This window comes from Mesoflavibacter zeaxanthinifaciens subsp. sabulilitoris, from assembly GCF_014191595.1.
Classification (GTDB): domain Bacteria; phylum Bacteroidota; class Bacteroidia; order Flavobacteriales; family Flavobacteriaceae; genus Mesoflavibacter; species Mesoflavibacter zeaxanthinifaciens.
In genome coordinates this window covers 1-115,343 of the sequence record NZ_JACHWV010000004.1, presented here as the reverse complement: position 1 = coordinate 115,343, position 115,343 = coordinate 1, and the positions used below count along the sequence as shown (strand labels likewise).

Sequence of the window (115,343 nt, the reverse complement as noted above, 5' to 3'; positions counted from 1 at the left end):
TTTTTCTATGATGGGATTTGATTTTGAGTCTTCTATAGGTATTGCAGCTTCTAGTTTAGGAAATGTTGGTCCTGCATTAGGTGTTTTTGGACCAGTAAATAATTATGCTGCTTTGCCACCAATTGGACTTTGGTGGTCTAGCTTTTTAATGTTAATTGGTCGTTTAGAATTATTTACTGTGCTAATTTTATTTACACCGTTTTTTTGGAGAAATAGATAGTTATCTTTTCAAGGTAAAATGCCCAGATTTTTCAATTATTTGGTCATTTTTGTCAATTAATGTTGCTTTATACCAATAGTCAGAATTAGGCAATAATGTTCCATTGTATTTGCCATCCCAACCATGTCTAATAGTCTTTAGGCTATAATTATATAATCTTTTACCGTACCTGTCATAAATCGTAATTTCTACTTTTTTGTATAGATTATCGTTTATACCATAAACTATCCATTTATCGTTAATTCTATCATTATTAGGTGTGAAGAATTTTGGGAAAAATATATATGAAAACTGAGTATTAATAGGTCTTTCGCAATCATTAATATCTCTTACATAAATATCAATAACACCAGGTGTTACATTTTGAAAAACATAATTGTTTCCTTGTCCAGAATAAGTTTGGTCGTCTAAAGAAAATTCATAAAGACTATTTCCATCAACAGATACATAAAGTGTTGTGCCATCTATAGATATATTTTTAAAAGTAACATTTTCAGGCTCTTGTACAGTAAAATCTTTAGAGTAAGAACAGGTTAATCCATTTTCTGTTTTGGTAACTGTAACATTATAATCGCCTGAGGATTGTATTTGAAATAGTCTTTGTGTAGATAATATGTTTCCGCTACTATCAGACCATGTCCATGTGTTATTAGAGCTGTTTCCATCTAATATTGGATTGTCTTGTAAATAGCATAATAGATAGGAGTCTTGTATATCTAGGTTTATTGAAGAATTAACTATTAAATCCATAGTAGCTATTCTACCACAACTACCGTTTTCGTCTCTAACTATAATCCAAATAGCTCCACTACTGGATGTGTATTCACTTTCTAACGGATTATTATTTGTTAATGCGTTATTATATGAATCGTAAAAACTAATTTGATCTGTTTCTGAAACGTTTAATAAAGTATTTATTTCATCCATTTTTTCATTAAAATCAAAATAGCCTAAATTATTATTAGTAACATCGTCAGAATCTTCACAAACTATATAAGGTGAAATTGTTACAAGTGGTTGAAATTGTGTTTCTATATTGAAACTTTGTATGTTCTCACAGTTTCTGTCTGTTGTAATCTTAACAAATATTTCTTGAGGGTTAGTTGTGTTTTCAAAAGATTCAGGATTTTCAATTTCATTTGTGCCATTTTCAGCATCTTGTATAGATGTGTAAAAATTTAGTTGATAACCATCAGTTATTTCTTCGTTTAATTCATCAATATCAAAACCATAGTGCACTTCGTTTAAATTAAATATAGATGTTTCGTCAAAGTCGTTATCACATTGTAACATCGAGTAGGAATCTTCAAGATTTATAACAGGATAAGCTATAACCTCTTTGTATAAATCAATAACTTTTGATCCAACTGTTATTACTGCTTTAACAATGTAAGTCCCTGCTTCTTGATATTGATGTGATGGGTTTAAGCCAGTGCCTGTTGTGCCATCACCAAAATCCCATGTAGCACTTGTAATTGTTGCATAAGCATCTAAGGAAAAGTTAAGAGTGGTATAAAAACAGTCATTTTTTACAATAATTCTATTTCTAAAATATGATGTTACAAAGTTTGGTAATCCTTGCGTTGTTCTTGAGTCTTCAAATATTATTTGAGAAGGATTATATTCTATATTATCAAAATCTTCTGGGTTATTTATTACACTAAGATGCTTAAGAGAATAAGGTTGTCTATCTGCTAAATAATTAGTCATGTAAATTTTAGAGTTACTTGCTAATTGTAGGTTACCAAAACTTCTTCTGTTGGAAAATTCGATTAAAACTTTATCGTTAAATGGCTGGTTTACGTCAATGAAGTATTTGTGTAAAAAACCATTCCCATTAAAATTACCTGAAAAATATAATATTTTAGAGTCTGCAGAAAACTCAATACCTTCAACATTAACAGGAGTAAAAATATAGCCTGCATTTATAGAGCTTAATTGGTTGATATCATCATTATCCATATTAAAACTATATAGTTTAACGAAAGTAGATGTTCTGATATCTCCCACAGCAATATACTCTCCATTTGGTGAAAATTTAATTGGTCCTAAAGTGTTTTCAAACGGTTGGTCTAAAACTATGTAATTGGATAGGTAAGCTAAAGAGTCAGTAAATGCTCCGTAAGCACCGACAGTAATAACAAAAAAAGCATTATAGTTGTCGTTATTTGGGTTTGTTTTGCCTATTCCGACAGCTTTAACAGAATTAGTCTCAGGTGAGTAAACAGCAGTGATTCGTTCAGTAGAAGACGTAGTAATTGTAACATTTTTATCAGTTACAACACCTAAAGGATTTTGGTTACTAAACACTACTTTAGAAAAAAATATCCCACCGCCACTTGTGCTAATTTTTGTAGTAAGAATAAAGTATATATTGTCATTATTTGGATCTGGGATAATTATACTGGATTGGTTGTTATCTATTTCAGCATTTAGTCCTTCACCATTATCCATTATTTCATGGTTCTTATTCCAAACTGTTTGACCATTAGTGTAAAACATTAAATTTCCATCTCTATCAGATATACTAGAACAGCCTGCAGGAGTAGACATGCTACTGTCATATTGAATATTTACTTGAGCAAAGTTAAAGTCTAAGCCAGAATATTCCCCAAAATACCAGTTATTAGTCTCGTTTTGAGCATAAAAGGATTGGCTGTAAATGAAAAGTAATGCAAATAGGAATATGTATTTACATAGTAAATATTTCATGAATTTTTTCTTTTTAATAGCAATGGAATACTAAGATAGAAAAAAGAAATTAATTTGATATTGAAAAAAAAGTTTTTGTTTTTATAATTGATTGATATGTAACTTTTTAGACGAAATAGCTACTTATATATAAAGGTTTTGTTTAACTATAAATGTCAACTATTATGTTTGGTGGTTCATCTTCTTCTGTAATTAAAAACAATAGAAACTTATTAAAAAATAATAAGAGAGAGAAGTTTGTGTATAAAAGAAGTAAGCATAATAAAGTGGAAAAAGAAAAGTTTGATCACTTAATTTTAAACACATAATATTGTCAAAATATTAGAAAAAAAATGCGAAGAGAGCACAGAATTAGAAGGAAAAAACAAATTGTTTCTCTTTTGTTAATAATGTTTCTTTTAATTTTAATTCTCTATTATTATTCGTAAAAAAAAAGACCTTAAAAAATTAAGGTCTTTATGGTTATATATTATAAAACATTTTTAGCTAACAGCTTCTTTAATTCTCTGTATTGCTTCTTTAATTTGTTCTTGACTTGCAGCATAGCTAATACGGATACAGTCAGGATTACCAAACGCATCACCTGTTACTGTTGCTACTAGAGCTTCTTCTAATAAGAATAAAGAAAAATCCGTAGCGTTGTTAATTGTTTTTCCTTTTAACGTTTTTCCGAAAAAATAAGATACATTAGGGAAAACATAAAAAGCACCTTCTGGTACATTAGTGTTAAAGCCTTCAATATCACTAAGTAAATCTAAAACTAAGTCGCGACGTACCTTAAATTCGTCTATCATAAATTTAACAGCGCTTGGGTCTGCATTTAATGCAGTAATAACAGCACGCTGTGCAATACAATTAGCGCCACTAGTAACTTGACCTTGCATTTTATTACATGCACGAGCTATCCAATCTGGAGCGCCAATGTAACCAATACGCCATCCGGTCATAGCAAATGCTTTAGATACGCCGTTTACTGTTATTGTTTTTTCAAACATACCGTCTACACTAGCCATACTTGCATGGGAAGAGTTTGTGTAGTTGATGTGCTCATAAATCTCATCTGAAACTACATAAATATTAGGATGTTTTTTTAAAACTTCAGCTAAACCTTCTAATTCTTCTTTGCTATAAATAGATCCACTTGGGTTGCAAGGAGAGCTAAACCAAATCATTTTAGTTTTTGGTGTGATAGCAGCTTCTAATTGAGCTGGAGTCATTTTAAAATCTGTATCAATAGTTGTTGGTACTTCTACTGGTATGCCTCCATTTAGCTTTACAATGTCAGAGTAGCTTACCCAATAAGGACAAGGTAAAATAACTTCGTCACCTTCATTTAACATTACAGCAGCTACATTGGCTAAGCATTGTTTAGCTCCTGTAGAAACAACTATTTGTGGTAATGTGTAAGTAAGATTATTATCACGTTTAAACTTAGTAATTATAGCTTCTTTTAACTCTTGGTAACCGTCTACTGGTGTATAAGAATTATAATTGTCATTAATAGCTTGTATGGCAGCGTCTTTAATAAAATCTGGAGTATTAAAGTCGGGCTCGCCTAAACTAAGTCCAATAATATCTTTGCCTTCTCCTCTTAATTCTCTTGCTTTAGCCGCCATAGCCAAAGTAGCAGAAGTAGACATGTTTAAAATTCGGTTAGAAAGTGGTTGATTCATCTTATGCTTGTATAGTGTTTGGTCTTTGCCCCATTTCTTTTAAAAATTTAAAATGAGCAATAACAGCTTTACGTGTTGTTTTATATTCGTTGTAAGGTAAATTAAACTCTTTAGCGGTATTTTTTACTATTTCGGAAATTTTACCGTAGTGAACGTGACTAATATTTGGGAATATATGATGTTCAACCTGATGATTTAATCCTCCTGTAAACCAGTTAATAATTTTGCTTTTAGCGCCAAAATTAACTGTAGTTTTTAACTGGTGAATTGCCCAAGTGTTTTTCATTGTGCCATCTTTTTCTGGTAGTGGCATTTCAGCCTCATCCATAACGTGCGCTAATTGAAATACAACACTTAAAATCAAACCAGCTGTATAATGCATGATGAAGAAGCCTAAAAGAACCTTCCACCAAGCAAGATCAAAAAATACTAAAGGAATAATAATCCAAATAGCGATATAAACTAATTTTGAAATTACTAGTTTACTCCAATTCCAAACAGGATTAGGAAATTTTCCATAGGCTAATTTACGTTTCATGTAACGTTTCATTTGTTGCCAATCTGTAGTAATTGCCCAATTAATGGTTAATAAACCATATAGTAAGATAGAGTAGTAGTGTTGAAATTTATGGTGTTTTCTCCATTCTGTATGTTCAGAAAAACGTAAAATACGACCTGCTTCTAAGTCTTCATCATGTCCATGAATATTTGTGTAAGTATGATGTAAAACGTTGTGTTGTACTTGCCAGTTGTAAACATTACCGGCTAAAATGTAAATGCTGCTTCCCATTAAACGGTTAACCCATTCTTTATTAGAAAAAGAACCATGGTTACCATCGTGCATCACATTCATACCAACTCCAGCCATACCAATACCCATAACAATAGTTAAAAGTAATTGAGCCCAACCAGGAATGTTTAAGGTCATAATTAAAAAATATGGAGCTAAAAACATAGTAAACATAACTATGGTTTTAAGCCAAATACGCCAGTCTCCTGTACGTTTAATGTTGTTTTCTTTAAAATACTTGTTTACTCTTTTGTTAAGTGTTCTAAAAAAGTTTGCAGAATCTGTTCTTGAAAAAGAAAGTGTTTGCTTTGTCATTGCTATTAATTATTTATTTTATAACGTGTAAGAGCCAAATTTTATTGGCTGTAAAGATATGTAAATATGTAAAAGCAAGCGCAATGTTTTAGTGTTAAATGTCTATTTTTGCCTAAATTTTATACAACCCATGGAACTCATTTTAAAATATTTTCCTGATTTAACAGAGAAACAAATTGCTCAATTTGAAGCTTTAGAAGATTTATATAAAGATTGGAACTTAAAGATAAACGTCGTGTCAAGAAAAGATATTGACGAATTGTATTTAAGACACGTTTTACACTCATTAGCTATTGCAAAAGTTATAAATTTTAAAGACGGAAGTTCTTTGATGGATGTTGGTACTGGTGGCGGTTTTCCGGGCATACCGTTGGCTGTTTTATTTCCTAATTGTCAATTTCATTTAGTAGATAGTATTAATAAAAAACTAAATGTTGTAAGAGAAGTAATGGCTGGTTTAGAGCTTGAAAATGTAAAAGTAACACATACTAGAGTTGAAGAGATTAATGAAACTTACGATTTTATTATTAGTCGTGCAGTTGCAGCAATGCCAACTTTTGTACATTGGGTAAAGGGTAAGATAGCTAAACCACAGAATAATGATTTAAAAAATGGAGTTATTTATTTAAAAGGCGGTGATTTAACTGAAGAATTAAAAGATTATCAAACCACGACTATTTATAATATATCAGACTTTTTTGAAGAAGATTTTTTCGAAACCAAAAAAGTAGTTCATCTACCATTAAAATGGAAGTAAAAAAAAGCCTTTTCATATCGAAAAGGCTTTTTTTATTTTGATTTATAAGAATTATAACCCAAATTCAGTTTTTACTTTTTCAACATAGTCAAGTTTTTCCCATGTAAATAATTCAACATCTAATGTTACATTTTCACCGTTAGGTTGTTCAAAAGTTTTAGTAACAACTTCGTTTTGTCTTCCCATATGTCCATAAGCTGCAGTTTCGCTATACATAGGGTTACGTAGTTTTAAACGTTCTTCGATAGCTGCTGGACGCATGTCAAATATTTTCGAGACTTTTTCTGCAATTTCCCCATCGGTCATATTAAAAGGACAAGTTCCGTAAGTATCAATAAAAATCCCCATTGGTTCTACAACACCAATAGCATAACTTACTTGTACTAAAACCTCGTCACAAACTCCAGCAGCAACAAGATTTTTAGCAATGTGTCTTGTTGCGTAAGCAGCACTACGGTCTACTTTACTTGGGTCTTTTCCTGAAAAAGCACCACCACCATGTGCGCCTTTTCCGCCATAAGTGTCTACTATAATTTTACGACCTGTTAATCCTGTGTCACCATGTGGTCCACCAATTACAAATTTTCCTGTTGGATTGATGTGATATTTAATGTCGTTATTAAATAGCCCTTTTAATTCTTCAGGTAAAGTTGCAACAACTCTTGGTATTAAAATTTCAATAATATCCTTTTTAATTTTTGCTAGCATGGTAGCTTCATCTGCAAAATCGTCATGTTGTGTAGAGACTACGATAGCATCAATACGTTGAGGTACGTTATCATCACTATACTCGATAGTTACCTGGCTTTTAGAATCTGGTCTTAAGTAAGTAATATCTTTGTTTTCGCGTCTTAAAGTTGCTAATTCTTTTAAGATTTTATGAGATAAATCTAATGCAAGTGGCATGTAGTTTTCAGTCTCGCGTGTTGCATAACCAAACATCATACCTTGGTCACCAGCGCCTTGTTCTTCTTTAGTAGCACGGTCTACACCACGACTTATGTCGTCACTTTGCTCATGTATTGCACTAAAAACACCACAAGAGTTACCGTCAAACATGTATTCTCCTTTGGTGTAACCAATTTTATTTATAGTGTCTCTTGCAATTTTTTGAACGTCTAAATAAGTGTTAGACTTAACCTCTCCAGCTAAAACCACTTGACCAGTCGTAACCAACGTTTCGCAAGCTACTTTACTTTCTTTGTCAAATGCTAAAAAATTATCAATTAAAGCATCACTAATTTGATCTGCTACTTTATCTGGATGTCCTTCAGATACACTTTCTGATGTAAATAAATACGCCATTTTAAATTTAATTTATAGGTAAGATTTGACACGTGCGTCTCAAGGAAGTATTACTGCCTTTAGCATTTTTTATGGAGGTTGCAATCAGTCAAATCTTTCCTCTGTTTTTTCGAGCGACAAATGTACTAAAATAAAATAATTTAAAAACTGGTAAGACGTTAAAATTATTATAACAATAACTTCAAATACAAGAAGAAAAAAATATTAATTACGAAAAGGTTTTCTCTAATTTAATCTTAAAAAACGGGTTATACTTTGCTAAGTTTAAGAAGCTTCATTAACTTTAAGCTTAATAAAAAAATAAAAGATAAATATGCCTTTACAGCCAAAATTAACTCGTTTTAATCAAAATGTTTTGTCAAAATACCAAATCTACAATAGTATTTTTATGACTCTGCCTTTTGATACAATTACAAAAACTGGTGTCTTATTACCGTTGTTTCATGAAACGTGTCAGAAAGGTTTTAAAGATGGGCAAAATCCAACCGAAATTGTAGAAACCTTTTTTGAAAAATACCAAGCAAGACGAAGTGAAGAAAGCCGAATAAATCTTATGTTTAGGTTTATTCAATATATAGAAAGACAAGTTGTTTTGTTTGATGCTATTGAAGATGCTGCATTTCCTGTAGTAAATAATATGGATGGTATTGGTACGTTAAGAAGTTTAAAAGAATCTACTAGAGCAAGTGGAAAATTAGACGAGCTGCGTGAATATTTAGAAGAATTTAAAGTGCGAATAGTACTTACTGCGCATCCAACTCAATTTTATCCAGGTTCTGTTCTAGCGATTATTACAGATTTAACAGAAGCAATAAAAGATAATGATTTGTTAAGGATTAACGATTTATTAGCCCAATTAGGAAAAACACCTTTCTTTAAAGATAAAAAGCCAACACCATACGATGAGGCTGTAAGTTTAATTTGGTATTTAGAAAACGTGTTTTACTATTCTTTTGGTAAAATATTCGATTATATTCAAAGTAATATTTTTGAAGGCGAAGAAGTAAATAACGATATTATTAATGTCGGCTTTTGGCCAGGAGGAGATAGAGATGGTAATCCGTTTGTTACACCAGAAATTACTCTGAAAGTAGCAAATAAATTAAGAGAAGCAATAATAAAAAACTACTATCGAGATATAAGAGGATTAAAAAGAAAGTTAACCTTTGAAGGTGTAGAAGATAGAGTTTTAAAATTAGAGTCGCAACTATACAGTATTGTGCTTCAACAAGAATCAGATTTAACACTTCAAAACTTTACTGAAGAATTAGAAGCTATAAAAAAAGTAATTATAGAAAAACATCAATCACTTTACGTAGATGAATTAACAAGTCTACTTAATAAAGTGAAATTGTTTGGTTTTCATTTTTCAAATTTAGATATCCGTCAAGATAGTCGTGCACATGCTAAGGTGTTTAACACTATGGTTGATACTTTAATTGAAAGCGGTAGTGATATTTTTCCTAAAAATTATCACGATTTAAGTGAAAAAGAACAAGTACAATTACTCTCTAAAGTAAAAGGAAAAGTGGATTTGTCATTGATAAAAGATGAAGACGCTTTAAAAGCACTTAAGACTATTGAGGTAATAAAAACCATCCAAGAAAATAATGGAGAGCGCGCAGCAAACCGTTACATAATTAGTAATAACCAAACCACATTAAATGTGATGCAGTTATTTGCAATGCTTAAACTGGTAGCGTTTCATGATAAACTAACTGTAGATATTGGTCCGTTGTTTGAAACCATTACAGATTTAGAAAACGCACATTTGGTAATGGAAGAGTTGTATACAAATCCAGAATATAGTGCTCATTTAAAATCTAGAGGTAACAAACAAACCATCATGTTAGGTTTTAGTGACGGTACAAAAGATGGTGGTTATCTAATGGCAAATTGGGCAATATATAAAGCTAAAGAGCGCTTAACTGAAGTATCAAGAAAATATGATGTAACTGTAATTTTCTTTGATGGACGTGGCGGACCGCCAGCACGTGGTGGTGGTAAAACACACAACTTCTATGCGTCTTTAGGACCAACGATTGAGGATAAAGAAGTGCAATTAACCATTCAAGGACAGACAATAAGTTCTAATTTTGGGACATTAGAATCTTCCCAGTATAACTTAGAACAGTTAATAAGTTCTGGATTATACAATAGTTTAAGTGATACAGATTTACGTATGGTACCAGAAAATAGAGAAGTGATGGATAATTTAGCTAAACTAAGTTACGATGCATACTCTAGTTTTAAGCAACATGAAAAATTCATTCCTTATTTAGAGCACATGAGTACTTTAAAATATTATGCTAAAACAAATATCGGTAGTCGTCCGTCAAAAAGAGGAAAATCTGAAGGTTTAGTATTTGAAGATTTAAGAGCAATACCTTTTGTAGGGTCTTGGAGTCAGTTAAAGCAAAATGTACCTGGATTTTTTGGTGTAGGAACAGCGCTTAAATATTATGAGGATGCAGGTGAATTTGATAAAGTGCAAGCTTTATTTAAATCGTCAAATTTCTTTAGAACATTAATAGAAAACAGTATGATGTCACTATCAAAATCGTTTTTTGATTTGACAAAATATATGAGCGAAGATACTGAATATGGAGAATTTTGGAATATTATTTATAAAGAGTATCAAACCTCTAAGCGTTTAATTTTAAAGCTAACTGGTTATAAAGAATTAATGCAGGAAGAACCAGCAGGAAAAGCATCAATTAATGTTAGAGAGTCTATCGTGTTGCCTCTATTAACTATACAACAATATGCCTTGAAGAAAATTCAAGAGCTGCAAAAAGATGGTGTGACAGAAGGTAAAGAGTTAGAGGTGTATCAAAAAATGGTCACACGCTCTTTATTTGGTAATATTAACGCTAGTCGTAATTCAGCTTAAAATTTATAATAAATTAACTTCCAAAAAGGCACTTTTTAAAGTGTCTTTTTTTGTTTCTTTATCTGTTAAAATTGGAAAAGCCTCAAAGCTTATACAACTTTGAGGCTTGACACTAACTAACAAACTAAATAAAAATAGTTACTTAAAACCACTTTAAATTTTAATATTCTAATGTTCGTTTAATCTAAAATCTGGATACGCACTCATACCGTGTTCGTATTCATCTAATCCATTAATTTCTTCATCTTCAGAGACTCTGATGCCTGTTAATTTTTTCAGTGTAAATAATATTATAAAAGAGGTAACTAAGCAGAAAACAGCATAAGCAGCGACACCTATTAATTGGTTTAAAAATTGATCAAAACCGGCAAGATTTCCAAATATACCTACTGCTAATGTTCCCCAAATACCGCAAATTAAATGAACAGCAATAGCGCCAACAGGATCATCAAGTCTAATTTTATCAACCAATGCTACAGCACCAACAATTAATCCGCCTGCAATAACACCAATTAATATAGCATCTGTTGGTGACATTTGATCAGCGCCAGCAGTAATGCCTACTAAACCACCTAAAATTCCATTTAAAAACATCGTTAAATCATAGTTTTTATAAGCTAACGTTGAGATTAAAAAAGAAGAAACGCCTCCAGCTGCTGCAGCTAAAGATGTAGTCACTAAAGTAAGTGATGTTGCTGTTGGATCTGCAGATAAAACCGATCCGCCATTAAACCCGAACCAACCTAACCATAAAATTAAAACACCAGCAGTAGCTAATGGTAAATTATGACCAAGAATTACAAAAGACTTTCCGTCTTTAAATTTTCCAATACGTGCGCCAAGTAACCAAACAGCAACTAAAGCTGCCCAACCACCAACGGAGTGTACTAATGTTGAGCCAGCAAAGTCATAAAAACCTAGTTGGTCTAACCAACCTTCTCCCCATTTCCAAGAGCCAGCAATTGGGTAAACTAAACCTACGTATATAATTGTAAAAATCATAAATGGTCCAATTTTAATGCGTTCGGCAACTGCTCCAGAAACTATAGTTGCAGCTGTTGCAGCAAACATTCCTTGAAATAAAAAGTCAGTCCAATATGTGTAGCCTTGGTTGTAATTAAGGTCTAATGTGCCTTCAGTAGTTACAGGTGAATCTAACCCAAAACCAGAGAAACCAAAAAAGCCTGAAGCGCCTTCTTCAAATCCTGGATACATTAGATTAAATCCAACTAAACAATATAATAGTAATCCTACGCAGATAATAAATATGTTTTTAAATAATATATTAATCGTATTTTTTTGTCTTGTCAATCCTATTTCTAATAGAGAAAAGCCAAGATGCATAAAAAATACTAAGGCTGTACAGATCATCATCCATACATTATTTGTGGTTAATAATTCCATTTTGTTGTTAGTTAGTTTAAAGTGTTTCCTCCTTTTTCTCCTGTTCTTATTCGATAAACTTCTTCAATGTTTGAAACAAAGATTTTTCCGTCTCCAACATCTCCTGTTTTTCCTGCTTCAATTATAGCTTGTACTGTAACGTCTAAAAATTCATCATTAACTACAATTGATAAGTAGCGACGCTGTATATCACTTGTGCTATATGATACACCTCTGTAAACGTGTCCTATCTTTTCGTTACCTAAACCAGTAACATCCCAATAGGAAAAAAAATTCACTCCAACTTCATGAAGTGCTTTTTTTACAGCAGAAAACTTAGACTTTCTAATTATTGCTTCTACTTTTTTCATTTATTTAGTTGTTTTTTGTTAGTCATGATGTTAAAGCTAATAAAAAAGATGTTTGACCCTATAAAGTTAAGGGGTAATGTTTTTATTTTTATTAAATTTACATTTTAAACCCTTAAAAATTAAGGGTAAATTATTTGTAATTAAAAATATTATCAAATTCTCAATCTGTGTTTTGAGTAAATCTCAGTAAATAGATATTTTCGTTGAATTTATTTTTGATTTTCGTCTTTTTCGAAAACCTTTTCGCAACAAATTGCCTTTTTTGCTGAAAATTATCATTAGTTATTTCTTATTTTTTAGCGGTTCATTTTGATAATATCTTATAAAAAATTAATGTCATTATTAAATATGGAAAAATGATTTCACTTCTTTCATATTAGGATGTATCACAGTATCTTAGGATAAATACAACTAACTAACTCTTTAAAAATTTTTGCATTATGTTAAAGCAACAAGGCCTTTATTTTCCAGAATTTGAGCATGACAATTGTGGAGCAGGATTTATTTGCAGTCTTAAAGGAAATAAATCAAATAACATCATACATAAAGCATTAGAAATACTTGAAAAATTAGAACATCGTGGTGCTGTAAGTAGTGACGGAAAAACTGGTGATGGCGCAGGTATTTTAATAGATATTCCGCATGATTTTTTTGTAAAAAACTGCAGTTTTAATTTGTCTAAACCTGGTGAATATGCAGTAAGTAATATGTTCTTGCCTCAAAAGGAAAATCAACGTAATTTCTGTATTGATATTTTTACAAAATATATTGAAGAACAAGAGTTAGAAATTTTAGGTTGGAGAGATGTACCTGTAGATACTTCGGTTTTAGGTAAAATTGCAGCAGAAACAGAGCCTTTTGTAAAACAAGTCTTTGTAGGTAAATCCGATAAAAAACAATCAGATTTTGATTTCAATTTAAAACTTTTTACAGCAAGAAAACAAGCAGAACATGCTATACGTAACTCTAAACTTTCAGAAAGTTCAAGATTTTATTTACCAAGTCTTTCAGCTAAAACAATTATATATAAAGGACTATTAATTCCAGAAGATATTAAGCTGTATTATACAGATTTGCAAGATCCAACACTAGTCACGCGTTTGGCGTTAGTGCATCAGCGTTTTTCAACTAACACATTTCCAACTTGGGATTTGGCACAACCTTTTAGATATATGTGTCATAATGGTGAAATTAATACGCTTCGCGGAAATGTCTCGCGTACTTTATCACGACAAGAATTAATGGAAAGTGATTGGTTTGGAGAAGATATAAAAAGTATTTTCCCAATTGTGATACCAGGAAAATCAGATTCTGCTTCTATGGATATGGTTGTAGAATTATTACTAATGACAGGAAGAACTTTACCAGAAGTTATGATGATGTTAGTACCTGAAGCTTGGGAGAAAAATCCAGAAATGTCTGAAGCTAAAAAAGCGTTTTACGAGTATAATTCTTGTATCATGGAACCTTGGGACGGACCAGCATCAATACCGTTTACAGATGGTAATTATATCGGTGCTGTCTTGGATAGAAATGGTTTACGACCTTCAAGATATTCTGTGACTAAAGACGGATATGTAATTATGTCTTCAGAAACTGGAGTGATAGAAATTGATCCTAAAAACATAGAAAAACACGGTCGCTTAGAACCTGGGAAAATGTTTTTGGTAGATATGAACCAAGGTCGAATTATTAATGATGAAGAAATTAAAGCAGATATTGTAACCAAACATCCTTACAAAAAATGGTTAGATAAAAACTTAGTGCATCTAGCAGATATACCTGCTAAAAAAGGACCAATAAAACATAAAGAAGATACATTAGACAAAAGACAAGTTGTATTTGGGTATACGCAAGAAGATTTAAACACCATTATCAAACCTATGGCACAATTAGGAAAAGAGCCAATAGGATCTATGGGAAATGATACGCCAATTGCGGTGCTTTCTGTAAAACCACAACTGATTTACAACTATTTTAAACAGCTTTTTGCTCAAGTTACAAATCCGCCATTAGATGGTATTCGCGAAAAATTAATCACAGATATTAGCTTGACTTTAGGTAGCGACACTAACATTTTCAAGATTAACGAAGATCAATGCCGAAAGTTAAAAATTCAAAATCCTGTCATTTCAAAACACGATTTAGATAAGATAAAAAACTATAAAAACAATCCAGATTTTGTAGTTAGCACGATATCGATGTTATATGAAGTTGATAAAGGCTTAAACGGATTGGAAGCAGCGTTAGAAGATTTAGTAAAACAAGCTTCAAAAGCTATAGATAAAGGTGGGAATATTATCATCCTTTCCGATAGAGGCGTAAACAAAAAACTAGCACCAATTCCTGCATTAATGGCGTGTTCTTATGTAAATCACGAATTGTATAAAATAGGTAAACGTGCCAAGGTTAGCCTCATTATCGAGTCGGCAGAACCAAGAGAAGTCCATCATTTTGCACTGCTTTTTGGTTACGGTGCAAGTGCAATAAATCCTTACATAGTAAATGAAATTGTTTACAATCAAGTTAAAAATAAAGAAATTGAAAATCTAAATTACCTGCCAGCTATTAAAAACTACAACAAAGCTATAGGAATGGGTATTTTAAAAGTGATGAACAAAATCGGTATTTCAACACTTAATTCTTATCGTGGTTCTCAACTTTTTGAATGTGTAGGATTAAACACAAAAATTGTAAACGATTATTTCCCCAATACCATAACAAGAATACAAGGTGTTGGCTTACGCGAAATTGAAAAAGAAATTTACAAGCGTCATAAAAAAGCCTACAAAACAGATGAAGTTGATGCTGATTTAAATTTGGAATTTGGCGGACAATACAAATGGAGACGTCATGGCGAAAAACATACGTTTAATCCATTAACTGTTGCAAAACTTCAAGAAGCTGTGAGAAGTAATAAGCACAAGACCTATAAAGAATATTCCGATTTAATTAACGAGCAAAGCAAGCAGTTAATGACCATTCGTGGCTTATTTGAATTTACTAACTACGATCCAATTCCTTTAGAAGAAGTCGAACCCTGGACAGAAATTGTAAAACGCTTCAAAACAGGAGCAATGTCTTATGGATCTATTAGTAAAGAAGCGCATGAAAATTTAGCAATTGCGATGAATCGTATTGGAGGAAAATCCAATTCTGGTGAAGGAGGAGAAAATGAAGAGCGTTTTTATAAAGACTTAAATGGAGATTGGAAAAACTCTGCCATCAAACAAGTTGCATCAGGTCGTTTTGGTGTGACTTCAAATTATTTAACCAATGCGTCAGAAATTCAAATAAAAATGGCGCAAGGTGCAAAACCTGGAGAAGGTGGACAATTACCTGGTCCAAAAGTAAATCCAGATATTGCAAAAACACGTAATTCCACACCTTATGTTGGTTTAATTTCTCCGCCGCCACATCACGATATTTATTCTATCGAAGATTTATCACAATTAATTTATGATTTAAAATCGGCTAATCGTGACGCACGAATTAATGTAAAATTAGTATCCGAAGTCGGTGTTGGTACCGTTGCTGCTGGTGTTGCAAAAGCAAAAGGCGATGTGATTTTAATTTCGGGTCACGATGGTGGTACTGGTGCATCTCCGTTAACATCACTAAAACACGCTGGTTTACCATGGGAATTAGGTTTAGCTGAAGCACAACAAACTTTAGTAATGAATGATTTGAGAAATCGTGTGGTTTTAGAATGTGATGGACAATTAAAAACTGGTCGTGATGTTGCTATTGCTTGTCTTTTAGGTGCTGAAGAATTCGGTTTCGCAACAGCGCCATTAGTGGCTTCTGGTTGTATTATGATGCGTGTTTGTCACTTAAATACATGTCCAGTTGGTATTGCAACACAAAATCCAGAACTACGTAAAAAATTCAAAGGAAAACCCGAACATGTGGTTAACTTCATGTATTTCGTAGCGCAAGAATTAAGAGAAATTATGGCGCAACTTGGTTTTAGAACCGTTAATGAAATGGTCGGTCAAGTTCAAAAATTAAACAGAAATAATACCATTAAACATTATAAGGCTTTAGGCCTAGATTTAACGCCAATTTTATATCAAGTAGATGCGCCAAAAGACGCTAAATTTTATAACACCGAAAAGCAAGATCATGCATTAGATTCGGCTTTAGATTTTAAAATTATTAGTCAAGCACATCCGGCGTTATTCAGAAAAGAAAAAACAGTACTAGAATCAAAAATAACTAATCGTAATCGTGCTTTCGGAGCGATTTTAAGTAACGAAATTTCAAAAATTTATGGAGCACAAGGTTTACCAGATAACACGTTAAAAATTAATTTTACTGGTGCTGCAGGACAAAGTTTTGGTGCATTTGCAACCAAAGGTTTAACCTTGGTAATAAATGGTAACTCTAACGATTATTTAGGTAAAGGATTGTCTGGTGCAAAAATAGTGGTAAAAGTGCCAGACGAGTCTACATTAGTACCTGAAGAAAATATCATTATTGGTAACGTGGCGCTTTACGGTGCTACTTCTGGTGAAGCTTATATTAACGGAAAAGCTGGCGAGCGTTTTTGTGTGCGAAATTCTGGCGCAAGTGCTGTTGTAGAAGGTATTGGCGATCATGGTTGCGAATATATGACTGGCGGACGCGCTGTAATTTTAGGTGAAGTTGGTCGTAATTTTGGAGCAGGAATGAGTGGCGGAATTGCATACATCTACGACTCAAAAAACACCTTTGAAAAACACTGTAATAAAGAAGGGTTAAATCTTGATCCAGTTGAAACTGCTGAAGATATTTCAGAATTAAAAGACTTAATAGAGAATCATTACAACGCAACATTAAGTCCGTTAGCACAACGTATTCTCGAAAATTGGCAAACAGAATTGCCAAAATTCATTAAGGTATTACCAGAAGAATACAAACAAGCATTAATAAGAATAGCAGAAGAGCAAACTGTAAAAGCTTAAAATTATGGGAAAGACAACAGGGTTTTTAGAATATAAAAGAGAAGACGAAGGTTATTTGAAAGTAGAAAATCGTCTAAAAAATTATAAAGAATTTACAGTGCCTTTAAAAGAGGAAAAACTCAAAAATCAAGGCGCTAGATGTATGGATTGCGGTATTCCGTTTTGTCATAGCGGTTGCCCATTGGGTAATTTAATTCCGGATTTTAACGATAAAGTCTATAAAGGAAGATGGAAAGAAGCAGCACAAATTTTACATTCAACAAATAATTTTCCAGAATTTACAGGTCGTTTGTGTCCAGCACCTTGTGAAGAAGCGTGTGTTTTAGGGATTAATGAAGATCCAGTAACTATAGAAAATATTGAAAAAAATATTGCTGAAATCGCCTTTAAAGAAGGTTGGGTACAAGCGCATCCGCCAAAGCATCGTACAGGTAAAAAGGTTGCTGTGGTAGGTTCTGGTCCGTCAGGTTTAGCAGCTGCACAACAATTAAATAGAGCGGGACATATGGTAACGGTTTTTGAGCGTGACGCAAAAGTTGGTGGTTTATTGCGTTATGGTATTCCGGATTTTAAGTTAGAAAAGAAAATTATAGATAGACGTATTAAAATTCTTGAAGACGAAGGTGTAACATTTAAAACCAATGCTCATGTTGGGCAAAATATAAGTGTCGAAACGATTAAGGCAGATTTTGATGCAATTCTTTTATGTGGCGGTGCAACAGTTAGACGAAATATTCCTATTAAAGGAAACCATCTAAAAGGTGTGCATCAAGCAATGGAATTTCTAAAGAAAAATAACCAACATGTTGATGGATTGATAGATGAAGATGAAATTATTTCAGCAAAAAATAAAAAAGTAATTGTCATTGGTGGCGGCGATACAGGTAGCGATTGTATCGGTACAAGTAATCGTCATGGTGCAACATCGGTAACAAATTTTGAAATTTTAAGTAAACCAACTAAAGGTCGTCCAGCGCATCAACCTTGGCCTTATTGGCCTATGCGATTAAAAACGACAACGTCTCATAAAGAAGGCGTAGAACGTTTTTTTAGTATTTCAACTAAAGAATTTTTAGGAGATAAAAATGGAAATTTAATTGGTTTAAAAACGGTTGAAGTCGAATGGATTTTTAAAGAAGGCGAAAGACCAGAACTTAAAGAATTACCAGATACCGAAAAAACTTGGGACTGCGATTTAGCGTTGTTAGCACTAGGTTTTACTGGTGCCGAAAAAACTTTAGCAGAACAATTTGGTCTAGAAATGGATTTTAGATCCAACATCAAAGCAACCGAAAAAGATTATGCAACTAATGTAAAAGGTATTTTTACTGCAGGAGATATGCGTCGCGGTCAGTCGTTAATTGTTTGGGCAATTTCCGAAGGTCGTCAAGCAGCACATCATGTAGATGCTTTTTTAATGGGAAAATCTAATTTACCACTAAAAGAAGAAGGTGATTTACCTAGAGTGTAATCGTGTAATTTGGATTTTAATTAAATAATTTCAATATTTGCATATCAAGATGAAAAAACAAACTGTAAATATCATTTCAATTATTAGCATTGTGATTATTAAATCACGGTGTTAAGGAATGGTGTCTATTAGTTAAGAATAAATTTAAAAGCCTTCCTTTTTCAGGAAGGCTTTTTTGTTGGGTTTATTTTAGTTCAAAGTAAAATAAAAAGATTAAATATTAACAATTGGGTATCATACTTGTTTTGTTTTAAACAGCTGAAAATCAATATATTAAATAATTAAATTGAATTATGACTTTAGTCTATAATTCAATAACTAAAAAGTCAAGCATAGTCAAATTAGTAATTTAGAAAATCATAAATAAGAAACGGACTAAATGAGTCAACTAAATAAATACAGTAAAACAGTAACACAAGATCCAACGCAGCCAGCAGCACAAGCAATGTTGCACGCTATAGGATTAACCAAAGAAGATTTTTATAAACCCATTATAGGTATTGCAAGTACAGGTTACGAAGGTAATCCATGTAATATGCACTTAAATGACTTAGCAAAACTCGCTAAGCAAGGCACAAAAAATAAAGATGTTGTAGGCTTAATTTTTAATACAATTGGTGTAAGTGACGGAATTTCCATGGGTACACCAGGTATGCGTTATTCTTTACCATCAAGAGATATTATTGCCGATTCTATGGAAACCGTAGTGCAAGCAATGAGTTACGACGGACTAATTACCGTTGTTGGTTGTGACAAAAATATGCCAGGCGCATTAATGGCAATGATTCGTTTAGATAGACCAAGTATTTTGGTGTATGGCGGAACCATTGATTCTGGTTGCCATAACGGAAAAAAACTAGATGTCGTTTCCGCTTTCGAAGCTTGGGGAAGCAAAGTCGCTGGTACCATGAATGAAAGCGAATATCAAAATATAGTTGAAAAAGCTTGTCCTGGTGCTGGTGCTTGTGGTGGAATGTACACGGCAAATACTATGGCTTCAGCAATTGAGGCTTTAGGCATGACCTTACCTTTCAACTCATCAAATCCAGCAACTGGCGAAGAGAAAAAACAAGAAGCCATAAAAGCTGGTGAAGCGATGCGATTGCTAATTGAAAAAGATATTAAACCAAGCGATATCATTACACGCAAATCTTTAGAAAACGCTATTCGTTTGGTGACTATTTTAGGCGGATCGACCAATGCAGTGCTTCACTTTTTAGCAATTGCTCGTGCGGCAAATATTGATTTCACTTTAAAAGATTTTCAAAATATCAGTGATAACACACCTTTTTTAGCCGATTTAAAACCTAGCGGAAAATACCTGATGGAAGACGTACATCGCGTTGGTGGTATTCCAGCGGTTTTAAAATATCTATTGAAAAAAGGCTTAATTCATGGCGATTGTTTAACCGTAACAGGAAAAACACTAGCCGAAAATTTATTAGATGTTAATGATTTAACCGAAGGTCAAGATGTGATAAAACCTATCGAAGAACCTATAAAAATCTCAGGTCACTTACGTATGTTGTATGGCAATTTAGCTGAAGATGGAAGTGTTGCAAAAATCACAGGAAAAGAAGGTTTACGCTTTCGCGGAAAAGCAAAAGTTTTTGAAGGTGAATACGCAGCAAACGATGGTATTAGAGATGGTAAAGTAGAAAAAGGTGACGTTGTTGTCATTAGATACGAAGGACCAAAAGGCGGACCAGGAATGCCAGAAATGCTTAAACCAACTGCAGCTATTATGGGTGCAGGTTTAGGTAAAGACGTAGCATTAATTACCGATGGACGTTTTTCTGGAGGAACACACGGTTTTGTGGTTGGTCACATTACACCAGAAGCTCAAGATGGTGGAAATATCGCGTTAGTTAAAGATGGTGACTTTATCACAATTGATGCTGAAACCAATACCATTCAACTTGAAGTCTCAGAAAAAGAATTATCACAAAGAAAACAATCATGGAAAGCACCAGAATTAAAATTTAATCGTGGTGTCCTTTATAAATATGCTAAAACAGTGTCATCTGCATCCAAAGGTTGCGTAACCGACGAGTTTTAACAAATTCCTGCGCAGGCAGGAATCTAAAAGTAAAGAGCATAAAATAAATGTTTTAATAAAATTATAAAACTGAAGTGTTACTTAAGAAAATATAAAATTAAAAGGTAGGATGAGATTCCTGCCTGCGCAGGAATTTATGGAAACAAAAACGATAAAAAACAACGAGCAATCAACTTCAAAAACTATCCGCATTTCAGGTAGCGAAGCGGTTGTTCGTAGCTTAATAGCAGAAGGTGTAGATGTACTTTATGGTTATCCTGGCGGCGCAATTATGCCAGTTTATGACGAGTTGTATAAATTTCAAAACGAAATTCATCACGTCTTAACACGTCACGAGCAAGGTGCAACGCATGCAGCGCAAGGTTACGCGCGAATTTCTGGTAAAGTTGGTGTTGCTATGGCAACTTCTGGTCCTGGCGCAACTAACTTGATTACAGGTATTGCAGATGCGCAAATAGATAGTACACCAATGGTGTGTATTACTGGTCAAGTTGGATCACACTTATTAGGTAGTGATGCCTTTCAAGAAACCGATATTGTTGGTATCTCTACACCTGTTACCAAATGGAATCATCAAGTCACAAAAGCTTCAGAAATTCCTGAAGTCATTGCAAAAGCATTTTATATTGCAAAAAGTGGTCGTCCTGGTCCAGTTTTAATAGATATTACTAAGGATGCGCAGTTTGAAGAATTCGATTTTAAGTACGAAAAATGTACAGGAATTAGAAGTTACAAACCAATTCCTAAAACCAATCCAGCAGATATACAAGCTGCTGCAGATTTGATAAATAATGCAAAAAAACCTCTTGTCGTTTGGGGACAAGGTGTGATTTTAGGTGAAGCTGAAGCTGAATTTAAAGCTGTTATAGAAAAAGCTGGGTTACCATCGGCTTGGACCATTTTAGGGGCTTCAGCAATTCCTTCAACGCATCCATTAAATGTTGGTATGGTTGGTATGCATGGTAATTATGCACCAAATGTGTTAACAAATGAATGTGATGTTTTAATCGCAATCGGAATGCGTTTCGATGATCGCGTCACAGGAAACTTAGCATCATACGCTAAACAAGCTAAAGTGATTCATTTTGAAATTGATCCAGCAGAAGTTGATAAAAATGTAAAAACAGATGTCGCTGTTTTAGGAAATTCGAAAGATACTTTGGCGGCAATTCTTCCACTTTTAAAAGAAAATTCGCATACAGAGTGGCATCAAAAATTTAAAGATTTATATCAAGTTGAATATGAAAAAGTCATAAAAGACGATTTGCATCCAACAAAAGATGGCTTAACGATGGGTGAAGTGCTTAAAGAGATTAATGCACAAACCAAAGGTGAAGCAGCAATTGTTAGCGATGTTGGTCAGCACCAAATGATTGTGTGTCGTTATGCCGATTTTAATCTCTCTAAAAGTAACATTACGTCTGGCGGATTAGGCACAATGGGATTTGCGTTGCCAGCAGCAATTGGTGCAAAAATGGGCGCACCAGAACGCGATGTGGTCATGATTGCTGGTGATGGTGGTTATCAAATGACCATCCAAGAACTTGGAACCATTTTTCAAACCAAAGTGCCAGTAAAAATTGTAGTGTTAAACAACAATTTTTTAGGTATGGTAAGACAGTGGCAACAACTATTTTTTGATAGACGTTACGCATCTACTGAAATGGAAAACCCAGATTTTGTAGCGATAGCAAAAGGCTATCATATTAATGCTAAAAGCGTGTCTAAACGAGAAGATTTAGCCGATGCTGTAAAAGAAATGATGGAAACGGAAGGCCCATATTTCTTAGAAGTTATGGTTGAAAAAGAGGATAATGTATTCCCTATGATACCAACAGGCGCAAGTGTTTCAGATGTAAGATTAGAGTAATTATGAGCGAAAATAAATTATATACCGTTTCTATTTATACCGAAAATAATACTGGGTTATTAAACCGTATTTCGGCAATATTTCAACGTAGACATATCAACATTGAAAGTATAAATTCTTCAATTTCTGAAATTGAAAACGTGTCTAAATGGACCATTGTGGTAAAGTTAGCCGAAGACCAAATGAAAAAAATTATTGGTCAAATTGAAAAACAGGTTGAGGTGATTAAAGCCTATTATCACACGGAAGAAGAAACTATTTATCAAGAATCTTGTCTGTTCAAAATCAAATCAGATTTACAGTTTGAAGAACGACAAATTCAAAATATTATTAAAGAAAGTAACGCAAGAATTGTCACTGTAAATAAAGAATTTTTTGTACTTGAAAAATCAGGAAGACGTAGCGAAATAGAATTATTGCACAGAGAATTAAGTGCGTTTGGGATTTTACAATTTACACGTTCTGGACGAATTGCAGTTACCAAAACACCAATGGAAATAACTAAAATGTTGGAAGCTTTTCAACACTAAAAACAAACTAAAATGGCAAATTATTTTAACACATTACCATTAAGAAAACAATTAGAACAATTAGGAAAATGCAGATTTATGGACGCTTCAGAATTTGAAGATGGCGTAGCTGTATTAAAAGATAAAAAAATAGTCATTGTAGGTTGCGGCGCACAAGGATTAAACCAAGGATTGAACATGAGAGATTCTGGTTTAGATATTTCTTACGCCTTACGCCAACAAGCAATTGATGAAAAACGTGCGTCGTACAAAAATGCAACCGATAACGGTTTTAATGTTGGGACCTACGAAGACTTAATCCCAACAGCAGATTTGGTGTTAAACTTAACACCAGACAAGCAACATTCAGATGTAGTTAACCAAGTAATGCCTTTAATTAAAAAAGGCGCAACGTTAAGCTACTCGCATGGATTTAATATCGTTGAAGAAGGTACGCAAATCCGTAATGATATTACAGTAATTATGGTCGCGCCAAAATGTCCAGGAACCGAAGTGCGTGAGGAGTACAAACGTGATTTTGGTGTACCAACATTAATTGCTGTACATCCAGAAAACGATCCGGAAAATAAAGGTTGGGCGCAAGCAAAAGCTTACGCAGTTGCAACAGGTGGCGATAGAGCAGGCGTTTTAGAATCGTCTTTTGTGGCTGAGGTAAAATCTGATTTAATGGGCGAGCAAACCATATTATGTGGCTTGTTGCAAACAGGAGCAATTTTGTCTTTTGACAAAATGGTTGCCGAAGGAATTGACGCTGGTTATGCAGCAAAATTAATTCAGTTTGGCTGGGAAACTATTACTGAAGCTTTAAAACATGGCGGTATTACAAACATGATGGATAGATTGTCAAATCCTTCAAAAATTAAAGCATTTGAATTGTCTGAAGAATTAAAAACCATCATGCGTCCGTTATTTGAAAAACATATGGATGATATCATTTCTGGTCATTTCTCTAAAACCATGATGGAAGATTGGGCAAATGATGATGTTAATCTATTAAAGTGGCGAGCTGCTACTGGTGAAACTGCTTTTGAAAAAACCGAATTAACTTTAGATCACATCACAGAACAAGAGTATTTTGATCATGGTGTGTTGTTAGTCGCATTTGTGAAATCTGGTGTAGAACTTGCTTTTGAAACTATGGTAAGCGCAGGAATAATCGAAGATTCTGCTTACTACGAATCGTTACACGAGTTGCCATTAATAGCAAATACTATTGCGAGAAAGAAGTTATTTGAAATGAATCGCGTCATTTCAGATACTGCAGAGTATGGTTGCTATTTATTTGATCATGCGTGCAAACCGTTATTAGCAGATTTTATGAAAACTGTTGATACATCAGTAATTGGAAAGTCATTTTCAACAAAAACAGGCGTTGATAATATCGAATTAATCAAAGTGAATGACGCTATTAGAAATCATCCAATAGAAACCGTTGGTAAACGTCTTCGTGCCGCAATGACCGCAATGAAAGTGATAAAAACCGAAGCTAAAGAAGAAAGTGTTTTAGCTTAAAAACAAACTAATGCAAACGCAAACAACCTATTTTCCTAAATTAAAAGCAGTAGAAGCTGCAGCCGAAAAATTACGAGATGTTGCAGCGGTTACGCCACTAACATCAAGCTTTAGATACTCTAAAGAATTTGACAGTAATATCATGTTTAAACGTGAAGATTTACAGCAAGTACGATCTTATAAAATTAGAGGCGCTTATAATAAAATGTCTTCATTATCAGCTTCTGAAGTAGAAAATGGTATTGTTTGTGCTAGTGCTGGTAATCATGCACAAGGTGTAGCATTGTCGTGTAAATTATTAAAAATCAAAGGTACTATTTATATGCCTGCTCCAACGCCAAAACAAAAGGTGGAGCAGGTAAAAATGTTTGGAGAAGAGTATATCGATATTGTTCTTGCAGGCGATACTTTTGACGATTCTTATCATCTAGCGATGAAAGAATGCGAGCGACTTTCAAAAGCATTTATTCATCCATTTAATGATGAAAAGGTAATTGAAGGTCAAGCTACCGTTGGGTTAGAAATTATAGACCAAGCACATCATCCAATTCATTATGTATTTGTACCTGTTGGTGGTGGCGGATTATCAGCTGGATTATCATCAGTATTTAAAGAATTATCGCCGCAAACAAAAATTATTGGTGTCGAGCCTTTAGGCGCGCCATCAATGAAAACGTCGATTGAAAATCAAAAAAACACACAACTTAATCACATCGAAAAGTTTGTAGATGGCGCAGCAGTACAACGCGTTGGTGATTTGAATTTTGAAATTTGTAAGTCTAATTTAGATCAAATGGTAACGGTTGCTGAAGGTAAGGTGTGTCAAACCATTTTAGATTTGTATAATAAAGACGCAATAGTAGTTGAACCTGCTGGCGCTTTAAGTATTTCTGCTTTAGATGATTTTAAAGAAGAAATAAAAGGTAAAAATGTGATTTGTGTAGTAAGCGGAAGTAATAATGACATTACTAGGACTGCCGAAATTAAAGAACGTGCCTTGTTACATGCTAATCTAAAACACTATTTTATCGTGACCTTTCCACAACGTGCTGGCGCATTACGCGAGTTTGTTGTAGATATTTTAGGAGAAAATGATGATATTACTCACTTTGAATATACCAAAAAAACGAATCGAGAAAATGGTGCAGCAGTAGTAGGAGTAGAGCTAAAATCGGCAGACGATTTAGAACCTTTAATTACAAAAATGAAACTTTATAATTTTTATGGTGATTACTTAAATAATAAACCAGAGTTATTTCAGTTTTTAGTGTAAAAAAAAGCACCTTTTTCAAGGTGCTTCATAGACTCCAAATTAAATACTAAAACTTAAATAATTGTGGATTGTCCTAAGTGAATATTAGTAAAATTTAAATTACTATCCTTAGGATTATGGATAAAATCTTCTATAAAATCTCCAACTTTAGACGTTGTGATATGATCAAAATTATCATTTAAATCTGGTGTTGTTACATGCAATTGTAACGATTTTTCTACACCAGCTTTAATAACATTTGCTTCTTTGTAAAGACCAAAATGTTCAAGTAACATTGCAGCACTTAAAATTGAAGCAATAGGATTTGCAATGCCTTTACCTGTTGCTTCAGGATAAGAACCATGAATTGGTTCAAACATAGCATGTTTATTTCCAACAGAAGCGCTAGCTAATAAACCAATGCTTCCGCCAATAACGCTAGCTTCGTCACTAATTACATCGCCAAACAAGTTTTCGGTTAAGATCACGTCAAATTGTTTTGGATTTAAAATCATTTGCATTGCTGCATTATCTACAAATAAAAAGTCTAATTCTACATCAGGATAATCTTTAGCTAGTTCAGTAACCACTTTTCTCCATAAACGTGATGTTTCTAAAACATTAGCTTTATCTACTAAAGTCACTTTTTTCTTTCGGCTTTGAGCAGCTTTAAATGCTAAATGTGCAATACGTTCAATTTCTTCCCGAGAATACTCGCATAAATCTGAAGCTACTTGTCCGTCTTCGCTTAATTGTTTTTCACCAAAATAAATACCGCCAGTTAACTCGCGATAAATGCTAATATCTGTACCTTTAATAACGTTTTCTTTTAAAGGCGATTTGTCTAATAAAGTCTCGTAAGCCTTAACAGGTCTAATGTTAGCGTAAAGACCAAGAGATTTTCTTAATTTAAGTAACCCTTGTTCTGGTCTAACTTTAGCACTAGGATTATTATCGTATTTGGGATCACCAATAGCGCCAAATAAAATAGCGTCACTAGCCTCACAAAGTTGTAAAGTATCGTCAGGTAAAGGATTACCAGTTTGGTCAATCGCAATAGCACCAACAGGCGCTTCTTTAAATCTAAAGCTATGGTCAAACTCTTGAGCAATAGCTTTAAGTACTTTTATAGCTTGATGCGTAACTTCTGGTCCAATACCATCACCAGATAAAACTGCAATATTTAATTTCATAGTATATATTTTAAAGCAATTTTTGCTTTTTGTTAGTTAATTTATTGTTTTTGGGCGTTTCCCTATCGGGTCGCGCTTTCACTACTCGCGCTCTGCGAGGCGCTCAAACATACCGTTCAATCGCTAACGCAGGCTAACTAGCTACGTTGGTTTTCAAACTGAGTGATTAATTCTTTTTTGCTTAATAAATAGTCAATATCATCATAACCATTAATTAAGCATGTTTTTTTATAAGGGTCAATCTCAAAATGTTCTTTAAACGAAGTGTTGGCAACGCTTATCGTTTGGTTTTCAAGATTTACAATTAATTCGGTTTTAGGATTCTCTTTAATTTCATTTAAAAGGACTTTTAAAAAATCGTCACTAACTTGAACAGGTAATAACCCATTGTTAAGTGCATTTCCTTTAAAAATATCTGCAAAAAAACTAGAGACCACAACTTTAAAACCGTAATCTGTCAAAGCCCAAGTAGCATGTTCTCTACTAGAGCCACAACCAAAATTATTACCAGCAACCAATATGCTTCCGCTGTATTCTTTCTGGTTTAATGCAAAATCTGTATTAACAGATCCATCTTTATTAAAACGCCAATCTCTAAACGCATTTTCGCCAAAACCGTTACGGTCTGTAGCTTTTAAAAAACGCGCAGGTATAATTTGATCGGTATCTATATTTTCTATCGCTAATGGAATAGCTGTAGATTGTAATGTTGTAAATTTTTCCATGACTTAAATCTCTTCAGCAACAAAATTGGTTGCGGTTACATCAATAATTTTTCCTTCAATAGCTGTTGCAGCAGCAACTAATGGACTTGCTAAAATAGTACGTGATCCTTGACCTTGTCTACCTTCAAAATTTCTATTTGAAGTCGATACACAGTATTCGCCTTCCGGAATTTTATCGTCATTCATTGCTAAACAAGCACTACAACCAGGTTGGCGTAACTTAAAACCAGCATTTTCAAAAATACTTTTTAAGCCTTCTTCAATAATTTGAGATTCTACCTGTTTGCTTCCTGGAACTAACCAAGCAGTTACATTGTCTGCTTTTTGTTTACCTTTTACATATTGTGCAGCAATCCTAAAATCTTCAATTCTTGAGTTGGTGCAGCTACCAATAAACACGTAATTAATGGTTTTATCAATCAGACTTTCACCTTTTTTAAAATCCATGTATTTTAAAGATTTTTCAAAAGACGCATCATTTAATTGCGGTATGTTATCGGTGATTTTTATTCCCATTCCTGGATTTGTACCGTAGGTAATCATGGGTTCGATATCTTCAGCATTAAAGGTGTATTCTTTATCAAAAACAGCACCTTCGTCTGTAGGTAAAGTTTTCCAATAGGCTACTTTGTCTTCAAAATCTTTTCCTTTTGGAGCAAATTCTCTATCTTTTACATAGTCAAAAGTAGTTTGGTCTGGAGCAATCATTCCGCCACGTGCGCCCATTTCAATACTCATATTACAAACTGTCATTCTGCCTTCCATAGACATATTTTCAAATACATCACCAGCATATTCGCAGAAGTAACCAGTTCCAGCATTAGTGCCTATTTGAGCGATGATGTATAAAATAACATCTTTAGGTAAAACACCTTTTTTTAGTGTTCCGTTAACGGTAACTCTTAAGCTTTTTGGTTTGGTTAATAATAGGCATTGACTAGCAAATACTTGTGCAACTTGGCTTGTGCCAATACCAAAAGCGATAGATCCAAATGCACCATGAGTTGAAGTGTGACTATCGCCACAAACTATGGTCATTCCTGGTTGAGTAATACCAAGTTCTGGTGCCATAACATGAACAATACCATTGTATTTATGACCTAACTCGTAAAGAGTGATATTGTTAGCTTTACAATTTTCTGAAAGTTGTTTTAATTGTTTTCTTGATAAATCGTCTTTAACAGGTAAATGTTGATCTACTGTTGGTGTATTGTGATCTGCTGTTGCAACAATTTGATTAGGTCTAAAAATAGGAATGTTACGCGCCTTTAACTCATTAAAAGCTTGCGGACTTGTAACTTCATGTATTAAATGTTTATCTATATATAAAATTTGCGGACCATTTTCTATTGCATCTACCACATGCGCGTCCCAAACTTTATCAAATAATGTTTTTTTGCTCATTAACTTTAATGTTTATTTTGTACTAAGCGCTTTTAATTTGTTGATATACTTTACTTGTTTCTATGATTTGGTGTATATCGTGATCGTTAATTTCCTTTTTTCTGTCTGCAAAACTTAAAAAGTTAGCATACACGTCGTCTAACTGAAGCTTTGTTAATTCGTAACCGACATTTTTAGCTCGGTATGCTAAAGCAGCTCTTCCGCTACGAGCTGTTAAAACAATTGCGCTTTCGGTTACACCAACGTCTTTTGGGTCAATGATTTCGTAAGTTTCACGATTTTTAATCACGCCATCTTGATGTATTCCAGAGCTATGTGCAAACGCATTTGCGCCAACTATAGCTTTATTTGGTTGCGTGTAAATACCCATATTTTCACTTACCAATTGGCTGATGCCGTAAAGGTGTTTTGTATTGATTGAAGTGTCTAAATTAAGATATGGATGTTGTTTTAAAACCATAACAACTTCTTCTAAAGCAGTGTTGCCAGCACGTTCGCCAATACCATTTATAGTACATTCTATTTGTCTTGCACCATTAATTACGCCTTCTATAGAATTTGCTGTTGCCAAACCTAAATCGTTATGGCAATGACAAGAAAGTATGGCATTTTCAATGCCTTTTACATTTTCTTTTAAGTATTTTATTTTTGCACCATATTCACTAGGTAAGCAATAGCCTGTTGTGTCTGGAATATTTAAAACTGTTGCGCCAGCTTTTATGGCAGCTTCGCAAACACGTGCTAAATATTCGTTTTCTGTACGACCAGCATCTTCTGCATAAAATTCGACATCTTCAACAAAGGATTTTGCATACTTAACCGCTTCAAAAGCACGATCAATAATAGCGTCTCTGTTTGATTTAAATTTGAATTTTATATGAGAATCTGAAGTGCCAATTCCTGTGTGGATTCTTGGTGTTTTTGCAGTTTTTAAAGCTTCTGCAGCAACTTTAATATCATTTTCTACAGCTCTTGTCAAGCCACAAACAGTAGCATTTTTTACAATTTCAGAAATTGCTTCTACCGATTGGAAGTCGCCAGGACTAGATACAGGAAATCCAGCTTCTATTACATTAACACCAAGTAAGTCTAGTTGCTTTGCAATGACTACTTTTTGTTCTGTATTTAATTTACAACCTGGGACTTGTTCTCCGTCCCTAAGTGTAGTATCAAATATTTGAATTGTGTTTTTAGACATTTTAAGAGAGAATTATTTTTCTATTGACTTACTAATTTATACTTTGGTATGTCTAACACATAATGGCTAATTGATATCTTACGATGTTCAGTTTTTAAAAACAAACATAAGAGCTTGTAAGTAAGCAAGTTAAATAACATGTTAATTGATGACTAAAGACCAAAAAGATAATTTATTTATACTAGTTAAATCTTTAACTAAGTCAGAAAAACGTCAATTTAAATTGTATGTAGGTAGGTTAGGAGTAAATAGTGACTCTAAATTTTTAAACCTTTTTAATGTCTTAGATAAGTTAAAAGTGTATGATGAAATTGCAATTTTAAAATCTACTGAAATTAAAAAACAGCAATTAGCCAATGTCAAAGCACATTTATATAAGCAAATTTTAATAAGTCTTAAGTTAAGCCCATCTCATCAAAACATACGTTCTCAAATTAGAGAACAGTTAGATTTTGCCTCTATTTTATATCATAAAGGACTCTATAAACAGAGTCTAAAAATATTGGATAAAGCCAAAGAGCTAGCCGTACAAAATGAAGAAAAAAACTTAGCTTATGAAATTGTAGAATTCGAAAAAGTTATAGAATCTCAATACATAACCAGAAGTATCAGTAGTAGGGCAGATGAGTTAACTGTTCAAGCAAAAGAGTTAAGTACTCAAAACATGATAGCAAGTAAGTTGTCAAATCTATCACTTCAGCTTTATAGTATTATTCTTAAAACTGGCTATGTAAAAAGTGAAGCAGAAGGTAATGAGGTTAGTGATTATTTTAAAGCTAGATTGCCTAAATACAAAATAAAAGATTTAGGATTTAGAGAAAAATTATGGTTGTATAACGCTTATTTGTGGTACAGTTTTTTATTACAGGATTTTAAAAACTGTTATAAATATGCCTTAAAGTGGGTTGATCTTTTTTATGAAAATCCTTCAATGATAAGCCTAAATCCTGTTTTCTTCTTAAAAGGAAATAACTACTTGTTAGAATCACTGTTTTTTATAAAAAACAAAAATAAATTTGACGAAGCTTTAAATAAATTTCAAGCAGTTATAGAAGATAAAAAATTCCCTAAAGATGAAAATGTAGAAGCACTTTCGTTTTTGTACTTTAATTTAAATAAAATCAATTCTTTTTTTATTGATGGAAGCTTTAAAGAAGGTGTAGAATTAATCCCAGAAATTGATAAAGAATTAGAGCGTTTTAAGGATAGGATTGACGAGCATCATACCATGGTTTTCTATTACAAATTTGCTAGCTTACATTTTGGGTCTGGTAATAATAAAGCATGCATTTTTTATTTAGATAAAATAATTTCAAACAAATCTTTAACTATGAGAGAAGATTTGTTATGTTTTTCTAGAGTTTTAAATTTAGTCGCGCATTATGAAGCTGGTTTAGATTATCATTTAGAAACTTTATTGCGTACAACTTATAAATTTTTAATACAAATGAATGAGTTGCACGAAGTGCAAAAAGAGATGATAAAATTTATTAGAAATTTGCAAGATATTTATCCACAAGACATTAAAAAAGCATTTAAATCTTTACTTGAAAAGTTGAAAGTTTATGAAAATCACCCTTTTGAACGTCGTGCATTTTTATATTTAGACATAATTTCTTGGTTAGAAAGTAAAGTTAAAAACAAGCCTGTAGATCAGGTGATTAGAGAGAAGTTTTTGCAAGAAAACCAATAGTGATTTTCATCTTTTTTAAAAATTTTAGTATAAATTATTTGGATTTTAAGTTTTTGTATTTGAATATTTGTGCTCACAAAGTTCAATAACTTACTGAAATGTTATCAAGAAAGGCAGAGGGAATAGACCCAATGAAGCCTTAGCAACCCTTAGACTTACTAAGAAGGTGCTAAATTCTACTTGAAAGTGCGAATCATTTCTCGCATTCTCGGATAGATAACCAACACGTAATTACTCATCTGTAATTACTATTTTTCTTATAACATTTTTCTATTAAGTACGCTTCTTACGAGGCTTATTTGGCTTTTGGTTTAATTATTTATTAACTCAAAAACTTAGAAAAATGAGTACACAAAAATTTGCAACCCAAGCGTTGCACGCAGGACATGATGTTAGTCAACATGGAGGAACAAGAGCAGTCCCAATTTATCAAAACACAGCATATGTTTTTGATAATGCAGATGACGCAGCAGGAAGATTTAATCTGTCAGTTCCTGGGTTTATTTACACTAGATTAAACAATCCAACAACAGATGTTTTAGAACAACGATTAGCTGCTTTAGAAGGCGGTATTGCTGCAGTAGCAACAGCTTCTGGTACATCTGCAATAGCAACTACATTACTAACATTACTTAAGGCAGGAGACCACATTGTTGCTTCAAATAGTCTTTATGGTGGATCGTATAATTTATTAAGTGTAACCTTGCCAAGACATGGTATAACGACTACTTTTGTAGATCCTTCAGATCCTGATAATTTTAGTAAAGCTACAAAAGAAAATACAAGAGCTATTTTTGTGGAATCTTTAGGAAACCCAAAATTAGATGTTTTAGATTTAGAAAGTATTTCTAAAGTAGCAAAAGCACACAAAGTACCATTAATTGTTGATAATACAGTGCCAACGCCATATTTATTAAACCCAATAGAATATGGTGCAAACATTGTTATTCATTCTTTAACAAAATACATTTCAGGTAATGGGACTTCATTAGGAGGAATTATTATTGATGCAGGAACATTTGATTGGACAAATGGTAAATTTCCAGAATTTACAGAACCATCACCAGGGTATCATGGATTAGTATATAGCGAAGCTATTGGTGCTGCTGCATTTATTGCAAAAATAAGAATAGAAGGTTTGCGTGATTACGGTAGTGCTTTAAGTCCGTTTAATGCGTTTCAAATCATACAAGGATTAGAAACTTTAGAATTACGTTTAAGTAAGCATAGTGATAATGCACTACAACTAGCCAAATGGTTACAAGAACAACCAGAAGTTAATTGGGTAAACTATCCAGGTTTAGAAACCAGTAAGTACTATTCTTTAGCACAAAAGTATTTGCCAAAAGGACAAAGTGGTGTGTTAACTTTTGGAGTAAAAGGCGGTTATGAGTCTGCAAAAAAAATAGTAAATACAACTAAACTGTTTGATTTAGTAGCAAATTTTGGAGACTCAAAATCATTAATTATTCATCCAGCTAGTACAACACATCAACAACTTAGTGATGTGTCTCAAGAAGATACAGGTGTTACAAAAGACTTAATTAGACTATCTGTTGGCTTAGAAAATATTGAAGATTTAAAAGCTGATTTAAAAGAAGCTTTTAATGTTGTAGAAAAGTCAGTATTGGCTTAAAAATAGCATGTTTTATTTTTAGTTATTAGTAAGAAATAGCTTCGCATTTTATATGAAAAAGTGAAGTGCGAAGTCTATTTTAAAAAATCTGCAATTATGAGAAAATTACAACATATATCAATATATGACTTTGCGTTAAGCAACGGTCAAACAAAATCAATAGACTTAACATATCAAATATTTGGGCAAGCTTTACACACAGCACCAATAGTTCTTATTAATCATGCATTAACCGGAAACTCAAATGTAACAGGAATAAATGGTTGGTGGAACGATGTTGTAGGCGACCAAAACATAATTGATACCCAAAAATATACAATCTTATGTTTTAATATACCAGGTAATGGCTTTGATAGTAAAGAAGAAAATCTAATAGATAACTATAAAGATTTTACAGTAAATGATATTGCAAAAATCTTTGAAATAGGACTTTATACACTAAATATTGACAGCATACATACTGTAATTGGTACCTCTTTAGGTGGCGGTATTACTTGGCATTTGGCAGTAAACAATCCAAATCTATTTGATAATATAGTTGTTGTCGCTAGTCATTGGAAAGCAGACGATTGGTTGATAGGTAATGTTTTTATTCAAGATAATATTTTAAATAATTCTAATCGACCAATAGAAGATGCGCGTATGCATGCTATGACATTTTATCGCACAGCAACATCTTTCAATCATAAATTTAATAATCTAAAAGAAGCTAATTATTATGCAATAGAAAATTGGTTGCAATATCATGGTAATACATTAAAAAATAGGTTTCAATTGTCTTCCTATAAATTGATGAATCATTTGCTAAAAACCATTGAAGTTGCCAAAACAGAAGAGGAGTTTATTAGCAAAGCTTCAAAAATATCAGGACAAATTCATCTAATAACGATAAATACAGATGGTTTGTTTTTGTCAGATCATAACTGGGATACCTATATTCAACTAAAACCTAAAAAAGAAAATATATCTATTTCAGAAATCAAATCAATACATGGTCATGATGCGTTTTTAATAGAGTTTGAGCAGCTTTCAAAAATTTTAAAACCTATTTTTCAATACTCAAACTTAAATAAAGAAGCCTTAACAAAATATAAACAAGCCGCTAGTTAATTAAGCTTTATCTTTGTAGCTGTTAGATAAACACTTTAATGGCTTTAACAATAAACGTAAGATTAAAAGATAAAGTAGAAGTTTTTACCAAAAGACTTTACTACTTTATGTTTGACGAACAAGCTGAGGATTCTCAATTTTTAGAAGAAAAATTTTTAGAAATAACTACAGCTTTAGGAGTAAATGATACAACTCAAATTTGGAATGATTTCAACTCAAGTCTGCCTTCAATTAGAGAAAAATTGCATTTAGATGCAAAAGCTTTTCAAGATAATGACCCTGCAAATAAATGCGTAGAAGAAATCTATTTAGCATATCCAGGTTTTTATGCAATTTCAATACACCGTTTAAGTCATCAGTTATTAAAACTTGGTGTTAGGATTTTACCAAGAATGATGAGTGAATATGTGCATGGTATAACAGGTATAGATATTCATCCAGGAGCAACTATTGGCGATTCGTTTTTCTTAGATCACGGTACAGGAATTGTAATAGGAGAAACCACAATCATAAAGGATGAAGTGAAAATTTATCAAGGTGTTACACTTGGCGGATTACATGTATTAAAAAGTCTTGCAGATACAAAAAGACATCCAACTTTAGAAAAAAATGTGGTTATTTATGCCAATGCTACAGTGTTAGGCGATATTGTTATTGGCTCTAATACCATTATAGGTGCTAATGTATGTGTAACAGAAAATGTTCCTCAAAATTCAACGTTAACCTATAAAAAAGAATATAAAATCAGAACAAAAAGTGAGTAATAAAAGTATCATAAACCTTATAGGAAACACGCCTTTAGTAAAGTCCATAAGTATCAACCCAAATAAAAACGTGACCTTATATTTTAAATTAGAAGGACACAATCCTGGTGCTAGTGTTAAGGATAGAGCGGCTTATAACATGATAAACGAAGCTTTAAAAAGAGGAGATATAAAAAAAGGAGATACTTTAGTAGAAGCAACAAGCGGTAATACAGGAATAGCATTAGCTTTTATAGCAAACTTATTAGGCTTAAAAATGAAATTAATCATGCCTGAAAATTCTACTGAAGAACGAGTGAAAACGATGAAAGCTTATGGTGCAGAAGTCATTCTTACATCTGCTAAAGACGGTATTGAAGGCTCAAGAGATGTGGCTTTTAAACTTCGTGATGAAAAAGGATATACACTATTAAATCAGTTTGAGAATAACGACAATTGGAAAGCACATTACAAAACTACAGGTCCAGAAATCTGGAGAGATACTAACGGAGAAGTAACACATTTTGTATCTGCAATGGGAACAACAGGAACCATTATGGGTACATCTACTTTTTTAAAAGAAAAAAATAATAACATCAACATAGTTGGTGCGCAACCTACCGATGGATCAAAAATCCCAGGAATTAGAAAATGGTCACCAGCTTACGTGCCAACAATATTTGATAAAAACAAAGTAGATCAAGTTTTTGAAGTTAGTACAGAAGAAGCTAAAGCAATGACACAACGGTTAGCAAAAGAAGAAGGCGTTTTTGCAGGAATGAGTAGTGGTGGCGCTGTAGCAACTGCATTAAAATTGATTAAAAATTTAGACCAAGGAACAGTTGTTGTGATTATATGTGATAGAGGAGATAGATACTTATCTTCAGATTTATTTGATTAATAAAATCAGTATTTTAAAAAACCATTACTTTTGTTTCATTAATTATTAAGATGAAACTAAAACTAGCCCTAATTTGTTGTTGTTTTACAACATTAATTTTTGCTCAGGAAGACAAGCGACCATTCTCTTTAGATGTCAATTACTTTTATGGAAATATAGCAGAACATAATACTGATATTTCGCATTTAATTAAAGGTCATCCAACTGGTGTTATATTAAGTTATAACCAAAAAACCTTTGGCGGTCAAGCATGGCAAAGCAGGTATAATTATCCGGATTATGGCGCGTCTTTTATCTATCAAAACCTTCAGAATAAAACTTTAGGAAACAATTTTGGGTTATACGCTCATTATAATTTCTACTTTTTAAAAAGACATTTAATGTTTAGGATTGGTCAAGGATTAGCCTACAACACCAATCCTTACGACAAAGTAGAAAATTACCGTAATAATGCGTTTGGGACACATTTATTAAGCTCGACATATTTGATGCTTAACTACAAAAAAGAAAACTTGTTTAAAGGTTTAGGGTTACAAACAGGATTATCTTTAATCCATTATTCTAACGCTAATGTAAAAGCGCCAAACAGTTCAATAAACAGTATTACATTTAATTTAGGTGTAAATTATGTATTGGATGCAGATCAATTACCAGAATATATCCCAAATACAGAAGACAAAACCTTTACCGAAAAAATTAAATACAACTTCGCTTTTAGAACAGGTGTAAACGAGAGCGATATCATCAATTCTGGTCAATACGCATTTTACATTGTGTCTGCTTATGCAGATAAAAGATTAAATCGTAAAAGCGCCATCCAATTAGGAACAGATGTGTTTTTTTCAAACTTTCTAAAGAAGCATATCGAGTATAAGTCAGTAGCTTTTCCTTTAGATAATGTTAGCGGAGACGAAGATTACAAACGTATTGGTGCATTTGTTGGGCATGAGTTGTTTATTAGCAAAACGTCCTTAGTGACGCAGTTAGGTTATTACGTGTATTACCCTTTCGATTTTGAAGGTCGTGTCTACAGTCGTGTTGGTTTAAAACGTTATTTTGGAGATAAAATTTTTGGAGCATTAACCCTAAAATCTCATGGTGCAAAAGCAGAAGCTGTAGAATTTGGAGTTGGAATTAGATTATAAAATTTGGGCGTTACCACAAGGGTCGCGCTTTCGGTAGTCGCTTTTTCGTGTTGCATATGTGCAACAACACAAAAAGAGCTCCGACAAAACCTTAATCGCTAACGCAGGTAAAACCAATGGTTAGCGTTTGACGATAAAGTAAAGAGTAAAAAAATGAAAAAAATACTATACATAATTACCCTATTTTTTGTTTTTGGATGCAATCAAGAAGATGCACCAGACTGTTTTCAAAGTGCAGGAGATATCATTCAGCAAACTTTTGAAGTTGGTACATTTTCTAAAATCACCGTATATAAAGATGTTGAGTTATTTATAACGCAAGGAGCAACACGAAGTGTTTTAGTAGAAACCGGTGAAAACTTAATTAATGATGTTGAGGTTTATGTACAAAACGACCGATTGATTTTAAAAGATAACAATACATGTAATTTAACCAGAGATTACGGTATTACAAAAGTACACGTTACTGTTCCAAACCTAACCGAAATTAGAAATAGTAGTACTTTAGATGTGCATAGCGTTGGCGTTTTAAATTTTGAGGAATTAAAATTACTGTCTGAAGATTATGGTGGAGATTTTTATAACGTAGGTAATTTTAATTTAGAAGTTAATTGCACAACATTAAGAGTGGTAATTAACAATCTAACAACAAATATAATTTCTGGTACTACAGAACATTTAAATATAAGTCATGCATCAGGAGATGGACGTTTTCAAGGACGATACCTTGTGGCGCAAAACGTGACTATTTATCATCGTGGAAGTAACGATATTATTGTAAATCCGCAACAAGAACTTAAAGCAAACCTAGTAAGCACAGGAAATGTGATTGCAGTCAATACTCCACCAATTATTGATGTGACCGAGCAATTTGATGGTCGTGTTATTTTTGAGTAACATTCCTGCGAAAGCCGGAATCTAAAATTGTATAGATGTTGTTTTGGACACAATTAAAAACACATTATGTATTTGTGTAAATTAGTGTAATTAGTGTCAATAAGAATTTACAAAAAGACTTTAAGTTAATTCAGTTTAACTCGTCAATTCCCTAAACAAACTTTCTAAACTAGCATTTTTCTGATTTAACTGAAGAATCTTCAACTCATTATCATGTGCAAAATCAAATACATGAGCACGCATATCTGTTGTTGTATCAAACACAATTTCATAAATAAAATCGTGAACATTTTTTACACTTTTAGCATGCGGAAGTTTAAGTAAAAACGCATCTTCTACGCGGTAATCAAACTCGACAATAACGGTTTGTTCTTGTCCTTCGCGTAATTCGCTTAATTTTTTATCGGCAACAATTTCACCTTTATTAATAATAATAACACGGTCACACATAGCTTCTACTTCCTGCATAATATGTGTAGATAAAAAGACGGTTTTGTCTTTGCCTAAACTTTTAATTAATTGTCTTATATCTACCAATTGGTTTGGGTCTAAACCAGTTGTAGGTTCGTCTAAAATTAAGACTTCAGGATTATGCAATAGCGCATTGGCTAACCCTACACGTTGTCTGTAACCTTTAGAGAGTTGCCCAATTGTTTTATGTGCTTCTGGTGTTAATCCAGTAAGTTCAATAACCTCTTCAACTCTAGATTTGTCAACGTTATATACGTTTGCATTAAATCGTAAATACTCACGCACGTATTGGTCTAAATATAAAGGATTGTGTTCTGGTAAGTAGCCAACACTTTTCTGTACGTTTTTTTTGTTGGTTAAAACAGCATGTCCATTAACCTCTGCATGTCCTGAAGAAGGAGAAAGGTAAGTGGTTAAAATTTTCATCATTGTAGATTTTCCTGCACCATTAGGACCTAAAAATCCAACAATTTCTGGACGTTGCACACTAAAAGATACATTGTTTAATGCTTTTTGTTCTCCAAATTGTTTAGTGATATTTTCAACTTTTATTGACATGCTAAAATGTTTCTTCAAAAATAAACAATCTTTAATTTAAAAGCTTATTTGCTTTAAAATCTTTAAAACTTGTTATAAAACTCATAATTTCAGGCTTTAGTATTTTAATTTTTCAATTAATTGTCTACTTTAGCAATAACAAAAAAATAATGAACACAATTTTAAATACATATTATAACTGGTTTTACTTCTTTTTTAACAAAAAGAACGAGACGTTATATGTGTAATTTAAACAACATAAATTCAATACAAAGTCTCGATTTAATCGGGACTTTTTTTTTATGACAAAAACAATAGCAATACAAGGTATAAAAGGCTCTTTTCATCATATAGTGTCGTTAAATTATTACGGTAGCACACAACATGTAAAAGAGTGTTTAACGTTTGATGAAACTGTTGCGTCCTTATTTAATAATACCGCAGAGACAGCAATTATGGCGTTAGAAAACTCAATTGCTGGTTCTATTTTGCCAAATTATGCGTTAATAGATAATAATAATTTACACATTGTTGGCGAGCATTATTTGGATGTGCAACATCAATTAATGGCGTTATCAAACCAAACAATTGCAGATATAAAAGAAGTACACAGTCATCCTATGGCGCTATTACAATGCAAATCGTTTTTTAAAGACTATCCGCATATCAAACTGGTAGAAGATAAAGATACTGCAGATGTGGCAAGAAAAATTGAGACGCAGCAAATAAAAGGTGTTGCAGCAATAGCAAGTACTTTAGCGGCAGAGATTTTTAACTTAGACATTTTAGCCGAAAGTATTCAAACCATAAAGCACAATCAAACCCGATTTGCTATTGTAAATACGCAACCAATTAACAATCATAAAAACGAAATTAATAAAGCGTCATTAAAATTTGAATTAGACCATAAAAGAGGAAGTTTGGCAACAATTTTAAATGTGATGAGCGATTGTAAACTAAACCTTACCAAAATTCAATCCTTACCAAAAATTGAAACACCTTGGAAATATTCATTCTTTGTCGATGTCACTTTTGAAGCTTATGAAGATTTTGAAAAAGCAGCATCAATTATGACAATTATGGCAACACATTTTAAAATTTTAGGAACCTATAAAAACGCAAAACTATAATGAAAGTTGCAGATCGATTACATAGCGTTCAAGAATACTACTTTTCTCGTAAGTTAAAAGAAGTCAATCAATTAATTAAAGATGGAAAACCAATTATTAATTTAGGAATAGGAAGTCCAGATTTAGAGCCACCAAAACAAGTGGTTGATGTTTTGGTAGATAGTTTAGTGCATCCTGTGGCGCACAAATACCAGAGTTACCAAGGATTACCAGAATTAAGAACAGCAATTGCAGATTTTTATAATACCGAATTTAATGTCGCAGTAAATCCAGATACTGAAGTCTTACCACTTATGGGAAGCAAAGAAGGTATTATGCACATCTCTTTAGCATTTTTAAATGAAGGCGATGCCGTTTTAATCCCAAATCCTGGTTACCCAACGTATAGCTCGGTAACACAATTGGTACAAGCAACACCAATTCAATATAATTTAGATGAAACCAATAATTGGCTACCAAATTTTGAAGCTATCGAGCAGCGAGATTTAAGTAAAGTTAAATTAATGTGGACCAGTTATCCGCATATGCCAACAGGTGCAAAAGCAACAAAAGCCGATTTAGAAACGTTAGTCGCATTCGCCAAAAAGCACAATATTTTATTAATAAATGATAATCCGTATAGCTTCATTTTAAACAATAATCCGATTAGTATTTTAGAAGTTGAAGGTGCAAAAGATGTCGCTTTAGAGCTAAATTCGTTAAGCAAGACATTTAATATGGCAGGTTGGCGAGTTGGAATGGTTTTAGGAAATACAGCGTATATCAATGCTGTTTTAAAAGTAAAAAGTAATATGGATTCTGGTATGTTTTACGGAATTCAAAAAGGTGCGATAGAAGCTTTAAAATGCTCGTCTGCTTGGTATAAAAGTTTAAATGAAATTTATAAAAGCAGACGCAAACTTGTTTGGCAATTAGCCGATAAACTAGATTGCACATACGATAAAAATGCAACAGGATTATTTGTTTGGGCAAAGTTGCCAGAAGGTAAAACGTCTGAAGCATTTATAGATCAAATTTTATATAACAACAGCGTGTTTATTACACCAGGAACTGTTTTTGGTTCGCAAGGCGAAGGTTATATCCGTTTTTCGCTTTGCGCGAAAGAAGCACAAATTAAAGACGCAATTAGTAGATTATAATGAAACATATATACATCATAGGAACAGGTTTAATTGGCGGTAGCTTAGCTTTAGATTTTAAAAGTGCGTTGCCAGACTGTATCATTTACGGTATTGATAAAAACGAAGCACATTTAATAGAAGCGCAAGAATTAGGCGTTATTGATCAAAAAGCAACTTATGAAGATTTACCAAATGCAGATTTGGTAGTGCTTGCAATTCCAGTAGATGTTGCAGTAAATGAGTTGCCAAAAGTATTGGGTAAAGTGTCTGATTTTTCGGTAGTGATAGATGTTGGTTCTACAAAACAAGCTATTTGTAAAGCGGTAGATAATCACCCAAAACGTCGTAACTTTTTAGCAACACATCCAATTGCTGGTACCGAGTTTTCTGGTCCAAAAGCAGCCATTCAAAATTTATTTAAAAACAAAACAAATATTATATGTGAAGTTGAAAAAACAGCTTCAAAATTACAAGAACAAGTGTTGGATTTGTTTTTAAAAATAGGCATGCGTATGCGTTACATGAATCCAGAATCGCATGATAAACATATAGCATACGTGTCGCATTTATCACACATTAGTTCGTTTATGTTAGGAAAAACAGTAATTGAAAAAGAAAAAAACGAACGCGATATTTTTGATATGGCAGGATCTGGTTTTGAAAGTACAGTTAGACTTGCAAAAAGTAGCCCAGAAATGTGGACGCCAATTTTTGAGCAGAACAAACAAAATGTCGTAGAGACTTTAGAAGAGTATATTCAAAATCTTTCAATGTTTAAACAAATGATTGTAGAAGACGATTTTCAATCGGTTTACAAAGCAATGAAAGACACTAATTATATAAAACAAATTTTAAACGGAATACATTAATACAACCTGGTAGGTTAAATTCAGAAAAAGAAATGGAAAACAAGAAAGAATTAAGAACATGGTTGGACGATTTACAATTAGATCATCCTTTAGTAATTGCAGGACCATGTAGCGCAGAAACCGAAGAGCAAGTTTTAAAAATCGCTCACGATCTAAAAGATACAGACGTAAGCTATTACAGAGCAGGAATCTGGAAACCACGTACAAGACCAGGTAATTTTGAAGGTGTTGGTGCATTAGGTTTAAAATGGTTACAAAAAGTTAAGAAGGAAACAGGATTGAAAACTGCTACCGAAGTTGCTAATCGTGCACACGTAGAATTAGCGCTAGAACATGACATTGATTTATTGTGGATAGGAGCAAGATCTACAGTTAGTCCATTTATCGTGCAAGAAATTGCAGATGCTTTAAAAGGAACAGATAAAGTAGTGTTAGTTAAAAATCCTGTAAATCCAGACTTACCGTTATGGTTAGGCGCAATAGAGCGCTTAGCAAGTGCGGATATTAAAAAGTTAGGTGTAATACATAGAGGATTTTCTACGTATGAAAAAACAAAATACAGAAACAATCCAGAATGGCAATTGGCTATCGAGTTGCAAACCAAGTTTCCGGATTTACCGTTAATTAACGATCCGTCGCATATTACTGGTAAACGTGATATGATTTTTGACGTATCACAAACCGCATTAGATTTAAACTTTGATGGATTAATGATCGAAACTCATTTTGATCCAGATAACGCGTGGAGTGATGCTGCACAACAAGTTACACCAAGTAGTTTAGTGCAAATTATGAAAGACTTACGCATTAGAAAAGAAACCGATCCTGAAGCAGAGTTTAATAGAGACTTAGCCAATTTAAGAGCTAAAATAGATGTTGTAGATAATCAAATTATCGAGCTTTTAGGAAAGCGTATGCAAGTAGCAGATGGTATTGGACAGCTTAAAAAAGAAAAAAACGTAGCCGTATTACAAAGCAAGCGTTGGAATGAGATTTTAGGAAAAATGGTATTAGAAGGCGAGCAAAAAGGATTAAGTGAAGAGTTTATTTTAAAGTTATTTAAAGCTATTCATCAAGAATCTATAAATCATCAAGAGAAGATTATTAAGTCTTAAAAATTAATAAAGCCTTTTTCTTAATTGAAAAAGGCTTTATTTATGATGTTTTTTAAGATTATTTTACTCTTTTAAAAGTATATCTAGTAATAAAAATACCTTTACCGTCACCTTTTCCTCCTTCACTTTCTACACCTGTATTTACAAATGCTAATTCCCAACCTTCACTAATCATAGCATTAATTTTAGAAGACATTACAGCGTCATTTGCAGCAATATTTTGAAATCTAATTCCTCCTAAATTATAAAAGTTTAAAAGTTTAGTTTCTTCGTAATTTTTAACTCTTATTTCGTTTCTTTTAGATTTGTTTTTCTCGTCTTTATCTTTGTCGTCACTTCTTAAAGTGGTAAATTCTTGATAGTCTTTATCTTCTGTAGCCATTATCATTCTAGAACGACCAATACCGTTAGGGACAATAGATTCTACAGCAGTAACAACCTTGTATTCAACTTGAGCTGGTTTGTTAATAAAAGAGATTGATGTGAAAGCAATTGCAATGATTGCAAGAAGAAATAATGATTTTTTCATTTAAAAAAATTTAAGTTAATAATTGGCAATATACATTAAATTACAAATTAATTGATAATTAATTCGGTTTTTTCCCTCATTCATTTTAATGATTCCCTCAATTAAGATTTTATAAATTTTAGGTTAATGCTAAGTTTGGTTGTCTAATAAATAATCTAAGAATTATGAAACTAAAATTACTCTTAAGTCTATTGCTTTTATCTTCAACAATAACAAAAGCACAAACAATAAAAGGAACTATTACAGATGGTAAAAACAAACTTGAAGATGCTAATATTATTGTTAAAAGCACAAAAAGGGGAACAACATCTGATGCTAATGGTGAATTTAAAATTGAAGCAATAAAAAATGATACACTTTCAATTTCGTATTTAGGTTACAGTACTAAAAATATTGTAATCACTGATAAAAATAATATTGAAGTAATATTAAAAGTTGATAATACTTTGGATGAAGTTGTTTTAATTGGTTATCAATCTACAACTTATAAATGTTGTTACAGTTGCTTTGTAAAAGTTACTAAAATTACAGAAAACAATAAATCTATAGTCAAGTCTAAGCTTTTTCCAAATCCTTCATCAACAGGTGTTTTTAGTTTACAACTGTTAAAGAATTATAATCAAGTTGAAGTGCAAGTAACAAACTTATCGGGACAAATTTTGCAACAACATCAATTTAATAATGTATCACAACCTTTAAGTTTAGATTTATCTCAGTTTAACTCTGGTGTTTATTTAATAACTATTGTAGCAGATGGTGAAAAATTACCATCTAAAAAAGCGATTAAGCCTTAGCGTATTTCAATTTAAAAATTGTTATTTTGTAACTTATTTAGCTTAAATGACAGGACGCGTTTATAAATCTACAGGAAGCTGGTACACTGTAAAGACCGAATTAGGTCAGACTTACGAGTGTAGAATAAAAGGTAAATTCCGTTTAAAAGGAATAAAAAGTACCAATCCAATTGCGGTTGGAGATTTTGTAGATTTTGAACTAGATGATAAAAATAACGAAGAAACCGGCGTTATTAATAAAATCCATGAACGCGAGAATTATATTGTAAGAAAATCGGTTAATCTGTCTAAGCAAACACACATAATAGCTTCTAATATAGACCAAGTTTTTTTGTTGGTAACTATAGATAATCCACCAACATTTACTAGTTTTATAGACCGTTTTTTGGTTACTGCAGAAGCTTATGATATTAAGGCTGTACTTTTGTTTAATAAGGTAGATACTTATGATCAAGATACACTAAATGAGGTAAGATATTTGGCACATGTGTATAGGCAAATAGGATACGAGTGTGTTGGCATTTCAGCAAAAACTGGAAAAAATATAGATAAGGTAAAAAGTATGATGTCTGGTAAAGTAAGTATGTTTACAGGTCATTCTGGTGTAGGAAAATCTACTTTGGTAAATGCTATAGAGCCATCTTTAGATTTAAAAACTAAAGAAATATCCATGCAGCATATGCAAGGACAACATACTACTACTTTTGCCGAAATGTTTGATTTAAGTTTTGATGCAAAAATTATAGATACTCCTGGGATTAAAGGTTTTGGAGTTGTTGATATGGAAAGAGAAGAAGTAGGTGATTATTTTCCTGAGTTTTTTGCCTTAAAACAAGATTGTAAATTTAATAATTGTTTACACCTAGAAGAACCAAAATGTGCTGTAAAAAATGCTTTAGAAAATGATGAAATCGCAGCATCAAGATATAGAAGTTATGTTCAGATTTTAGAAGGAGAAGAAGAGCATTACCGAACTGATAATTGGGATAAAGAGTAAGATGAAAGTTGTATTACAACGTGTTAATCAAGCAAGTGTCACTATAGATAACCAAACAGTAGCTAAAATAGAACAAGGTCTATTAGTATTAGTAGGAATTGTAGAAGAAGATACACAAGAAGACATTAATTGGTTAGTCAATAAAATAATAAATTGCCGTATTTTTTCTGATGAAAACGGTGTAATGAACAAGTCTGTAAAAGATATTGATGGCGATGTAATAGTTGTAAGTCAATTTACGTTACACGCCAGTACAAAAAAAGGCAATCGACCAAGCTATATAAAAGCAGCAAAACCAGATGTTGCAATTCCGCTTTACGAAAGTTTTATAAAAACTTGCGAAGCAGACTTACAAAAGCCCATTCAAACAGGTCAATTTGGTGCCGATATGAAAGTTGCTTTAGTAAATGATGGACCAGTAACCATCCTTATAGATACAAAAAATAAAGAATAACCATGAAAAGAAAAATTTTAGAATTTATTGTAGCTTTTTTATTTAACGGTATTATTTTTTCGTTAATTCATTTAGTTATAGATAATGATTATACTTTAAATGAATTAGTTAAAATGGGCGTGTTTTTTGGTGTAGCAATGGGATTATTTCATATTTTAATTTTACCATACATAGTTAAAAGGAAAAACAGAAATTGATATAAGTTTTTTTGTTGAATTAATATTCATATATTAGTCGCAAATTAATCAATAATGCCCTTTTACAAAACCTTAAAGAGTGTCTTGCTCTTTCTGCTTTGTTCAACATCTTTTTTTGCTCAAAGTAACTTACAGTTTAGTTTATTTAATACTGCGCTAACAGATAATGCTAATGCAATTGTTAGAGAAAATTCAGTAGAAATTACTATCGAATCAATAGATGTTATTACTTATAAAAAACGTCGAATAGTAACGGTTTTAAACGAAGCAGGAAATAGACACGTAAATGCAGTAGCTTATTATGATGATGGTAAAGATGTCAACAAGATAAAAGCGATTATATATGATCAATTAGGAAGAGAAATTAAAACTGTAAAAAAACGAGACTTTTCAGATGTTAGTGTTGCAGATGGTTTTTCTATTTTTAATGATAATCGTGCATTGCATTTAGATTATACACCAAGCAGTTATCCTTATACAGTAGACTTTACTGTCGAGACAACTAATACAAATACTGCTTTTATTCCGTCATGGTATCCTTTAGAGGCTTATAATGTAAGTACAGAACTTTCTACCTACAAAATAATAAATAATACACCTATAGAGGTAGTAGTAAAAGAGTCAAATTTAAAAGAATATAAAGCTGAAAAGATTTCAGATTTTAATTATAAGATTGAAAACGCTCCAGCAGTAACAAGAGAAGCTTTTAGTCCGTCATTATCAAAAATAGTTCCTTCAGTCAAAGCAACTTTAAAAAACTTTAGCATGTTAGGCGTAGAAGGTGTTAATAATAACTGGCAAGACTTTGGGAAGTGGATGGATGATAAACTACTATCTGGTACACAAGAGCTACCAGATGAAGTTAAAACAGAAATTACAGAGCTTACCAAAGATGCAACTTCACCAATTGAAAAAGCCAAAATAGTCTATAACTACATGCAAAATAAAACAAGGTATATAAGTATACAAGTTGGTATTGGTGGCTGGAAGCCAATGTTAGCAGAAGATGTAGATAGACTTGGGTATGGAGACTGTAAAGGACTGTCTAATTACACAAAAGCCTTATTAGATTATGTAGGTGTAACCTCGTATTATACTGTTGTTTATGGCGATTCAGATATACGTGATATCGATTCAGATTTCTCTTCATTACAAGGTAATCATGCCATTTTAAGTATACCTAATAATGACGATTATATTACTTTAGAATGTACAAGTCAAACTGCACCATTTGGTTATATAGCTAATTTTACAGACGATAGAGATGTGTTGATAATAACACCAGAAGGCGGTAAAATAATACATACAAAAAGTTATGCTCCTAAAGAAAATAAACAAACAACTTTAGCAAGTGTAAGTATTGATCAAACAGGAAGTATTAAAGCTAATGTTAGCATAAAATCTCAAGGAACACAATATAAAAAATATCAACGCTTAGATATACAAACAGAAAAAGAAAATATACTTTATTATAAAAATTATTTTGATAATATAAAGAATCTTAAAATAGAAAATATCAACCTAATCAATAACAAAGATCAGATTGTATTTGAAGAAAATTTAAAATTATCTGCAAAAAACTACACAACAAAAGCAGGAAACAGATTGTTATTTTGTCCTAATATTTTTAATATAATGGCATACGTACCACCAAGATACAAAACCAGAAACTTACCTTTTGAAATAGATAGAGGTTTTTACGATGTTGATGAGTATGAAATATTACTGCCAGAAAATATAGCAGTAGAAGCTCTGTTAGAACCAATAGAGATAAAAAATAAATTTGGGTTATATAAAGCTTCTATCCAATCAAAAGATGACAAAACTTTAATATACACAAGAGAATTACTTATCAATAAAGGCGCATATACTAAAGAAGACTACAAAAACTACAGACAATTTAGACTAGATATAGCAAAATATGACAAATCAAAAATGGTCTTAAAAATAAATCAATAACCAATGGGAAGAATAATTATTATTTTACTGTTAATATCTACAGTAACAACAAAAGCACAAAATTTTAAATTCGGAAAAGTTAGTAAAGAAGAGGTTGAAGAAAAACAACATCCTTTAGAGCCAGAAGCAAATGCAGCAGTATTATATAAAAGTGAAGAGATTGCTTTTGATTTTAGTACAATAGAAGGCTTCGAGCAAACAAGAAAAGTACACGAAAGGATTAAAATTTACAATAAAGAAGGTTACGATTATGCAACTAAAAAGTTGAAACTATACAATGAAGATGCCTCAACAAGAGAGAGAGTTATAGGAATTAAAGGCTATACTTATGTTTTAAAAAATGGAAAAGTAGAAAAAATAAAACTTAGAAAAGAAAATATTTTTGAAAACGAAAACAATGAATTTTGGGCAACCAAATCTTTTACAATGCCAAGTATAGAAGAAGGTTGTGTAATAGAGTTTGAGTATATTCTTAAAACTCCATTTATGAGTATAGATGACATTATTGTACAATATGATATTCCAATAAATAAAATAGAAAGTAGAATAGCAATACCAGAGTATTTTAACTACAATAAATACCCAAATCTTAAAGCAAAAATTCAACCAGAACTATCAGAAACAAAAAAAGTAAGAAGAGAGCAATTTGATGCTAAATCTCAAGGATTAGAGTTTGATGAAAACATCATCAATATCAATATGGATAATGTAGCTTCTTTAAAAGATGAACCGTATGTTGATAATTTAGATAATTATAGAGGTAAATTAGCATTAGAGTATGCTTTTTATAGAGCTCCAAACGGAAAAGTTACATCATATTCTACCACTTGGGACAAAATCACAAAAGATATAAATAAAAGCGAAAGCTTTGGAGAGCAAATAGAAAAATCAAGTTACTACGAAGAAGATTTAGCAAAAGTACTTAAAGAAACTAATAGTGATGACGAAAAGATTCTTGCAATATTCGACTTAGTAAAATCTAAGGTAAAATGGAATGACTTTATAGGATATAAAACCAATGACGGTGTAAAAAAAGCTTACAAAGAAGGAGTAGGTAATGTTGCAGAGATAAACCTTATTTTGGTATCAATGCTTAAAAAAGCAGGAATAAAAGCAAATCCTGTATTAATAAGTACAAGAGATAATGGTGTACCTCTTTTTCCAACAAGAAGTGGATTTAACTATGTAGTCTGTGCAGTAGAAAAAGAACATGGTTTAATCTATTTAGACGCTACACAAAAAAACGCAAACATAAATATTCTTCCTACAAGAGCTATTAATTGGTTAGGTAGAATTGTAAGAGAAGACAATACTTCAGATTGGGTACAATTGTCTCCAAAAAAAACATCTAAAGAAATAATTTCATTAAACTTAGATCTAAATGAAGATTTAACCGAAACAGGTAAACTAAGAAAAAGACTAACCGATTATTATGCTTTTAATTATAGGGATGATAATAGAGGTAAAGCAAAAGAATCTATAATTCAAGATTTAGAAAATGATAATTCAGGGTTAATAATTAATGAGATTAATCATAAAGATTTAGATAATACATACAAGCCAATAACCTATGATTATGATTTTACTTATGAAGGCGCAGCAGAAGAAATTGCAGGTATGATCTATTTGTCTCCTTTAGCATTTTTAATCTCAGAAGAAAATCCATTTGTACAAGAACAAAGAAATTATCCTATAGATTTTGTAGCACCGTTATCAAGTAAATATATCGTAAATATTAACCTACCAGAAGGTTATGTGGTAGATGCTTTACCAGAAAGTGCATCAGTTAAGTTTAATGCTAATGCAGCAAGCTTTACTTACATAGCAAAACAGGTAGGTAATAAAATTCAGATTATGGTAGATACAGAGATAAATCAAACTTTAATTACTCCAGATCAATATTTAGATTTTAAAAAATTCTATCAGTTTTTAAAAGACAAAGAGTCAGAAAAAATTGTTCTTAAAAAAGCTTAAACAAAAATTTATTCAAACATTCTAATCATATTTTAAAAGTATTATAGCTTTTGAAAATACAATAATTATCTTTGAAGTGTTTAATCAACATTTCAAAGGTAATTAGTAATGAATATCAAAAACGCACAGCAAGAAGTAGATAATTGGATTAAAAACCATGGAGTAAGATATTTTAACGAGCTTACTAATATGGCGCAACTTACAGAAGAAGTAGGTGAAGTTGCACGTATTATTGCAAGACGTTACGGAGAGCAAAGCGAAAAAGAAAGCGATAAAAATAAAGATTTAGGTGAAGAGTTAGCAGACGTTATGTTTGTAGTTTTATGTTTAGCAAACCAAACAGGAGTAGACCTACAAGATGCTTTTGATAAAAAGTTAGACTTAAAAACAAAACGCGATCACGACAGACACCATAACAATCAAAAATTAAAGTAAATCATAGATAGATGAATTTACAACTCCATAAATCTACCATAACAAGCAATAAAAAGATAGCTATAACAGGCTCTAAAAGTGAGTCAAACAGACTGTTGCTTTTACAAGCGTTATATCCAAGTATTGATATTGCAAACCTGTCAAATTCAGACGATAGTCAATTAATGCAAAAGGCATTAAAATCATCAGATAGAATTATAGATATACATCATGCTGGTACAGCAATGCGTTTTTTAACAGCATTCTATTCTACTCAAAAAAATAGAGAAGTAGAATTAACTGGATCTAAACGTATGAAAGAGCGACCAATAGCCATATTAGTTGATGCTTTAAGACAAATTGGTGCAGATATTTCATATAAAGAAAACGAAGGTTTTCCTCCATTAATGATAAAAGGTAAACAACTAACAGGCAATAAAGTTACTTTAAAAGCCAATGTTAGTAGTCAATATATTTCTGCATTATTGTTAATTGCTCCTAAATTAGAAAACGGACTAAAGTTAACTTTAGAAGGAACAATAACATCTATTCCATATATAAAAATGACGCTTAATTTATTGTCACAAATAGGCGTAGAATCTTCTTTTAAAGATAATGTAATTACAGTAAAGCGATTACTAAATATAAAAGAAAATAAAAATTTGGTAGTAGAGTCCGATTGGTCTTCTGCATCCTATTTTTATAGTATTATAGCACTTTCAGATATAGGTGCTAATGTTACTATTTCATCTTATAAAAAGGAAAGTTTGCAAGGCGATTCTGTTTTAGCACAGATTTATAAAACATTTGGAGTTTCGACTGAGTTTAATAATAACTCCGTAACAATTTCTAAAACTTCCGAAGCAAAATCAATTAAAGAGTTAAACTTGCAAGAAGCACCAGATATAGCTCAAACTATTGCAGTAACAGCATTTGGATTAGGCTTGTCTTGTTATTTAACAGGTTTGCACACTTTAAAAATAAAGGAAACAGATAGATTAGTTGCTTTAAAAACCGAAATAGAAAAACTTGGAGGTAATGTGTCTATAACTAATGATAGCTTAACTCTAGAAGCGTCAAATTCAATTTTAAATAATGTCGAAATAGACACCTATAATGACCACAGAATGGCTATGGCATTTGCACCATTGGCATTAAAAACAGATATTATAATTAAAGATTATAAAGTCGTTTCTAAGTCATATCCAACATATTGGGAAGATTTAAAAACTTTAGGTTTTAATATAGCTCTGTAAACCCTTGTTATTGCTAGGTTTTAAATAATAATTGCTCATTTACTTGACAACGCCTAGTTTCAGATTGTATATTTGCAACTTGTAAATAAAATAAAGCAACTAGATGAAATTATCACATTTTAACTTTGACTTACCAGAAGAACTTTTAGCAGAATATCCAGCAGAAAATAGAGACGAGTCTCGTTTAATGGTATTGCACAGAGATACTCAAAAAATCGAACATAGAATGTTTAAAGACTTAATCGATTATTTTGATGAAAAAGACGTGATGATTCTTAATAATACCAAAGTGTTTCCTGCACGTTTATTTGGTAACAAAGAAAAAACAGGAGCACGTATAGAAGTATTTTTATTAAGAGAATTAAATGAAGAACAACGTCTTTGGGATGTATTAGTAGATCCAGCGCGTAAGATTCGTATTGGTAATAAATTGTATTTTGGAGATGACGAGTCTTTGGTTGCAGAGGTAATAGATAACACAACATCTCGTGGTCGTACACTACGTTTTCTTTACGATGGATCTTACCAAGAGTTTCGTAGAAAATTAAATGAGTTAGGAGAAACACCATTACCAAAATACATTAAAAGAGAAGTAGAGCCAGAAGATGAAGAGCGTTACCAAACCATTTTTGCAAAAGAAGAAGGCGCAGTAGCAGCACCAACAGCAGGATTACACTTCTCAAAACATTTATTAAAGCGTTTAGAAATTAAAGGTGTAGACTTTGCAGAAGTAACATTACACGTTGGTTTAGGTACATTTAACCCAGTAGAGGTAGAAGATCTTTCTAAACATAAAATGGATAGCGAAGAGCTAAAAATAGGACCAGAAGCAGTAAAAATAATCAATAACGCAAAAGCAGAAAAACGTCGTGTATGCGCAGTTGGTACAACAGCAATGCGTGCTATAGAAAGCTCGGTGTCTTCAAGTGGTACGTTAAATGAGATAGAAGGTTGGACAAATAAATTTATTTTCCCACCATACGATTTTAGTATTGCTAATTCAATGATTACAAACTTCCATACACCAAAATCAACATTATTAATGATGATTTCTGCATTTGCAGGACACGATTTTGTTAAGCATGCTTACGAAGAAGCTGTTAAAGAAAAATACAAGTTTTACAGTTATGGTGATGCCATGTTAATCTTGTAAAAGAAAAACAAATATAAATTAACCTCTTTTTATGTCAATAAGAAGAGGTTTTTTTATGGCATTACCCAAAAGGGTCGCGTTTTCGGCAGTCGCTTTTTTGTGTTGCATATACGCAACAACACAAAAAGAGCTTCAACAAAGCCTTAACCGCTAATGCGCCAGCCAAAGACTATTACATTAAATAAATCAATCACTTACACAAAGGATAAATCATAATTTGTAGCTTTGCAAAATCTATGGAAATAAAGAAAAAAGACATACGTGCATTAACCAAAGACCAATTAAGAGATTTTTTTGTGTCTCAAGGTGACAAAGCCTTTAGAGGTAATCAAGTATATGAATGGTTATGGAGTAAAAGCGTTCATACTTTTGAAGATATGACCAATATCTCAAAAGAAACACGTCAAATGCTAGAAGATAACTTTGTAATTAATCATATACAAGTAGATACTTTACAGCGTAGTAGTGATGGTACAGTAAAAAATGCTGTAAAACTACATGATGGTTTGGTGGTCGAGTCGGTTTTAATACCAACCAGTACACGTACAACAGCATGTGTTTCTAGTCAAGTAGGTTGTAGTTTAGATTGTAAGTTTTGCGCTACAGCACGTTTAAAACGTATGCGTAATCTTAATCCAGACGAAATTTATGATCAAGTAGTAGCTATTGATAGAGAAAGTAGATTATACTATGATAGACCTTTAAGTAATATCGTTTTTATGGGTATGGGAGAACCATTAATGAATTATAACAACGTATTAAAGGCAATAGATAAAATTACATCGCCAGAAGGTTTAGGTATGTCTCCAAAGCGCATTGTAGTTTCTACATCAGGTGTACCAAAAATGATTAAAAAAATGGCAGACGATGAGGTTAAATTTAAATTAGCAGTGTCATTACACTCTGCAATAGATGAGGTAAGAACATCAATAATGCCATTTAACGCAACATTTCCTTTATCAGATTTAAGAGAGGCTTTAGAGTATTGGTATGCTAAAACAAAAAATAGAATAACCTACGAATATGTCGTCTGGAAAGGCATAAACGATAAACGTAAAGATGTAGATGCATTAGTTAAGTTTTGCAAATTTGCACCAAGTAAAGTTAACTTAATCGAATATAATCCAATTGATGATGGCGAGTTTCAGCAAGCAAACACAGAAGCTATAGATATGTATCAAAATATATTAGAAGCTAATAATATAACGGTAACAGTTAGGCGAAGTAGAGGTAAAGATATTGATGCTGCTTGTGGTCAATTAGCTAATAAGAGTAAATAAAAAAAGCGATTTCAATTGTTTTGAAATCGCTTTTTAAATATAATTAAATGTAATTATTCTTTTATAAATTTAAAAGTTTCTTTCCTTTCTTCAGCGGTAATAGTCATAAAATAAATACCGTTATTAAACTCTTTTACATTTATGGAGTTGTCTATTATTTGATCATTATTTAATGATAATACTTTTTGTCCTAATTGATTAAATACTTCAACAGAATTTATAGTTACATCTGTTTTAATTTTTATGAAGTCTGATGTCGGATTAGGATAAATACTAAATGGTTTAATGTTAAATTCAGCTGTAGATAAAGGGTCTGCTTCGGTTGTAAAAGTGTAATCAACACTAGTTACTGTTCCTAAACAATTAGTAGAAGTAATATTCCATGTATAGGTCGTACCATAAGCCCAAGAACCATAAGTTATGTTAACAGGACTTGTAACGCCAGTAACAGTTCCTACAGTTAATAGATTTAAGTCATACGTAGTAGCAGCGCCATTATCTGTCCAAGCAAAACCGTTTATAACTGGATTTGCTGGATCTGTCATATCAATTGGTACATCGATAGCACCATTAGCAGGATAAGTAATATTTGCAGCATCAGGCATCATTGTAGCGGTGCAGGTACAAGAAGGACTTGTACATTGTATTGTAGTTACTGTTGCGTCAAAAGCTTGGGTTTGACAAGCTGCATTTAAATGCCAATGAATTATGACGTCTGTAGTAGTAGCAGTAAACGATACAGAAGAAGCACCATGTGCTAATACTGTACCTCCTACAGCAGGATTTTGCCAGTCGATTTCTGCAACAGTAATATATATGCTAGTAGTATTTGTTCCTGTAACAGTATAGGTGTTACCTATAATTAAGCCTTCAATAGCAGAATATTCTGCGTTTGGCCAATTATCTGCAGCAATTTGTTCTGCTGTACCATCATTGACCATAACCAAGTTTCCATAATTTTCACCTGTAATAGTGGTGCATTGGCTATAAGCACCAATCGAAAAAATAAGGGATAATAAAAGTAAAGTAAAATTTTTCATAAGCTAATTAGTTGTTGATTAATAAATTAACTTAAAGTTAAACAAAAAAATCTATTAAAGAGCTCGATTACAAAAAATTAAAAAATATTAATAATATTGTGTCTTACTTTATTCGTATTTTTGAAATTCATAAAATAAGCACTGTTTTTTGAAAATAACCGAACAAATAAAACAACCTATAGCGTTTGAAATGGATCTTTTCGAACAAAAATTTAGGTTGTCAATGTCTTCTAAAGTCGCATTACTTAACCGTATTACCTATTACATTGTAAATAGAAAAGGAAAACAAATGCGACCAATGTTTGTGTTTTTAGTTGCAAAAATGGTAGCAAACGGAGAGGTTAGCGAACGTACCTATCGTGGTGCATCTGTTATAGAACTAATCCATACAGCAACTTTAGTACATGATGATGTTGTTGATGATAGTAATAAACGTCGTGGTTTTTTCTCGATCAATGCACTTTGGAAAAACAAAATAGCAGTTTTAATAGGAGACTTTTTATTATCAAAAGGGTTATTACTTTCTATAGATAATAACGATTTTGATTTGCTAAAAATAATTTCGGTTGCCGTAAGAGAAATGAGTGAAGGCGAATTACTTCAAATTGAAAAAGCTAGAAAATTAGATATTACCGAAGAAGTCTATTACGAAATCATCCGACAGAAAACAGCAACTTTAATCGCTGCTTGTTGTAGTTTGGGCGCTGCTTCTGTAAAACCTAATTCTGTAGAAGTAGAAACTATGCGTAAATTTGGAGAGTTAATAGGAATGGCTTTTCAAATAAAAGACGATTTGTTCGACTACGGTTCCAAAAGTATTGGTAAACCTATAGGTATAGATATTAAAGAGCAAAAAATGACCTTACCACTTATTTATGTGCTTAATACTTGCTCTAAAAAAGATAAAAACTGGTTAATCAATTCAGTAAAAAATCATAACAAGGATAAAAAAAGAGTTAATCAGGTTATAGAATTTGTAAAAGAAAATGGTGGACTAGATTATGCTGTTTCTAAAATGAAATCTTTTCAAAAAGAAGCCCTAAACATCCTTGAAACTTTCCCAGAATCAGACTATAAAGCATCATTAAAACTGATGGTAAATTACGTGATAGAAAGAAAAAAATAATTTTTTTCAACTTCAGGCAACCTTTTTCACAGTTTTTGCGTCTTTATAAATACAACGTCCAACTAAACACGTTTTTGTGAAAGTAGTAACACTTTTTAATAACGAAGCAAAGCTGATAAAAAAAGCAATTCAGCATAACAGAAAAGCGCAGCATACGCTATACGAGATGCATGCGCCAAAAATGTTAAGCGTTTGTCGTTATTATATAAAAGACCTTCAAAAGGCAGAAGAAGTCATGCTTAACGGTTTTTTAAAAGTGTTTAACAATCTTAAACAATTTAAAAGTGAAGGAAGTTTTGAAGGATGGATAAGACGCATTATGATAAGAGAAAGTATCTCTTTCTTACGTCAAGACAAGCAACTGTTTTTTACAGAAGATACGCATCCTTATACCGAGATAGAAGATAGTACATCACAACAATATGATGTGGCATATTTGCAAAAAATGATAGATAATTTACCTGATGGCTATAAAATGGTTTTTGTTATGTATGCAATAGAAGGTTATAAACACTCAGAAATTGCAAAAGAATTAAACATTTCAGAAGGCACATCAAAATCACAATTGTATAAAGCACGACAATTGTTGCAAACCCAAATTAATAACCAAAATACCAAAGAGTATGGCTCCAAATAAATTTGAAAAGAAAGCTAAAGACGTTTTAGAACGCCGTACCATAGCGCCAAGTAAAGACGCTTGGGCGCAGTTAAATAATAAAATAGAACAGTCTGATAAAAAAAGAAAATTGTCTGTTTGGTGGTTAGGTGTAGCTGCAACTTTAGTAGGTGTAATGTTAGCCATTACTTTGTTTAACAAAGCTGAAGTATTGCCAGAAAACACTATTGTTAATCAAGAAAAAAACCAACAAAGCAAAGAACAGCCTACAATTACAAAGAATAAAATTGAAGATATAATTGAAGAAAATTTAGAAAATAAACCATTAGTAAATGTTAATGAAGAAAGTGAAAACTCTAAATTAAAAACAGAAACACCTAAAACATTAGTAACTAATAAAAAGAAAAAACCAGAGCAATATTTAGCAACGGTTAGCCATAAAAATAAAGAAGAAAATAACAATCACTTAAGTAGTCAAATATCAGAAAATATAGTTGCAGAAGTATCTGAAGAACAAATAAATTTAGACGAAGCTAACCAGCTTTTAGAAAATGCAATGAATCAATTTTCTGTAGATGATTATAAAAACGTAACAGAAAAAATAAACGCTAACGATCTATTGGAAGAAGTAGAGATGACTTCAGAAAAGTCATTAAAACACAGACTGTTTCATGTCGTAAAATCAGGTTATGAAACCGTAAAAAGCACAGTAGTAAGTAGCGATAATTAATATTTCATCTAACAAAATTAACACGAACAATTATGCAAAACATTATTAAACACTTAACGCTATTAATTTCAATATTTGTAGTTAGTCAACTGCAAGCACAAGACACATTAACAGTTGCAAAACAAGACGTTTCTAAAATGATCGAAGATTATAAAGAACGTATTAAAAAAGCCGAACTTGAAACTTTAAAAGAAGAAGTAGATAATATTAATGACCGTTTAGATAGAGAAGATATTACTTTTGAAGAAGCAGAAAAGCTTAAAAAAGAAGCTGCAGAAAAACATGCTAAAAACATAGAGAATCGTTACATTATTTTAGAAAATAAGTTCGAATTAATGGAGCGCAATAACGATCTACCAGATCCAGATAAAAAGTCAACAGTGTTTTCTATTAATATAGGAGATGGACAAAAAGAAATAGTAGAAGTTAAAGCTAAAAAATCACCTCCAAAATATGATATAAGAACTGGTAATCAATTGCTTTTTGCAATGGGTTTTAATAACGCAATTATAGATGGAGTTGCTTTAGATGATTCTCCATACAAATTAGGAGGATCAGGATTTGTAGAACTTGGTTGGTTATGGAATACACGAGTTTTTAAAGAATCTAATTTTTTAAGATTTAAATACGGGTTGTCTTTTCAGTGGAATAAATTTGATATAAAAGACAATTTGTATTTTGAAAAAGGAACAGAAGAAACTACTCTGCAGGTTTTTCCTAACGACCTAAAAAAAGCAAAGTTTAGAACTACAAATCTTGTAATACCTGTGTTTTTTGAGTTTGGACCATCAACTAAAAAAGAATATAAAGACCGTATTAGATATTTTACAGATGATCATTTTAAAATAGGTATAGGTGGTTATGGCGGTGTTAATTTAGGGACACAACAAAAGCTAGTTTACGAAGATGAGTTTGGTGATCGTGTAAAACAGAAAATAAAAACAAGCTACAATACTAATACTTTTGTTTATGGTTTAGCGGCTTATATAGGTTATGGAGATTTAAGTTTATATGCTAAATATGACTTGTCTACAATTTTTAAAGACGCAACTGTAGATCAAAACAATATTTCATTAGGTATTAGAGTAGATTTGGATTAAGTCTAATATGTTAGTATTAAAGCCTCTTAAAATTTTAAGAGGCTTTTTTTTGTTTAGATTGTTTTGTTACAAAAAGAAGAAGTAAAATATTATTACTTTTACAGTCTAAATAAGCATTAAAAAAACATACATCTTTTGATATCAAAAACTACCATAGATCAAGTATATGAAACCGCCAGACTAGAAGAGGTTATTGGTGACTTCGTTCAGCTTAAAAAAGCTGGTAGTAACTTTAAAGGTTTAAGTCCGTTTTCAGACGAGCGTACACCAAGTTTTATGGTATCTCCAGTAAAGCAAATCTGGAAGGATTTTAGTACAGGTAAAGGAGGAAATGTAGTAGCTTTTTTAATGGAGCATGAGCATTTTACTTATCCTGAAGCAATAAAGTATTTAGCAAAAAAATACAATATTGAAATTGAAGAAACAGAGCAAACTAACGCTCAAAAAGAAGCGCAAGATAAAAGAGAAAGTCTTTATTTGGTAAGTGAATATGCAAACACATATTTTCAAAATATATTACATAATACAGATAAAGGTAAAGCAATTGGATTAAGCTATTTTAAAGAACGTGGTTTTACATCAGAAACTATAAAAAAGTTTGATTTAGGTTATTCTTTAGACGATTGGAGTGCTTTTACAGATGAGGCTATAAAACAAGGATATCAATTAGAGTTTTTAGAAGAAACAGGACTTACAATAGTTAAAGAAAACAAACAATTTGACCGATTTAAAGGTCGTGTAATGTTTCCTATACAAAGCATGAGTGGTCGTGTTTTAGGTTTTGGAGGTCGTATTTTAACAAACGATAAAAAAGCTGCCAAATACCTAAATAGTCCAGAAAGTGAAATTTACCATAAGAGTAAAGTGCTTTATGGTATTTATCATGCTAAGCAAAGCATAGCAAAAGAAGATAATTGTTATTTAGTAGAAGGTTATACAGACGTTATTCAGTTTTATCAAACAGGAATAAAAAACGTAGTTTCAAGTTCTGGTACAGCTTTAACAAGTGATCAAATTAGATTAATTAATAGGCTAACCAAAAATATTACGGTGCTTTTTGACGGCGATGCTGCAGGTATGCGTGCGTCATTACGTGGTATAGATTTGATTTTAGAGCAAGGTATGAATGTTAAGGTTTGTACCTTTCCAGAAGGCGAAGATCCAGATAGTTTTGCTAAGTCAAATACCTTAGAAGAGTTAACAACTTATTTAGAAGAAAACGCTAAAGATTTTATTCAGTTTAAAGCATCTGTTTTGTACCAATCTGCAAAAGGAGATCCAATAAAAAAAGCAGAAACCATTAGAGACATTGTTACAAGTATCTCAAAAATACCAGACAGAATAAAAACCGAGGTTTATATTCAAGAGTGCGCTCGTATTATGGATATAAGTGAAGATGTACTTTTTACAACTTTAGCACAACTTCAAAATAAAGAAGTAAACGAAGCTTCAAAACAAAATGTCGCAGCAAAAAAAGCATTTGATGTAATAAAACCAGAGCAATCTATAAAAAAGGTTGATGTTCAATATGAATTAGAAAGAAAAATTATTGAAATTTTATTGCTTTATGGAGATAGAACAGAAGAGTTTGAAGATTCTATATTGAAAGAAAATGAAAAGGGTGATTTAGTAGAGGAAACAGTAATACAAGAAGCTAAAGTATTTGAAAAAATTTACTTAGATCTTCAAGAAGACGAAATGGAGTTTTTAAATCCAAAATTTAAATCTATTTATTATGAAGTCATAAATGGTTTAAACCAAGATCCTAATTTTAAAATAGAAAACCTTATTAACACTATAGATCCTGTGCTTTCACAAGAGATCACTTCTATTATGATGGAAGACGAAAAATATAGTCTAGCAGATTGGCAAAGAAACAATATCTTTCCTAAGGACAAAACAATAAGTTTGTCACAATTAGTTAGTCAAACTATTTTGCACTTAAGATCATTTTTAATAACTAAAAAGATAAATAGTTTGTTGCAGCAAACAGATAGTGATTTAACAGTGCAAAATAGATCTATTATTGAAGATGTAATGGATTATAAAAAACTAGATAACATTTTATCTAGACGCTTAGGTAAACCTCTATAAGTTTAAATTATTAGCTTGATTAACCAAGTCTATTAAATTAGAGACGTTTAACTTTTTCATTAATCTTGCTTTATAAGTACTTACCGTTTTTTCGTTTATGTTTAATTCTTCAGCAACTTCTTTGTTTCGTCTACCATTAGAAAGAAGTTTTAAAACTTCTACTTCTCTTGTAGATAGTTTTTTAAAATAACTTCCTCCTCTACTTTTAGATTTATTTGATGCAATTTTTTTAGATAAAGCAGGACTCAAATAAACGCCTCCTAAATGGACTTTCATTATTGCATCTTTTAGGGTTAATAAGTCTTCTGTTTTAGATATAAATCCATCTGCTCCAGCTTTAATAGTGCTAATCGCATAAACATCTTCTTGCTGTCCAGAAAAAATAATTGTTTTTACGTTAGGGTGTTCTTTTTTTAAACGTCTTAAAACGCTTATCCCATTAAGTTTAGGTAAATCAATGTCACACATTATAATGTCTACGTAGTATTCATTTAAAACGTCAAAGATAGCTTCTCCGTCTGCTACAGTAGCAACAATTTTTACATCTCTAGAATCTGAAAAGACCAATTCTATCCCTTTTGTAATAATAGGATATTGGTCTGCAACCAATAATTTGACCATGTTGTAAGTTTTTTATATCTATCAAAAAGTAAGATAGACTGGTTATAGAATAATTAATAGCATTCTAAAGTTATGTAAAAAACAGAAAAAAACAAAGAAAATTAAGGTGTTATAACAAAAAGTTAGGGATTTCACACACAGGTATAGGATTCATTTTGTGTAAGTTTCTGGTATTGTAAGATTTATATATTTTAAAAACTTCTTTTTCTCTTTCCGAAAAATCAGAAATCTGTTTTCCTTTACTATCCATGGTCATAGCCCATTCTAATTCAGGATAGCTAGCGCCTATTTGGTCTTCGTCGCTTCTTGCGTCACCAAATAAACCATCGCTTGGTGCTGCCTCAATTATTGATTTAGGGACGTGTAAAAATTCGCCAATTTTATAAACCTGACTCTTCATTAAATCGGCAATCGGACTTAAATCTACGCCGCCATCTCCGTATTTTGTGTAAAAACCAACACCAAAATCTTCAACTTTATTACCTGTACCAGCAACAAGTAATCCGTATAAACCAGCATGATAATATAAAGTAGTCATGCGTAATCTTGCTCTTGTGTTGGCAAGCGCCATGTCTACCGTATCTTGTTTGCCTTCTAAAGAAACTTCTGTCTTAAACTCTTCAAAAACAGGGGTTAAATCTACTCTAACATCGTCAACATTACTATATCTATTTTTAAGTTGTTTAATGTGTTCTTGTGCTCTATTTACGTGGCTAGCTGCTTGATGTATAGGCATTTCTATGCATAAAACTTTTAAGCCTGTTTCTGCGCACAAAGTAGATGTTACTGCGCTATCGATTCCGCCAGAAACACCAACAACAAAACCATTAACTTTTGCGTTATTTGCATAGTCTTTTAACCAGTTTACAATATGTTTAACAACTTTTTCTGTTTGCATAATAAAAGAATTTAAGTTAAAGTGTAGTACCTTTGTTTAACAAAAGTAAAGTAAAGCTTTAAGTAATAAAAATTAAGAGAAGTTTAAGTCTATGAGAGTTTACATTTTTTGTGTTTTTGTTTTTTTTAGTCTGTTTTCTTGTGAAGACGACAATAAAATAGAAGAAGAAATATCTAAAATTAATGTGAATTTAGATGTAGAACGTTTTGATTTAGCATTTTCTAACACTTCTAAAGAAGATTTTCCAAAACTAAAAGAAGCATACCCGTTTATGTTTTCTAATAAATATGAAGATGAGTTTTGGTTAAACAGAATGACAGATACTTTAGATGTTTTAATTGCTGAAAAAACAAGAGAAGTCTTTCCTGATTTTAAAGATGAGACTGTTGAAATAAAAAAAATGTATCAACATCTAAAATATTATTTCCCAGATACTAAAGTCCCAAGAATAATAACCTTTAATGATAGAGTGGTATATCAAAATAGGGTTTTTGTAACAGATACTGTTACGTTAATAGAATTGGATACGTATTTAGGAAAAGATCATGAGTTTTATCAAGGTATGCAAAAGTATATAGCTAGTAATATGGAGTCAGAATATATAGTTTCAGACCTATCTGAAGCTTATGCTAAAAAAATGATTTTAGATGGCAAACGTAAAAACTTGTTAGAAGAAATGATTTACCACGGAAAGATACTGTATTTCAAAGACATGATTATTCCGTTTAAAACTGATGCAGAAAAAATAAAATACACACCAGAGCAAATAGAATGGGTAAAATCTAATGAAGAGTACATCTGGCGTTACTTTGTAGATAAAGAGTTACTTTTTAGTACAGATGCAAAATTACCTGGTAGGTTTATTAATCCAGCTCCTTTTTCTAAATTTTATTTAGAGCAAATTGATAACGAATCGCCTGGTCGTGTAGGAACATATATAGGTTGGCAAATTGTAAGGTCTTATGCAGAAAAAAATGACATAGATTTTGTACAGTTGTTAAATACACCAGCACAAACAATTTTTAATAAAGCAAAATATAAACCAAATTAATAATGGCAAATATTAAATCAGAAATAAAATTAAACGTAGAATTAGATGAAAATCGTGTTCCAGAAAAATTAAACTGGACAGCACAAGATGGCGGGATAACAAATGCAGAAGCTAAAGCAATGATGCTTTCTGTTTGGGATAGTAAAGCGCAAGAATCTTTAAGAATAGATTTATGGACAAAAGATATGCCTGTAGATGAAATGAAAGTATTTTTTCATCAAACATTAGTAGCTATGAGTAACACATTTCATAGAGCAACACAAGACGAAAAAATGTCTGCAACAATGAAAGATTTTTGTGATTACTTTGCAGAAAAACTTGAATTGAAAAAATAACCGCATCATAATTTAAAATAAAAAAACCGAAGCTATTTGCTTCGGTTTTTTTTATTGAATACTTTATAGATTATTCACCTAAAAACGGATATCTGTAATCTGTTGGTGTTACAAATGTTTCTTTAATCATTCTTGGTGATACCCAACGTAATAAATTTAAAGCACTTCCTGCTTTATCGTTAGTTCCAGATGATCTTGCACCACCAAAAGGTTGTTGTCCTACAACAGCACCAGTTGGTTTATCGTTAATGTAGAAGTTACCAGCACAATTTTGTAATGCTTTTGTTGCTTCTACAATAGCATATCTGTCTTGTGCTAAAATAGCTCCTGTTAAAGCATACTCGCTAGTGCCATCTACTAATTCTAAGGTTTCAGAGAATTGATCATCTTTAAACACGTAAATAGTAATTACAGGACCAAAAAGTTCTTCTTGCATTGTTGTATATTTTGGATCTGTTGTTAAAAGTACAGTTGGCTCTATAAAATAACCTTTACTTTTATCGTAATTTCCACCAGCTATAACTTCAACATTATCATCAGCTTTAGCTTGGTCGATATACTTTGCTAATTTATCAAAAGAACCTTCGTGTATTACAGCAGTAAAGAAGTTGCTCATATCTTCTGGAGAGCCCATTTTAAATGACTTTACATCTTCAATTACATAATCTTTAACTTGGTCCCAAATACTTTCAGAGATGTATGCTCTAGAAGCTGCGCTACATTTTTGACCTTGAAACTCAAATGCGCCTCTAACAATTGCAGTAGCGACTTGTTTTGGGTTTGCAGTTTTATGTGCAACAATAAAATCTTTCCCTCCAGTTTCACCTACAATTTTAGGGTATGTTTTGTAGTTGTGAATGTTGTTACCTATTTTTTTCCATAATTCTTTAAAGATGAAAGTAGATCCTGTAAAGTGTAATCCTGAAAAATCTGGACTGTCTAAAACAGTATCTGTAATCATCACTGGATCACCAAAAACAACGTTAATTACACCGTCTGGTACACCAGCTTCTTTAAATACATCCATTACAACTTTAGCAGAGTAGATTTGTGAGTCACTTGGTTTCCAAACCACAACATTACCCATCATAGCCATACAAGAAGGTAAGTTTCCTGCAATTGCAGTAAAGTTAAATGGAGTTACTGCGTATGTGAATCCTTCTAACGGACGATATTCTAAACGGTTCCAAGCATCACTTGTGCTTTCTGGTTGGTCGTGATAAATATCTGTCATGTATTGCACGTTAAAACGTAAAAAATCAATTAACTCGCAAGCAGAATCAATTTCAGCTTGGTGTATTGTTTTTGATTGTGCAATCATGGTTGCTGCATTAATTTTTGCACGGTATGGACCAGCAATTAATTCTGCAGCTTTTAAAAATATAGCAGCACGTTGTTCCCAAGGTGTGTTAGCCCATGTTTTTCTAGCTTCTAATGCAGTTGCAATAGCTTCGTCAACATGTTTTTTTTCAGCTAAATGGTAGGTTCCAACAACATGTTTATGGTCGTGAGGAGGAGACATTGTTCTTGTGTTTCCTGTAGTAACATCTTTACCATTAATATACATTGGTACATCAATAGTCGTGTTAATCATTTCTTTGTATGCTTTTAAAACTGCTTCGCGTTCTGGCGAGCCTGGAGCATAGCTTTTTACTGGTTCATTAACAGCAATAGGTACGTTAAAAAATCCTTTTCCCATAGTTTAATGTTGTGTTTTTAATTCAAAAATTTTGTCACACAAAGGTACAATTTTTTTATGGGTAAAAGTAAGTTTTTAGGAATAGTTAATGGGTTATGTAAATGTTTGTTTGAAAGCGTATTATTTAAAATAATTAATTAATAGCAAATGGTGCGCTAAGGTGGAATTTAGGTATTGCTACTTCAAAATTTTTGGTAGTTGCAAAATTAACCATGTTGTAAAATCCTGACATGGCTCCAAATGGAGATGTTAATAAGCAACCAGAAGAATAGGTGTGAGATTCGCCAGGTTTAATTACAGGTTTTTGACCAATTACGCCTTCGCCTTCAACTTCTTCAATGTTGTTTAAAGCATCGTAAATTGTCCATTTTCTTGAATTAAGTTGAACAGCATCTTTACCTTGGTTTTCAATAGTTACTTGATAACCAAAAGCAAAATGAAGTTTGTAGTTTTTGTAAAACGTACCTTCAAAATTTGTTTCTACCGAAATTTTTATGCCTTTAGTAATTTGCTGTACCATAATATATTAACTGGTTTTCTGCTATTGCAAAAATAGCAAATTATCAGTTAAGTTGATTGTTTTTAATGTTTATTAGAATAATTTTAAGATTAATTGGTGATTCCAACCGAGTTTTTTTCGCCTAAACCAATTACTTTATCATATCTAGCACCAAGTTCTCTATAATAAACTATAACTTTATAATTATTTTCTGTTTGCCAAAAACTTCCGCCTATTTTATCATGGTCAATGGTGTTGTCTTTGTTTAAAATAACGTATTTGTAGTTGTAAAAACCTTGTTTTAACAAGAAAGAAGTAGTGTAAATACCTTCTTCTTCAAAATATTCCATTTTTGTAGCTTCTTCAAGTTCATAGTTATTAAAATTTCCGTAAACAAAAATATCTTGACCATCTTCTAATTTTGGGTGTTGAAGACTAAAATGAACTTCGGCATAATCTGCTTCTACATCAGGATTATTAACATCTAAAGCAGTGATTACAAAATTACCGTTAATGTCAGGATTGTATGTGTATTTTTGATTTGCTCTTGATACGTTTGTAAATAAATATGAGTGGTATAAGTCTTGTAAATCAATAAATTGAACGCCATTACTTGCGGCTCTTATTTCTTTGTTTTCGAAAAAGAAAAATTCGTTACCTCCATAAAAGCTAGACTTTTCATTATACCTGTATGTAAGTTCGTTTGCCAAAATGTATTGAGGTTTTAAATCGGTGATGGCAGTTTTTAAATTATTGTTTTGAATAACTACAGTTTTTACAGTTTCTTTTGGGTTTACAAACTGAATTTGACTAGAGTTAATGGTTATATCTACAGATTGTTTTTTGTCTATTTCTTTAACGTTTCTAGATCGTCTTATTGCAACTCCAACATCAGCTAATTGCTCATAAACCATAAATTTTCTAGAGAAAATTATATCGTCATAATCATCATAAATAGTAATCATATAGTTGCCTGTAACTTTAATGGCTTGCGTGTATTGATTAGGTATAGTTAACTTGTAATGCGAGTAAGTTTGTAGTGTGTTAAATGAGTTTTGGTAGTTTCTTATGCGTTGTTCATCAAAGCCATCTAAGTATTCAGATTCTACTAATTGCGATGGTGTCCAGTCAAAATTATAGTGTTTAATCTCGTAATAATAGTCATCTTCATTTCCATTAAGAGCATCAAATTCAAGTTGTAAGGATTCGCCTAGTTTTATGATTGGAAGTTGGCTTTCTGCAGTTCCGCCATTAAAATAGATGGTTTTAATATAGTCAGGAGGAATAATTTCTTCAACTTGTGAAAAGCCAAATAAAGGAAAGATTAATAGCAATATAAGTTGTTTAATTTTTTGTTGCATTTAACGAAGATTTTATATAACAAATATAAACAAAATCTGTGCCTTAAAGTTTTTCTTGATTATTTATGATATAATTATGTATTTATTCTTAAATTTGCACGGATTTTTGATTCCTCAAAACTCAATCAGTATAACTATTAACTAATAGATTTATAACATGTCAAACGACATTAAGATTAAAAAAGGTCTAGATATAAAGTTAGAAGGAGAAGCAGAAAAGGCTACTGAAAATGCCATAGTAAGCAACTTTTACGCTATTAGACCAGAAGATTTCCATCAAGTTACTCCAAAATTAGTTGCTAGAGAAGGAGATAAAGTAAAAGCAGGAAGTACTGTTTTTTATGATAAATCCGACGAAAGTGTAAAATTTGTTTCTCCTGTTTCTGGAGAAATCGTTGAGATAGAACGTGGAGCTAAAAGAAGAATTTTAACAATCAAAATTAAAGCAGACAAAGAGCAAGCTTACGAAGATTTTGGAAAGTTAGACGTACAGTCTGCAAATGCAGAAGCAGTAAAGTCTAGGTTATTAGAATCAGGTTGTTGGGCTTTTATCAAACAACGTCCTTACGATGTTGTAGCAAAGCCTAATGGTACGCCAAAGTCTATCTTTATCTCGGCTTATGCAAGTGCGCCATTAGCAGCAGATTTAGATTATACACTGCAAGGTAAAGAAGCTGAACTTCAAGTTGCAGTAACTGCTTTAAGTAAGTTAACAGAAGGAGCAGTGCATGTTTCTGTTGGTAAAAATGGTAACTCACCATTAGCTAACTTAAATAATGTAACAGTACACAAAGTGTCTGGTCCACATCCATCTGGTAATGTAGGAACACAAATCAACAAAATAGATCCGATTAATAAAGGTGAAGTTGTTTGGACAGTAAATGCACAAGATTTAGTAATCATAGGAGAATTACTTTTAACAGGAAAGTTTAATGCAGAACGTGTTATCGCGCTAGCAGGAGCATCTGTTAAAAAGCCAAGATATTTCCGTACTAAAATAGGAAGTGAAGTGTCTACTATGATTTATGATAATGGTGTTGATAAAGATGGTAATGACCGTATTATTTCAGGAAATGTCTTAACAGGAAAGCAAGTTAAACCAGACGGATATTTAGATTACTACAGTAACATAATTACGGTAATTCCTGAAGGAGACGATTACGAGTTTTTTGGTTGGAATAAGCCTGTATTTAATAAGATATCTACATCAAGAGCTTTAACTTTTTCTTGGTTATCGCCAAACAAAAAATATAACTTAGATACAAATACTAACGGAGAGCATAGAGCTTTTGTAGTAACAGGAAGTTATGAAGAAGTATTTCCTTTAGATATTTATCCATTACAAATCTTAAAATCTTGTATGTATAAAGATTTAGATGAAATGGAAGCTTTAGGGATGTATGAGGTTGCACCAGAGGATTTTGCATTAACAGAATTTATTTGTGTGTCAAAACAACCACATCAAAAAATAATTAGAGAAGGATTAGACTTAATGCTTAAAGAAATTGGATAATGGGTTTAAAAAGTAACTTACACAATTTAAAAGAAAAGTATAAGGGCACCAAAATGGCGCCAGCATTTAATGCAATACATACTTTTTTATATCTGCCAAATGAAACGACTCATGGAGGAACTCATGTAAAGGCAGCAGACGATTTAAAGCGTACAATGAATACTGTAATCATGGCATTAATACCATGTTTAATCTTCGGTATTTTTAACGCAGGTTACCAACACTATGCAGCTATCGATGCTGCTGCAGGTATAACAAGAGAAGCTTCTTTATTTGGAAACTTCTTAACATGGGATAATTTTGTTATCGGTGCTTGGACAGTTTTACCTTTAGTAATAGTATCTTACGGAGTTGGTCTTTTAGTCGAATTTATTTTTGCAGTAATTAAAGGTCACGAAGTAGAAGAAGGTTACCTTGTAACAGGAATGTTAGTACCATTAATTGTTCCAGTAGATATCCCATTATGGATGTTAGCTGTAGCAGTTGTTTTTGGTGTAGTTATAGGTAAAGAAGTTTTTGGTGGTACAGGAATGAATATCTTAAACCCAGCATTAACTATTCGTGCATTCTTATTCTTTGCTTATCCAACATGGATGTCTGGAGATAAAGTATGGGTACACGGAGCAGTTGAAAGAGCAGGTACACCAGATGCTATTTCAGGTGAAACACTATTAGGTGCCTATGCTCAAAACAGTAGTCTAGCCGGAATTGACTACATGGACATGTTCTACGGTTTTATTCCAGGTTCAGTAGGAGAAACTTCTAAGTTATTAATTATAGTAGGAGCATTATTCTTAATCTTTACTAAAATAGGAAGCTGGAGAATTATCCTATCTACAATAATTGGAGCTTTATCTATGGGATTAATTTTTAATGGAGTAGTAGATGCAGGTTGGATAGGAGAAACTAGTAAGTTTTATGGCTTAATGAGTGTTCCTTTCTGGCAACATTTAATTATTGGAAGTATCTTGTTTGGTGCTGTTTACATGGCAACAGATCCTGTTACAGCATCTCAAACTAATAAAGGGAAATGGATATATGGGTTTTTAATTGGTTTCCTATCAATAATGATACGTGTATTTAATCCAGCTTATCCAGAAGGTGTTTTCTTAGCTATTCTTTTAATGAATGTTTTTGCACCAACAATTGACCATTACGTTGTACAAGCAAATGTAAAACGTAGAATGAAACGTTTAAAAGTTAAAACTGCTTAGTCATGTCAAACAAAACAGATAGTAATTTATATACCGTATTATTTGCCATAGGAATGGTAGTTGTAGTTGGTGCTTTATTAGCTTTTACAGCAGCATCTTTAAAGCCTACTATAAAAGAAAACGAAAGAATGGAAAAACAACAAAACATTCTTTACGCTATGGGAGTAAATGACAATGGAGAAACTGATGTTGCATTTATTTCTACAGATAAGGTTAGCGAAGCTTTTTCAAAATACATTACTAAACAAATTGTAATAGAAGGTAATGATATTAAAGAAAATGACGAGGCTTACTTAATCGATGTTAAAAAAGAACAAGCAAAAGCAAAAGCAGGAGAAACAAGACGTTTACCTTTATTTATTGGAGAAAAAGATGGTAATACATTTTACGTAGCACCAATATATGGTAAAGGACTTTGGGACGCTATTTGGGGCTATATTGCTATGGATAAAGATATGGTTGTTCAAGGTGTGTATTTTGACCATAAAGGAGAAACACCAGGTTTAGGAGCAAACATTAAACAACGTTATTTTATGGATGACTTTTATGGAGAACACTTACTAACAGATAATGGAGTGTTTAAAGGTATAACAGTTGCAAAAGGAAATAACGATCCTAAAAATGAAGATAAAACAGATTATGAGGTAGATGCTCTGGCAGGAGCTACCATTACAGGTAATGGAGTTAGTGCTATGATTAAAAATGACTTGAAGTTATACATGCCTTATTTTGAAACATTAAAAAATCAAGCTAATTAATTATGGGACTACTTTCAAAAAAAGACGCTAAATTAATTACAGATCCATTAGCAGATAATAACCCAATTACTATACAGGTATTAGGTATTTGTTCTGCGTTAGCAATTACTGCAGAACTTAAAGCTTCTATAGTAATGGCAATTTCTGTATTATTTGTATTAGGAGTTGGTAACGTTGTTATTTCTTTAATGAGAAATATCATACCTTCAAAAATTAGAATTATAGTACAACTTATTGTTGTAGCTGCTCTTGTAATTATTGTTGATCAAGTACTAAAAGCTTTTGCTTACGAGTTAAGTAAAACACTTTCTGTATTCGTTGGTTTAATTATTACAAACTGTATCATTATGGGACGTTTTGAAGCATTTGCTTTAGGTAATGGACCGTGGAAATCTTTCCTTGATGGAATAGGTAACGCATTAGGATACGGTGTTATATTAATAATAGTAGGTTTTTTTAGAGAACTATTAGGTTCTGGTACTTTATTAGGATTTAAAGTTTTAGGAGATCCAATCGAAAAATCAGGATTGTATGCAATAGGATATGAAAATAACGGATTTATGTTATTATCGCCAATGGCATTAATTGTTGTAGGAATTATTATTTGGGTACAACGTAGCAGAAACAAAGATTTAATAGAAGACTAAACATTGACTCGTTTTTTGAAATATTTCAAAAAGACATCAAAAAATAACATATGGAACATATAGAATTATTTTTCAAATCAATCTTTATAGATAACATGGTATTTGCAACATTCCTTGGGATGTGTTCTTACCTTGCAGTATCTAAAAAAGTATCAACAGCTGTAGGATTAGGTGCTGCAGTAATCTTTGTATTAGCAGTTACTGTGCCTATAAACTGGCTTTTAGATCAATATGTACTACAACCAGGTGCATTATCTTGGTTAGGAGAAGAATATGCTAGTTATGATTTAAGTTTCTTATCATTTATCATGTTTATTGCAACTATTGCAACCATGGTACAATTAGTAGAAATTGTTGTAGAAAAGTTTTCTCCTTCATTATATAACTCACTAGGTATATTTTTACCGCTAATTGCAGTAAACTGTGCAATTTTAGGAGGATCTTTATTTATGCAGTCTAGAGAAATCGAAACTATAGGTTTAGCATTTAATTATGGTATAGCTTCTGGTATAGGTTGGTTCTTAGCAATTTTAGCTATCGCAGCAATCCGTGAAAAGATTCGTTATTCTAACGTACCAGCTCCTTTAAGAGGACTAGGAATTACATTTATTATTACTGGTCTTATGGCAATTGGATTTATGAGTTTTGGAGGAATGTTAACTGGAGGAGATGATGAAGGTTCTAAAAAAACAGAACAAGCAGCTCAAATTGAAAAGCAAGATAAAACCGAAACTAAGGTTATAGAGAATAACTCAACTATAGCTAACAATACAACAGTAGAGTAATATGATTTTAGCAGCAAGTACATTAGGAACAGTTTTAACAACTGTTATCGCATTCTTAGTAATAACATTGGTATTAGTATCATTATTATTATATGTTAAGCAAAAATTATCACCATCAGGTCCTGTAACTATTAAAATAAATGGTGAAAAAGAAATTGAAGTATCATCAGGAGGTACATTATTATCAACATTAGGTAACCAAAAAATATTCTTACCATCTGCATGTGGTGGTGGTGGAACTTGTATCCAATGTGAATGTCACGTTTTAGATGGAGGAGGAGAAGCTTTACCAACAGAAACACCTCACTTTACAAGAAAAGAACTACAACACGGTGCTCGTTTAGCTTGTCAAGTAAAAGTTAAACAAGACATGGAAATTACTATACCAGAAGAAGTATTTGGTATCAAAAAATGGGAAGCAACAGTTGTACGTAATTACAATGTAGCCTCTTTTATTAAAGAGTTTGTAGTTGAAATCCCTGAGGATATGAATTACAAGGCTGGTGGATATATTCAAATTGAAATTCCTAAATGTGAAGTGAAATATTCAGATATGGATATTACCGCACATCCAGAAGAACACGATTCACCGGATAAGTTTCAGGCAGAATGGGATAAATTCAATTTATGGCCATTAGTAATGAAAAATGATGAAACTGTAGAACGTGCTTACTCTATGGCTTCTTACCCAGCAGAAGGTAGAGAGATTATGTTAAATGTTCGTATTGCAACGCCACCATGGGATAGAAATAAAAATGGATGGATGGACGTAAATCCAGGTGTAGCATCATCATACATATTTAACTTAAAGAAAGGTGATAAGTGTGTAATCTCTGGACCTTATGGAGAGTTCTTTATTAACGAATCTGATGCAGAAATGCTTTACGTTGGTGGAGGAGCAGGTATGGCACCAATGCGTTCTCACTTATATCATTTATTCAAAACATTAAAAACAGGACGTAAAGTAACATATTGGTATGGTGGTCGTTCTAAACGCGAATTATTCTATATTGAACATTTCCGTGAGTTAGAAAGAGACTTCCCTAACTTTAAATTTTACTTAGCACTTTCAGAACCTTTAGAAGAAGATAACTGGAAAGTTAAGAAAGATATACATGATGAAGAAGGAGATGGTTTTGTAGGGTTTATTCATAATTGTGTAATAGATAACTACTTAAATCATCATGATACACCAGAGGATATAGAGTTATATTTCTGTGGTCCTCCTTTAATGAATAAAGCAGTACAAAAAATGGGTGAAGATTTTGGTATTCCAGATGAAAACATCCGATTTGATGACTTTGGAGGATAGTATAAAACCTCTTCAAATAAAAAAGCCAATGTGTTTACATTGGCTTTTTTTATTACTTAAAATAAAAAAAAACCGAATATTTCCTTTTTTTATAGTTTTTTATCGAAAAATGATTAAAATCATTCTATTTTTGAGTTTAAAAGTTAATTTGCATCGGTCAAATGTAAATATTGTTATATGTATGAAGAAAAATACTAAATTATTGTTAATGGCGATACTTTTGTTAAGTGTCAATCTCAGTTTCTCTCAAAATAGAAAGATTAATAAAGAAAATTCTAAAAGTATTAGTCATAATCATCCTAATACAGAGCAGGATGTTTTATTAAATGAAGAAAATCAAAGATTCTTAAATGAGAATGGTGTTGTTCGTTGTCTTACTGAAGAAATGAATAACAAGTATAGATTAAACAACCCAAATGTGCAATCTAAACAACAGTTTGAAGATTGGATTGCTCCTTTAGTTCAGCAGTATAAAGCTCAACAGGCTTCAAGAGTCGCTAATAGTGTAGAATCTGCTCAAATGCAAGTATATACTATTCCTATTATCTTTCATGTAGTTTCTGGAACACAAGGTGATGCAGCAGATTTAGATGCTCAGTATGTAAATGCTCAAATCGAACAATTAAATCTTGATTTTTCTAACCAAGCAGGCGGAGCAACAGGATATTGGTCTTCTGTAGCAGCAGATGCACAAATTGTATTTGTCCCTGCTCAAGTAGATCCCAATGGAAATCCTTTAGCAGAACCAGGTATTAATCGTGTATACGGATATCCTGGACAATTATCAACTGCAGATTTTGATAATACAATTAAACCTGCTACAATTTGGGACAGAACATTATATGCTAATTGTTGGACAGGAAATTTAGGAGGTGGATTATTGGGATATGCTCAGTTTCCTGATAGTTCAGGATTACCTGGTATGCCAGCTTCAGGAGGATCTGCAAATACAGATGGTGTTGTTTGTTTATATACATCAATAGGATCTGTAGCTAACCCACATCCAAACGGAGGTGTTTATGCAGCAGGAAGAACCTTAACTCATGAAATTGGTCACTGGATCGGTCTAAGACATATTTGGGGAGATGGAAATTGTAGTGTAGACGATTTTTGTAATGATACACCAAACCAAAATGGATCAAGTTCAGGTTGTCCAAATACTAACGATACCTGTACTGGCGGAGATAGAGATATGGTAGAAAACTTTATGGATTATAGTTTTGATACTTGTATGAATTTATTTACTGCAGATCAAGTTGCAAGAATGGCTGTAGTTATGCAAAACTCTCCTGGTCGATCTGAGTTAGCAAGTTCTAATACAGGTAACGCTGGACCTATAATTTCTTTTGCTTTAGCTAGTGATAATGTTATTGAAGGGTCTGATTGTAATTTTACAGATGTAACTGTAGATTTGACAATTGCCGAAGGAGCTTCTCAAAACACAACTGTTAACTTATCAGTACAAGGGGCAACAGCAGATGCACAAGATTATACGCTTTTAAATAATTCAGTAGTCTTCAGTGCAGGTTCAACAGCAACACAGTCTGTAGTAATAAGAGTTTTTAATGATGGCTTTGTTGAAGGCGAAGAAAGTATAGATTTAACTTTTACAGTTAATGCTAATGGAGGAGATGCTACAGCAGGTAATAATAACTTTACATTAGTAATTACAGATGATGATGTTGTTCCGGTAAATACTCAAACAATTACTCTAATAGATTCTAATTTAGAAACAACAGATACTACTAATTGGTTTGTGATAGATAATGATGGTGATGGAAATAATTTCTTAAGCGCTAATTCATCAGGTACAGATTTATATGGTAATGGAGCAATTGTAAGTGTATTTTTTGCTTCAGAATCTAATGGTGCAATTTTTGGCACGGGAGCTAATTTTACACCAGATAATTTCTTACTGTCTGATATGATTTCTATACCTTCTAATGCATCTTCAGTTAACTTATCTTATGGTATTGCAGGATATGGAGATAGTGAACCATATGAGGTTTATTGGACTACAGATAACACTAATGTAAACACTATAACTAGCGGTAATTTAATTGACTCAGGAAATACACTTGATGATAATGGTGAGTTTAGAAATATAGATATGTCTGCTTATATTGGTCAGACAGGTTATTTAGCATTTAGGCATAATAGTCCAGGAACAAATGTTGGTAATGGTGTAACAGAAGGACTGTTCTTATTAGATAATATAAATTTTGAAGCAATAGTTTCTAAAAGTATACAAATAGATGTTAATACAGGTACATCTAATGATTTATTAGCTTTAAGATCTAGTGGAACTGTCTACGCTTCAGATTCTGTTAGTACAGATTTAATGTTAGATATAACCAATGTAAATAATGATGATTTTGGTTGTGTAGACATATCTGTATCTAGAGCAGGTACTAGTGCACAGAGTTATAACGGAAGTTCAGTGTCTAATTATGTAACAGATAAGACGTTTACTATAACACCTTCAAATATACTTACGACTTCTAATGTTAATGTAGATTTTTATTTTACTGAAGCAGAAATATTAGGTTACGAAGCTACTACTGGACAAAGTAGAAATTCGATTAGTATATTAAGAGATAATGGCGTTACAACAGAAGTAGTATCAGCTTCAGTCTCATCTTTTGGTTCAGACTATAAATTATCAGGAACATTTACTTCAGGAATTGAAGGGACTTATTATTTTGGTGTGCCTGCAGCATTATCAACTTCAGAATTTGATTTTGATCAATTTGCAGTTTATCCAAACCCAACAAATGGCAAAGTGACTATTGCTTTAAGCACCAATCAAGATGTTAACCTTTCTTTATTTGATATTAGAGGTCGTCAAATTTTTAATAATTTATACTCTAACAACAATTCAATATTTAATAAGACTATTAATTTAAATACAAATTCAACAGGAATTTATATACTTAAAGTTGAAGCAGGTAATAAGTCTGCATTTAAAAGAATTGTAGTGAAGTAGATTAATGATATATATTTAGAAAAGCCCAATACTAAAGTGTTGGGCTTTTTTATTTTAAACATTTTCAAATTCAAAATTTGTAAATTTTAAATCACTATTTTTTGTAATTACAGCTTTAAATACGTTGGAATAATCCATAATATTTTCAATATTATCAAAGCTGCAAAGCACTTTAATTGTTTCTTTTAAACCATTAAATAGTATGTCTTTATTTGTTGAGTTTTTAGGTCTTTTATTTTTATGATTAAGTGGTAGTTCGTAACCACAACCTTTCAAAAAAGCAGCTTCAATTTTTAGTAATTCTAATGGCGAATATCCGTTAAAAGTTCTTCCTAAATTTTGATGTACTAGTCCAAGATAATTCAACTTTAAAGAGCCATGATCATCAGATAAATATTTCCAAGCATCTTTTTGATCTAAAATATTTCCAACAGCACATTGTTTACAACATTCAGGGTTTAATAGATTTTCATTAAAAGCTGTGTATAGTTTTTTAATAGCGTTATCAAATCTTGTTGATGTTTTCATTTTAAATTTCTTAGCGATTTTCTTCTTTTAAAATAAGAAAATTTCAGCAAATAAATGTTAAAACGTATTTTTGTACTATGAGTAAAGCCTTAACAAAACAAGAACTTCATAATCTAGCAATGAACCATGTTGGAAAAGACTTAGAACAACGTGGTTTCGAGTTTATTGCTATAAATAGTAAGCTAAAAAGACATCCGCAATTTGTTTGTATGGATAAAAATAAACAGTACTACTTTGTAATAGTAAAAGCTGTAATTTTACCTGAAAATGCTAATAATTATGATGTCGTTTGGATGGAATCTTTTAAAAAACATGCTCAAGAGCATAATGCAAAAGTTTTATATGCTGGTGTTGGTTTAGGTAATCCAAAAGGAGAGGATTTACCGATATACTTAAATGAAGAGTATTTAATAGAATATAATGGCATCCAAGTGATAGAAACTCATTTAAATTAAATTTATGTTACAGCGTTTATCTTCAATTTTATTATTGTTATTAGTTTTTATTTCTTGTAAAAACGAACCAGAATTAGTAAAAATTAAAGGACCAATTTTTGGCACTGCTTATCAAATACAATATTATGATGTTGGCAGTAAAAGTTATCAAAAGCAATTTGATAGTATTTTTGAAGTACTAAATCAATCTATGTCAAATTACATTCCGTCTTCAAATATTTCAAAAATTAATAGAAACGAAAGCGTAAATACAGATCCTCATTTTGACACTGTTTTTAAGGCAGCTAAGAAAATTTACAGAGAAACAGAAGGAGTTTTTGATCCAACGATTGGTAAGTTAGTAAACGCATGGAATTTTGGATCAGAGAATAATAAATCTGCTGTAGATAGTATTAAAGTGGATAGTTTAATGAAATCTGTAGGTTTTAATCGTGTTGGTGTTGTAAACGGAGTTATAATGAAACGCACTAATACGTTTATAGATTTTAATGCTATAGCTAAAGGTTATGGTGTAGATGTTATAGCAGATTTTTTAGAAAGTAAAGGCATAACTAATTATTTGGTAGATATAGGAGGAGAGTTAAGAGCTAAGGGAATAAATTTAAATAAACAAAAAGAATGGGCAATTGGCATAGAAAACCCAAATTTTGATGGCTCTCAAAGTTATTCTAAGGTTATTGGTATTACAGATAAAGCTATGGCTACTTCAGGAACTTACAGAAAGTTTAAGGTAGATAATAACGGTAACAAATACGCTCATATTATAAATACAAAAACAGGCTATCCAACACGAACCAGAATCTTAAGTGCTTCAGTAATTACAGATAAATGTATGATGGCAGATGGTTATGCTACAGCATTTCAAGCAATGGGAATAAAAAAAGTAGATTACTTTTTAGCAAAACACCCAGAATTACAAGTGTATTTAATTTTTGAAAACGAAAAAGGAGAGTTAGAAACGAAGTCTTTTAATGGTTTTCCTGAATAAAATTAAAAGTTAATAGCTTTAAGTATTAATAACAACCAACCAATCACAAAAAGTAAGCCGCCAATAGGTGTAATTGGACCTAAAAACTTTAGTTTTTTTCCTTTTGCATCACTTAAAACCAAACCGTAAATACTAAAAGAAAAAAGTAGAATACCTAAAGTGAAACACCAATACATTGCAGAAGTTGAAAACTGAAAATTAAACCCAAGAAGTAATAAAACAATAGCATGATACATTTGGTATTTAATACCGGTTTCAAAACTTTTAAGTTGATTTTCTGATAAGATTTTTTTTAAAGCATGAGCTCCAAAAGCACCAAATATTATGGCTAACATACCAAAAAATGCACCTGTAATGATAAAAGTTTGTTGTGTCATAATTGTTTCTATTTATAACAAACAGGAATAATTTCTCCTTTTGCTAAACGGTATTTGTCTATTTTTTCTGAAGAAAGTTTAGCTGTATAATCTACTTCTTCAACTTTAAAACCTATGCTTCTAAGTTTGTCAAAATAATCACGACCGTAAATGCGTACATGATCGTATTGACCAAAAATTTCAGCACGTTCTTTTTTGTCTGTAATGGTGTTATCCTCAAAAGTAGTTTCACGATTTAAGTCTTGTGGTATTTGCAAAATCGCCATTCCGTTAGGTTTTAAAACACGATACAGTTCTTGCATTGCTCTAGTATCATCAGGAATATGTTCTAACACATGATTACATAAAATAACATCGTAAGTATTATCTTCAAAGGGTAAATCGCAAATATCTGCTTTAACATCTGCTAATGGAGATAGTAAATCTGTTGTTGTGTAATCTAAATTTTTAAGTTGCCTAAAGCGTTTGTAAAATGCTTGTTCTGGAGCAAAATGAAGTACTTTTTTATTAGAAGTAAAAAAATCTGTTTCATTTTTTAAATAGAGCCACAAAAGTCTATGTCTTTCTAAGCTTAATGTAGAAGGCGACAGTACATTAGGTCTTTGCTTACCATAACCATAAGGTAAAAAAGACTTAAAACTCTTACCATCTATTGGGTCTGTATATTTTTTGCCTCTTAAAACAAAAGCTAAAACAGGTTTAGCTAAATAACTTAACCTAATTAAAATAGGTCTCGGTATAAAATTAAGTATGTGTTTAAAGAGTTTTTTTGACACTAATTTCACGAATTAACACAAATTATTACAAGACAATTCGTTTATATTTTAAACTTTCATCACCAAAATTAATTAATAAACCTAATTTTAATTTTGAGACAGCAAGATAGTTTAATGTTTGTTTTACATGAGCAGAATTTAAAGCTTCAATAGCTTTTAGTTCTAAAATTATTTTATCATCAATGATAAAATCTGCTTTATATTTATGAGGTAAAGTGTTTCCTTTATAGCTTATTGCAAATTTAGTTTCTCTAGAATAAGCTATATTGTTATCAATTAATTCGATTTCTAAAGCATCAGCATATACAACTTCATTAAAACCTTTTCCAAGTTGGTTATGTACTTCCATACAAAGACCAATTATCTTATAAGCTTCATCTTTATAAATTAAATTTTTCAATAGAAAGTGAATTATTAGTGAGAATTAGTGTAATTCGTGTCTTTAGGTCTATAAAACTAAAGCTTGTTGTCTAAATTCATCTTCCTCGTCACTTTCAATACCTAAAGCGTCATAAATGTATTTAAAAGTAGATAATAGCTCTGGTTTACCATCTACAATAGCAACATCATGCTCGAAATGTGCGCTAGGTTTACCATCTAAAGTTGTAATTGTCCAGCCATCACGGTGTTGTTTAATTCGTTTTGTTCCCATGTTTATCATAGGTTCAATAGCTACGACCATACCTTCAATAAACTTTTTTCCTCTTCCTCGTTTTCCGTAATTTGGCATTTCTGGATCTTCGTGCATAGTGCGCCCTAATCCATGACCTACTAATTCTCTTACCACGCCATAACCATGATCTTCACAATATTTTTGAATAGCATAACCTACATCTCCAACGCGGTTTCCTAATTTAAACTCTTTGATACCAACATATAAAGATTCTTTAGTAACTTGAAGTAGTTTTTCTGTTTCAGGATCAATTTCACCTACAGCAAATGTGTAAGCATGATCACCGTAAAAACCATCTAAAATAGCACCACAATCTATAGATATTATATCTCCTTCTTCAAGTGGCTTGTCGTTAGGAATACCATGTACCACTTGCGAGTTTGGACTCATACAAAGTGTGTTAGGGAAGTCATATAAACCTAAAAATCCAGGTATAGCTCCAAGATCTCTTATGTGTTCTTCAGCAATTTTATCTAGTTGAAGTGTTGTTACACCAGGTTTTACAGCTTTAGCAACTTCTCCTAAAGTTTTAGATACCACTAAAGCAGCTTGGCGCATTAATTCTATTTCTTCTCTTGTTTTTACAATAATCATAATCTCTAAAATATCTGCAAATATACTTAAAATAAAAGTCAAATTTCTTTTAGAAACATGACTTTTAGCAGGATTTATCTATACGATGCTTTGTAATTTTGTAAAATAAAACAAAACCAATATGTATTCACCAGTAACCGCAGAAGAAGCAGTAAAAGTTATAAAGTCTAATGATAGAGTATATGTGCAAGCTGCAGCAGCTGCACCGCAATCTTTAGTAAAAGCAATGTCTGCCAGACACGAAGAACTAAAAAATGTTGAAATATGCCACTTACATACCGAAGGTGAAGCACCTTATTCAAATCCGGAGCTTAAAGATAGTTTTCATGTTAACTCATTTTTTATAGGTAAAAATGTACGTCATACTTTAAAAGAAGGAAATGGTTCTTACACACCAGTATTTTTAAGTGAATTACCGCTTTTATTTAAAAGAAATATAATTGATTTAGATGTAGCGTTAATCCACGTATCGGTACCAGATAGACATGGGTATTGTTCTTTAGGTGTTTCTGTTGAAGCAACATTAGCAGCAATAGATAATGCAAAAATTGTAATAGCTCAAATTAATAAATATATGCCACGTACACATGGTGCTGGTATTATTCATATTTCCGAAATTGACCAATTTGTAGAACATCATGAACCATTACCAAGTCACGATGCATTACCACCTAATGAAGTTGAAGCAAAAATAGGTGAATATGTAGCCAGTTTAATTGAAGATAGAAGTACGTTGCAAATGGGTATTGGAAGTATTCCAAATGCAGTTTTAGCCCGATTAACTAATCACAAAGACTTAGGTTTACATACCGAAATGTTTTCTGATGGTGTTATAGATTTAATTTTAAAGGATGTAATTAATGGTAACTATAAAGAAATTAATCGTGGTCGTGCTTTGGCTACTTTTTTAATTGGTTCGCAAAAGTTATATGACTATGTAGACGATAACCCATTTATAGAAATGCGTGCATCAAATTACACAAACGATGTTTCGATTATTAAACAAAATCCAAAAATGGTAGCCATTAATTCTGCTATTGAAGTAGATGTGACGGGACAAGTTTGTGCAGATTCTATTGGTGCGCATATGTATTCTGGGGTTGGTGGACAAATGGATTTTATACGAGGCGCATCTTTAAGTGAAGGCGGTAAAGCAATTATAGCATTACCATCTGTAACTAGAAATGGTATTAGTCGAATTGTACCATCTTTAAAACCAGGTGCTGGTGTAGTAACTACAAGGTCGCACGTACATTATGTTGTAACAGAATTTGGTGTGGCTAGCCTTTATGGGAAAACTATTAAAGAGCGTATAAAAGCTTTGGTTAATATAGCTCATCCAGATCACAGAGAAGAAATAGATAAAGCGTATTTTGAAATGATTGGTTGTTAAAATTTAAACCAGCCTTTTTTCTTAGGTTTTGATTGTTGCGGTGTTTGGTTGGTAAGCATTTGATAAATTTCTCCCCAACCTAAAATACCACCAATATTACGATCGTCTATAAATAAATCGGCGTTAATTTTTCGGCTTACATCACCTTTAAAAGTTTCTTCAGGAAAACTTTTATTTACAGCGTAGAAGTCTATACCATTGTCTTTACAGAAATTAACAGCTTCCTCTAGACGTTTACCATGTCTATAGGTCCAAAGTATAAGTCGATGACCATCATTTTGAAGACGTTTTAAGGTTTCAAAAGCAAATAACCGAGGTTTGCCTATACCTGGATATGCATCTTCTACAATAGTGCCATCAAAATCTACAGCTATTATTTTTCCTTGTATATTCATTTATATAGAAATAAGATTGTAAAAGTACAATAAATTTAATTTTTTGAATTTAAAATTCAATTGATTTAAAATGAAAAATCCACTTCAAAACGAAGTGGATTTTTTTAATCACAATTATATTTATTTAGTATTACACTAAAGGTTTTTGCGTCATTGCTTCAGGTTGTTCTACACCCATTAATTTTAAAATGGTAGGCGCCATATCTCCTAAAATTCCGTTTTCTATATGTTTTAATTCGTTATCAATTAAAATAACAGGGACAGGATTTGTAGTATGTGCTGTGTTTGGGCTACCATCAGGATTTATCATAGTTTCGCAATTACCATGATCGGCAATTAAAAGTGTTGTATAACCATGGTCTAAAGCAGTAGTAACTACTTTCTCTACACACTTATCTACTGCTTCGCAAGCTTTAATTGCAGCGTCCATAACACCAGTGTGACCAACCATATCACCGTTTGCAAAATTTAAACAAACAAAATCTGTTGTTTCATTTTCTAATTCTGGTACTAAAGCATCTGTAAGCTCGTAAGCACTCATTTCTGGTTTTAAATCGTAGGTTGCTACTTTAGGCGAATTTTTTAAAATTCGTTTTTCGCCTTTAAAAGGTGTTTCGCGTCCTCCAGAAAAGAAAAATGTAACGTGAGGATATTTTTCAGTTTCTGCAATTCTGATTTGTGTTTTATTATGCTTTTCTAAAACTTCACCTAAAGTATCGGTTAAATTTTCTTTGTTGAAAACAACGTTGATACCTGTAAACGTTTCGTCGTAATTAGTTAAAGTCACGTAGTATAAATTCAACTTATGCATGTTTTGTTCATGAAAATCGCGTTGGGATAACGCTTCTGTTAATTCGCGACCACGATCTGTTCTAAAGTTGAAAAAGATAACCACGTCATCTTCTTTAATAGTTGCTATTGGATTACCAGCTTCATCTTTTTTTATAATTGGTTTGATAAATTCGTCTGTAATATCATTATCATAATTCTTCTGGATTTCATCTGATAAGTCTTGCGTTTTTTCACCTAAACCATTTACTACAGCATCGTATGCTAATTTAACACGTTCCCAACGTTTGTCTCTGTCCATTGCATAATAACGACCTGTTACACTTGCAATTTTTGTGTTTGTATTTGAAGTGAAATTTTCTAAATCTTCAATAAATCCTTTACCAGATTTTGGGTCTACATCACGACCATCTGTAAACGCATGAACATAGCTATTTGTAACTCCAGCATTTTGAGCAGCTGTAATTAATCCTTTAATATGGTTGATGTGCGAGTGTACGCCACCATTACTTACTAATCCTAAAAAATGAACATCTTTATTATTTGCTTTTGCATAATTAAAAGCATCTATTAATACTTGTTCTTTGGCAAGTGTATTATTTTCTACAGCAAGATTAATTTTAGCTAAGTCTTGATAAACAATGCGTCCTGCACCAAGATTCATGTGGCCAACTTCACTATTTCCCATTTGTCCTTCTGGCAGACCAACATGTAGTCCGTCTGTACGCAATTGTGCATTAGGAAATTTGGTGTATAAACTGTCTATAAAAGGTGTGTTAGCATTATCTATTGCAGATACTTTTGGGTCTGGAGATTTTCCCCAACCATCTAGTATCATTAAGATGACTTTTTTATTCATTACTGTAAATTTTATTATAACAAATATAAAAACAAAAGTCCTGCATTTGCAGGACTTTGTTGGTTTTCTACTAAATCGTTTTAGTTTATTGTGTATTTTTTAATAGAGGCTTTAATTTTTTCAATTCTATTTTCTGGGTCAGGATGTGTGCTCTGGAATTCTGGTACACGGTTTGGACCAGCTGCTTGTTTTAAAATTTGCATAACGCCAATCATTTCTTCTGGGTCATAGCCAGAACGCATCATAAAACGTACACCTAAATCGTCACTTTCTAACTCATCACCACGCCCATTTTTTAATAGTTTAGACATGCCATATTGACTAACTACATCTCCCATATTACCGCCAACAGAACCTGCAGTTGATAAACCTTGCCAAAGCTCAGAATTCGCAATACGCTCTGCACTATGACGACCAATAACGTGACCAATTTCGTGTCCTAAAACACCAGCTAGCTGGTCTTCGTTTTCTAATTTAGAAAATAAGGCATAGGTAATAAAAATTTGTCCGCCAGGTAAAGCAAACGCATTAATTGTATTTTTATCTGCAAGTAAATGAAACTCGTACTTGTAAGGCGTGTCTTTTGCGACACTATTTTGTACTAGTTTGTTGCCAACTCTATCTATAAATGCTTGATATTCTTGATTAGGATATAATCCACCATGTTGCGCTGCCATTTGATCACGACTTTGCAAACCCATTTGAATTTCTTGGTCTGGCGTCATAGAGATCGCTTGTTTCTTTCCTGTGTACTCATTTGTTTCCATTGAGTTGTAATATTTAAACAAAGCAAATGCAGCAAGAAGAACACCAATTAGAAGTCTACCTTTAAAATTTCTCATGATAATTGATTTAGATAAAGCAATTTACGAAAGTTCATCGATAATTGTTGAGTTAGTTTTTTTAGTTGAATGAATTTAGACGAAATACAAATAAAATCTATAATCGTTTATACATTACATAATGTGGACCAACTTTAGGGACTTCAAATTGGTCGCCAATAATTGTAAAACCTAATCGCTTGTAAAATCCAACAGCAATTAATCTAGCATCAAACCAAAGTAGTTTAGATCCTTTTTGTTTTACCATTATTTCGGCTGTTTCTACTAGTAATCTGCCAAATCTATATCCTTGAAACTGTTCTAAAACGCCCATTCCGCGTAAGCGATATTGGTATTGTTCTTCAAATTTTTCGTTGTTAAGTTTCATTAAACTTACTACACCAGACAACTTGTTTTTATAATATAAACCTAAGTGAAATGTGTCTTCGTGATCATCAAAAGTTAGCTTGCAATCTTCAATAGGTCTGCCAGTCCTTAAAACAGGATGACGTACTGGATAGGTTTGTAATGCAGTAATTTGTTTAATTATAATATCAGGGTTTTCTATTTTATATAAGTTTGCAGGCATACCAGTATAATTAAAGGTTTTTATATAATTCATGTTGCATTTTTCTAAGACTTTATGTGATGCATAATTGTCTACATGTGCATGTGCATATATGGTTTTAAGTTTAAGGTGTTTAAAACCATAATGTATTGCCGCTTGGCAGCTTTCGGTAGCGTAACCATTGTTCCAATATTTTTTATAAAAGCGGTAACCAACTTCAACTTTGTTTTCTTTAGGATGAAATTTTAATCCGCACCAGCCTAAAAACATATCTGTCTTTTTATCGCAAACTGCCCATCTTCCCATATTATGTTTTTCGTATTCTTTGTAGTTTAATAGGAATTGCTCTGCTTCATTTTTAGAAGAAAACGGTTTGTCTCCAGTATATTTTAGTACGTCTTGGTCAGAATTCATCTCGTAAAAATGAATAGCATCATCTACAGAAAATTCTCTTAAATATAACCGTTGTGTACTTGCTATGATTTGCATTATTTGTATAATAGTATTTCAAAATTAACTAATTTTGCAATAAAAATTGAGATGTCTTTTAAGTTTAAAATAATAGATAAAACTGAAATTTTTAGCATTATTCCGTTAATGCAAAAATTAACTAATAATGCTAATTCTGATGCAGTATTAAAAGAGCGTTTTGCCGAAATGATTACTCAAAATTATGAGTGTGCAGGTGTTTATGATGGCGATACTTTAATTGGTATGTCAGGAATGTGGTTTCAAACAAGACATTACGTTGGTAGAAGTATGGAAGTAGATCATGTTTATATAGAAGAAAAATATAGAGGAAATGGTCTTGGTAAACTTTTTTTTAAGTGGTTATACGATTATGCCAAAAGTAAAGGTTGTACTACTTGTGAATTAAATACTTACGTTCAAAACTACCCGTCACACAAATTTTATTATAACGAGGGTTTTGAAATTTTAGGCTATCATTTTTTAAAGAAATTATAATTTTTTGCAAATAATTAAAATCTTTGTTTATATTTGCCACCGCAAAAAGCGGGAGTAGCTCAGTTGGTAGAGCGTCAGCCTTCCAAGCTGAATGTCGCCGGTTCGAACCCGGTCTCCCGCTCAAAAAGCTTCATCAAAAACGATGAAGCTTTTTTATTTCAAGAAATATTTAAACGCTCTAAGATTAGGGTGAGAAGTTTATACTGAGCGTAGTCGAAGTAAAACCGGTCTCCCGCTAAAAAAAAAATCTCATCAATTTGATGAGACTTTTTTTATTTTAATCCTTATAATTTATTGTGATGCTTTTATCATATCGAGCATATTGAGAAATCTCATCTTAATAATATGAATATGAGATTCCTCCTCGTACCTCGTTCGGAATGACATATTTTGATGAAAAATAATTTGTTTTAAATTTTTGTACTTTACTTCAATTCGTTTAAGAATGTATCAGGATCAACTTCGTAAGGTTCTTGATTGTGCTCAAAAATGCGTGCTTGTAAATTTCCTTTTAATTGTAAATTGTTGTCTTTAACTTCTATCCAACTTCCCTCGCGTAAACCAATTACTGGTTGTGTATTAAATTGATGAAATTCTTTTATTCTGGTTTCTCTAGTTTCACCCATGTGTTTGCTACTTGGGTTTGGATCTAAATAGTGTGGATTAATATTAAATGGCACAAAACCTAATGTTTTAAAACTTGGCGGATAAACAATAGGCATATCATTAGTTGTATTCATGGTAAGGCCACAAATGTTGCTTCCAGCACTGGTTCCTAAATACGGAGTTCCTTTTTTTATGGCGTCTTGTAAGCTTTCAATTAAATTAAATTTGTAAAGGGCATTGACTAAAACAAAGGTGTTCCCGCCACCAACAAAAATACCTTTTGCGTTGTCTATTGCTTCTTTTGGGTTTTTAAAAGTATGTAAGCCAATTAATTTTTTTTCAATTTTATTAAAAGCATCGCTAGCCTTTTCTGTATACTGTTTATGTGTGATTCCGCTAGGTCTAGCGTAGGGAATAAAGATAACTTCTTCTGTGTCTTTAAAATGAATTTTTAATGTGTCTAGAAGATAATCTAAATATTGACCGCCATGTACGGTAGAAGTGCTTGCAATAATTATTTGCTTCATTGTAATAAATAGTTTTTGTAAATTTATGTAAAGCTAGCTTTTAACAAAAGTTTAGTGCCTAATTAGAATTAAATTAAGAGTAAAAATGCTTAATTTACAGTAAAATCAACCGTTATGAAATATTTTCTATCCTTATCTTTATTCTTTTTCACTATTTTTTCTTTAGCACAAGATTCAACCAGAGTTACTGTAAAAGGTAAAATTATTGTAAATACACCAGATGTAGAAGGTGTTACAGTTTTTAATATATCTTCTAATAAAGGAACAATTACAGATGAAAAAGGTGAGTTTACCTTGCAAGTTATGCTTAATGATAAGGTAGAGGTGTCTGCGCTTCAGTTTAAAGACTTTAGTTTAACTGTAACAGAATCTATTATTAAAAATAAACAAATGACTGTTTTTTTAGTAGAACGAGTTAATAAGTTAGATGAAGTTGTAATATTACCATACGATTTAACTGGTGTTTTAAAAGAAGATATTGAAAGTGTAGAGGTGTTTAATCCAGATATGGATGCTATTTATTTTGGAGTAGATGATATTTCTGTTTACGAGTTTTCTGATGATCAATATAGTAAGGTAGAAAATTATGCAGCGATGAATCAAAATGATCGTATACGTTATCAAGCTAACGGTGTTGCAATTGTTGAAGGTTTGGTAAATTTAATTTTTAAACCAAAAAAGAAATCTAAAAATACTAATACAGAAACAGAGAAAATACCAACCCAGACTTTAGCAGATAAATACCAACATGATTATTACACTAAAAATTTTAACATACCAGAAGAACAAGTAGAAGCTTTTATAGCATTTGTGCAAAATAATGATTTTGACGTCTCACTTTTAGAAAAAGGTAAAGAGATACAGTTAATAGAGGATTTAAATAAAAAAAGCAAAAAATTTTTAAGTGAGAATCCAGTTGAAAAAGAGTAATCAACTTTTTATATTGTTAGCTTTTATTGTACAATTTTCAATATCTCAAACGGTTACTATAAAAGGTCAGATAGTTGCAGATGATGATTTAGAAAATATTCATGTTCTAAATAAAACATCTTTGACAAATGCTACAACAGATAGTTTAGGAGTTTTTAAAATCAAGGCAAAGCAAAATGATACTATTGTTTTTTCAGGTGTCCAATATCAAGTCTTAGTTAAAGTTGTATCAGAAGAAAATATTAAGACAAAAACTTTAAACGCAAAATTAGAATTATTTACTAATGATTTGGATGAAGTTTTTTTAACCAAACAACTCTCTGGAGATTTAAATAAAGATGTTTCTTCCTCAACAGCAAAAGCAGATATTAACTTTTATGATGTAGGTATACCTGGTTACAAAGGAAAACCATTAACCCAAAACGAAAACCGACTTAATGAAGCAGGCGGAAACGAAAAAATGTTTGCAATAGGCTTAGGTGCTGCTGTTAACTTTAATAAGTTTTTAAACACTATTACTGGTCGCACAAAAATGTTAAAAGAACGTGTAAGATTAGAAAGTAATGACGCGTTATTAGCTAGATTAAAAAATGATTTAATCGAAGATTTTTTTACCCAAAATCCCTTACCAGAAGACAAAAAAGACGAGTTTTTTTACTATTGTCAAGAAGATCCAAACTTTAGACCAAGATGTACAAAAAGTAACTTAGAAGCATTACAATTTTTTACAGATAAGTATAATGAGTTTATTAAAAATGTAAGTCAAATACAAAATGATAATTAATTAGAATGGTTTTTGGTTACTAACCATTAGATTTGTGACTCTAAATAATACACTTAAATGAAATCAATTAAACTAATATCTGTAATAGCAATTTTCTTTTTATGCTCTTTTAATACACTACACAAATATTATGTAAGTATTACACAAATAGAGTTTGTTGAAGAGCAACAATCTGTGCAAATAATTTCTAGAATATTTATTGATGATTTTGAAAGTGTATTAAGAAAAAGATACGACAAAAATATAACTTTAGATAGAGGTGATGACGAAACACAAATAGACGATTACATTAAAAAATATCTTTTAACAAAGATTGAAATATCAATAAATAACCAAGAGGTAATACCAAATTTTATAGGTAAAAAGTATGATGATGGTATTATGCATTGTTACCTAGAGATAGAAAACATAAAATCAATTTCTACTTTCCAAATTAAAAATAAAGTTTTGTTTGATATGTTTGAAGATCAAAAAAACGTTATAAGAACCAACATTAATAACAAAAATAAAACCGTGGTATTAACTGCACAGAACGATAAAGGTTTGTTAAACTTTTAGTAAAGCCTTTATAGCAACGTTAAATTTTGTTAAATTCACATCCTTTATAACTAATTCTAAAAATGAAAAAACTAAAGTATTTATTCCTTTCAGCTTTATTTGTTTCAGCAAGTGTATTTGCGCAAGACCAAGCTGAAGACAAAAAAGAAAGACAACCAGGTCACACAAACAACAACAAGTTTAAGCAATTATACGACGAGTTTTCTACACCAAATATGTTTAGAACTGCGTCTGGTGCGCCAGGTCCTGCTTATTACCAACAACAAGCAGACTATAAAATGGACATCGAGTTAGACGATGTTAACGCTAGAATTTACGGTGAAGAAACAATTACGTACACAAACAACTCACCAGACAACCTAGAGTATTTATGGGTGCAATTAGATCAAAATATGAGAGCTAAAGACTCTAAAACACCATTAATACAAGGAAGCGGTATAGCACCAGCACAACAAACATCATCTTTTGCTAATAGCTATATGACAGAAGGTTTTGATGGAGGCTTTAACATAGAATATGTAAAAGACGAAAAAGGTAATGCTTTACCACACATGATTAATCGTACAATGATGAGAGTAGAAATGCCTTCAGTATTAAAATCTGGAGACCAATTTACTTTTAAAATTAAGTGGTGGTATAATATTAATAATCACGTAGAAGGAAGAGGTCGTTCTGGTTACGAGTACTTTGAAGAAGACGATAATAGAGCATACGTTATAGCTCAGTTTTATCCTCGTATGGCAGTTTATAATGATGTAGAAGGATGGCAAAACTCTCAATTTTGGGGACGTGATGAGTTTGCACTACCATTTGGTAATTTTGAGGTGAACATTACAGTACCAGAAGATCATATGTTAGATGGTACAGGTAAATTAACTAACCGTAAAGACGTTTTTTCTAAAGAAATGATGAAACGTTATGAGAAAGCAAAAAAATCTTATGAAGAGCCTGTTTTAATCGTAACAGAAGAAGAAGCAAGAGCAGCAGAAAAAACAAAAGCAACAAAGAAAAAAACATGGAAGCTATATGCTGAAAATGTTCGTGATTTTGCATTTACAACATCAAGACGCTATATCTGGGATATGATGGCTGTTAAAATAGGAGATAAAGATGTAATGGCAGTATCATTATATCCTAAAGAAGGAAATCCTTTGTGGGAAGAATGGTCTACAAAAGCAGTAGCAAGTACTTTAAAAACGTATTCTCGTATGACTTTTGATTATCCTTATCATAAAGCAATTTCAGTTCATGCTAAAAATCAAGGAATGGAATACCCAATGATTTGCTGGAACTATGGAAGACCAGATGCAGATGGTAATTATAGCGATCGTGTAAAATACGGAATGATAAGTGTAATTATTCATGAGGTTGGACACAACTTCTTCCCAATGATTGTTAATAGTGACGAGCGTCAATGGACATGGATGGATGAAGGTTTAAATACATTTTCTCAATACGTAGCAGAACAAGATTTTGCCGAGTGGTATCCGTCTTCTTTATCTCCAGGTATGGACAAGTATCCTTCACGACGTGGTCCTGCAGAAAAAATTGTTAATTACATGGGTGGTGATCAAGATTACATAGCACCAATTATGACAAAAGGTTTAAATACTTATCAGTTTGGTAATAATGCTTACGGAAAACCAGCTACAGCGTTAAATATTTTACGTGAAACAATTATGGGACGCGAATTATTTGATTACTCTTTTAGAACATATGCACAAAGATGGATGTTTAAACACCCAACTCCAGAAGATTTCTTTAGAACAATGGAAGATGCTTCTGCTGTAGATTTAGATTGGTTTTGGAGAGGATGGTTTTATACAACAGATTATGTAGATATAGCAATTAAAGATGTTAAAAAGTTTTATGTATCTAATGAACCAACACAGCAAATCAAAGACATGGTTAAAGCGCGTGGTATGAGTTTAAGTGATTTACCACCGTTAGTTTATATGGTAGAAGAAGGAAGTGAAGATTACAAAGAAGACATGAAAGCAAAAAGCTTAATGGAAGGTTCTCAATCACTAAAAGAATACATTATGGATAACTTTACTCCTGCAGAACAAAAGCAATTAAAAGAGCCGAAGTATTTTTATAATGTGACTTTTGAAAAACCAGGAGGATTGGTAATGCCAATAATTGTAGAGTATACTTATGCAGACGGAACATCAAAAACAGAAACTTATCCAGCGCAAATCTGGAGACTTAACGACAAAGAAGTAAGTAAAGCTGTAGCTTCTGAAAAAGAAATTGTAAAAATTACAGTAGATCCAAAACTAGAAACTGCAGACGTTGACACATCAAACAACACTTGGCCAAAAGAAGAGCAAATAAGTGAGTTTGATAACTTTAAACAAAATAAAGATTAATCATAAAGGCTTTATTAAGTTATAAATCTAACCCTTAAAACTTTAGTTTTAAGGGTTTTTTTATTGCATATATTATTTTGATTGACTGTATTTCACTTAGTTTTTATATATTTAAATAGCTATTAAACAATTAGATATGTACAATTACAAAGCAAAGATTATAGACGTTTATGATGGAGATACTGTAACAGCAATGGTAGATTTAGGTTTTTTACATTTTCAAGAAATGAAATTACGTCTTTACGGTATAGATACTCCAGAGCTTAGAGGAGAAGAAAGAGAGCAAGGTATTATTGTTAGAGATATACTAAGAGAAATGGTGTTAGGGAAAGAAGTAACAATACGTTCTTACAAAGATAAACAAGGTAAATATGGTCGTTATTTAGCAAATATTATTTTAGAAGATGGATTAGAAGTTAACCAATGGTTAGTAGATAATGGTCACGCTAAAGAATATTACCCTTAAAATAAAAAAAGGCGACAATTTACTTAGTCGCCTTTCTTATTCTTATTGCATACTTCCAGGAGGATATTTCTCCATGATTTTTGCAACAAATTCTTTTATTCTTTGTTCTTTCTTTTCCATATTAGAACTTAAGTAACCAGTACCTTGTCCTTGCCAGACTAATTCTTTTTTCTTAGCGTCTATAAGGTCTACAAATAAAACACCTTGTGTTCTGGTAGAAACATTAGGTTGTATATTCCAGCCCCATCCCCAACCAGGTGCGCCCCATCCCCAAGCGCCAAAGCCCCAAGAGTTATTATAAACATCAACACGTTGGTTAGATTTGGTAAAAATGCTAACTAGCATATCAGGATTTTCTGATTTTGTGTATCCTTTTGCTAATAACTCTGCTTCTATTGCACGTAAGATACGTTTTTTATCAAGGTCGCTTATTTCAGCTTTATCTATACCAGATTTGAAGAAAGCAAACGTTTTGTATTGGTTAAAATCTACATCTCTATCATAATCTGCAGCAACTCTTACTGAGCTACAGGACGTGATTACCATAGCTAAAAGAGCAATAGGTAAAAATTTAATAATTGTTTTCATAGCAATATTTGTTTTAAATTGAATTCAATAAATCATCATCCACAATATTTGGTAATGTTACTTTTAAGTTAGGCTCGGTTTGCATGGCGCGTTTAATGGCAAAAATAGCCTCGTCATTTCTTGCCCAACTACGTCTTGCAATTCCGTTATTAACATCCCAAAATAACATTTGTTTTAATCGGGTTGATGCTTCTTTAGTACCATCAAGAACCATACCAAATCCACCGTTTATAACTTCGCCCCAACCTACACCGCCACCGTTGTGAATACTAACCCAAGTAGCACCTCTAAAGCTATCACCAATAACGTTATGAATAGCCATGTCTGCGGTAAAGCGTGATCCGTCATAAATATTTGAAGTTTCTCTATAAGGACTATCTGTACCTGATACATCATGATGATCTCTACCTAAAATAACAGGTCCAATTTCATTATTTTTTATAGCTTGATTAAAGGCTTCGGCTATTTTCATACGTCCTTCGGCATCTGCATATAAGATTCGAGCTTGAGAACCAACGACTAATTTGTTTTCTTGAGCACCTTTTATCCATTGAATATTATCAGCCATTTGTTGCTGGATTTCTTCAGGAGAATGCTGCATAATTTCTTCTAAAACTTGACAAGCAATTTCATCTGTTTTAGCTAAATCTTCAGGTTTTCCAGATGCGCAAACCCATCTAAATGGACCAAAACCATAATCAAAACACATTGGTCCCATAATATCTTGTACGTAGCTAGGATATTTAAACTCTCTACCTAAAGTGGCGTTTGTAGCCATTACATCTGCTCCAGCACGAGATGCTTCTAATAAAAAGGCATTTCCGTAATCAAAAAAATACGTGCCTTTTGCGGTATGTTTATTTATAGCTTTAGCTTGTCTACGTAAAGATTCTTGTACTTTTTCTTTAAATAAATCTGGTTGATTAGCCATCATTGTGTTGGCATCTTCAAAAGATAATCCAGCAGGATAATAACCGCCAGCCCAAGGATTATGTAATGAGGTTTGATCACTACCTAAATCTATATGTATGTTTTCTTTATCAAAAGTTTCCCAAACGTCAACCACATTACCTAAATAGGCTATAGAAATGGTTTCTTTTTCTGCTTTTGCTTTTTTAACACGAGTAACTAATTCATTTACATCTGTAATTTTTTCGTCTATCCAACCTTGGTCTAATCGTACTTGTGTGATTTTTGGGTTGACTTCTGCGCAAACCGTAATACAACCAGCAATATTACCTGCTTTTGGTTGTGCGCCAGACATTCCGCCTAATCCAGAAGTTACAAATAGATTTCCTTTAGGTTGTTTTTTAATTTTTCTAAATCCGTTTAGTACAGTAATTGTTGTACCATGAACTATACCTTGCGGACCAATATACATGTAACTACCAGCAGTCATTTGACCATATTGTGTGACGCCAAGTGCATTAAATTTTTCCCAATCATCAGGTTTTGAATAGTTAGGAATCATCATTCCATTGGTGACTACAACTCTTGGAGCTTCTATATGACTAGGAAATAAGCCCATTGGATGACCAGAGTACATAACCAAAGTTTGCTCGTCGGTCATTTCGGCTAAATATTTCATGGTTAATCTATACTGTGCCCAATTTGAAAAAACTGCACCGTTTCCACCATAAGTTATCAGTTCGTGTGGATGTTGTGCAACAGCATAATCTAAATTGTTCTGAATCATTAGCATGATTGCAGCTGCTTGTTTAGATTTTGCAGGATACTCTTCAATTGGTCTTGCGTACATTTTGTAATCAGGACGCAAGCGATACATGTAGATTCTTCCGTAGGTATCTAATTCGTTTTTAAACTCTGGAAGTAAAGTTGCATGATGTTTTTTATCAAAATAACGAAGTGCATTTTTTAGTGCTAATTTTTTTTCTTCATCATTTAAAATGTCTTTTCTTTTTGGTGCATGATTTAAAGAATGGTCAAATGGTTTAGGTTGAGGTAATTCGTTTGGAATTCCTTCTAAAATTTGTTCTTTAAATGATATACTTGTTGCTTGCATTACTTTTTTTTTTAATGTATTGGTTGATTTATCATACCCATAAGGACAATGTCTGCAACCGCTTTGGCAGCAATAACCACGTTTAAGGTGGTATTGCGCTGTAAAACAACGGTAACCTTCTGGTGTTAGATAATAATCACCTTCTTCTACAGGAATGATTTTCTTCATATTTACAAAGATAATGTAATTTTACTACTACTTTTATATCAAAAACCTTATGCTTTTAGTTTTTAAATATTTGGTACCAAAAGGTTATACGGCTATAACTATTTATCCATTTATAGTGTTAAAGCATAAAAGACAAAAAGATGACATGATTTTAATTAATCATGAAAAAATACATTTAAGACAGCAATTAGAATTGTTAGTGATTGGTTTTTATTTGTGGTATTTTATTGAGTTTTTATTAAGGATAATAAAGTTTAAGAATTGGTATAGAGCTTATTTAAATATTTCTTTTGAAAGAGAAGCTTATAAAAATGAAAACGACCTAAATTATTTAAAATCTAGGTCGTTATGGAGTTTTTTTTAAGAGATTTAAATTCTATCTTCTTTTTGTTTCTTTAGAGCTTTCAGGAGTTCTTTTTAGTGGTTTTGGTCCATAAGGAAATCTTAAGCCAATGTGTTGAGATGTAATGTTTCCATTTTCGTCTGTAGAATTAGCTCTGCTAGCTACTATTTGCCATGAAAAAGAGACATTACTATTACCATTTGATAATTCTTTTACAGTAAAACCTTCAGCTGATTTATTTGTGACAAAAACTCCATTACAATCACCCTCAAGTTGAATGAAAACTTTTAATGGGTGTTCTTCATCAACGTAAATATTATCTGTTAGTAATTTTTCTAGCTTAATGACTGCTTCACCATTATTCAGTTTTCCTGTTCCAAAATCTTGAAATAAAATTTCCGGAGCTTCAGGAGAAAACATAACTCTAGGTTCTCTGTTTTTGTCTAATACTAGAGTAGAGTTAGAGCCGTTACCTACTACTTTGTAGTTTGTGCCTCCAGTTGCATTAGCATCATTATTATGATTATATTTAAGTCCAACATAGCTATAAGATTGACCGCCGCTTGATGTACCTCCAATAAAATAGCCTCCGTATAAAATTCTTCTAGAAGTACCTCCTAAAACAGGTATTAATTGTTCATCTTTTCCAGCTATTTTTGCAAAAGCACTTGTGTTAGTAGTTGTTGCGGTATTATTATCTGAATCTAAAGTAAAATAACCAGCAGCATGACCGTTATGAGCCGAGTTATTTGGCGCACCATTGCCTACCATACCACTTATACCATAGCCATCAACTGCAGATCCAGCGACACCAGCACCAGGTGTAGGGTAATAACCACCTAATCCATTAGTCGCTCCTATGATAGCTGTTCCTGCACTATTACTGTTTCTTCCCCAAAATGCATTTGCAACAGTATTGTCATTTATTCCTGCAACAGCATCTTCACCAGTTCCTGCTTCTACATTTACTTGACTTGAAGCATTACCAACCGAATTAATCCCCATGTTACCTGTGCTTAATATTCTGGCTCTTTCAATACCATTTGTGTGAAATCTTAAGTCTTGAGCATCAGTAGTTCCTAAAAAGTTTGTACCTGCTGTTGTTCCACTATTACCTGTTAATGACCAATCTAATCCACCAGGAGAGCCTGCAAAAGCAATCCATCTAGATCCGTTCCAATAGTATAAACCAGGAGCTACATTGTTTGGTGATGTACCAGATGTTGCAGTGTTATAAACTACAGTTCCTGTAGGTATAGATCCTCCTTGAGGATTAACAGCGGTTTCTGTAATGGTATTTACAAGAGCTACATTAGGGAAAACTAAACCTTGTGTGGTAGAAGCTATATCTACTGCGCCTCTTGGTGCAGTAGTCCCAATCCCAACTTGTGAGTAGCTATAATAAAAGCTTAAAAATGCAAATAAAACAAGTGTGTTTTTTTTTGTGAAAATTCTCTTCATTGCTTTAAGTTTTTTTTAACATTTTAAATAACAAAATTAATCAGTTCTTTACTTTTTAATATTTATATGCTTTTTTTATCGATAAAAAACATGTTATTTAAAATTGTTCATATGCTTTTTTTGTTGATTTTACTGGTTTTTTGGAGTTTTTTTGCCTTGTAAGAAAACACTTAATTGCTAAAAAATGAATTTTCGGTCAATTTTGTATTTAAATTTATTTATATAGTTTTTCTTTTTATTTTAAATCAGTTTTTTTGAAGTTTGGTACTTAATAAAATAAGTAATGAGTTTAAATTTATTTTCTTCTAATTTTTTATCAGATAATCAGCATGTTTGGTTAGATGATAAAAAAAATATTGAGCTTTCAATAAAGAGAGAAGATTTAATACATCCTTTTGTATCTGGTAATAAGTATAGAAAACTTAAATACAACGTTTTACAAGCTAGAGAAGAAAATAAAACAACCTTGCTAACTTTTGGAGGTGCATTTTCTAACCATATTGCAGCAGTTGCGTCTGCAGGTAAAGCTGAAGGCTTTAACACTATAGGAATTATTAGAGGAGAGGAATTGAAAGATAAAGTTGACACTAATCCTACACTAAGTTTTGCTAAATCTTGCGGAATGACTTTTAATTTTATAAGTCGTAAAGACTATAGACATAAGTCTAATCCTAATTTTATTTCAAATTTGAAAGATCGGTTTGGTGATTTTTATTTAATACCAGAAGGAGGGACAAATAATTTAGCTATAAAAGGATGTCAAGAAATTTTAAATGAGAAGGATAGTAAGTTTGATTATATATGTTGTGCTGTTGGAACAGGTGGTACAGTTTCTGGGATAATTAATGCGTCAAAATCTAATCAAAAAGTTTTAGGGTTTTCGTCATTAAAAGGTGACTTTTTAAATAAAGATATTAGTAAATTTGCCACAAGTACAAATTGGGAATTAATTACAGATTATCATTTTGGAGGCTACGGAAAAATAAATGACAGTTTAATTACGTTTATCAATAAATTTAAATCAGAAAATAAAATTCCGTTAGACCCAATTTATACAGGAAAAATGATGTTTGGTATTTTTGATTTAATTAAAAAGGGATATTTTAAACCAAACTCAAAAATTTTAGCCATTCATACAGGAGGATTACAAGGAATAGAAGGAATGAATGCAAAACTTAAAAAACAAAACAAACCGTTAATTCTATAAATTAATGAAGAAAATTTTTACGCTTTTACTACTTTCAATATTAATAGTAAGTTGTGGTAGTTCTAGAAAAGTTACAACTAGAAAAACTAAAACAAAACCAAAAGTTGTTGTAAAAACAACACCAAAAGTAACTGATAAAGAAGAGACAAAAGATGTCGTTGTAGAAGTAACACCAAAAAGTACACCTGAAGTTTATGCAAATAAAACTGAAGAATACATTGCAATATACAGTGATATAGCTCAAGAAGAAATGCGTAACTACGGTATACCAGCTAGTATTACTTTAGCGCAAGGAATTTTAGAGTCTGCTTCTGGTAAAGGAAGACTATCTGTAGAGGCAAATAATCATTTTGGTATCAAATGTCATGGTTGGACAGGAGCAAAAATATATCATGATGACGATGCATCTCAAGAGTGTTTCAGAAAATATAAAAACTCAAAATACTCTTTCAGAGATCATTCTTTATTCTTAAAAGAAAGAAAACGTTATTCAAAACTTTTTACACTAGAAAAAGACGATTATAAAAATTGGGCAATAGAGCTTAGAAAAGCCGGTTATGCTACAGATAGAAAGTATCCAGATAAGTTAATAAGCTTGATAGAACGTTATCAATTACATAGATTTGATGCTGAAGTTTTAGGAAAGCAAACCGTTAACAATGATAAACATGTTGTCGTAAAAGGCGATACACTTTATGCCATTTCAAAAAAATATAATATAACAGTAGACCAGTTAAAATCGTTAAACGGTTTACAAAGTAACGATTTACACGTAGGTCAAGTTTTATTTGTAAAACCAATTCCAAAAGATTTTTAATACATGATTTATAAAAGAAGTAGTGCCTTATTTGCTGAAGCAGAAAAAGTAATTCCTGGAGGCGTTAATAGTCCTGTTAGAGCATTTAAAGCTGTTGGCGGAACACCAATTTTTGTTAAAGAAGCTAAAGGAGCATATTTATATGACGAAGATGGAAACCAATTAATAGATTACATAGCATCTTGGGGACCAATGATTTTAGGTCACGCACATGAGCCTGTAGTTAATGCAGTAATAGATAAAGCTAAAAAAGGAACCTCTTTTGGAACACCTACAGAAATTGAAACTAAAATAGCAGAATTAGCTGTGTCAATGGTACCTAATATTGATAAAATTAGATTTGTAAACTCAGGTACAGAAGCATGTATGAGTGCTGTTAGGCTAGCTAGAGGTTATACTAAAAGAGAAAAAATAATCAAATTTGCTGGTTGTTACCATGGACATTCAGATTCGTTTTTAATACAAGCAGGAAGTGGCGCAGTTACTTTTGGTACACCAAATAGTCCAGGAGTTACTCAAGGAACAGCAAAAGATACTTTGTTAGCAAAATATAACGATCTAGATAATGTAAAATCTTTAATAGAGGCTAATAAAGATGAAATAGCTTGTATAATTTTAGAGCCAGTTGCAGGAAATATGGGGTGTATACCTCCAAAACCAGGTTTTTTAGAAGGACTTAGAGCTTTATGTGACGACAATAATATTTTGTTAGTATTTGATGAAGTTATGACAGGCTTTAGATTAGCAAAAGGTGGTGCGCAAGAATTACTTGGTATTAAGGCAGATATTGTTTGCTTCGGAAAAGTAATTGGTGGTGGATTGCCAGTTGGTGCATTTGCAGCAAGAAACGAAATAATGAATCATCTTGCGCCTTTAGGACCAGTGTATCAAGCAGGAACCTTAAGCGGAAATCCTTTAGCTATGGCTGCAGGTTTAGCCATGCTTACAGAATTAAATAGCGGGAATGTTTTTGAGAGTTTAGCTAAAAAAACTGAATACTTACATAAAGGTTTAGTAAAAGTTTTAGACAAAAACAATGTGACTTATACCATAAATAGAGTAGGTTCTATGATTTCGGTACATTTTTGTGAAGATGAAGTTTTAGATTTTGAAACATCTGCAAAAGGGAATAATGAAACATTTAAAACGTTTTTTCACGGTATGTTAAACCAGGGTATTTATATAGCGCCAAGCGCATTTGAAAGCTGGTTTTTAAACGATGCTTTAACTTACGAAGATTTAGATAAGACTATAGCTGCTTGTAATACTATATTTAGTTAGATAAAAAAGTATGTTTTGAAATAAAAAAATCCGATTGAAATTTTCAATCGGATTTTTTTATAATAAATATGATAATTATTACTCGTCTTTGATTTGGTCTGTTAATTCTAAATATTTTCCAAATTGTTCTTCATTTAAAACACTTTCTAAAGATGTAAGTAAACGTTTGTTGATTTTTGTTTCTAAATCAGTATATCCGCTAGAACCAATTTTTTGAGTTTTGTTTAATGTATTTGTTTTGTCATAATATTCTTGAAAAGCAGTGTACATAGCTTCTTGTGTTTCTTGGTCTGCTTTTAAGTGTCTACCATATTCTACAGCTTTTTGATAAGCTTTTTGGTTAACTTCTGTGCTAAACTTTTGTTGTGCATTAACTGATTGAGTAGTTAATAAAAGTCCAAAAACAAATAAACAAAGAGTAAATAATTTTTTCATTGTAGTAATAGTTAATTAATTGTATCTCAAAGTAACGCTTTTTGATTAATAATTACAAATAAAAAAGCATTGATTAGACAAATCAATGCTTTTTATCTTTTAAAGAGATTAAAATACCAAGTAATTAAGATTGTGTTAATCTTTTGATAGCTCTTTATGCATTTTTTTCTCTTCCATACGTTTTCCTCTTTTCATTCTGCTTTTCATTCTAGCTCTTTTCTCTAACATGGTTTCCCATTTTTTGTATTGTTCTTCATTTAAGATGCTTTTCATTTGTTTTTTATTTTCAATTTGAGCATCTAATTTTTTGTTCTCAAAAGCTAGGCGTTCTTCTTTTGTTGGTTTTTTACCTTTTTCTTTAGCTTCTTTACGTTTTTCCATTGCGGCTTTACGTTGTTTAGCTTGCTCTAAATTAAGCGCCATTACTTTTTTTTGTTGTGCTTCGGTAAGATCTAAATGTAAAGTCATTTTTTTAGTTTGAAGCTCAGCCATTTCTTGAGGCTCTAACTGCATCATTTTTTCTTTACGTTCTTTTTTTACTTCCTTTCTGTCCTGTGCATTAGCTTGAAAAGTAATTAAAGCTAAAGCTAGTATTGCTAATTTTTTCATCTTTTTTTGTTTTTTAAGTTATTTACTACTTTGACATTTAAAAATTTAAATGGTTTAATAGTATTTTATTTTTGTGAATTAATTAACAATCTGTCTTTCTTTAAACTACAATAGCAATTTGTTTATTTTTGCCTTTAACTTTAATGTATAAGGTTAGTTGTGCTTTTTAAGAAAGAATATTTTAATTGTTGATAATTAGGTATACTTTTATCAATTAATAAAAGGAAGTAATTATTTATTCTTTGTTGAAGTGGAAAAATAACAGCTTATACAAGTGTTCTTTTTTGAAAGGTTTTGAAAGATAGTTATTCATGCCACTTTCTAAAGCTTTGTCTATAGCTTCTGTTGTTACATTAGCAGATAGTCCAAATATAATAACGTCTTTATTTAACTCTCTAATCTTTTTTGTTGTTTCCCAACCATCCATTTCTGGCATATGTATATCCATAAATATAAGCTGGTAATTTTTTTCTTTAAATTTTTTTAGACCAACTTTTCCATTATTAGCAGAGTCAGCTTTAACACCAAAATCTTCAAGAATTTTTTTAAGAACAATGATGTTTAGTTTGTTGTCATCTATAATTAATACATTTAGATTTTTAAGGTTAATGTCTTTTTGGTTTTCAAACTTAACATTTTCTTCTTTTTGGATATCTAAGATTGGATATTTTAGGTAAAAATTAAATGTTGTTCCTTTATTAGGTATGCTTTTTACAGAAATTTCTCCACCCATCATTTTTATAAAGATTTTACAAATAGCAAGTCCTAAACCACTACCTTCATATTGCTTTTTAACACTGTTTTCTAATTGTGTAAACCTTTCAAAAATTGTATTTAATCTATTTTTTGGTATACCAATACCAGTATCTGCTATAGATATATTAATATGTAACTTGTTATCGTTTGTGATTTCTTCATTATATGTAAGTGTAACACCGCCATTATTTGTGAATTTTAATCCGTTTTTAAGTATATTATTTACAACTTGGATAAATTTACTTTCGTCACCTAAAACAAATTTGTTTTCTATGTTTATGTATTTTCCTTTAAGGTATAAGTCCTTCTGTATAAATAAAAATTGATTAACCTCTATTAATTCAATTATTTTTTGATATGGGTTAAATTTAACTTTTGTTAATTCTAGTTTGCCAGACTCGATTTTATCAATATCTAAAATATCGTTTACGATATTTAATAAGTTGCTTGAGGACTTACTCATTAAATTTAGATATTCTTTATCGCTTTTTTTAAGATTGCTGCTTTTTAAAAGATCTATAAATCCTAATATGGCATGTAAAGGTGTTCTAATTTCATGACTCATATTAGATAAAAACTCTGTTTTAGCTAAAGAAGCTTTTTCTGCCTTTTTACGTTCTATGTTTAGTTGTTTGTTGGTTTGTAAAAGCTCTTTATTAGATTTTAAAACAAGTTTTCTTTCTGCTCTTGCTCTTTGATAAAAGTAAATTAATAAACTAATTAAAAAACTTAAAACAAGACCTATTATTAATGTTATGTTAGTTATGTATCTTCCGTTTGCTGTAAACAGGTTGTTGTTAGCAGTTACTTGAAGTTTCCATTTTTGGTTGTCTAGTTTATCTACAAGAATGCTATCTTGAAAGATGATGTCATTGTTAGTTTTTGAGTCTTTATTTAATTCGTAAAATAAAATGTTGTTGTGGTCAAATAGCTGTATGGAAAGATGGTTGTTTAAGTTTTTAGCCAGCTTATCAAAATTGTCTTTAAAATTCATTCCGCCAGTAATCGTTCCTTGAAATTTATTTTCAAAATAAACTGGTACATCTACTAAAAAAGCATTTCCGCCTTGTGTTAGTTTTGCCCATGGAGTTATGTTTACAGAACTATCTTTACTGTGTTTTATCCATTCGTGTCTTCGATATTCGACTTTAGAGATATCTAAATTTATAGCTTTTTCGTTTCCTTTTAAAGGGTTTATTTTTCTGATAACCATAGCGCTATCAATCCATTCTAAAAACTTAAAGGATTGATTTTGCTCAAGAAGCATGGTTGCATCTTTTTCCCAATAATCTAAATATAAACCATTGGTAAATTCTATTCTGTTTTTAAGATTTTCAAGTCTAGAGACATCGGCTTTAAAGATGTTTTTAAATTCTTTAGTTATTAACTTGCCATTTTGCAGGACGCTTTCTCTAACTAAATCTTTATTATTATTTAAAGATTCTTGCCATGCAGTGATTACAATTAGTGTTATTACTAAAAATGTAGCCAAAGGAAATATAACAATCTTTTTGTTTAATGTTTTAAACATTGTAATAGGTTTTGGCTTACATGATCTTTGAAGATATAAGCTTTTGTTAGGGTTAAGTAAAATAACTTTACTAGTACAATTTACAAAAAAAACCTAAATTATATCGATAGATAAAATTTAGGTTTTATGTGCTAATTAATTTAGGTTTTAAGCTATTTCTACAAATAAACCTTCGTCGGTTTTGTTGACTTTTGCAACACCAAGTTTGGTTAAACCTTTTATGGTTTTGTCCCATTTTTTATTACTTAATCCAGATTGAGATTTAAGCTCGTTAAGATCTATCGGGTTATTTGCTTTTAATATTGAAAACACTGCTTTTTCTTCATCTGTCATTGGTATTGCTTTTTTCTCAGGTTTCATTTGAGGGAAAAACAATACTTCTTGTATAGATTGGTTATTGGTTAAAAACATAATTAGTCTATCCATACCAATTCCCATACCAGATGTAGGTGGCATACCATATTCTAAAGCACGTAAAAAGTCGTAGTCTATAAACTCTGTAGCTTCGTCGTCTCCTTTTTCGGCTAATTTTAATTGGTGTTCAAAACGTTCTTTTTGATCAATAGGATCGTTAAGCTCTGAATAGGCATTTGCAATTTCTTTACCGCAAACCATAAGTTCAAAACGTTCTGTTAATTCAGGGTTATCACGGTGTTCTTTACATAACGGACTCATTTCTTTTGGGTAATCTGTGATAAATGTTGGTTGGATGTAATTACCTTCACATTTTTCTCCAAAAATTTCGTCAATTAATTTTCCTTTACCCATGGTTTCATCAACTTCAATACCCATGTCTTTTGCAGCTTGTCTTATTTCTGCTTCTGTTTTACCTGTAATATCAAAACCTGTAAAATGTTTTATGGAGTCTGCCATAGTTACTCTTGCGTATGGCGCTTTAAAGTCTATTTCGTGTTTGCCAAATGTCGCTTTTGTTGTTCCGTTTACAGCTGTTGCACAATGCTCTAATAATTGCTCGCAAAAATCCATCATCCAGTTATAGTCTTTGTAAGCCACGTAAATTTCCATAGCGGTAAATTCTGGATTGTGTGTACGGTCCATACCTTCGTTACGGAAGTTTTTAGAAAACTCATAAACACCTTCAAAACCACCAACAATTAATCGTTTTAGATACAGTTCGTTAGCAATTCTCATATATAAAGGAATGTCTAAACTGTTATGATGCGTTATAAATGGTCTTGCAGCAGCGCCACCAGGTATTGGTTGTAAGATTGGTGTTTCAACTTCAAAATAACCAGAGTTATTAAAAAATTGACGCATAGCGTTAAACAATTTAGTACGTTTTACAAATACGTCTTTAACTTTTGGGTTAACCACTAAATCTGCATAACGTTGACGGTAACGTAATTCTGGATCATCAAATTTATCGTGAATATTACCTTCGGCATCTACTTTTGGTAATGGTAAAGGTTTTAATGCTTTACTTAATAAGGTAAAGTCTTTTACTAAAACTGTTTTTTCGCCAACTTTAGTTGTAAATAATTCGCCTTCAATACCAATAAAATCACCTATGTCAAGTAATTTTTTGTAAACAGTATTGTACTTTGTTTTGTCTTCGCCAGTACAAATTTCGTCTCTATTAAAATAAACTTGAATACGACCTTCGCTATCTTGTAGTTCGGCAAAACTAGCATTTCCTTGAATACGACGACTCATTAAACGACCGGCAATAACTACCTTTTTACCTTCTTCAAATTGAGATTTTATTTGTTTAGAGTTTTCGGTTACAGGAAATAAATCCGCAGGATAAGGGTTAATACCAAGTTCTCTTAATTTACCTAGTTTTTCTCTTCTTACAAGTTCTTGCTCAGATAATTGTGACATGTTTATTTTGAATATAATTTTAGCTGGCAAAGATAAGATATTAACAGAGGAATTAAAACTATTTTTTTACGTAATGCAGCGTCTAGAATTGAATTAAAATAAGGATTATTTTTTGTAACAAATGACTTTTGTGAACGTCTTATATGTAATCATCAATCATTAAAAATCAAATTATTATGTCTTTTTGGCGCGTATTATTATGCATTTTCTTTCCGCCTTTATCCGTTTTAGATAAAGGATGTGGATCAATTCTAATCGTATTTATATTATGGTGTTTGGGTTGGATACCAGGTACTATTGCGGCTTTGATAATTGTAAACAATCCTAACAGATAAATCGTATCTTTGTACTTTAACCAACTTAATCAATAATTATAATGAACAAATTTTTTACTCTAGTTTTTGGTCTTATGACTCTGTTTTTAACCAGTTGTAACTTTTCTGAAGATGTTTACATCAACGAAGACGGATCAGGTAAAATTTCTTTCTCTTTTGATGGCTCTCAATTAATGCAAATGGCAGGAGATAAAATAAAAGAAGATGGTGAAAAAGCTATAGATTCTACCTTTAGTTTTAAAGAATTGTTTGACGAAAAAAGAGATAGTATATCTAAATTACCAGCTGAAGAACAAGCGAAATTTAAAAAGCTAGAAAACTTTAGTATGCATATGGTTATGAATCCTGAAACAGAACAAATGACATTTGAGTTGTTTACAGAATTTAATAATGCTTCTGAAATGCAAAATATGTTTGAAGCTATGAATACTTTTAGTGAGTTAGAAGGTAATAAAAAGGGTAAGAAGCAACCAATTAATGATCCGGCAAACCCTTTTAGTCAATTAGATAATACAGCTACAAAACTAAACTATAATTTTGACGGAAAAACATTTACAAGAACTGTAAAAATTCTGGATCCAGAAGCTCATCAAAAAGAAGCAGACAGTATTAAAGATATGATGGCTATGTTTGGGTCATCTACGTATAAATTAAATTATCATTTTCCTAGACCAGTAAAATCTGTAAATAATGATAACGCTATGTTTAGTGCAGATAGAAAAACTATAATGGTAGAATTTCCTTTTGCAACTTATGTAACAGATCCAGAAGCTTTAAATTTGGAAGTAATTTTAGAAGATTAATACATTGAATAAACAAATAATAATAGAAGATTTAGGATTTAAAGACTATAAAGATACTTGGGATTACCAAGAAACTTTATTTAAAGAAATCCTTGATATAAAAATTAAAAATAGAAGAGAAGATGCAGGTTTAGAAACTCCAAACTATTTTCTTTTTGTAGAGCATCCGCATGTATATACTTTAGGTAAAAGTGGCGATATGTCTAATTTACTTTTAGATGAAAAACAGTTAGAAGAAAAAGGTGCTACATTTTATAAAATAAATAGAGGCGGAGATATAACTTATCATGGACCAGGACAAATTGTTGGTTATCCTATATTGGATTTAGACAATTTTTTTACAGACATCCATAAGTATTTACGTTTTCTTGAAGAGGTTATTATTTTAACTTTAAAAGAATACGGTTTAGATGCTACCCGTAGTGAAGGCGAAACAGGAGTTTGGTTAGATGTTGGTACACCGTTTGCACGTAAGATTTGTGCTATGGGCGTACGTGCTAGTAGATGGGTAACTATGCATGGTTTTGCACTTAACGTGAATGCAAACTTAGGCTACTTTGATAATATTATTCCTTGCGGAATAAGAGGAAAAGCAGTAACTTCTTTAAATGTAGAGTTAGGTGTAAAGGAAGTAGATGAAGCTGAAGTAAAAGAAAAACTGCTTAATCATTTTAAAACTCTTTTTGAAGCTGAATTTGTAACAGCGACAGTATAAAAAAAAGCGATTTGAAATTTCAAATCGCTTTTTTGTTTTTAATCTTCTGCATTAAAATATACTTTATAGTAATGCATTTTTTTGTCCTCGTCGTAACCGCGTTCTAGATGTTCGCTAGCAGCATCTGGTGCGTCAATATCAAGTTTTATTTGAATATGCGTATCTAATTTTATATCGGTTTTTATTTTCTTTTTTTCTTTGGTTAATACTTTTTCAGAAACATCAAATTGATTTCTGATAATTATGTTTTGTTCGGCTTCAAAATCTTTTTTATAGCTTTCAAATAAGTCTATGTGTTTGTCTTCTTCAAAGATTTCTTCTTTAAAACGCTCTACATTTATAATTTCATTTTCTTTAAAAAAGTCTATGGTTTTAGCTAAAAAGTCATTTCTTTCTTTAGATCCGTAACTGGTTTTTATAACTTCTGTAGAAAACTCTTTACATAACTCTAAATAGTTTTGGGTATGACTATTATAATCGTCTGCATATTTTATGTTTAAAAACTTGTCTGTCCAATATGCAGCATCATAATTATTGTTATCTACGGTAAGCACTACTTTTCCTTCTGCATCACCTGTGTTTAAAATTAAACAACCTTTGTCTAGTTTTTTGGCATTGATTCCTTTTTGAACAATAACATCGTAGCTATTATTTTCTAAATAGGTTTGAAAGAAATTGCTTTTATTTTCAATTTTAAAAATTCCAACTGCATCAATGACCATTTCATTATATTCTATACCATCAAAATAAGCTACAATAACATCGCCAGTTTTAATTTGTGCACTTGTAGATTGCTCATATAAATGTTTTACTATGTTTTTTGAGGTTTCTACTAATGCATTATCATCACTAAAAATTTCTTTAGAGTAGGCGTTAATTTCATTTAACTCGATATTGGCGTGATGATTAAATCTGTGACTTTGTACTAAGCTAGTAAAAGGTCTTAGTAAAAAAGGTAACATTAGCTCGTAGCTTTCTTCGTCAAACTGTAATTCGTTTTCAGAAAATGCATTTTTTGTATCGTTATGTTTATTACCAACTTTGTGGATTATACATTTAAGTATGCTGGCTTTGTTTCTGTTTATCATTAGTGCTATTAGTTAATTTTGTAGACTAAAATATTGTTGCTTTCTCCTTTGGTGACAAATTCTAATTTATTGTCTGTGTCAATATTGTTTAGGTCAATGCTTGATGTGCCATAAACCGGGAAGTTTTCAATCATTTTAGCATTACTATCATAAAGAAGAGTTTTTTGATTTTGAATATCTGTTACTGAAACGTATATCTTATTATTGATATAAAATAACTTTGGCGTTGTGTAATTTGCTAAATCTAAATTAAGCGTTTTGTCTTTAATATTTAGTATGTTTTCTGATTGAGACACCAATGTTTTTGTAGTTGTAACTAGTTGATGTTTTTCTTTTAGATTGGTATTAGCAACGTTTACATTCCCGTTTTGGTCAATTGTAGCTAATTTTCCGTTGTTTGTTGTTGTTATAAATCCGTTATTAAATTCAAAAACTGGTTGATTAGAGTAATTTAACTGTTGTTTTACATTGACTCTTGTTTTACCGCGTCTTGATAAGATATGTAAATGATTATCTGTTTTTACAACAATATAGTCTTTAGAGCCAATTCTTATATGTTTTGGAGGTGTATTAATTAAGTCTTTGGCAGATTCAAATTCAAAACCTTTTACCGTTTTTCCTTTTGCATCGTATAATAATACGTTTTTACCTTGAGTAACAAACAATCTGTATTTATGTCTTTTATCATAATCAAAAACAGCTAACGGTTGTGTGATTTCATTATTAAATTTAAGAGGAAAAGGATCTACGTCTTTACCATTTCTGTCTAATACATACGCACGATGCGGAGTTGCAAAAGCTAATTGTAACCTGCTGTTTTTGTACATGTCTATTTGGTTGACTTCACCTAAAATTGGACCGTCTAGTTGTTTGGTCCATAAGATTTTTCCGTTATTAGAAATTAAATACAACTTGTTAGTAATGTCTTGTACTATAATTTCTTTTTGATTGTTTGTATGATTAGTAACAAATTGCGGCGTGTTAAGTACGTCATTTTCAATTTTTATATTGAATACTTCAGAAATAATATTGTCTCTATAACTTTGTTTTGCTTTTTTGAAAATAGCATTGAAATGTGCAAAATCCCGATCATATATAAATTGTATAGCAGAAGTTTTATAACCCTTTAGGTTTAAATCTTCTTCTGAATGTAAGTTGTGTTTAACTGTTGCTTCTAAACTTTCAGGAGTTAAAATTTGTAAGATTGAAGCATCATTGCTAATTTTTGATTTTACTGTTTTGTAATAATCGCGGTGGCTGAATGTGGTTTGGTTTTGATAATTAGCAATAACATTTTCTAATGCTTCGGTAGTTTTAGCAAATACAACAAACTGATCTAACACGCAATAATGATTAGCTTCAACTTTATTTATAAATGGTGCTAATGTATTATTGAAAATTTCAGGATTACTAAAATTAAACAGATCTACATTTCGGTAAGTTTCTACAAGATGTTGTTCGCTTATTAAGGCTTCTTCTGTAGCAATAATATCTTTGGTATTTATAATAAACAGGTTACCTGATTCAAAATAAACTTCTCCAAATTCTATACTGTGTTTTAAAAGTGAATTTGCTAAAGTGTCATTTTTCTTAGTAAAAGCGTTTAGGTTGTTTTTAAACGTAGTGTAGTTGTTATAGGTCAGACTTAAAAAACCATTACTGTTAGATGGCGTAATTTGTGCAAGTTGGTTAGTTTGTGGTATTGTGTTTTTAAAAACATTAATTAAACTGTTACTACTATCTGTTGCTTTTGTAATACCATTTAATATAATTTGGTCTTGAGATACATCTGCATCAAAAGTTAACGAATTAGTGAAATTTGAAAACGTAATCTTTTCGTTTTTAAATAGACTTTTTACAGGTGAATTGTTTGTCGCAATTACAGAAAATGCAGCATTTTTATCCTGGACATTAATTAAATTTTTAATATGCTCAGGTTTTTGCTTACTGTTTATGATTTGCTCTAATTCGGTTTTGGTATTACTTCCTATTAATATGCTATCCTTTTTGGTAATATATATTTTTAAACTGTCTATTAAAATTTCTTCAGCAGAAAACCCTTTTAATTGTAAAGACTTTCTTTTTGTACTATCTAAAGTAAAAATAGAATCTGATAATCTAGTTGTAAAACTAAAAACAGTTTCTTTTTTAGAATTTATACCTATATATATAGGATGTTTTGTTTTTAGATTTTTTATAAAGGCAAACTGCGCTACTGTATTTTGATAGCTTTTAGTTTTGTTTAATGAAGAAAGAAAATCATTATTATTAAGGTTGTTTGTAAAACCTTCTAGGTTGTTAATGGTTAAAACAATATCTGCATTTTCTGAAATAAAATCTACAACCTTAACTTTTTTTGAATCCGAATTACAAGAAAAAAATAAGAATACTATTGAAAGGTAATACCAAAAATGTTTCATATAAATTATGAGGGTTTATGCAAAGATAGAAAGTTACAGTTCTAATTTCAATTGTTCTGGTAATAGTCTAAAAGATTTTCTATGATATTTTGTAACGCCAAATTCCTTAATAGCTTCTCTATGTTCTTTTGTTGGGTAACCTTTGTTTTTTTTCCAATTATACATAGGGAATTCTTCATGGATTTTATTCATATACTCATCTCTATACGTTTTTGCTAAAACCGAAGCAGCAGCAATGCTTAAAAATTTACCATCTCCTTTAATTATGGTTTCGTGCGGTATTTCTTTAAAAGGTTTAAACTTGTTGCCGTCAACTATAATGAATTCGGGTGTGTTTTTTAAAGTTTTAATAGAATTGTGCATTGCTAAAATTGATGCATTTAAAATGTTTATCTCGTCAATTACATCAGGATAGATATGAGAAAAGCCAAAACATAAAGCTTCGTTTTCTATAACAGGTCTTAAAATATCGCGTTTTTTTTCGCTTATCTGTTTAGAGTCGTTAAGAATAGAGTTTTTAAAATCAGGTTTTAATATAACAGCAGCAGCAGTAACAGGACCAGCAAGACAACCACGACCAGCTTCGTCTGTGCCACATTCAAGGTTATAGCCAGAAAAATTTAGTTTAAGCATTAAATAAAATGAATAATAAAACGTTTAAAAAATTACAGATTTATGCCTTTCTTTACTAAAAATCTAATACCATAAAGATATTTGCTATTTTTGGCACTTAGATAATTTAAAAATTAAAAGACTAAAATAGTCAGCAATTAATGAAAAAAATAATTTTCAGTATAATTTTAATAATGTTTACAGTATTTGGTTTTGCTCAAAGAAAACTTGGAGGGAAGTCAGATGTGTCAAAAGAAGATCAAGAGTTAATGGATTCTATTGGTCAAGGAGGAGAAAAAAAATGGAAAAAAGTCAAATTTGAAGACACAGAAATAACTCAATATCTAATAATTACTCCAGAAAGAGACTCTACTTATTTAGATACAACCTTATCTATAAAAAAAGAGTACAAATATAATTATTTAAGACGTGATGATTTTGGTTTAATGCCTTTTGCTAATGTTGGACAAACGTATAACAGCTTAACGCATAATTTTAGTGATAATAATTTATTGCCCAAATTTGGCGCTAACGCAAAACATTTTAATTATTTAGACGCAGAAGATGTTAATTATTACCATGTCCCGACACCTTTAACAGAAATTTACTATAAAACAGCTTTTACACAAGGTCAGCAATTAGATGCTTTTTTTACGGTAAACACATCAAAACGACTTAATTTATCTATTGCATATAAAGGAATGCGATCTTTAGGGTTTTATCAAAATTCTTTATCAAGTACAGGAAACTTAAGGATGACAGCAAGCTATAAGACTAAAAACAATAGATATATAGCTAATATGCACTTTACCTCTCAAGATATTTTAAATGAAGAAAATGGAGGTATTACAGATGAAAGTATTGAGTTTTTTGAAACTGGGGATGAAGATTTCTTAGATAGAGGTGTTTTTGAAGTAAATTTTGAAAATGCCGAAAGCTTATTTTTAGGAAAACGATTTTATCTTAACCATACATATGATATCATTAAACAAAACGATTCTACACAAACCAATAAGTTACAAGTAGGTCATATAATGATGCTAGAGGATAAAATATACAAGTTTGAACAAAGTAGTAGTAATGACTTTTTTGGAGAAGCTTTTAAGACATCAAATCTAGTAGACAGAAATGAGTATGAGCGTTTTTACAATCAATTGCGACTAGATTATACAAATAAAACAATAGGTAACATACAATTTAATGCAAGTCATAATAATTATAATTATGGTTACAATAAAGTATTGTATTTAGATTCTGGGACAATACCTAATAGGATTAAAGGAGACATATTAAGTGTTGGCGGAAAATATAAAAAACAATATAAAGGTTTCTTATTATCCGGAGAAGCACAATTAAATATCGTAGGTGATTATGATTCTAATTATCTGTCTGCAAAAGCAGGCTATAAGTTAAGTGAAAACTTTGATGCTTCTGTAGGAATTAATCATCATACTGTAGTGCCAAACTTTAATACTTTATTGTATCAAAGTGACTATGTGAATTATAACTGGAAAAATAATTTTAACAATATAAAGACACAACAAATAGTTTTTGACATTAAATCAGATAAATACGTAAACCTATCATTAGACTTTAACACCATAACAGACAATGTGTATTTTGCAAAAAACGAAGATGATAATGTAAAGCCTTTTCAAAATAGTGCTACAATTACATATCTTAGAGCAAAACTTCAAAAAGAAATACGATATAAAAACTTCGCTTTAGATAATACGGTACTATATCAAAATGTCTCCGATGAGAATAATACATTAAATGTACCTCAAATAGTAACACGTAATACATTGTACTATTCAAATCACGTGTTTAAAAAAGCAATGTTCCTTCAAACAGGTGTGATATTTAATTATTTCACTAAGTATAATATGAATGGTTATGATCCTTTGTTGGCAGAATTTTATACGCAAAATCAGCAAGAGTATGGTGGGTTCCCTAGGTTAGACTTTTTCATTAATGCTAAAATTCGTCAAACAAGAATCTTTTTAAAGGCAGAGCACTTCAATGCAGCTTTTACAGGATATGATTATTACTCAGCACCAAACCAACCATTTCGAGATTTTGCTGTTCGTTTTGGGTTGGTATGGGATTTCTTTATGTAGAATTCTTTTAAGTACAGAACTTAATTATTTTTAAGGCTAGTGCTTTTTTTCCTGGTATGATATAAATTGATTAATGTTTTAGATTTATAAGAAGTATTTATATTGTATATATAGTTGAAACACTATTTAAATGTTTATAAGAAATAAGTAATAATATACATATGCTCTATATAACATTACCAGATTTAAAAGGAGCATTAAGTGTATTATATAGGTTGAAAAAACAGATTAGAAAAAAAGATAAAAAAAGTTAAGTTGTAAAACACTGAAAACAAGGTGTTAAAAAGCAAGAGTAAAAAAAAAGCAAAAAAAGTTTCAAAAAAGGGTTGCGGGAATGAAAAAGGGTCTTATATTTGCACCCCGAAACAATAACAACTGAGCAATCAGGGATAAGATTTCGAGAAAGTTCTAGATAAAATATTGAT

At 31.7% G+C, this 115,343-nt stretch carries 100 protein-coding genes, 1 tRNA gene and 1 riboswitch (1 of these 102 running past the window's edge); of the genes, 63 read left to right on the top strand and 38 right to left on the bottom strand.

Going from position 1 to position 115,343, the window contains the following annotated elements:
* Positions 1-220: the 3' end of a TrkH family potassium uptake protein gene (locus FHS04_RS07060; RefSeq protein ID WP_106680045.1), read on the top strand. It extends 1,286 nt beyond the left edge of the window; 220 of the gene's 1,506 nt are visible here — the last part of the coding sequence; the start codon falls outside the window, past its left edge; its stop codon occupies positions 218-220.
* Here FHS04_RS07060 and FHS04_RS07055 read toward each other — a convergent pair whose 3' ends face one another.
* From FHS04_RS07055 to FHS04_RS07045, 3 genes are all read right to left on the bottom strand, one after another.
* The gene (locus FHS04_RS07055; protein WP_106680047.1) at positions 221-2,932 is read right to left on the bottom strand and encodes a T9SS type B sorting domain-containing protein; all 2,712 of its coding nucleotides are present in this window, start codon (positions 2,930-2,932) and stop codon (positions 221-223) included. It abuts the gene before it with no gap.
* Positions 2,933-3,414: 482 nt separating this feature from the next.
* Complete coding sequence (locus FHS04_RS07050; RefSeq protein ID WP_106680049.1) at positions 3,415-4,605, bottom strand: pyridoxal phosphate-dependent aminotransferase; 1,191 nt, start codon at positions 4,603-4,605, stop codon at positions 3,415-3,417.
* Between the two features lies 1 nt (position 4,606).
* Positions 4,607-5,710 carry a fatty acid desaturase family protein gene (locus tag FHS04_RS07045; RefSeq protein ID WP_027881053.1) on the bottom strand — a complete coding sequence of 368 codons (1,104 nt, stop codon included), beginning with the start codon at positions 5,708-5,710 and terminating at the stop codon, positions 4,607-4,609.
* Between the two features lie 130 nt (positions 5,711-5,840).
* On the opposite strand from FHS04_RS07045, the gene rsmG reads away from it, so the two are divergent.
* Positions 5,841-6,467 carry a 16S rRNA (guanine(527)-N(7))-methyltransferase RsmG gene (gene rsmG, locus FHS04_RS07040; RefSeq protein ID WP_106680051.1) on the top strand — a complete coding sequence of 209 codons (627 nt, stop codon included), beginning with the start codon at positions 5,841-5,843 and terminating at the stop codon, positions 6,465-6,467.
* 51 nt (positions 6,468-6,518) lie between these two features.
* On the opposite strand, the gene metK is transcribed toward rsmG, so the two are convergent.
* Positions 6,519-7,772 (bottom strand): methionine adenosyltransferase, encoded by a 1,254-nt coding sequence (gene metK / locus FHS04_RS07035; RefSeq protein ID WP_106680053.1) that lies wholly within the window; start codon positions 7,770-7,772, stop codon positions 6,519-6,521.
* 313 nt (positions 7,773-8,085) lie between these two features.
* Here metK and FHS04_RS07030 point away from each other — a divergent pair, with 313 nt between their 5' ends.
* Positions 8,086-10,665: a phosphoenolpyruvate carboxylase gene (locus FHS04_RS07030; protein WP_106680055.1), complete on the top strand. Its 2,580-nt coding sequence runs from the start codon at positions 8,086-8,088 to the stop codon at positions 10,663-10,665.
* A gap of 168 nt (positions 10,666-10,833) precedes the next feature.
* Here FHS04_RS07030 and FHS04_RS07025 read toward each other — a convergent pair whose 3' ends face one another.
* Positions 10,834-12,069 (bottom strand): ammonium transporter, encoded by a 1,236-nt coding sequence (locus FHS04_RS07025; protein ID WP_106680057.1) that lies wholly within the window; start codon positions 12,067-12,069, stop codon positions 10,834-10,836.
* Positions 12,070-12,080: 11 nt separating this feature from the next.
* The gene (locus tag FHS04_RS07020) at positions 12,081-12,419 is read right to left on the bottom strand and encodes a P-II family nitrogen regulator (RefSeq protein ID WP_106680059.1); all 339 of its coding nucleotides are present in this window, start codon (positions 12,417-12,419) and stop codon (positions 12,081-12,083) included.
* Positions 12,420-12,859: 440 nt separating this feature from the next.
* On the opposite strand from FHS04_RS07020, the gene gltB reads away from it, so the two are divergent.
* The 7 genes from gltB to ilvA all read left to right on the top strand — a co-directional run bounded on the left by gltB (position 12,860) and on the right by ilvA (position 26,080).
* On the top strand, positions 12,860-17,365 hold the full coding sequence (gene gltB / locus FHS04_RS07015; RefSeq protein ID WP_106680061.1) for a glutamate synthase large subunit: 4,506 nt from the start codon (positions 12,860-12,862) through the stop codon (positions 17,363-17,365).
* 4 nt (positions 17,366-17,369) lie between these two features.
* Positions 17,370-18,836 carry a glutamate synthase subunit beta gene (locus FHS04_RS07010; protein ID WP_106680063.1) on the top strand — a complete coding sequence of 489 codons (1,467 nt, stop codon included), beginning with the start codon at positions 17,370-17,372 and terminating at the stop codon, positions 18,834-18,836.
* A gap of 379 nt (positions 18,837-19,215) precedes the next feature.
* Positions 19,216-20,895 (top strand): dihydroxy-acid dehydratase, encoded by a 1,680-nt coding sequence (gene ilvD, locus FHS04_RS07005; protein WP_106680065.1) that lies wholly within the window; start codon positions 19,216-19,218, stop codon positions 20,893-20,895.
* 136 nt (positions 20,896-21,031) lie between these two features.
* A complete protein-coding gene (gene ilvB / locus FHS04_RS07000) occupies positions 21,032-22,765 on the top strand; it encodes a biosynthetic-type acetolactate synthase large subunit (protein ID WP_106680067.1) in 1,734 nt (577 codons plus the stop codon).
* A gap of 2 nt (positions 22,766-22,767) precedes the next feature.
* Entirely contained in the window at positions 22,768-23,295 is a 528-nt protein-coding gene (ilvN, locus tag FHS04_RS06995) for an acetolactate synthase small subunit (RefSeq protein WP_181256134.1), read from the top strand.
* Between the two features lie 12 nt (positions 23,296-23,307).
* Positions 23,308-24,807 carry a ketol-acid reductoisomerase gene (gene ilvC / locus FHS04_RS06990; RefSeq protein ID WP_106680071.1) on the top strand — a complete coding sequence of 500 codons (1,500 nt, stop codon included), beginning with the start codon at positions 23,308-23,310 and terminating at the stop codon, positions 24,805-24,807.
* Positions 24,808-24,817: 10 nt separating this feature from the next.
* On the top strand, positions 24,818-26,080 hold the full coding sequence (gene ilvA / locus FHS04_RS06985) for a threonine ammonia-lyase IlvA (protein WP_106680073.1): 1,263 nt from the start codon (positions 24,818-24,820) through the stop codon (positions 26,078-26,080).
* Between the two features lie 53 nt (positions 26,081-26,133).
* On the opposite strand, the gene leuB is transcribed toward ilvA, so the two are convergent.
* The 4 genes from leuB to FHS04_RS06965 all read right to left on the bottom strand — a co-directional run bounded on the left by leuB (position 26,134) and on the right by FHS04_RS06965 (position 30,579).
* Entirely contained in the window at positions 26,134-27,252 is a 1,119-nt protein-coding gene (leuB, locus tag FHS04_RS06980; protein WP_106680075.1) for a 3-isopropylmalate dehydrogenase, read from the bottom strand.
* A gap of 137 nt (positions 27,253-27,389) precedes the next feature.
* Positions 27,390-27,977: a 3-isopropylmalate dehydratase small subunit gene (leuD, locus tag FHS04_RS06975; protein ID WP_106680077.1), complete on the bottom strand. Its 588-nt coding sequence runs from the start codon at positions 27,975-27,977 to the stop codon at positions 27,390-27,392.
* Between the two features lie 3 nt (positions 27,978-27,980).
* Positions 27,981-29,381 (bottom strand): 3-isopropylmalate dehydratase large subunit, encoded by a 1,401-nt coding sequence (gene leuC / locus FHS04_RS06970; protein ID WP_106680079.1) that lies wholly within the window; start codon positions 29,379-29,381, stop codon positions 27,981-27,983.
* A 22-nt stretch (positions 29,382-29,403) separates the two neighbouring features.
* A complete protein-coding gene (locus FHS04_RS06965) occupies positions 29,404-30,579 on the bottom strand; it encodes a 2-isopropylmalate synthase (protein WP_106680081.1) in 1,176 nt (391 codons plus the stop codon).
* 148 nt (positions 30,580-30,727) lie between these two features.
* Here FHS04_RS06965 and FHS04_RS06960 point away from each other — a divergent pair, with 148 nt between their 5' ends.
* The 7 genes from FHS04_RS06960 (at position 30,728) to FHS04_RS06930 (ending at position 38,704) form a co-directional block, all read left to right on the top strand.
* Entirely contained in the window at positions 30,728-32,272 is a 1,545-nt protein-coding gene (locus FHS04_RS06960) for a hypothetical protein (RefSeq protein WP_106680083.1), read from the top strand.
* 98 nt (positions 32,273-32,370) lie between these two features.
* Positions 32,371-32,495, top strand: a riboswitch (SAM riboswitch).
* Positions 32,496-32,615: 120 nt separating this feature from the next.
* Positions 32,616-33,908 (top strand): O-acetylhomoserine aminocarboxypropyltransferase/cysteine synthase family protein, encoded by a 1,293-nt coding sequence (locus FHS04_RS06955; protein WP_106680085.1) that lies wholly within the window; start codon positions 32,616-32,618, stop codon positions 33,906-33,908.
* Between the two features lie 96 nt (positions 33,909-34,004).
* Entirely contained in the window at positions 34,005-35,018 is a 1,014-nt protein-coding gene (locus tag FHS04_RS06950; RefSeq protein WP_106680087.1) for an alpha/beta fold hydrolase, read from the top strand.
* Between the two features lie 38 nt (positions 35,019-35,056).
* Positions 35,057-35,782, top strand: a complete 726-nt coding sequence (gene epsC, locus FHS04_RS06945) for a serine O-acetyltransferase EpsC (RefSeq protein WP_106680089.1) — start codon at positions 35,057-35,059, stop codon at positions 35,780-35,782.
* Positions 35,775-36,662, top strand: coding sequence for a cysteine synthase CysM (gene cysM, locus FHS04_RS06940; protein WP_106680091.1), 888 nt, complete (start codon positions 35,775-35,777; stop codon positions 36,660-36,662). Before epsC ends, cysM begins: the two co-directional genes overlap by 8 nt.
* 50 nt (positions 36,663-36,712) lie before the next feature.
* A complete protein-coding gene (locus FHS04_RS06935; protein WP_106680093.1) occupies positions 36,713-37,807 on the top strand; it encodes an acyloxyacyl hydrolase in 1,095 nt (364 codons plus the stop codon).
* A gap of 153 nt (positions 37,808-37,960) precedes the next feature.
* Positions 37,961-38,704, top strand: coding sequence for a head GIN domain-containing protein (locus tag FHS04_RS06930; protein ID WP_106680095.1), 744 nt, complete (start codon positions 37,961-37,963; stop codon positions 38,702-38,704).
* Positions 38,705-38,839: 135 nt separating this feature from the next.
* Here FHS04_RS06930 and gldA read toward each other — a convergent pair whose 3' ends face one another.
* Positions 38,840-39,733 (bottom strand): gliding motility-associated ABC transporter ATP-binding subunit GldA, encoded by an 894-nt coding sequence (gene gldA, locus FHS04_RS06925; RefSeq protein ID WP_106680097.1) that lies wholly within the window; start codon positions 39,731-39,733, stop codon positions 38,840-38,842.
* 281 nt (positions 39,734-40,014) lie between these two features.
* Here gldA and FHS04_RS06920 point away from each other — a divergent pair, with 281 nt between their 5' ends.
* From FHS04_RS06920 to FHS04_RS06905, 4 genes are read left to right on the top strand one after another with little or no spacing between them, the layout of a single operon-like run.
* Complete coding sequence (locus FHS04_RS06920; RefSeq protein ID WP_106680098.1) at positions 40,015-40,842, top strand: prephenate dehydratase; 828 nt, start codon at positions 40,015-40,017, stop codon at positions 40,840-40,842.
* Entirely contained in the window at positions 40,839-41,981 is a 1,143-nt protein-coding gene (locus FHS04_RS06915; protein WP_106680100.1) for a pyridoxal phosphate-dependent aminotransferase, read from the top strand. Before FHS04_RS06920 ends, FHS04_RS06915 begins: the two co-directional genes overlap by 4 nt.
* Positions 41,981-42,832 carry a prephenate dehydrogenase gene (locus tag FHS04_RS06910; RefSeq protein ID WP_106680102.1) on the top strand — a complete coding sequence of 284 codons (852 nt, stop codon included), beginning with the start codon at positions 41,981-41,983 and terminating at the stop codon, positions 42,830-42,832. The genes FHS04_RS06915 and FHS04_RS06910 overlap by 1 nt, the downstream gene beginning before the upstream one ends.
* Before the next feature lie 32 nt (positions 42,833-42,864).
* Positions 42,865-43,947: a bifunctional 3-deoxy-7-phosphoheptulonate synthase/chorismate mutase type II gene (locus FHS04_RS06905; protein WP_106680104.1), complete on the top strand. Its 1,083-nt coding sequence runs from the start codon at positions 42,865-42,867 to the stop codon at positions 43,945-43,947.
* A 58-nt stretch (positions 43,948-44,005) separates the two neighbouring features.
* On the opposite strand, the gene FHS04_RS06900 is transcribed toward FHS04_RS06905, so the two are convergent.
* On the bottom strand, positions 44,006-44,476 hold the full coding sequence (locus tag FHS04_RS06900; protein ID WP_106680106.1) for a hypothetical protein: 471 nt from the start codon (positions 44,474-44,476) through the stop codon (positions 44,006-44,008).
* Between the two features lie 164 nt (positions 44,477-44,640).
* Between FHS04_RS06900 and FHS04_RS06895 the strand changes: the two genes are divergently transcribed.
* The 10 genes from FHS04_RS06895 (at position 44,641) to rlmN (ending at position 54,954) form a co-directional block, all read left to right on the top strand.
* Positions 44,641-45,270 carry a carboxypeptidase-like regulatory domain-containing protein gene (locus FHS04_RS06895; protein ID WP_106680108.1) on the top strand — a complete coding sequence of 210 codons (630 nt, stop codon included), beginning with the start codon at positions 44,641-44,643 and terminating at the stop codon, positions 45,268-45,270.
* Between the two features lie 46 nt (positions 45,271-45,316).
* Positions 45,317-46,267 carry a ribosome small subunit-dependent GTPase A gene (gene rsgA, locus FHS04_RS06890; protein ID WP_106680110.1) on the top strand — a complete coding sequence of 317 codons (951 nt, stop codon included), beginning with the start codon at positions 45,317-45,319 and terminating at the stop codon, positions 46,265-46,267.
* A gap of 1 nt (position 46,268) precedes the next feature.
* A complete protein-coding gene (gene dtd / locus FHS04_RS06885; protein ID WP_106680112.1) occupies positions 46,269-46,721 on the top strand; it encodes a D-aminoacyl-tRNA deacylase in 453 nt (150 codons plus the stop codon).
* A 2-nt stretch (positions 46,722-46,723) separates the two neighbouring features.
* Positions 46,724-46,918, top strand: coding sequence for a hypothetical protein (locus FHS04_RS06880; protein ID WP_027881085.1), 195 nt, complete (start codon positions 46,724-46,726; stop codon positions 46,916-46,918).
* A gap of 54 nt (positions 46,919-46,972) precedes the next feature.
* Positions 46,973-48,877, top strand: coding sequence for a DUF3857 domain-containing protein (locus FHS04_RS06875; RefSeq protein WP_106680114.1), 1,905 nt, complete (start codon positions 46,973-46,975; stop codon positions 48,875-48,877).
* 3 nt (positions 48,878-48,880) lie between these two features.
* On the top strand, positions 48,881-50,851 hold the full coding sequence (locus FHS04_RS06870; protein WP_106680116.1) for a DUF3857 domain-containing protein: 1,971 nt from the start codon (positions 48,881-48,883) through the stop codon (positions 50,849-50,851).
* 108 nt (positions 50,852-50,959) lie between these two features.
* Entirely contained in the window at positions 50,960-51,286 is a 327-nt protein-coding gene (locus FHS04_RS06865; protein ID WP_027881088.1) for a nucleotide pyrophosphohydrolase, read from the top strand.
* An 11-nt stretch (positions 51,287-51,297) separates the two neighbouring features.
* Positions 51,298-52,521: a 3-phosphoshikimate 1-carboxyvinyltransferase gene (gene aroA / locus FHS04_RS06860; protein ID WP_106680119.1), complete on the top strand. Its 1,224-nt coding sequence runs from the start codon at positions 51,298-51,300 to the stop codon at positions 52,519-52,521.
* Positions 52,522-52,624: 103 nt separating this feature from the next.
* Positions 52,625-53,674: a tRNA preQ1(34) S-adenosylmethionine ribosyltransferase-isomerase QueA gene (gene queA / locus FHS04_RS06855; protein ID WP_106680121.1), complete on the top strand. Its 1,050-nt coding sequence runs from the start codon at positions 52,625-52,627 to the stop codon at positions 53,672-53,674.
* Positions 53,675-53,910: 236 nt separating this feature from the next.
* A complete protein-coding gene (rlmN, locus tag FHS04_RS06850; RefSeq protein ID WP_106680123.1) occupies positions 53,911-54,954 on the top strand; it encodes a 23S rRNA (adenine(2503)-C(2))-methyltransferase RlmN in 1,044 nt (347 codons plus the stop codon).
* A 53-nt stretch (positions 54,955-55,007) separates the two neighbouring features.
* On the opposite strand, the gene FHS04_RS06845 is transcribed toward rlmN, so the two are convergent.
* Positions 55,008-55,994 carry a T9SS type A sorting domain-containing protein gene (locus FHS04_RS06845; protein WP_106680124.1) on the bottom strand — a complete coding sequence of 329 codons (987 nt, stop codon included), beginning with the start codon at positions 55,992-55,994 and terminating at the stop codon, positions 55,008-55,010.
* Positions 55,995-56,142: 148 nt separating this feature from the next.
* On the opposite strand from FHS04_RS06845, the gene FHS04_RS06840 reads away from it, so the two are divergent.
* From FHS04_RS06840 to dnaG, 5 genes are all read left to right on the top strand, one after another.
* A complete protein-coding gene (locus FHS04_RS06840) occupies positions 56,143-57,120 on the top strand; it encodes a polyprenyl synthetase family protein (protein ID WP_027881093.1) in 978 nt (325 codons plus the stop codon).
* Positions 57,121-57,196: 76 nt separating this feature from the next.
* Positions 57,197-57,757 (top strand): RNA polymerase sigma factor, encoded by a 561-nt coding sequence (locus FHS04_RS06835; RefSeq protein WP_106680126.1) that lies wholly within the window; start codon positions 57,197-57,199, stop codon positions 57,755-57,757.
* Positions 57,744-58,466: a hypothetical protein gene (locus tag FHS04_RS06830; RefSeq protein ID WP_106680128.1), complete on the top strand. Its 723-nt coding sequence runs from the start codon at positions 57,744-57,746 to the stop codon at positions 58,464-58,466. Before FHS04_RS06835 ends, FHS04_RS06830 begins: the two co-directional genes overlap by 14 nt.
* A 32-nt stretch (positions 58,467-58,498) precedes the next feature.
* Positions 58,499-59,566: a porin family protein gene (locus FHS04_RS06825; RefSeq protein WP_106680130.1), complete on the top strand. Its 1,068-nt coding sequence runs from the start codon at positions 58,499-58,501 to the stop codon at positions 59,564-59,566.
* Between the two features lie 135 nt (positions 59,567-59,701).
* On the top strand, positions 59,702-61,660 hold the full coding sequence (dnaG, locus tag FHS04_RS06820; protein WP_106680132.1) for a DNA primase: 1,959 nt from the start codon (positions 59,702-59,704) through the stop codon (positions 61,658-61,660).
* On the opposite strand, the gene FHS04_RS06815 is transcribed toward dnaG, so the two are convergent.
* Together FHS04_RS06815 and nadE are read right to left on the bottom strand one after the other, a co-directional pair.
* Complete coding sequence (locus FHS04_RS06815) at positions 61,655-62,281, bottom strand: response regulator (RefSeq protein ID WP_027881098.1); 627 nt, start codon at positions 62,279-62,281, stop codon at positions 61,655-61,657. The genes dnaG and FHS04_RS06815 overlap by 6 nt on opposite strands.
* Positions 62,282-62,390: 109 nt before the next feature.
* Positions 62,391-63,179, bottom strand: a complete 789-nt coding sequence (nadE, locus tag FHS04_RS06810) for an NAD(+) synthase (protein ID WP_106680134.1) — start codon at positions 63,177-63,179, stop codon at positions 62,391-62,393.
* Between the two features lie 91 nt (positions 63,180-63,270).
* Here nadE and gldB point away from each other — a divergent pair, with 91 nt between their 5' ends.
* Positions 63,271-64,230, top strand: a complete 960-nt coding sequence (gldB, locus tag FHS04_RS06805; RefSeq protein WP_106680136.1) for a gliding motility lipoprotein GldB — start codon at positions 63,271-63,273, stop codon at positions 64,228-64,230.
* Positions 64,231-64,232: 2 nt separating this feature from the next.
* Positions 64,233-64,565 carry a gliding motility protein GldC gene (gene gldC, locus FHS04_RS06800; protein ID WP_027881101.1) on the top strand — a complete coding sequence of 111 codons (333 nt, stop codon included), beginning with the start codon at positions 64,233-64,235 and terminating at the stop codon, positions 64,563-64,565.
* A gap of 70 nt (positions 64,566-64,635) precedes the next feature.
* On the opposite strand, the gene pruA is transcribed toward gldC, so the two are convergent.
* The 3 genes from pruA to FHS04_RS06785 all read right to left on the bottom strand — a co-directional run bounded on the left by pruA (position 64,636) and on the right by FHS04_RS06785 (position 68,124).
* Positions 64,636-66,264: an L-glutamate gamma-semialdehyde dehydrogenase gene (pruA, locus tag FHS04_RS06795; protein ID WP_106680138.1), complete on the bottom strand. Its 1,629-nt coding sequence runs from the start codon at positions 66,262-66,264 to the stop codon at positions 64,636-64,638.
* A 133-nt stretch (positions 66,265-66,397) separates the two neighbouring features.
* The gene (gene apaG, locus FHS04_RS06790) at positions 66,398-66,784 is read right to left on the bottom strand and encodes a Co2+/Mg2+ efflux protein ApaG (protein ID WP_027881103.1); all 387 of its coding nucleotides are present in this window, start codon (positions 66,782-66,784) and stop codon (positions 66,398-66,400) included.
* Between the two features lie 89 nt (positions 66,785-66,873).
* On the bottom strand, positions 66,874-68,124 hold the full coding sequence (locus FHS04_RS06785; protein WP_106680140.1) for a type IX secretion system plug protein: 1,251 nt from the start codon (positions 68,122-68,124) through the stop codon (positions 66,874-66,876).
* 157 nt (positions 68,125-68,281) lie between these two features.
* On the opposite strand from FHS04_RS06785, the gene FHS04_RS06780 reads away from it, so the two are divergent.
* The 7 genes from FHS04_RS06780 (at position 68,282) to FHS04_RS06750 (ending at position 77,339) form a co-directional block, all read left to right on the top strand.
* Positions 68,282-69,637, top strand: coding sequence for a Na(+)-translocating NADH-quinone reductase subunit A (locus FHS04_RS06780; RefSeq protein ID WP_106680142.1), 1,356 nt, complete (start codon positions 68,282-68,284; stop codon positions 69,635-69,637).
* On the top strand, positions 69,637-70,851 hold the full coding sequence (locus FHS04_RS06775) for an NADH:ubiquinone reductase (Na(+)-transporting) subunit B (RefSeq protein ID WP_106680144.1): 1,215 nt from the start codon (positions 69,637-69,639) through the stop codon (positions 70,849-70,851). Before FHS04_RS06780 ends, FHS04_RS06775 begins: the two co-directional genes overlap by 1 nt.
* 2 nt (positions 70,852-70,853) lie before the next feature.
* A complete protein-coding gene (locus tag FHS04_RS06770; RefSeq protein ID WP_106680146.1) occupies positions 70,854-71,609 on the top strand; it encodes a Na(+)-translocating NADH-quinone reductase subunit C in 756 nt (251 codons plus the stop codon).
* Between the two features lie 2 nt (positions 71,610-71,611).
* Entirely contained in the window at positions 71,612-72,256 is a 645-nt protein-coding gene (locus tag FHS04_RS06765; protein ID WP_027881108.1) for an NADH:ubiquinone reductase (Na(+)-transporting) subunit D, read from the top strand.
* Between the two features lie 50 nt (positions 72,257-72,306).
* Positions 72,307-73,041: an NADH:ubiquinone reductase (Na(+)-transporting) subunit E gene (gene nqrE, locus FHS04_RS06760; protein WP_027881109.1), complete on the top strand. Its 735-nt coding sequence runs from the start codon at positions 72,307-72,309 to the stop codon at positions 73,039-73,041.
* Position 73,042: 1 nt separating this feature from the next.
* Positions 73,043-74,353, top strand: coding sequence for an NADH:ubiquinone reductase (Na(+)-transporting) subunit F (gene nqrF / locus FHS04_RS06755; RefSeq protein WP_027881110.1), 1,311 nt, complete (start codon positions 73,043-73,045; stop codon positions 74,351-74,353).
* A gap of 208 nt (positions 74,354-74,561) precedes the next feature.
* A complete protein-coding gene (locus tag FHS04_RS06750) occupies positions 74,562-77,339 on the top strand; it encodes a M43 family zinc metalloprotease (protein ID WP_181256135.1) in 2,778 nt (925 codons plus the stop codon).
* 54 nt (positions 77,340-77,393) lie between these two features.
* On the opposite strand, the gene FHS04_RS06745 is transcribed toward FHS04_RS06750, so the two are convergent.
* Entirely contained in the window at positions 77,394-77,867 is a 474-nt protein-coding gene (locus tag FHS04_RS06745; RefSeq protein ID WP_051169901.1) for a hypothetical protein, read from the bottom strand.
* Between the two features lie 77 nt (positions 77,868-77,944).
* On the opposite strand from FHS04_RS06745, the gene FHS04_RS06740 reads away from it, so the two are divergent.
* Positions 77,945-78,322, top strand: a complete 378-nt coding sequence (locus tag FHS04_RS06740; protein ID WP_027881112.1) for a hypothetical protein — start codon at positions 77,945-77,947, stop codon at positions 78,320-78,322.
* A 4-nt stretch (positions 78,323-78,326) separates the two neighbouring features.
* On the top strand, positions 78,327-79,310 hold the full coding sequence (locus FHS04_RS06735) for an FAD:protein FMN transferase (protein WP_106680150.1): 984 nt from the start codon (positions 78,327-78,329) through the stop codon (positions 79,308-79,310).
* Positions 79,311-79,312: 2 nt separating this feature from the next.
* On the opposite strand, the gene FHS04_RS06730 is transcribed toward FHS04_RS06735, so the two are convergent.
* The 4 genes from FHS04_RS06730 to map are packed head-to-tail and all read right to left on the bottom strand — an operon-like array spanning position 79,313 to position 81,730.
* A complete protein-coding gene (locus FHS04_RS06730; RefSeq protein ID WP_106680152.1) occupies positions 79,313-79,687 on the bottom strand; it encodes a DUF423 domain-containing protein in 375 nt (124 codons plus the stop codon).
* Positions 79,688-79,695: 8 nt separating this feature from the next.
* The gene (locus tag FHS04_RS06725; protein ID WP_106680154.1) at positions 79,696-80,463 is read right to left on the bottom strand and encodes a class I SAM-dependent methyltransferase; all 768 of its coding nucleotides are present in this window, start codon (positions 80,461-80,463) and stop codon (positions 79,696-79,698) included.
* A 25-nt stretch (positions 80,464-80,488) separates the two neighbouring features.
* A complete protein-coding gene (locus FHS04_RS06720) occupies positions 80,489-80,863 on the bottom strand; it encodes a GxxExxY protein (protein ID WP_027881116.1) in 375 nt (124 codons plus the stop codon).
* A 48-nt stretch (positions 80,864-80,911) separates the two neighbouring features.
* Complete coding sequence (map, locus tag FHS04_RS06715) at positions 80,912-81,730, bottom strand: type I methionyl aminopeptidase (protein WP_106680156.1); 819 nt, start codon at positions 81,728-81,730, stop codon at positions 80,912-80,914.
* A gap of 121 nt (positions 81,731-81,851) precedes the next feature.
* Between map and FHS04_RS06710 the strand changes: the two genes are divergently transcribed.
* Positions 81,852-83,123 carry an acetyl-CoA hydrolase/transferase family protein gene (locus FHS04_RS06710; protein WP_106680158.1) on the top strand — a complete coding sequence of 424 codons (1,272 nt, stop codon included), beginning with the start codon at positions 81,852-81,854 and terminating at the stop codon, positions 83,121-83,123.
* On the opposite strand, the gene FHS04_RS06705 is transcribed toward FHS04_RS06710, so the two are convergent.
* From FHS04_RS06705 to FHS04_RS06690, 4 genes are all read right to left on the bottom strand, one after another.
* Entirely contained in the window at positions 83,120-83,518 is a 399-nt protein-coding gene (locus FHS04_RS06705; RefSeq protein WP_106680160.1) for a BT0820 family HAD-type phosphatase, read from the bottom strand. The genes FHS04_RS06710 and FHS04_RS06705 overlap by 4 nt on opposite strands.
* A 130-nt stretch (positions 83,519-83,648) precedes the next feature.
* Entirely contained in the window at positions 83,649-85,166 is a 1,518-nt protein-coding gene (gene gpmI, locus FHS04_RS06700) for a 2,3-bisphosphoglycerate-independent phosphoglycerate mutase (RefSeq protein ID WP_106680162.1), read from the bottom strand.
* Positions 85,167-85,246: 80 nt separating this feature from the next.
* Entirely contained in the window at positions 85,247-86,008 is a 762-nt protein-coding gene (locus tag FHS04_RS06695; RefSeq protein WP_027881121.1) for a M48 family metalloprotease, read from the bottom strand.
* Positions 86,009-86,105: 97 nt separating this feature from the next.
* Positions 86,106-87,044 carry a GNAT family N-acetyltransferase gene (locus FHS04_RS06690; protein ID WP_106680164.1) on the bottom strand — a complete coding sequence of 313 codons (939 nt, stop codon included), beginning with the start codon at positions 87,042-87,044 and terminating at the stop codon, positions 86,106-86,108.
* 51 nt (positions 87,045-87,095) lie between these two features.
* Here FHS04_RS06690 and FHS04_RS06685 point away from each other — a divergent pair, with 51 nt between their 5' ends.
* Positions 87,096-87,521 (top strand): GNAT family N-acetyltransferase, encoded by a 426-nt coding sequence (locus FHS04_RS06685; protein WP_106680216.1) that lies wholly within the window; start codon positions 87,096-87,098, stop codon positions 87,519-87,521.
* 48 nt (positions 87,522-87,569) lie between these two features.
* Positions 87,570-87,642 (top strand) — tRNA-Gly (locus tag FHS04_RS06680).
* Between the two features lie 304 nt (positions 87,643-87,946).
* Here FHS04_RS06680 and pepE read toward each other — a convergent pair.
* Complete coding sequence (pepE, locus tag FHS04_RS06675; RefSeq protein ID WP_106680166.1) at positions 87,947-88,654, bottom strand: dipeptidase PepE; 708 nt, start codon at positions 88,652-88,654, stop codon at positions 87,947-87,949.
* A 114-nt stretch (positions 88,655-88,768) separates the two neighbouring features.
* Here pepE and FHS04_RS06670 point away from each other — a divergent pair, with 114 nt between their 5' ends.
* The 5 genes from FHS04_RS06670 to FHS04_RS06650 all read left to right on the top strand — a co-directional run bounded on the left by FHS04_RS06670 (position 88,769) and on the right by FHS04_RS06650 (position 93,764).
* Positions 88,769-89,584, top strand: a complete 816-nt coding sequence (locus FHS04_RS06670) for a carboxypeptidase-like regulatory domain-containing protein (protein WP_106680168.1) — start codon at positions 88,769-88,771, stop codon at positions 89,582-89,584.
* Positions 89,559-90,368 (top strand): peptidase associated/transthyretin-like domain-containing protein, encoded by an 810-nt coding sequence (locus tag FHS04_RS06665; RefSeq protein WP_183408370.1) that lies wholly within the window; start codon positions 89,559-89,561, stop codon positions 90,366-90,368. Before FHS04_RS06670 ends, FHS04_RS06665 begins: the two co-directional genes overlap by 26 nt.
* A 57-nt stretch (positions 90,369-90,425) precedes the next feature.
* Positions 90,426-90,926 carry a DUF6702 family protein gene (locus FHS04_RS06660; protein WP_106680172.1) on the top strand — a complete coding sequence of 167 codons (501 nt, stop codon included), beginning with the start codon at positions 90,426-90,428 and terminating at the stop codon, positions 90,924-90,926.
* Between the two features lie 62 nt (positions 90,927-90,988).
* A complete protein-coding gene (locus FHS04_RS06655; RefSeq protein WP_106680174.1) occupies positions 90,989-93,298 on the top strand; it encodes a M1 family metallopeptidase in 2,310 nt (769 codons plus the stop codon).
* A gap of 136 nt (positions 93,299-93,434) precedes the next feature.
* Positions 93,435-93,764 carry a thermonuclease family protein gene (locus tag FHS04_RS06650; protein WP_106680176.1) on the top strand — a complete coding sequence of 110 codons (330 nt, stop codon included), beginning with the start codon at positions 93,435-93,437 and terminating at the stop codon, positions 93,762-93,764.
* Between the two features lie 42 nt (positions 93,765-93,806).
* On the opposite strand, the gene FHS04_RS06645 is transcribed toward FHS04_RS06650, so the two are convergent.
* Both FHS04_RS06645 and FHS04_RS06640 read right to left on the bottom strand, forming a co-directional pair.
* Complete coding sequence (locus tag FHS04_RS06645; protein ID WP_106680178.1) at positions 93,807-94,352, bottom strand: DUF4136 domain-containing protein; 546 nt, start codon at positions 94,350-94,352, stop codon at positions 93,807-93,809.
* 13 nt (positions 94,353-94,365) lie between these two features.
* Positions 94,366-96,543 (bottom strand): urocanate hydratase, encoded by a 2,178-nt coding sequence (locus tag FHS04_RS06640; RefSeq protein WP_181256136.1) that lies wholly within the window; start codon positions 96,541-96,543, stop codon positions 94,366-94,368.
* A 49-nt stretch (positions 96,544-96,592) separates the two neighbouring features.
* On the opposite strand from FHS04_RS06640, the gene FHS04_RS06635 reads away from it, so the two are divergent.
* A complete protein-coding gene (locus tag FHS04_RS06635; protein WP_106680180.1) occupies positions 96,593-96,907 on the top strand; it encodes a hypothetical protein in 315 nt (104 codons plus the stop codon).
* A gap of 12 nt (positions 96,908-96,919) precedes the next feature.
* On the opposite strand, the gene FHS04_RS06630 is transcribed toward FHS04_RS06635, so the two are convergent.
* The gene (locus FHS04_RS06630) at positions 96,920-98,347 is read right to left on the bottom strand and encodes a hypothetical protein (RefSeq protein WP_106680182.1); all 1,428 of its coding nucleotides are present in this window, start codon (positions 98,345-98,347) and stop codon (positions 96,920-96,922) included.
* A gap of 283 nt (positions 98,348-98,630) precedes the next feature.
* On the opposite strand from FHS04_RS06630, the gene FHS04_RS06625 reads away from it, so the two are divergent.
* Genes FHS04_RS06625 through hemL form a run of 3 tightly spaced genes read left to right on the top strand, consistent with a single transcriptional unit; the run spans position 98,631 to position 101,652 of the window.
* On the top strand, positions 98,631-99,554 hold the full coding sequence (locus tag FHS04_RS06625) for a 1-aminocyclopropane-1-carboxylate deaminase/D-cysteine desulfhydrase (RefSeq protein ID WP_106680184.1): 924 nt from the start codon (positions 98,631-98,633) through the stop codon (positions 99,552-99,554).
* 4 nt (positions 99,555-99,558) lie between these two features.
* Positions 99,559-100,371: a glucosaminidase domain-containing protein gene (locus tag FHS04_RS06620; protein WP_106680186.1), complete on the top strand. Its 813-nt coding sequence runs from the start codon at positions 99,559-99,561 to the stop codon at positions 100,369-100,371.
* A gap of 3 nt (positions 100,372-100,374) precedes the next feature.
* On the top strand, positions 100,375-101,652 hold the full coding sequence (gene hemL / locus FHS04_RS06615; RefSeq protein WP_106680188.1) for a glutamate-1-semialdehyde 2,1-aminomutase: 1,278 nt from the start codon (positions 100,375-100,377) through the stop codon (positions 101,650-101,652).
* A 78-nt stretch (positions 101,653-101,730) separates the two neighbouring features.
* Here the strand turns inward: hemL and FHS04_RS06610 are convergent, their stop codons facing one another.
* The 4 genes from FHS04_RS06610 to lysS form a co-directional block, all read right to left on the bottom strand.
* A complete protein-coding gene (locus FHS04_RS06610; protein WP_027881136.1) occupies positions 101,731-102,087 on the bottom strand; it encodes a hypothetical protein in 357 nt (118 codons plus the stop codon).
* A gap of 135 nt (positions 102,088-102,222) precedes the next feature.
* Positions 102,223-102,696, bottom strand: a complete 474-nt coding sequence (locus FHS04_RS06605) for a hypothetical protein (protein WP_106680190.1) — start codon at positions 102,694-102,696, stop codon at positions 102,223-102,225.
* Between the two features lie 235 nt (positions 102,697-102,931).
* Positions 102,932-104,983 (bottom strand): response regulator, encoded by a 2,052-nt coding sequence (locus FHS04_RS06600; protein WP_106680192.1) that lies wholly within the window; start codon positions 104,981-104,983, stop codon positions 102,932-102,934.
* 147 nt (positions 104,984-105,130) lie between these two features.
* Entirely contained in the window at positions 105,131-106,825 is a 1,695-nt protein-coding gene (gene lysS, locus FHS04_RS06595) for a lysine--tRNA ligase (protein WP_106680194.1), read from the bottom strand.
* Between the two features lie 176 nt (positions 106,826-107,001).
* Between lysS and FHS04_RS06590 the strand changes: the two genes are divergently transcribed.
* Genes FHS04_RS06590 through lipB form a run of 3 tightly spaced genes read left to right on the top strand, consistent with a single transcriptional unit; the run spans position 107,002 to position 108,678 of the window.
* On the top strand, positions 107,002-107,160 hold the full coding sequence (locus FHS04_RS06590; RefSeq protein WP_081653219.1) for a YqaE/Pmp3 family membrane protein: 159 nt from the start codon (positions 107,002-107,004) through the stop codon (positions 107,158-107,160).
* Between the two features lie 41 nt (positions 107,161-107,201).
* Positions 107,202-107,963 carry a hypothetical protein gene (locus FHS04_RS06585; protein WP_106680196.1) on the top strand — a complete coding sequence of 254 codons (762 nt, stop codon included), beginning with the start codon at positions 107,202-107,204 and terminating at the stop codon, positions 107,961-107,963.
* 4 nt (positions 107,964-107,967) lie between these two features.
* Positions 107,968-108,678, top strand: a complete 711-nt coding sequence (lipB, locus tag FHS04_RS06580; RefSeq protein WP_027881141.1) for a lipoyl(octanoyl) transferase LipB — start codon at positions 107,968-107,970, stop codon at positions 108,676-108,678.
* 38 nt (positions 108,679-108,716) lie between these two features.
* Here the strand turns inward: lipB and FHS04_RS06575 are convergent, their stop codons facing one another.
* From FHS04_RS06575 to FHS04_RS06565, 3 genes are read right to left on the bottom strand one after another with little or no spacing between them, the layout of a single operon-like run.
* The gene (locus tag FHS04_RS06575) at positions 108,717-109,766 is read right to left on the bottom strand and encodes a nucleoid-associated protein (RefSeq protein WP_027881142.1); all 1,050 of its coding nucleotides are present in this window, start codon (positions 109,764-109,766) and stop codon (positions 108,717-108,719) included.
* Positions 109,767-109,774: 8 nt separating this feature from the next.
* Positions 109,775-112,186, bottom strand: a complete 2,412-nt coding sequence (locus FHS04_RS06570) for a DUF3352 domain-containing protein (protein ID WP_106680198.1) — start codon at positions 112,184-112,186, stop codon at positions 109,775-109,777.
* Positions 112,187-112,219: 33 nt separating this feature from the next.
* Complete coding sequence (locus tag FHS04_RS06565) at positions 112,220-112,819, bottom strand: ribonuclease HII (protein WP_106680200.1); 600 nt, start codon at positions 112,817-112,819, stop codon at positions 112,220-112,222.
* A 140-nt stretch (positions 112,820-112,959) separates the two neighbouring features.
* On the opposite strand from FHS04_RS06565, the gene FHS04_RS06560 reads away from it, so the two are divergent.
* Positions 112,960-114,918 (top strand): putative porin, encoded by a 1,959-nt coding sequence (locus FHS04_RS06560; protein WP_106680202.1) that lies wholly within the window; start codon positions 112,960-112,962, stop codon positions 114,916-114,918.
* Positions 114,919-115,343: the final 425 nt, after the last annotated feature.

Excerpts from the sequence above, each read along its gene's own strand:
- FHS04_RS07055 (WP_106680047.1), bottom strand. The coding sequence starts at position 2,932 with ATGAAATATTTACTATGTAAATACATATTCCTATTTGCATTACTTTTC.
- FHS04_RS07050 (WP_106680049.1), bottom strand. The coding sequence starts at position 4,605 with ATGAATCAACCACTTTCTAACCGAATTTTAAACATGTCTACTTCTGCT.
- FHS04_RS07045 (WP_027881053.1), bottom strand. The coding sequence starts at position 5,710 with ATGACAAAGCAAACACTTTCTTTTTCAAGAACAGATTCTGCAAACTTT.
- rsmG (WP_106680051.1), top strand. The coding sequence starts at position 5,841 with ATGGAACTCATTTTAAAATATTTTCCTGATTTAACAGAGAAACAAATT.
- metK (WP_106680053.1), bottom strand. The coding sequence starts at position 7,772 with ATGGCGTATTTATTTACATCAGAAAGTGTATCTGAAGGACATCCAGAT.
- FHS04_RS07030 (WP_106680055.1), top strand. The coding sequence starts at position 8,086 with ATGCCTTTACAGCCAAAATTAACTCGTTTTAATCAAAATGTTTTGTCA.
- FHS04_RS07025 (WP_106680057.1), bottom strand. The coding sequence starts at position 12,069 with ATGGAATTATTAACCACAAATAATGTATGGATGATGATCTGTACAGCC.
- FHS04_RS07020 (WP_106680059.1), bottom strand. The coding sequence starts at position 12,419 with ATGAAAAAAGTAGAAGCAATAATTAGAAAGTCTAAGTTTTCTGCTGTA.
- gltB (WP_106680061.1), top strand. The coding sequence starts at position 12,860 with ATGTTAAAGCAACAAGGCCTTTATTTTCCAGAATTTGAGCATGACAAT.
- FHS04_RS07010 (WP_106680063.1), top strand. The coding sequence starts at position 17,370 with ATGGGAAAGACAACAGGGTTTTTAGAATATAAAAGAGAAGACGAAGGT.
- ilvD (WP_106680065.1), top strand. The coding sequence starts at position 19,216 with ATGAGTCAACTAAATAAATACAGTAAAACAGTAACACAAGATCCAACG.
- ilvB (WP_106680067.1), top strand. The coding sequence starts at position 21,032 with ATGGAAACAAAAACGATAAAAAACAACGAGCAATCAACTTCAAAAACT.
- ilvN (WP_181256134.1), top strand. The coding sequence starts at position 22,768 with ATGAGCGAAAATAAATTATATACCGTTTCTATTTATACCGAAAATAAT.
- ilvC (WP_106680071.1), top strand. The coding sequence starts at position 23,308 with ATGGCAAATTATTTTAACACATTACCATTAAGAAAACAATTAGAACAA.
- ilvA (WP_106680073.1), top strand. The coding sequence starts at position 24,818 with ATGCAAACGCAAACAACCTATTTTCCTAAATTAAAAGCAGTAGAAGCT.
- leuB (WP_106680075.1), bottom strand. The coding sequence starts at position 27,252 with ATGAAATTAAATATTGCAGTTTTATCTGGTGATGGTATTGGACCAGAA.
- leuD (WP_106680077.1), bottom strand. The coding sequence starts at position 27,977 with ATGGAAAAATTTACAACATTACAATCTACAGCTATTCCATTAGCGATA.
- leuC (WP_106680079.1), bottom strand. The coding sequence starts at position 29,381 with ATGAGCAAAAAAACATTATTTGATAAAGTTTGGGACGCGCATGTGGTA.
- FHS04_RS06965 (WP_106680081.1), bottom strand. The coding sequence starts at position 30,579 with ATGTCTAAAAACACAATTCAAATATTTGATACTACACTTAGGGACGGA.
- FHS04_RS06960 (WP_106680083.1), top strand. The coding sequence starts at position 30,728 with ATGACTAAAGACCAAAAAGATAATTTATTTATACTAGTTAAATCTTTA.
- FHS04_RS06955 (WP_106680085.1), top strand. The coding sequence starts at position 32,616 with ATGAGTACACAAAAATTTGCAACCCAAGCGTTGCACGCAGGACATGAT.
- FHS04_RS06950 (WP_106680087.1), top strand. The coding sequence starts at position 34,005 with ATGAGAAAATTACAACATATATCAATATATGACTTTGCGTTAAGCAAC.
- epsC (WP_106680089.1), top strand. The coding sequence starts at position 35,057 with ATGGCTTTAACAATAAACGTAAGATTAAAAGATAAAGTAGAAGTTTTT.
- FHS04_RS06935 (WP_106680093.1), top strand. The coding sequence starts at position 36,713 with ATGAAACTAAAACTAGCCCTAATTTGTTGTTGTTTTACAACATTAATT.
- FHS04_RS06930 (WP_106680095.1), top strand. The coding sequence starts at position 37,961 with ATGAAAAAAATACTATACATAATTACCCTATTTTTTGTTTTTGGATGC.
- gldA (WP_106680097.1), bottom strand. The coding sequence starts at position 39,733 with ATGTCAATAAAAGTTGAAAATATCACTAAACAATTTGGAGAACAAAAA.
- FHS04_RS06920 (WP_106680098.1), top strand. The coding sequence starts at position 40,015 with ATGACAAAAACAATAGCAATACAAGGTATAAAAGGCTCTTTTCATCAT.
- FHS04_RS06910 (WP_106680102.1), top strand. The coding sequence starts at position 41,981 with ATGAAACATATATACATCATAGGAACAGGTTTAATTGGCGGTAGCTTA.
- FHS04_RS06905 (WP_106680104.1), top strand. The coding sequence starts at position 42,865 with ATGGAAAACAAGAAAGAATTAAGAACATGGTTGGACGATTTACAATTA.
- FHS04_RS06900 (WP_106680106.1), bottom strand. The coding sequence starts at position 44,476 with ATGAAAAAATCATTATTTCTTCTTGCAATCATTGCAATTGCTTTCACA.
- FHS04_RS06895 (WP_106680108.1), top strand. The coding sequence starts at position 44,641 with ATGAAACTAAAATTACTCTTAAGTCTATTGCTTTTATCTTCAACAATA.
- rsgA (WP_106680110.1), top strand. The coding sequence starts at position 45,317 with ATGACAGGACGCGTTTATAAATCTACAGGAAGCTGGTACACTGTAAAG.
- dtd (WP_106680112.1), top strand. The coding sequence starts at position 46,269 with ATGAAAGTTGTATTACAACGTGTTAATCAAGCAAGTGTCACTATAGAT.
- FHS04_RS06880 (WP_027881085.1), top strand. The coding sequence starts at position 46,724 with ATGAAAAGAAAAATTTTAGAATTTATTGTAGCTTTTTTATTTAACGGT.
- FHS04_RS06875 (WP_106680114.1), top strand. The coding sequence starts at position 46,973 with ATGCCCTTTTACAAAACCTTAAAGAGTGTCTTGCTCTTTCTGCTTTGT.
- FHS04_RS06870 (WP_106680116.1), top strand. The coding sequence starts at position 48,881 with ATGGGAAGAATAATTATTATTTTACTGTTAATATCTACAGTAACAACA.
- FHS04_RS06865 (WP_027881088.1), top strand. The coding sequence starts at position 50,960 with ATGAATATCAAAAACGCACAGCAAGAAGTAGATAATTGGATTAAAAAC.
- aroA (WP_106680119.1), top strand. The coding sequence starts at position 51,298 with ATGAATTTACAACTCCATAAATCTACCATAACAAGCAATAAAAAGATA.
- queA (WP_106680121.1), top strand. The coding sequence starts at position 52,625 with ATGAAATTATCACATTTTAACTTTGACTTACCAGAAGAACTTTTAGCA.
- rlmN (WP_106680123.1), top strand. The coding sequence starts at position 53,911 with ATGGAAATAAAGAAAAAAGACATACGTGCATTAACCAAAGACCAATTA.
- FHS04_RS06845 (WP_106680124.1), bottom strand. The coding sequence starts at position 55,994 with ATGAAAAATTTTACTTTACTTTTATTATCCCTTATTTTTTCGATTGGT.
- FHS04_RS06830 (WP_106680128.1), top strand. The coding sequence starts at position 57,744 with ATGGCTCCAAATAAATTTGAAAAGAAAGCTAAAGACGTTTTAGAACGC.
- FHS04_RS06825 (WP_106680130.1), top strand. The coding sequence starts at position 58,499 with ATGCAAAACATTATTAAACACTTAACGCTATTAATTTCAATATTTGTA.
- FHS04_RS06815 (WP_027881098.1), bottom strand. The coding sequence starts at position 62,281 with ATGGTCAAATTATTGGTTGCAGACCAATATCCTATTATTACAAAAGGG.
- nadE (WP_106680134.1), bottom strand. The coding sequence starts at position 63,179 with ATGCAAACAGAAAAAGTTGTTAAACATATTGTAAACTGGTTAAAAGAC.
- gldB (WP_106680136.1), top strand. The coding sequence starts at position 63,271 with ATGAGAGTTTACATTTTTTGTGTTTTTGTTTTTTTTAGTCTGTTTTCT.
- gldC (WP_027881101.1), top strand. The coding sequence starts at position 64,233 with ATGGCAAATATTAAATCAGAAATAAAATTAAACGTAGAATTAGATGAA.
- pruA (WP_106680138.1), bottom strand. The coding sequence starts at position 66,264 with ATGGGAAAAGGATTTTTTAACGTACCTATTGCTGTTAATGAACCAGTA.
- apaG (WP_027881103.1), bottom strand. The coding sequence starts at position 66,784 with ATGGTACAGCAAATTACTAAAGGCATAAAAATTTCGGTAGAAACAAAT.
- FHS04_RS06785 (WP_106680140.1), bottom strand. The coding sequence starts at position 68,124 with ATGCAACAAAAAATTAAACAACTTATATTGCTATTAATCTTTCCTTTA.
- FHS04_RS06780 (WP_106680142.1), top strand. The coding sequence starts at position 68,282 with ATGTCAAACGACATTAAGATTAAAAAAGGTCTAGATATAAAGTTAGAA.
- FHS04_RS06775 (WP_106680144.1), top strand. The coding sequence starts at position 69,637 with ATGGGTTTAAAAAGTAACTTACACAATTTAAAAGAAAAGTATAAGGGC.
- FHS04_RS06770 (WP_106680146.1), top strand. The coding sequence starts at position 70,854 with ATGTCAAACAAAACAGATAGTAATTTATATACCGTATTATTTGCCATA.
- FHS04_RS06765 (WP_027881108.1), top strand. The coding sequence starts at position 71,612 with ATGGGACTACTTTCAAAAAAAGACGCTAAATTAATTACAGATCCATTA.
- nqrE (WP_027881109.1), top strand. The coding sequence starts at position 72,307 with ATGGAACATATAGAATTATTTTTCAAATCAATCTTTATAGATAACATG.
- nqrF (WP_027881110.1), top strand. The coding sequence starts at position 73,043 with ATGATTTTAGCAGCAAGTACATTAGGAACAGTTTTAACAACTGTTATC.
- FHS04_RS06750 (WP_181256135.1), top strand. The coding sequence starts at position 74,562 with ATGGCGATACTTTTGTTAAGTGTCAATCTCAGTTTCTCTCAAAATAGA.
- FHS04_RS06745 (WP_051169901.1), bottom strand. The coding sequence starts at position 77,867 with ATGAAAACATCAACAAGATTTGATAACGCTATTAAAAAACTATACACA.
- FHS04_RS06740 (WP_027881112.1), top strand. The coding sequence starts at position 77,945 with ATGAGTAAAGCCTTAACAAAACAAGAACTTCATAATCTAGCAATGAAC.
- FHS04_RS06735 (WP_106680150.1), top strand. The coding sequence starts at position 78,327 with ATGTTACAGCGTTTATCTTCAATTTTATTATTGTTATTAGTTTTTATT.
- FHS04_RS06730 (WP_106680152.1), bottom strand. The coding sequence starts at position 79,687 with ATGACACAACAAACTTTTATCATTACAGGTGCATTTTTTGGTATGTTA.
- map (WP_106680156.1), bottom strand. The coding sequence starts at position 81,730 with ATGATTATTGTAAAAACAAGAGAAGAAATAGAATTAATGCGCCAAGCT.
- FHS04_RS06710 (WP_106680158.1), top strand. The coding sequence starts at position 81,852 with ATGTATTCACCAGTAACCGCAGAAGAAGCAGTAAAAGTTATAAAGTCT.
- FHS04_RS06705 (WP_106680160.1), bottom strand. The coding sequence starts at position 83,518 with ATGAATATACAAGGAAAAATAATAGCTGTAGATTTTGATGGCACTATT.
- gpmI (WP_106680162.1), bottom strand. The coding sequence starts at position 85,166 with ATGAATAAAAAAGTCATCTTAATGATACTAGATGGTTGGGGAAAATCT.
- FHS04_RS06695 (WP_027881121.1), bottom strand. The coding sequence starts at position 86,008 with ATGAGAAATTTTAAAGGTAGACTTCTAATTGGTGTTCTTCTTGCTGCA.
- FHS04_RS06690 (WP_106680164.1), bottom strand. The coding sequence starts at position 87,044 with ATGCAAATCATAGCAAGTACACAACGGTTATATTTAAGAGAATTTTCT.
- FHS04_RS06685 (WP_106680216.1), top strand. The coding sequence starts at position 87,096 with ATGTCTTTTAAGTTTAAAATAATAGATAAAACTGAAATTTTTAGCATT.
- pepE (WP_106680166.1), bottom strand. The coding sequence starts at position 88,654 with ATGAAGCAAATAATTATTGCAAGCACTTCTACCGTACATGGCGGTCAA.
- FHS04_RS06670 (WP_106680168.1), top strand. The coding sequence starts at position 88,769 with ATGAAATATTTTCTATCCTTATCTTTATTCTTTTTCACTATTTTTTCT.
- FHS04_RS06660 (WP_106680172.1), top strand. The coding sequence starts at position 90,426 with ATGAAATCAATTAAACTAATATCTGTAATAGCAATTTTCTTTTTATGC.
- FHS04_RS06655 (WP_106680174.1), top strand. The coding sequence starts at position 90,989 with ATGAAAAAACTAAAGTATTTATTCCTTTCAGCTTTATTTGTTTCAGCA.
- FHS04_RS06650 (WP_106680176.1), top strand. The coding sequence starts at position 93,435 with ATGTACAATTACAAAGCAAAGATTATAGACGTTTATGATGGAGATACT.
- FHS04_RS06645 (WP_106680178.1), bottom strand. The coding sequence starts at position 94,352 with ATGAAAACAATTATTAAATTTTTACCTATTGCTCTTTTAGCTATGGTA.
- FHS04_RS06640 (WP_181256136.1), bottom strand. The coding sequence starts at position 96,543 with ATGAAGAAAATCATTCCTGTAGAAGAAGGTGATTATTATCTAACACCA.
- FHS04_RS06635 (WP_106680180.1), top strand. The coding sequence starts at position 96,593 with ATGCTTTTAGTTTTTAAATATTTGGTACCAAAAGGTTATACGGCTATA.
- FHS04_RS06630 (WP_106680182.1), bottom strand. The coding sequence starts at position 98,347 with ATGAAGAGAATTTTCACAAAAAAAAACACACTTGTTTTATTTGCATTT.
- FHS04_RS06625 (WP_106680184.1), top strand. The coding sequence starts at position 98,631 with ATGAGTTTAAATTTATTTTCTTCTAATTTTTTATCAGATAATCAGCAT.
- FHS04_RS06620 (WP_106680186.1), top strand. The coding sequence starts at position 99,559 with ATGAAGAAAATTTTTACGCTTTTACTACTTTCAATATTAATAGTAAGT.
- hemL (WP_106680188.1), top strand. The coding sequence starts at position 100,375 with ATGATTTATAAAAGAAGTAGTGCCTTATTTGCTGAAGCAGAAAAAGTA.
- FHS04_RS06610 (WP_027881136.1), bottom strand. The coding sequence starts at position 102,087 with ATGAAAAAATTATTTACTCTTTGTTTATTTGTTTTTGGACTTTTATTA.
- FHS04_RS06605 (WP_106680190.1), bottom strand. The coding sequence starts at position 102,696 with ATGAAAAAATTAGCAATACTAGCTTTAGCTTTAATTACTTTTCAAGCT.
- FHS04_RS06600 (WP_106680192.1), bottom strand. The coding sequence starts at position 104,983 with ATGTTTAAAACATTAAACAAAAAGATTGTTATATTTCCTTTGGCTACA.
- lysS (WP_106680194.1), bottom strand. The coding sequence starts at position 106,825 with ATGTCACAATTATCTGAGCAAGAACTTGTAAGAAGAGAAAAACTAGGT.
- FHS04_RS06590 (WP_081653219.1), top strand. The coding sequence starts at position 107,002 with ATGTCTTTTTGGCGCGTATTATTATGCATTTTCTTTCCGCCTTTATCC.
- FHS04_RS06585 (WP_106680196.1), top strand. The coding sequence starts at position 107,202 with ATGAACAAATTTTTTACTCTAGTTTTTGGTCTTATGACTCTGTTTTTA.
- FHS04_RS06575 (WP_027881142.1), bottom strand. The coding sequence starts at position 109,766 with ATGATAAACAGAAACAAAGCCAGCATACTTAAATGTATAATCCACAAA.
- FHS04_RS06570 (WP_106680198.1), bottom strand. The coding sequence starts at position 112,186 with ATGAAACATTTTTGGTATTACCTTTCAATAGTATTCTTATTTTTTTCT.
- FHS04_RS06565 (WP_106680200.1), bottom strand. The coding sequence starts at position 112,819 with ATGCTTAAACTAAATTTTTCTGGCTATAACCTTGAATGTGGCACAGAC.
- FHS04_RS06560 (WP_106680202.1), top strand. The coding sequence starts at position 112,960 with ATGAAAAAAATAATTTTCAGTATAATTTTAATAATGTTTACAGTATTT.